This window comes from Streptomyces scopuliridis RB72 (genome assembly GCF_000718095.1).
In the GTDB taxonomy this organism is placed as follows: domain Bacteria; phylum Actinomycetota; class Actinomycetes; order Streptomycetales; family Streptomycetaceae; genus Streptomyces; species Streptomyces scopuliridis.
The window spans coordinates 173015-288018 of the sequence record NZ_JOEI01000018.1; the positions used below are offsets into that span (position 1 = coordinate 173015).

Annotated in this window: 102 protein-coding genes and 1 pseudogene (2 of these 103 running past the window's edge); 70 read left to right on the plus strand and 33 right to left on the minus strand. The window is 71.1% G+C overall.

What is annotated here, in order from left to right; genetic code table 11:
* Together IF11_RS0123235 and IF11_RS0123240 are read left to right on the plus strand one after the other, a co-directional pair.
* Positions 1–184: the final stretch of a DEAD/DEAH box helicase gene (locus tag IF11_RS0123235; protein WP_240627946.1), read on the plus strand. 2837 nt of this gene lie to the left of the window's left edge; only the last 184 of its 3021 coding nucleotides appear in the window; its start codon lies beyond the left edge, outside the window; it ends in the stop codon at positions 182–184.
* Complete coding sequence (locus IF11_RS0123240) at positions 181–1434, plus strand: SWIM zinc finger family protein (RefSeq protein ID WP_030353633.1); 1254 nt, start codon at positions 181–183, stop codon at positions 1432–1434. The genes IF11_RS0123235 and IF11_RS0123240 overlap by 4 nt, the downstream gene beginning before the upstream one ends.
* Positions 1435–1625: 191 nt before the next feature.
* Here the strand turns inward: IF11_RS0123240 and IF11_RS0123245 are convergent, their stop codons facing one another.
* A complete protein-coding gene (locus tag IF11_RS0123245) occupies positions 1626–2756 on the minus strand; it encodes a S1 family peptidase (RefSeq protein WP_037728358.1) in 1131 nt (376 codons plus the stop codon).
* 247 nt (positions 2757–3003) lie between these two features.
* Here IF11_RS0123245 and IF11_RS0123255 point away from each other — a divergent pair, with 247 nt between their 5' ends.
* Entirely contained in the window at positions 3004–4326 is a 1323-nt protein-coding gene (locus tag IF11_RS0123255) for a cytochrome P450 family protein (RefSeq protein WP_030353635.1), read from the plus strand.
* Positions 4327–4348: 22 nt separating this feature from the next.
* Here the strand turns inward: IF11_RS0123255 and IF11_RS0123260 are convergent, their stop codons facing one another.
* The gene (locus tag IF11_RS0123260; RefSeq protein WP_030353636.1) at positions 4349–5560 is read right to left on the minus strand and encodes a pyridoxal phosphate-dependent aminotransferase; all 1212 of its coding nucleotides are present in this window, start codon (positions 5558–5560) and stop codon (positions 4349–4351) included.
* Positions 5561–5628: 68 nt separating this feature from the next.
* On the opposite strand from IF11_RS0123260, the gene IF11_RS0123265 reads away from it, so the two are divergent.
* From IF11_RS0123265 to IF11_RS0123275, 3 genes are all read left to right on the plus strand, one after another.
* Positions 5629–6309 (plus strand): winged helix-turn-helix transcriptional regulator, encoded by a 681-nt coding sequence (locus IF11_RS0123265; RefSeq protein WP_030353637.1) that lies wholly within the window; start codon positions 5629–5631, stop codon positions 6307–6309.
* 157 nt (positions 6310–6466) lie between these two features.
* The gene (locus IF11_RS0123270) at positions 6467–9016 is read left to right on the plus strand and encodes a SpoIIE family protein phosphatase (RefSeq protein WP_078490866.1); all 2550 of its coding nucleotides are present in this window, start codon (positions 6467–6469) and stop codon (positions 9014–9016) included.
* Positions 9017–9095: 79 nt separating this feature from the next.
* Positions 9096–9734, plus strand: a complete 639-nt coding sequence (locus IF11_RS0123275) for a nucleoside/nucleotide kinase family protein (RefSeq protein WP_030353639.1) — start codon at positions 9096–9098, stop codon at positions 9732–9734.
* 65 nt (positions 9735–9799) lie between these two features.
* On the opposite strand, the gene IF11_RS0123280 is transcribed toward IF11_RS0123275, so the two are convergent.
* The 5 genes from IF11_RS0123280 to IF11_RS0123300 all read right to left on the minus strand — a co-directional run bounded on the left by IF11_RS0123280 (position 9800) and on the right by IF11_RS0123300 (position 14739).
* Entirely contained in the window at positions 9800–10699 is a 900-nt protein-coding gene (locus IF11_RS0123280) for a carbohydrate kinase family protein (RefSeq protein WP_030353640.1), read from the minus strand.
* Positions 10696–11619, minus strand: a complete 924-nt coding sequence (locus tag IF11_RS0123285) for a pseudouridine-5'-phosphate glycosidase (protein WP_037728361.1) — start codon at positions 11617–11619, stop codon at positions 10696–10698. The genes IF11_RS0123280 and IF11_RS0123285 overlap by 4 nt, the downstream gene beginning before the upstream one ends.
* 124 nt (positions 11620–11743) lie before the next feature.
* Positions 11744–12973, minus strand: coding sequence for a formaldehyde dehydrogenase, glutathione-independent (gene fdhA / locus IF11_RS0123290; RefSeq protein WP_030353642.1), 1230 nt, complete (start codon positions 12971–12973; stop codon positions 11744–11746).
* A gap of 288 nt (positions 12974–13261) precedes the next feature.
* Positions 13262–13807, minus strand: a complete 546-nt coding sequence (locus IF11_RS0123295; protein WP_030353643.1) for a methylated-DNA--[protein]-cysteine S-methyltransferase — start codon at positions 13805–13807, stop codon at positions 13262–13264.
* Between the two features lie 47 nt (positions 13808–13854).
* Positions 13855–14739: a glycerophosphodiester phosphodiesterase gene (locus IF11_RS0123300; protein ID WP_030353644.1), complete on the minus strand. Its 885-nt coding sequence runs from the start codon at positions 14737–14739 to the stop codon at positions 13855–13857.
* Positions 14740–15038: 299 nt separating this feature from the next.
* Between IF11_RS0123300 and IF11_RS0123305 the strand changes: the two genes are divergently transcribed.
* From IF11_RS0123305 to IF11_RS0123325, 5 genes are all read left to right on the plus strand, one after another.
* On the plus strand, positions 15039–15929 hold the full coding sequence (locus tag IF11_RS0123305) for an MHYT domain-containing protein (RefSeq protein WP_037728363.1): 891 nt from the start codon (positions 15039–15041) through the stop codon (positions 15927–15929).
* 81 nt (positions 15930–16010) lie between these two features.
* A complete protein-coding gene (gene uvrB / locus IF11_RS0123310; protein WP_030353646.1) occupies positions 16011–18140 on the plus strand; it encodes an excinuclease ABC subunit UvrB in 2130 nt (709 codons plus the stop codon).
* 185 nt (positions 18141–18325) lie between these two features.
* Positions 18326–18892 carry a TerD family protein gene (locus tag IF11_RS0123315; protein ID WP_030353647.1) on the plus strand — a complete coding sequence of 189 codons (567 nt, stop codon included), beginning with the start codon at positions 18326–18328 and terminating at the stop codon, positions 18890–18892.
* A gap of 226 nt (positions 18893–19118) precedes the next feature.
* The gene (locus tag IF11_RS0123320; RefSeq protein WP_030353648.1) at positions 19119–21074 is read left to right on the plus strand and encodes a TerD family protein; all 1956 of its coding nucleotides are present in this window, start codon (positions 19119–19121) and stop codon (positions 21072–21074) included.
* Positions 21075–21321: 247 nt separating this feature from the next.
* Positions 21322–22332 carry a TerC family protein gene (locus IF11_RS0123325; RefSeq protein ID WP_030353649.1) on the plus strand — a complete coding sequence of 337 codons (1011 nt, stop codon included), beginning with the start codon at positions 21322–21324 and terminating at the stop codon, positions 22330–22332.
* Between the two features lie 72 nt (positions 22333–22404).
* Here the strand turns inward: IF11_RS0123325 and IF11_RS0123330 are convergent, their stop codons facing one another.
* Positions 22405–23058 (minus strand): MBL fold metallo-hydrolase, encoded by a 654-nt coding sequence (locus IF11_RS0123330; protein WP_030353650.1) that lies wholly within the window; start codon positions 23056–23058, stop codon positions 22405–22407.
* A gap of 10 nt (positions 23059–23068) precedes the next feature.
* On the minus strand, positions 23069–23755 hold the full coding sequence (locus tag IF11_RS0123335) for a maleylpyruvate isomerase family mycothiol-dependent enzyme (protein WP_030353651.1): 687 nt from the start codon (positions 23753–23755) through the stop codon (positions 23069–23071).
* A gap of 229 nt (positions 23756–23984) precedes the next feature.
* Between IF11_RS0123335 and uvrA the strand changes: the two genes are divergently transcribed.
* The 17 genes from uvrA to IF11_RS0123420 all read left to right on the plus strand — a co-directional run bounded on the left by uvrA (position 23985) and on the right by IF11_RS0123420 (position 46033).
* Positions 23985–26933, plus strand: a complete 2949-nt coding sequence (gene uvrA / locus IF11_RS0123340; protein WP_078490867.1) for an excinuclease ABC subunit UvrA — start codon at positions 23985–23987, stop codon at positions 26931–26933.
* A gap of 75 nt (positions 26934–27008) precedes the next feature.
* Positions 27009–27917 carry an alpha/beta fold hydrolase gene (locus tag IF11_RS0123345; RefSeq protein WP_030353653.1) on the plus strand — a complete coding sequence of 303 codons (909 nt, stop codon included), beginning with the start codon at positions 27009–27011 and terminating at the stop codon, positions 27915–27917.
* A gap of 65 nt (positions 27918–27982) precedes the next feature.
* The gene (locus IF11_RS0123350) at positions 27983–28411 is read left to right on the plus strand and encodes a Rieske (2Fe-2S) protein (protein WP_030353654.1); all 429 of its coding nucleotides are present in this window, start codon (positions 27983–27985) and stop codon (positions 28409–28411) included.
* 61 nt (positions 28412–28472) lie between these two features.
* Positions 28473–30488, plus strand: coding sequence for an excinuclease ABC subunit UvrC (uvrC, locus tag IF11_RS0123355; protein WP_030353655.1), 2016 nt, complete (start codon positions 28473–28475; stop codon positions 30486–30488).
* On the plus strand, positions 30481–31419 hold the full coding sequence (gene rapZ / locus IF11_RS0123360) for an RNase adapter RapZ (RefSeq protein WP_030353656.1): 939 nt from the start codon (positions 30481–30483) through the stop codon (positions 31417–31419). The genes uvrC and rapZ overlap by 8 nt, the downstream gene beginning before the upstream one ends.
* Positions 31416–32450, plus strand: coding sequence for a gluconeogenesis factor YvcK family protein (locus IF11_RS0123365; protein ID WP_030353657.1), 1035 nt, complete (start codon positions 31416–31418; stop codon positions 32448–32450). Before rapZ ends, IF11_RS0123365 begins: the two co-directional genes overlap by 4 nt.
* Positions 32441–33430, plus strand: coding sequence for a DNA-binding protein WhiA (gene whiA / locus IF11_RS0123370; RefSeq protein WP_030353658.1), 990 nt, complete (start codon positions 32441–32443; stop codon positions 33428–33430). The genes IF11_RS0123365 and whiA overlap by 10 nt, the downstream gene beginning before the upstream one ends.
* A gap of 245 nt (positions 33431–33675) precedes the next feature.
* Positions 33676–36639, plus strand: coding sequence for a M14 family metallopeptidase (locus IF11_RS0123375; RefSeq protein WP_030353659.1), 2964 nt, complete (start codon positions 33676–33678; stop codon positions 36637–36639).
* A gap of 184 nt (positions 36640–36823) precedes the next feature.
* Complete coding sequence (gene gap / locus IF11_RS0123380) at positions 36824–37828, plus strand: type I glyceraldehyde-3-phosphate dehydrogenase (protein ID WP_030353660.1); 1005 nt, start codon at positions 36824–36826, stop codon at positions 37826–37828.
* Positions 37829–37953: 125 nt separating this feature from the next.
* Positions 37954–39165 (plus strand): phosphoglycerate kinase, encoded by a 1212-nt coding sequence (locus IF11_RS0123385; protein WP_030353661.1) that lies wholly within the window; start codon positions 37954–37956, stop codon positions 39163–39165.
* A 7-nt stretch (positions 39166–39172) separates the two neighbouring features.
* Positions 39173–39967: a triose-phosphate isomerase gene (gene tpiA, locus IF11_RS0123390; RefSeq protein ID WP_030353662.1), complete on the plus strand. Its 795-nt coding sequence runs from the start codon at positions 39173–39175 to the stop codon at positions 39965–39967.
* 178 nt (positions 39968–40145) lie between these two features.
* Positions 40146–40376 carry a preprotein translocase subunit SecG gene (gene secG, locus IF11_RS0123395; protein WP_030353663.1) on the plus strand — a complete coding sequence of 77 codons (231 nt, stop codon included), beginning with the start codon at positions 40146–40148 and terminating at the stop codon, positions 40374–40376.
* 170 nt (positions 40377–40546) lie between these two features.
* The gene (locus IF11_RS0123400) at positions 40547–40882 is read left to right on the plus strand and encodes an RNA polymerase-binding protein RbpA (RefSeq protein ID WP_078490869.1); all 336 of its coding nucleotides are present in this window, start codon (positions 40547–40549) and stop codon (positions 40880–40882) included.
* A 167-nt stretch (positions 40883–41049) separates the two neighbouring features.
* Positions 41050–42261, plus strand: coding sequence for an MFS transporter (locus IF11_RS0123405; protein WP_030353665.1), 1212 nt, complete (start codon positions 41050–41052; stop codon positions 42259–42261).
* A gap of 58 nt (positions 42262–42319) precedes the next feature.
* Positions 42320–43972: a glucose-6-phosphate isomerase gene (pgi, locus tag IF11_RS0123410; RefSeq protein WP_030353666.1), complete on the plus strand. Its 1653-nt coding sequence runs from the start codon at positions 42320–42322 to the stop codon at positions 43970–43972.
* 4 nt (positions 43973–43976) lie between these two features.
* The gene (locus IF11_RS0123415) at positions 43977–44477 is read left to right on the plus strand and encodes a PH domain-containing protein (protein WP_030353667.1); all 501 of its coding nucleotides are present in this window, start codon (positions 43977–43979) and stop codon (positions 44475–44477) included.
* Positions 44474–46033 carry a PH domain-containing protein gene (locus IF11_RS0123420; protein WP_037728370.1) on the plus strand — a complete coding sequence of 520 codons (1560 nt, stop codon included), beginning with the start codon at positions 44474–44476 and terminating at the stop codon, positions 46031–46033. Before IF11_RS0123415 ends, IF11_RS0123420 begins: the two co-directional genes overlap by 4 nt.
* A gap of 104 nt (positions 46034–46137) precedes the next feature.
* Here the strand turns inward: IF11_RS0123420 and pgl are convergent, their stop codons facing one another.
* Genes pgl through tkt form a run of 5 tightly spaced genes read right to left on the minus strand, consistent with a single transcriptional unit; the run spans position 46138 to position 52718 of the window.
* On the minus strand, positions 46138–46920 hold the full coding sequence (gene pgl, locus IF11_RS0123425; protein WP_030353669.1) for a 6-phosphogluconolactonase: 783 nt from the start codon (positions 46918–46920) through the stop codon (positions 46138–46140).
* Positions 46917–47954 carry a glucose-6-phosphate dehydrogenase assembly protein OpcA gene (opcA, locus tag IF11_RS0123430; RefSeq protein ID WP_030353670.1) on the minus strand — a complete coding sequence of 346 codons (1038 nt, stop codon included), beginning with the start codon at positions 47952–47954 and terminating at the stop codon, positions 46917–46919. The genes pgl and opcA overlap by 4 nt, the downstream gene beginning before the upstream one ends.
* The gene (zwf, locus tag IF11_RS0123435; RefSeq protein WP_030353671.1) at positions 47951–49483 is read right to left on the minus strand and encodes a glucose-6-phosphate dehydrogenase; all 1533 of its coding nucleotides are present in this window, start codon (positions 49481–49483) and stop codon (positions 47951–47953) included. The genes opcA and zwf overlap by 4 nt, the downstream gene beginning before the upstream one ends.
* A 5-nt stretch (positions 49484–49488) precedes the next feature.
* A complete protein-coding gene (tal, locus tag IF11_RS0123440) occupies positions 49489–50607 on the minus strand; it encodes a transaldolase (protein WP_030353672.1) in 1119 nt (372 codons plus the stop codon).
* A 35-nt stretch (positions 50608–50642) separates the two neighbouring features.
* The gene (gene tkt / locus IF11_RS0123445) at positions 50643–52718 is read right to left on the minus strand and encodes a transketolase (RefSeq protein WP_030353673.1); all 2076 of its coding nucleotides are present in this window, start codon (positions 52716–52718) and stop codon (positions 50643–50645) included.
* A 325-nt stretch (positions 52719–53043) separates the two neighbouring features.
* Between tkt and IF11_RS0123450 the strand changes: the two genes are divergently transcribed.
* The 3 genes from IF11_RS0123450 (at position 53044) to IF11_RS0123460 (ending at position 55700) form a co-directional block, all read left to right on the plus strand.
* Positions 53044–53991: a heme o synthase gene (locus tag IF11_RS0123450; protein WP_030353674.1), complete on the plus strand. Its 948-nt coding sequence runs from the start codon at positions 53044–53046 to the stop codon at positions 53989–53991.
* Between the two features lie 90 nt (positions 53992–54081).
* Positions 54082–54456 (plus strand): hypothetical protein, encoded by a 375-nt coding sequence (locus IF11_RS0123455; protein ID WP_030353675.1) that lies wholly within the window; start codon positions 54082–54084, stop codon positions 54454–54456.
* A 119-nt stretch (positions 54457–54575) separates the two neighbouring features.
* A complete protein-coding gene (locus tag IF11_RS0123460; RefSeq protein ID WP_030353676.1) occupies positions 54576–55700 on the plus strand; it encodes an amidohydrolase family protein in 1125 nt (374 codons plus the stop codon).
* A 21-nt stretch (positions 55701–55721) separates the two neighbouring features.
* On the opposite strand, the gene IF11_RS0123465 is transcribed toward IF11_RS0123460, so the two are convergent.
* The 3 genes from IF11_RS0123465 to IF11_RS0123475 form a co-directional block, all read right to left on the minus strand.
* Positions 55722–56708 (minus strand): COX15/CtaA family protein, encoded by a 987-nt coding sequence (locus IF11_RS0123465; RefSeq protein WP_030353677.1) that lies wholly within the window; start codon positions 56706–56708, stop codon positions 55722–55724.
* Between the two features lie 91 nt (positions 56709–56799).
* Positions 56800–57627, minus strand: coding sequence for an ABC transporter permease (locus IF11_RS0123470; RefSeq protein WP_030353678.1), 828 nt, complete (start codon positions 57625–57627; stop codon positions 56800–56802).
* Positions 57624–58607, minus strand: a complete 984-nt coding sequence (locus tag IF11_RS0123475) for an ABC transporter ATP-binding protein (RefSeq protein WP_240627565.1) — start codon at positions 58605–58607, stop codon at positions 57624–57626. Before IF11_RS0123475 ends, IF11_RS0123470 begins: the two co-directional genes overlap by 4 nt.
* 200 nt (positions 58608–58807) lie before the next feature.
* Here IF11_RS0123475 and IF11_RS0123480 point away from each other — a divergent pair, with 200 nt between their 5' ends.
* From IF11_RS0123480 to IF11_RS0123515, 8 genes are all read left to right on the plus strand, one after another.
* The gene (locus IF11_RS0123480) at positions 58808–59551 is read left to right on the plus strand and encodes a helix-turn-helix transcriptional regulator (protein WP_030353680.1); all 744 of its coding nucleotides are present in this window, start codon (positions 58808–58810) and stop codon (positions 59549–59551) included.
* A complete protein-coding gene (gene sufB / locus IF11_RS0123485; protein ID WP_030353681.1) occupies positions 59548–60969 on the plus strand; it encodes a Fe-S cluster assembly protein SufB in 1422 nt (473 codons plus the stop codon). Before IF11_RS0123480 ends, sufB begins: the two co-directional genes overlap by 4 nt.
* A gap of 78 nt (positions 60970–61047) precedes the next feature.
* Positions 61048–62229, plus strand: a complete 1182-nt coding sequence (sufD, locus tag IF11_RS0123490; protein ID WP_030353682.1) for a Fe-S cluster assembly protein SufD — start codon at positions 61048–61050, stop codon at positions 62227–62229.
* Positions 62229–62546, plus strand: coding sequence for a bifunctional 3-phenylpropionate/cinnamic acid dioxygenase ferredoxin subunit (locus tag IF11_RS0123495; RefSeq protein WP_030353683.1), 318 nt, complete (start codon positions 62229–62231; stop codon positions 62544–62546). Before sufD ends, IF11_RS0123495 begins: the two co-directional genes overlap by 1 nt.
* Before the next feature lie 7 nt (positions 62547–62553).
* Positions 62554–63318: a Fe-S cluster assembly ATPase SufC gene (gene sufC / locus IF11_RS0123500; protein WP_030353684.1), complete on the plus strand. Its 765-nt coding sequence runs from the start codon at positions 62554–62556 to the stop codon at positions 63316–63318.
* On the plus strand, positions 63315–64571 hold the full coding sequence (locus IF11_RS0123505) for a cysteine desulfurase (RefSeq protein WP_030353685.1): 1257 nt from the start codon (positions 63315–63317) through the stop codon (positions 64569–64571). The genes sufC and IF11_RS0123505 overlap by 4 nt, the downstream gene beginning before the upstream one ends.
* A 24-nt stretch (positions 64572–64595) precedes the next feature.
* Positions 64596–65060 (plus strand): Fe-S cluster assembly sulfur transfer protein SufU, encoded by a 465-nt coding sequence (sufU, locus tag IF11_RS0123510; RefSeq protein WP_030353686.1) that lies wholly within the window; start codon positions 64596–64598, stop codon positions 65058–65060.
* Positions 65057–65395 (plus strand): metal-sulfur cluster assembly factor, encoded by a 339-nt coding sequence (locus IF11_RS0123515; RefSeq protein ID WP_030353687.1) that lies wholly within the window; start codon positions 65057–65059, stop codon positions 65393–65395. The genes sufU and IF11_RS0123515 overlap by 4 nt, the downstream gene beginning before the upstream one ends.
* A 244-nt stretch (positions 65396–65639) precedes the next feature.
* Here the strand turns inward: IF11_RS0123515 and IF11_RS0123520 are convergent, their stop codons facing one another.
* Positions 65640–66638 carry a hypothetical protein gene (locus IF11_RS0123520; protein WP_030353688.1) on the minus strand — a complete coding sequence of 333 codons (999 nt, stop codon included), beginning with the start codon at positions 66636–66638 and terminating at the stop codon, positions 65640–65642.
* A 248-nt stretch (positions 66639–66886) separates the two neighbouring features.
* Between IF11_RS0123520 and IF11_RS0123525 the strand changes: the two genes are divergently transcribed.
* The 4 genes from IF11_RS0123525 (at position 66887) to dapD (ending at position 69131) form a co-directional block, all read left to right on the plus strand.
* Positions 66887–67207, plus strand: coding sequence for a DMT family transporter (locus IF11_RS0123525; protein ID WP_030353689.1), 321 nt, complete (start codon positions 66887–66889; stop codon positions 67205–67207).
* A complete protein-coding gene (locus IF11_RS0123530; RefSeq protein ID WP_051746149.1) occupies positions 67207–67788 on the plus strand; it encodes a TetR/AcrR family transcriptional regulator in 582 nt (193 codons plus the stop codon). Before IF11_RS0123525 ends, IF11_RS0123530 begins: the two co-directional genes overlap by 1 nt.
* Positions 67785–68006: a hypothetical protein gene (locus IF11_RS0123535; protein WP_037728374.1), complete on the plus strand. Its 222-nt coding sequence runs from the start codon at positions 67785–67787 to the stop codon at positions 68004–68006. The genes IF11_RS0123530 and IF11_RS0123535 overlap by 4 nt, the downstream gene beginning before the upstream one ends.
* Positions 68007–68132: 126 nt before the next feature.
* Positions 68133–69131, plus strand: a complete 999-nt coding sequence (gene dapD / locus IF11_RS0123540; RefSeq protein ID WP_030353692.1) for a 2,3,4,5-tetrahydropyridine-2,6-dicarboxylate N-succinyltransferase — start codon at positions 68133–68135, stop codon at positions 69129–69131.
* Between the two features lie 41 nt (positions 69132–69172).
* Here the strand turns inward: dapD and dapA are convergent, their stop codons facing one another.
* Positions 69173–70078 carry a 4-hydroxy-tetrahydrodipicolinate synthase gene (gene dapA, locus IF11_RS0123545; RefSeq protein ID WP_078490870.1) on the minus strand — a complete coding sequence of 302 codons (906 nt, stop codon included), beginning with the start codon at positions 70076–70078 and terminating at the stop codon, positions 69173–69175.
* Between the two features lie 144 nt (positions 70079–70222).
* On the opposite strand from dapA, the gene IF11_RS36895 reads away from it, so the two are divergent.
* The 5 genes and pseudogenes from IF11_RS36895 to IF11_RS0123570 form a co-directional block, all read left to right on the plus strand.
* Entirely contained in the window at positions 70223–70879 is a 657-nt protein-coding gene (locus tag IF11_RS36895) for a DUF4232 domain-containing protein (RefSeq protein ID WP_051746150.1), read from the plus strand.
* Positions 70880–70956: 77 nt separating this feature from the next.
* The gene (locus tag IF11_RS0123555; protein ID WP_030353695.1) at positions 70957–71619 is read left to right on the plus strand and encodes a hypothetical protein; all 663 of its coding nucleotides are present in this window, start codon (positions 70957–70959) and stop codon (positions 71617–71619) included.
* Between the two features lie 59 nt (positions 71620–71678).
* Positions 71679–72305 (plus strand): SMI1/KNR4 family protein, encoded by a 627-nt coding sequence (locus IF11_RS0123560; protein ID WP_240627564.1) that lies wholly within the window; start codon positions 71679–71681, stop codon positions 72303–72305.
* Positions 72306–72404: 99 nt separating this feature from the next.
* The gene (locus IF11_RS0123565) at positions 72405–73109 is read left to right on the plus strand and encodes an antibiotic biosynthesis monooxygenase (protein WP_030353697.1); all 705 of its coding nucleotides are present in this window, start codon (positions 72405–72407) and stop codon (positions 73107–73109) included.
* Positions 73110–73409: 300 nt separating this feature from the next.
* Positions 73410–74882: pseudogene (locus tag IF11_RS0123570) on the plus strand (hypothetical protein); the annotation flags it as partial.
* A 470-nt stretch (positions 74883–75352) separates the two neighbouring features.
* Here the strand turns inward: IF11_RS0123570 and IF11_RS0123575 are convergent.
* Positions 75353–76117, minus strand: coding sequence for an SDR family NAD(P)-dependent oxidoreductase (locus IF11_RS0123575; RefSeq protein ID WP_030353699.1), 765 nt, complete (start codon positions 76115–76117; stop codon positions 75353–75355).
* Between the two features lie 106 nt (positions 76118–76223).
* Between IF11_RS0123575 and IF11_RS0123580 the strand changes: the two genes are divergently transcribed.
* From IF11_RS0123580 to IF11_RS39195, 3 genes are all read left to right on the plus strand, one after another.
* On the plus strand, positions 76224–77642 hold the full coding sequence (locus IF11_RS0123580) for an alkaline phosphatase PhoX (RefSeq protein WP_030353700.1): 1419 nt from the start codon (positions 76224–76226) through the stop codon (positions 77640–77642).
* A 351-nt stretch (positions 77643–77993) separates the two neighbouring features.
* Entirely contained in the window at positions 77994–79571 is a 1578-nt protein-coding gene (locus IF11_RS0123585; protein ID WP_030353701.1) for a TROVE domain-containing protein, read from the plus strand.
* Between the two features lie 63 nt (positions 79572–79634).
* Entirely contained in the window at positions 79635–79862 is a 228-nt protein-coding gene (locus IF11_RS39195; RefSeq protein WP_078490871.1) for a hypothetical protein, read from the plus strand.
* Positions 79863–79988: 126 nt separating this feature from the next.
* Here IF11_RS39195 and IF11_RS0123595 read toward each other — a convergent pair whose 3' ends face one another.
* Both IF11_RS0123595 and IF11_RS0123600 read right to left on the minus strand, forming a co-directional pair.
* Positions 79989–81215: a TerD family protein gene (locus IF11_RS0123595; RefSeq protein ID WP_211266756.1), complete on the minus strand. Its 1227-nt coding sequence runs from the start codon at positions 81213–81215 to the stop codon at positions 79989–79991.
* 128 nt (positions 81216–81343) lie between these two features.
* Positions 81344–82153 carry an NAD-dependent epimerase/dehydratase family protein gene (locus IF11_RS0123600; RefSeq protein ID WP_030353703.1) on the minus strand — a complete coding sequence of 270 codons (810 nt, stop codon included), beginning with the start codon at positions 82151–82153 and terminating at the stop codon, positions 81344–81346.
* A 266-nt stretch (positions 82154–82419) separates the two neighbouring features.
* On the opposite strand from IF11_RS0123600, the gene IF11_RS0123605 reads away from it, so the two are divergent.
* Positions 82420–83463, plus strand: a complete 1044-nt coding sequence (locus tag IF11_RS0123605; RefSeq protein ID WP_078490872.1) for a 5-dehydro-4-deoxyglucarate dehydratase — start codon at positions 82420–82422, stop codon at positions 83461–83463.
* Complete coding sequence (locus IF11_RS0123610) at positions 83460–84647, plus strand: hypothetical protein (RefSeq protein ID WP_030353705.1); 1188 nt, start codon at positions 83460–83462, stop codon at positions 84645–84647. The genes IF11_RS0123605 and IF11_RS0123610 overlap by 4 nt, the downstream gene beginning before the upstream one ends.
* Before the next feature lie 161 nt (positions 84648–84808).
* On the opposite strand, the gene IF11_RS0123615 is transcribed toward IF11_RS0123610, so the two are convergent.
* The gene (locus IF11_RS0123615; protein WP_420894624.1) at positions 84809–86005 is read right to left on the minus strand and encodes an MFS transporter; all 1197 of its coding nucleotides are present in this window, start codon (positions 86003–86005) and stop codon (positions 84809–84811) included.
* 304 nt (positions 86006–86309) lie between these two features.
* On the opposite strand from IF11_RS0123615, the gene IF11_RS0123620 reads away from it, so the two are divergent.
* Together IF11_RS0123620 and IF11_RS0123625 are read left to right on the plus strand one after the other, a co-directional pair.
* Complete coding sequence (locus tag IF11_RS0123620; RefSeq protein ID WP_206300726.1) at positions 86310–86612, plus strand: hypothetical protein; 303 nt, start codon at positions 86310–86312, stop codon at positions 86610–86612.
* Positions 86609–88231, plus strand: coding sequence for an amidase (locus IF11_RS0123625; RefSeq protein WP_211266757.1), 1623 nt, complete (start codon positions 86609–86611; stop codon positions 88229–88231). Before IF11_RS0123620 ends, IF11_RS0123625 begins: the two co-directional genes overlap by 4 nt.
* Before the next feature lie 53 nt (positions 88232–88284).
* On the opposite strand, the gene IF11_RS0123630 is transcribed toward IF11_RS0123625, so the two are convergent.
* Together IF11_RS0123630 and IF11_RS0123635 are read right to left on the minus strand one after the other, a co-directional pair.
* Positions 88285–89733: a peptidoglycan D,D-transpeptidase FtsI family protein gene (locus IF11_RS0123630; protein ID WP_030353709.1), complete on the minus strand. Its 1449-nt coding sequence runs from the start codon at positions 89731–89733 to the stop codon at positions 88285–88287.
* Between the two features lie 123 nt (positions 89734–89856).
* Complete coding sequence (locus IF11_RS0123635; RefSeq protein WP_030353710.1) at positions 89857–90627, minus strand: IclR family transcriptional regulator; 771 nt, start codon at positions 90625–90627, stop codon at positions 89857–89859.
* 234 nt (positions 90628–90861) lie between these two features.
* On the opposite strand from IF11_RS0123635, the gene IF11_RS0123640 reads away from it, so the two are divergent.
* The 3 genes from IF11_RS0123640 (at position 90862) to IF11_RS0123650 (ending at position 93628) form a co-directional block, all read left to right on the plus strand.
* Positions 90862–92394, plus strand: a complete 1533-nt coding sequence (locus tag IF11_RS0123640) for an aldehyde dehydrogenase (NADP(+)) (protein WP_030353711.1) — start codon at positions 90862–90864, stop codon at positions 92392–92394.
* A gap of 46 nt (positions 92395–92440) precedes the next feature.
* The gene (locus IF11_RS0123645) at positions 92441–93058 is read left to right on the plus strand and encodes a DUF1349 domain-containing protein (protein WP_030353712.1); all 618 of its coding nucleotides are present in this window, start codon (positions 92441–92443) and stop codon (positions 93056–93058) included.
* 63 nt (positions 93059–93121) lie between these two features.
* Positions 93122–93628 carry a GNAT family N-acetyltransferase gene (locus IF11_RS0123650; RefSeq protein ID WP_240627716.1) on the plus strand — a complete coding sequence of 169 codons (507 nt, stop codon included), beginning with the start codon at positions 93122–93124 and terminating at the stop codon, positions 93626–93628.
* Here the strand turns inward: IF11_RS0123650 and IF11_RS0123655 are convergent.
* Positions 93625–94968, minus strand: a complete 1344-nt coding sequence (locus IF11_RS0123655) for an aldehyde dehydrogenase family protein (RefSeq protein ID WP_030353714.1) — start codon at positions 94966–94968, stop codon at positions 93625–93627. The genes IF11_RS0123650 and IF11_RS0123655 overlap by 4 nt on opposite strands.
* Positions 94965–97307, minus strand: a complete 2343-nt coding sequence (locus tag IF11_RS0123660) for an MMPL family transporter (RefSeq protein WP_051746152.1) — start codon at positions 97305–97307, stop codon at positions 94965–94967. Before IF11_RS0123660 ends, IF11_RS0123655 begins: the two co-directional genes overlap by 4 nt.
* Positions 97308–97959: 652 nt before the next feature.
* On the opposite strand from IF11_RS0123660, the gene IF11_RS0123665 reads away from it, so the two are divergent.
* From IF11_RS0123665 to IF11_RS0123715, 11 genes are all read left to right on the plus strand, one after another.
* A complete protein-coding gene (locus IF11_RS0123665) occupies positions 97960–99279 on the plus strand; it encodes an SDR family oxidoreductase (RefSeq protein ID WP_078490874.1) in 1320 nt (439 codons plus the stop codon).
* A 38-nt stretch (positions 99280–99317) separates the two neighbouring features.
* Complete coding sequence (locus tag IF11_RS0123670; RefSeq protein ID WP_037728381.1) at positions 99318–99566, plus strand: phosphopantetheine-binding protein; 249 nt, start codon at positions 99318–99320, stop codon at positions 99564–99566.
* Entirely contained in the window at positions 99563–100789 is a 1227-nt protein-coding gene (locus IF11_RS0123675) for a beta-ketoacyl-[acyl-carrier-protein] synthase family protein (RefSeq protein WP_030353718.1), read from the plus strand. The genes IF11_RS0123670 and IF11_RS0123675 overlap by 4 nt, the downstream gene beginning before the upstream one ends.
* Complete coding sequence (locus IF11_RS0123680) at positions 100786–102042, plus strand: cytochrome P450 (RefSeq protein ID WP_030353719.1); 1257 nt, start codon at positions 100786–100788, stop codon at positions 102040–102042. The genes IF11_RS0123675 and IF11_RS0123680 overlap by 4 nt, the downstream gene beginning before the upstream one ends.
* A 120-nt stretch (positions 102043–102162) precedes the next feature.
* Positions 102163–103212, plus strand: a complete 1050-nt coding sequence (locus IF11_RS0123685) for an iron-siderophore ABC transporter substrate-binding protein (RefSeq protein ID WP_030353720.1) — start codon at positions 102163–102165, stop codon at positions 103210–103212.
* Positions 103213–103241: 29 nt separating this feature from the next.
* The gene (locus tag IF11_RS0123690) at positions 103242–104234 is read left to right on the plus strand and encodes a FecCD family ABC transporter permease (protein ID WP_030353721.1); all 993 of its coding nucleotides are present in this window, start codon (positions 103242–103244) and stop codon (positions 104232–104234) included.
* A complete protein-coding gene (locus tag IF11_RS0123695; protein ID WP_078490875.1) occupies positions 104231–105316 on the plus strand; it encodes a FecCD family ABC transporter permease in 1086 nt (361 codons plus the stop codon). Before IF11_RS0123690 ends, IF11_RS0123695 begins: the two co-directional genes overlap by 4 nt.
* 147 nt (positions 105317–105463) lie before the next feature.
* Positions 105464–105814, plus strand: a complete 351-nt coding sequence (locus IF11_RS0123700; protein WP_030353723.1) for a hypothetical protein — start codon at positions 105464–105466, stop codon at positions 105812–105814.
* A gap of 183 nt (positions 105815–105997) precedes the next feature.
* Positions 105998–106234, plus strand: a complete 237-nt coding sequence (locus tag IF11_RS0123705) for a hypothetical protein (RefSeq protein WP_030353724.1) — start codon at positions 105998–106000, stop codon at positions 106232–106234.
* Between the two features lie 130 nt (positions 106235–106364).
* Entirely contained in the window at positions 106365–107093 is a 729-nt protein-coding gene (locus tag IF11_RS0123710) for a DsbA family oxidoreductase (protein ID WP_030353725.1), read from the plus strand.
* Positions 107094–107162: 69 nt separating this feature from the next.
* Positions 107163–108212: an aminotransferase class V-fold PLP-dependent enzyme gene (locus tag IF11_RS0123715; RefSeq protein WP_030353726.1), complete on the plus strand. Its 1050-nt coding sequence runs from the start codon at positions 107163–107165 to the stop codon at positions 108210–108212.
* Positions 108213–108307: 95 nt separating this feature from the next.
* On the opposite strand, the gene IF11_RS0123720 is transcribed toward IF11_RS0123715, so the two are convergent.
* Genes IF11_RS0123720 through IF11_RS0123740 form a run of 5 tightly spaced genes read right to left on the minus strand, consistent with a single transcriptional unit; the run spans position 108308 to position 113052 of the window.
* Positions 108308–109129 (minus strand): amino acid ABC transporter ATP-binding protein, encoded by an 822-nt coding sequence (locus tag IF11_RS0123720; protein ID WP_078490876.1) that lies wholly within the window; start codon positions 109127–109129, stop codon positions 108308–108310.
* The gene (locus IF11_RS0123725) at positions 109126–110157 is read right to left on the minus strand and encodes an amino acid ABC transporter permease (protein WP_078490877.1); all 1032 of its coding nucleotides are present in this window, start codon (positions 110155–110157) and stop codon (positions 109126–109128) included. Before IF11_RS0123725 ends, IF11_RS0123720 begins: the two co-directional genes overlap by 4 nt.
* Positions 110158–110201: 44 nt before the next feature.
* Complete coding sequence (locus tag IF11_RS0123730) at positions 110202–111167, minus strand: ABC transporter substrate-binding protein (RefSeq protein ID WP_037728383.1); 966 nt, start codon at positions 111165–111167, stop codon at positions 110202–110204.
* Between the two features lie 11 nt (positions 111168–111178).
* Entirely contained in the window at positions 111179–112006 is an 828-nt protein-coding gene (locus IF11_RS0123735; RefSeq protein ID WP_030353730.1) for a nitrilase-related carbon-nitrogen hydrolase, read from the minus strand.
* Positions 112007–112026: 20 nt separating this feature from the next.
* Complete coding sequence (locus IF11_RS0123740; RefSeq protein ID WP_030353731.1) at positions 112027–113052, minus strand: substrate-binding domain-containing protein; 1026 nt, start codon at positions 113050–113052, stop codon at positions 112027–112029.
* A gap of 209 nt (positions 113053–113261) precedes the next feature.
* Between IF11_RS0123740 and IF11_RS0123745 the strand changes: the two genes are divergently transcribed.
* A complete protein-coding gene (locus IF11_RS0123745) occupies positions 113262–114653 on the plus strand; it encodes an aminotransferase class I/II-fold pyridoxal phosphate-dependent enzyme (protein ID WP_030353732.1) in 1392 nt (463 codons plus the stop codon).
* Here the strand turns inward: IF11_RS0123745 and IF11_RS0123750 are convergent.
* Positions 114606–115004: the 3' portion of a MarR family winged helix-turn-helix transcriptional regulator gene (locus IF11_RS0123750; RefSeq protein WP_030353733.1), read on the minus strand. 156 nt of this gene lie beyond the right edge of the window; the window shows 399 of its 555 coding nt (coding positions 157–555); its start codon lies beyond the right edge, outside the window; the stop codon is at positions 114606–114608. The two genes, IF11_RS0123745 and IF11_RS0123750, sit on opposite strands and share 48 nt — an antisense overlap.

The following is a 115004-nucleotide window of genomic DNA, read 5'->3' on the forward strand; positions in this document are numbered from 1 at the left end:
CCAGACCCAGCCCGTACAGGTCCACCGGCTGATCGCGGAGGGCACGGTCGAGGACAGGATCGCCGAGATGCTCTCGTCCAAGCGGGCGCTGGCCGACGCGGTCCTCGGCTCGGGCGAGGCGGCCCTGACCGAGCTGACCGACCGGGAGCTCGCGGATCTGGTCTCCCTGCGGAGGCTGTCATGACCCCCCGCCGCGCCCCCGCCCCGCGGCACGACGACCGCCGGCGTACGTTCCCCGCGCTGCCCCCGAGACCGGGCGCCGCAGGCGACTTCGCCACCACCTGGTGGGGCAACGCATGGGTGGAATCCATGGAGGACACCGCTCTCGACACGGCCCGCCTCCAGCGCGGCCGTGCCTACGCGGGCAGCGGCCATGTCGACGCGATCACCGTCACCCCCGGCCGGGTCATGGCGTACGTCCACGGTTCGAGGCCCCGCCCGTACCGCACGGAGATCCGCCTCCGTACCCTCGACGACACCGGCTGGGAGGATCTTCTCGACGCCGCGGCGGCCCGCCCCGACCACATCGCCGCCCTGCTCGACAAGGACATGCCGCACACCCTCGCGGCCTCGGCGGATCTCCTCCCCACCGGGGGCGATCTGACCCCCGACTGCTCCTGCCCCGACGACGGTTACCCGTGCAAGCACGCCGCCGCCCTCTGCTATCAGACGGCGCGACTCCTCGACGAGGACCCGTTCGTGCTGTTCCTGATGCGCGGTCGCGGCGAACACGAAGTGCTGGCCGATCTCACCCGGCGCAACGCCACGCGCTCGGCGGCCGAACGGACCACCGCCGCGCCGCCCATGCCCACGGTCGAGGCGCGCCTCGCCCTCGCGCCGCGTACGCGCCCGGTGCTTCCGCCGCCGTTCCCCGTCCCCGCGCAGCCGGGCCGCCCGCCCGTGTATCCGCACACCCCCGGCGCGCCCGATCCGCTCGCTCTCGACCTGCTCGCCACCGAAGCGGCGGCCCGCGCCCATACGTTCCTGACCACCGGCCTCGACCCCATCGGCGCCCTCACCCCCTGGCAGGACGCGGTACGGCTGGCCGCCGCCCACCCCGGCTCCGGGCTGACCGCCTCCACCCGCGCCCTCTACCGGGACCTGGCCACCGCACTCGACCGCACGCCCACCGACCTGGCCCGCGCCGTGGCGGCCTGGCGCCAGGGCGGCCTGGCGGGCCTGGCCGTACTGGAAGAGCCCTGGGACCCGCCCGCCGGCCCCTTCGACCGCGCCCGCCCCGCCCTGGTCGCCGCCGACTTCCCCCACTTCCGGCCCTGGCGCAACCGCCTCTCCACCGCGTCCCTCCAACTCCGCTTCGGCCGCGACGCGCTCTGGTACGGCTATGAGTCGGACCGGGACCGAGAGGACTGGTGGCCCCGGGGCACCCCCGACACCGACCCGGTGGGCGCCCTGACGGCACTGCTCGGCCGGTGACGCGGAGGGGTGATGTGTGGGGGCGACGCGGCGGGGACCGGGGGCTCGGTGCGCGGGAATGACGGAGGCCGGGAGCACGGGACGACCGCGCGGTACCGCTGCGCGCTCGCTCCGTACCCCCGGCCTCGTCAGCCGATGCGCCGGCCTGCCCCGAAGGTCCGATCTCCCCGCGGGTCAGGTGGAGTCGGCGGTCAGGCTGTGTGGAGCGTCAGGCCGTAACGGCCCAGGATCTCATTGATCGGCTGGTACCAGGTCTCGCCGCCGCTGCTGCAGTTGCCCCAGCCGCCCGAGGTCACGCCCTGGGCCTGGTCGCCGCTGATGAAGGAGCCGCCCGAGTCGCCGCCCTCGGCGCAGACGCTGGTCTTGGTCATCTGGTGGACGGCGCCCTGGCTGTAGTTGACGGTCTCGTTCTTGGCCAGGAGGTTGCCGCAGCGCCAGTGGGTCGTGGAGCCGGAGCGGCAGATCGAGGCACCGATCGGGGCCTCGTTGGAGCCGCGGACCAGCTGGTCGGAGACGGTGCCCCAGCCGAGGACCACCGGGACGGTCCACCAGCCGCTGCCGACGTTCACCCACGCGTAGTCGTTGTCGGGGAACGACGAGCCCTGGAAGTTGCCGATGTACGAGCCGTCCCAGCCGCTCACCGAGGCGCCCGCCTGGCCGCAGTGGCCGGCCGTGACAAAGCCGCCGTGTACGGAGAAGCCGATGGAACAGCGGACGTTGCCCGTGTAGTACGGGTCGCCGCCGACGGTGCCGGCGGCGAAGGTCTGGGGAGCCTTGGCGGTCTCCTTGACCGTGACAGGACCGGCCTGCCGGGCGCGGTCGAGGAAGTCACGGACATCGTTGTCGTTCTTCTGCGCCGCGACGACATTCACCACGACGCGGTTGGCCTTGGGGTCTACATGCCAGCTGCTGACACCGGCCGGCGCGGAGAGCGCGTCGATCCGCTCCTTGGCCGCGTCGAGCTGGCGCGCGCTGTGCTTGACGAGCTGTACGGTCGCGCCGGTCGCCCGTACGGCGTCGGCCTTCTGGGCACTGGTGACCGTGACGGTCAGCGTGCCGCTGTCCGGGTTGAACCAGGAGCCGCCGTACGAGGCTCCCGCCGCGCGCTTCGCCTTGCCCTCGACAGCCGTCGCTGTCTTCTCCGCGGCCAGCCGCGCCTTGGCCTGACTCTCCGTCAGGCCCAGATCCTTCTGCATGGCGGTGAGCAGACCGGCGGAGGCCGGGGCTTCGGAGGCGGAAGAGGGGGCCGCGGCGGCCGGTGCGAGCCCGGCGGCGGCCCAGGTGCCGAGGAGGAGGAGTGCGGACAGACCGGTGCGTATCACTGTCGTACGTCTCAAGGGATGTGGCCCTTCTGTGTTCCAGCATGGTGGGGGTGGAACAGCAGGCGACTGAGAGCGCTCTCAGGCGGTGCCAGCCGGAGCGTAGCCGAGGATCAAGAGCAGGTCCATGCCAAGCGGAAGGATCTGGTGAACCTGCCAGTGGGTGTCCTTGGTCATCTCGGCGCGGGGCACGGCCCACTCCCACGCGCCGTCAACAACCGTCCCTCGTACGGCTGTTTAGGATGGGATCATGGCAATCACGGCATCCGGCGCGTCACCGCGGTCGCTCTACGATCCGACGAGCGAGCTGCTGGCGGATCCGTACGAGGTCTACGCGCGGCTGCGCGAGACCGCGCCCGTACGGCGGATCGTCGGGCCCGACGGACGGCCCGCCTGGATCGTCACGCGATACGAGGATGTACGGCAGTCGCTCGCCGATCCCCGGCTCTCGCTCGACAAGCGCCGTGCGCTGCCCGGCGGTTACCAGGGCTTCGGGCTGCCGCCCGCCCTCGACGCCAACCTGCTCAACATGGATCCGCCGGACCACACCCGTATCCGGCGCTTCGTCGCGCGGGCGTTCACCGCGCGACGGATCGAGGAGCTGCGGAGGCCGGTCCGACGCACCGCCGACGAACTGCTCGACGCCCTCGAATCCGGCGGTCGCGAATCCGGCGGTCGCGAATCCGGCACGCTCGAATCCGGCACGCTCGAATCCGGCGGTCGCGCCGATCTGGTCGCCTCGTACGCCGCGCCGCTGCCCATCGTCGTCATCTGCGAACTGCTGGGCGTACCCCCGCGCGACCGGCGTGACTTCCGGGAGTGGACGGACGCCCTGATCGCCCCCGATCCCGCGCGGCCCGAGCGGATGAAGGCGGCGATCGCCGCCATGCTCGCCTTCTTCACCGAACTGCTCGCCCACAAGCGGGCCGAGCCCGGGGATGATCTGCTCTCCGCGCTGATCGCGGCGCGCGACGAGGGTGAAGAGGCCGGTGAAGAGGCCGGCGGCGAGGCGTCACATGGCGACGGCGGCGACCGCCTCAGTGAGGACGAGCTGATGTCGCTGGCCTTCCTCATCCTCTTCGCCGGGTACGAGAACACCGTCCAGCTCATCGGCAACTCCGTCCTCGCCCTGCTCCGGCACCCCGGGCAACTGGCGGCGCTCCGCGCGGAGCCCGGCAGGACGGCCGCGGCGGTCGGCGAGTTCGTACGGTACGAGGGGCCCGCGCTGCTGGCGATCCGGCGGTTCGCGGTCGAGGATCTGACGATCGGCGGGGTGACGGTGCCGGCGGGGGAGACCGTCATGCTGTCCCTCGCCGCCGCCAACCGCGACCCGCACCGCTTCGCCGACCCCGACCGGCTCGACCTCGACCGCGACACGGCGGGGCAGGTGGCCCTCGGGCACGGCATCCACTACTGCCTCGGCGCACCGCTCGCCCGGCTGGAGACCGAGATCGCGCTCAACGCGCTGCTGGAGCGCTTTCCGCGGCTGGCGCTCGACGTTCCGTACGAGGAGCTGCGATGGCGCCCCTCGACCCGCGCCCGGGGCCTGATCGCGCTGCCCGTACGGTTCTGAGCCGTAGGCCGAGGCCGGCGGGTCATTGTCGGTAGCCGCTCAGGAAGCGGCCGATCCGGCTGATGGCCGCGTCGAGATCGTCCGCGTACGGAAGCGTCAGGATCCGGAAGTGGTCGGGACGCGGCCAGTTGAACCCCGTCCCCTGTACCACCTGGATCTTCTCCCGCAGCAGCAGATCCAGCACGAACCGCTCGTCGTCGTGGATCTTGTGCACCTTGGGGTCCAGCCGGGGGAAGGCGTACAGCGCGCCCTTCGGCTTCACGCACGAGACCCCGGGGATCTCGTTGAGCTTCTCCCAGGCGCGGTCGCGCTGCTCGTACAGCCTGCCTCCCGGCGCGGTGAACTCCTTGATCGACTGCCGGCCGCCGAGCGCGGCCTGAATGGCGTACTGCGCGGGCGCGTTGGGGCAGAGCCGCATCGAGGCGAGCATCGTGAGGCCCTCAAGGTAGCTGCGGGCATGCTGCTTGGGGCCGGTGACGACGAGCCAGCCGGAGCGGAACCCCGCCACGCGGTACGTCTTCGAGAGCCCGCTGAAGGTGAGGACCACCAGATCGGGGGCGAGGGCCGCGGCGGTGTGGTGGACCGCGTCGTCGTAGACGATCTGGTCGTAGATCTCGTCCGCGAACACCATGAGCTGATGACGGCGGGCGAGATCGAGGATGCCTTCGACGATCTCGCGCGGATAGACCGCGCCGGTGGGGTTGTTGGGGTTGATGATCACGACGGCCTTCGTGCGGTCGGTGATCTTCGACGCCATGTCGTCCAGGTCCGGGTACCACTCCGCGGACTCGTCGCAGAGATAGTGCACGGGACGGCCGCCCGCCAACGTCGTCACGGCGGTCCAGAGCGGGAAGTCGGGGGCCGGGATCAGGACTTCGTCGCCGTCCTCCAGAAGCGCCTGGACGGCCATCGAGACCAGCTCCGAGACGCCGTTGCCGAGGAACACGTCATCGACCGTGACCTCGGGCAGCCCCATGGTCTGGTAGCGCTGGGCGACGGCGCGGCGCGCGGAGAGGACACCGCGCGAGTCCGTGTAGCCGTGTGCCCGCGGCAGCATCCGGATCATGTCCTGGAGGATCTCCTCCGGCGCCTCGAACCCGAAGAGCGCGGGGTTGCCGGTGTTGAGACGCAGGACGCTGTGGCCCGCCTCCTCCAGGGCGTCGGCGTGCTCGATCACCGGGCCGCGGATCTCGTAGCAGACCTCGCTGAGCTTGCTCGACTGCCGGAATTCCATGCGGTGGCCTCCCAGACCTTGTTGCGATACTTGGTTTTACCAAGTCCGAGCTTGGAAAGTCCAACAACATGTCTAGAATCCGTCACATGTCACGTCGCCGAAGCTACGACCAGTACTGCGCCACCGCCCGTGCCCTCGACTCCGTGGGCGACCGCTGGACCCTGCTGATCGTCCGGGAGCTGCTGGCGGGCCCCCGCCGGTACACCGATCTGCACGCCGATCTGCCGGGTGTCAGCACGGATGTGCTCGCCTCCCGGCTCAAGGACATGGAGCGCGATGATCTGGCCCTGCGCCGCAAGCTGCCGCCCCCGGCCGCGGCGTATGTGTACGAGCTGACGGAGCGGGGGCGGGGGCTGCTGCCGGTGCTCACGGCTCTGGCGGAGTGGGGCGCGCCGGCGCTGGAGGAGCGCAGGCCCACCGACGCCGTACGGGCGCACTGGTTCGCCGTGCCGCTGCTGCCGGTGCTGGACGGGCTGTCGGGCCCGGCAGGCTCGGGGCTGGGCGGCGGGACGGGGGAGGGTGTGGTGGAAGTCCGGCTGGACGAGGGGGCGTTCCATGTACGGCTCGGGGCGGGCGATCCGGTGTACGGCGACGGGCCGGCGGAGAGCCCGGACGCCCGCCTCGTGCTCGACGCCGACACCTGCCGTGAGCTGAGCGGGGGCGCGCTGACGGTGGGGGACGGGGTGCGGGACGGACGGATCGAGGTGTCGGGTGACGGCCCGCTGGCCAAGGTGTTGCGGGGGGAGTGAGCGGACGGGAGCCCGCCCTTGTGCCGCTGACGGTGACAGAAATAGCCTAATTCGTCACGGATGTCATACTTGGAGGCATCAGTAGCCACGGGAGGCCCGCCGGGGCCGGGACCTCGTTCCCCGGCGGTCGGGTCCAGGCAGGGTGAGATGAGCGACGATGAGGCGACCGGACTCCGCGCGGGGCGACCAGCCCGTCCGGTCGAACGATCCCCACGAGACCAATCCTCGTGAGAGCGATCCCCACGAGACCGAGGCCGCCGAGACCGATCCCCGCGACCAGCCGACCGATCCGTTTGACGAGGCGGCCACGGCCAGGGCGGTCATCGACGCGCGAGGCACCGTAACGGGGTGGAGCGAGGGTGCCCGCCGGCTGCTCGGTCACCGGCCGTCGGAGATCGTCGGACGGTCCGTCGCCGAGCTGCTCGCCGATGGGGCGACCGCGCGGTCCCGCGCCGGCACGCTCGATCCGGGGGCGCTGGATCCGGCCGCCCTGCCGGACAGATGGAGCGGGACGGTCACGCTGCTGCACCGCAACGGCGACCGGCTGGACGTACGGCTGCTGGCACACCGCCGTACGACGGACGACGGCGCCACCGAGTGGTTCGTCGTCTCCCCGCTGACCCGGGCGGCCCCGCACTTCGAGGACCCGCACCTGCTCGAACTGGTATTCATGCAGTCGCCCTGTCCGATGGCCGTCTACGACACACGGCTGCGGCTGCGGCATGTGAGCGAGGACATGGAGCGCCTGCTGGGCCTCACCGAGGACGACGTACGCGGCCTGCGGCTGCCCGAGGCCATGCCCGCCCCGGAGATCGACAACACTGAGCGGCACATGCTGCGGGCGCTGGAGACCGGCGAGCCGCAGCACCTCGAATTCTCGCTGCGCCTGCCCGGCCACGACCGTGAGTTCGCCTGGGCGGTCTCCATCGCCCCGCTGCGGGACGGGGGCCGGACACGCGGTGTGGTCGTGGCGGTACACGACATGACCAGACAGAACCGCGCCCAGCAGCGGCTGCTCCTGGTGAACGAGGCCAGTACCCGTATCGGCAGCGCCCTCGACGTCGTGAGCACCGCGCAGGAGCTGGCCGATGTCGCGGTCCCCGTGCTCGCCGACTTCGTCACCGTCGATCTGCTCCCCGAGGTCAGCAGAGGCGGCGCCGAGACCCCCGCCGGCCCGCTGCCCGGCCAGGTCAGGCTGCGGCGCGTCGCCTGCCAGTCCGTTCTTGAGGGGGCCCCGGAGGCCGTGGTCGAGCTCGGGGACACCTCCTTCTACCCCGACAGCTCGCCCGCCGCCGAGTGCCTGATCACTCAGCGGGGCGTCATGAGGAGGGTGACGGACGCCTCCGTGGCCCGATGGGAGACGACCGATCCGGGGCGCGCCGCCAAGATGCGCGAATTCAGGTTCCACTCGACGATGGCCGTCCCGCTGCGCGCTCGCGGCACCATCCTCGGCGTGGCCACCTTCTCCCGGCACCGCAGCCCGGCCCCCTTCGAGCTGGACGATCTGCTGCTCGCCGAGGAGATCACGGCGCGGGCGGCCGTCTGTATCGACAACGCCCGCCGCTACACGCGCGAACGCGACACGGCGCTGGCCCTTCAGCGCAGCCTGCTGCCGCACGCGCTGCCCGAACACGCGGCGGTCGAGTTCGCCTTCCGCTACCTCCCCGCCGACTCGGGGGCCGGAGTCGGCGGCGACTGGTTCGATGTGATCCCGCTGTCCAGCTCGCGCGTGGCCCTGGTCGTGGGCGATGTGGTCGGCCACGGCGTCCAGGCGTCGGCCACGATGGGCCGGCTGCGTACGGCCGTACGCACCCTCGCCGATGTCGATCTGCCGCCCGACGAACTGCTCACCCACCTCGACGACCTCGTCAACCATCTGGCCGCGGAAGCGTCTAGCGGACAGCCCCCGGGCGCCGAGGCCGCCGGGGATGTCGGTGCCACCTGCCTCTACGCGGTCTACGACCCGGTGTCCCGGCGCTGCTCCCTCGCGCGCGCCGGACACCCGCAGCCCGCGATGGTCACCCCGGACGGCTCCGTCGCCTTCCTCGACCTGCCCGCGGGGCCGCCGCTCGGCCTCGGCAATCTGCCCTTCGAGTCCGTCGACGTGGAGCTGCGGGAGGGCAGCGTGCTCGCCCTGTTCACCAACGGCCTCGTCGAATCCCGCGAGCGCGGCATCGACGAATCGTTCGCCGCGCTGCGCACTGCCCTCGCCCAGCCCGCCGCGCCGCTGGAGGACACCTGCGACAACGTACTGAAGACGCTGCTCCCCGGCCGCCCCGCCGATGACGTCGCCCTGCTCCTCGCCCGTACCCGCGCGCTCGACGCGAGCCAGGTCGCCACGTGGGAGCTGGAGTGCGACCCCGCCGGGGTGGCCCAGGCGCGGCGGGACGCCGCCGAGCAACTGGCCGCCTGGGGGCTGGAAGACGCCGTCTTCACCACGGAACTGGTGGTCAGCGAGCTGGTCACCAACGCCATCCGGTACGCCCAGGCCCCCATTCAGCTGCGCCTCATCCATGACCGCAGTCTCATCTGCGAGGTCTCGGACGGCAGCAACACCGCTCCGCATCTGCGCCGGGCCCGGGTGTTCGACGAAGGGGGCCGTGGCCTCCTGCTCGTCGCTCAGCTCACGCAGAGCTGGGGCACCCGCCAGGGCACGGGCGGCAAGACCATCTGGGCCGAGCAGACTCTTCCTGTGACCGACTTCTGAGGGCGGGGCAGGGGCGGGGCGGGGCGGCGGGTACGGGCCGGCGCGCCATGAGCGAGCGCCGCTGAACGATGATGGCCGGGTGCGACTCGAAGCGATCACCTGGGAGCGGCTGACCGAGGCCGTCGCCGAGCACGTGCTGGAGACGGGGGCGGCGGACGGCGGTCCCTGGCTCCGTGTCGCCATCGACGGAGCGCCCGCCGCCGGGACCCGTGAGCGGGCCGACGCGCTCGCCGGGGCGCTGCGGGTACGCGGCCGGTCGGTACTGGTCGTGGGGACCGGCGGGTTTCTGCGGCCGGCCTCGCTGCGGTACGAATACGGGCGCGAGGACCCGGAGTCGTACTACAGCGGCTGGTTCGACACCGGCGCGCTGTGGCGGGAGGTCTTCGGGCCGCTGGAGCCCGGCGGCACCGGGCGGGTCCTGCCCGATCTCTGGGACCCCGCCACCGACCGGGCGACCCGCAGCCCGCACAGCGAACTCGTGCCCGGCGGTGTGCTGGTGCTGCACGGCCCGCTGCTGCTGGGGCACTGGTTCCCGTTCGACCTCACAGTGCATCTGCGGCTGTCACCGGCCGCGCTCCGGCGCCGTACCGACGAGAGCGAACGCTGGACGCTCCCCGCCTTCGAGCGGTACGAGCGGGAGGTGGACCCGGCCGAGGCCGCCGATGTGGTCGTACGGACCGACGATCCGCGCCATCCGGCGTGGGGCGGCCTCGGATAGCGGCTTTCGGACAGCGGTCCCGGTGACCGCCCCGTACGGCGCGCGGCCCCGGCGGACGTGTGAAGTCAGGGCCGGCCGCCCACCGTCGCGACCGCCCGCGCCCCCGCCCGGCAGCCCGCCGTGGCAGCCGCCACCGGGTCCGCCCCCGCGAGCCGGGCCGCGAGGAACGCGCCCGTGAAGGCGTCGCCCGCACCCGTCGAGTCCACGGCACGCGCCGGGACCGGCGGGACCCGGGCCGTGACAGCCCCCGCCCGCGCCACCAGCGCGCCGTCCCCGCCCAGGGTCACCACCGCCACCCCCACCCGTCCGCTCAGCGCGGCGGCGGCGTCCGCCACGTTCGTCAGCCCGGTGAGGAGCCTGGCCTCGTCCGCGTTCGGGAGCAGCGTCTCCACGCCCTCGACCGACGCCAGGAAACGGTCCGCGCCCAGTTCCTTGATGAACCCCGTCGAGGCCGGGTCCACACTCACCGGGACGCCCCGCTCCCCGGCCGATTCCAGGGCGGCGACGGCCAGTTGACGGCTCGTGTCCGCGAAGAAGAGATAGCCGGAGAGATGCAGCCGGCCCACCCCGTCCAGCAGGGACGGCGACCAGTCGGCGGGAGACAGCCGCAGCGCCGCGCCGCTGTCGGTGAGCAGCGTGCGTTCGGCGGACGCGTCGACCAGACAGATCACTGTCGCGGTCGGCACCGCCTCGTCGACGACGAGATGGGTACGTACCCCCGCCCGCCGCAGCCGCTCCTCGTGCCACTCCCGCGCCTCCGACCCCACCCGTGCCAGCAGCCGTACGTCCGCGCACCCGGAGCGCGCCGCCCAGCAGGCCGCGTTGGCCCCGGCGCCGCCCGGCAGCGTACGGATCTCGGCGGCCGTGTCCGTACCGTGCGCGAGCGGGGTGCGGTAGCGCGCCACCACGTCGGTGACCACGTCCCCGATCACCAGCAGCGCACCGCCCCCGGCGCCGCTGCTCATCCGCCCGCCGCGGTGCGTGCCGCCGCGATGCGCGCCGCGAGCCACACATTGCCGCGCACCGCCGCGAGATTGGCCTCCAGCGAGGCGCCGCCCGTCCGCCGCATCAGCTGGTCCAGCAGGAACGGGGTGACCGCCTGACCGCTGATACCGCGCTCATGACACTCCGTCAGCGCTTCCGCGAGCACCCGGTCGTGCAGCTTCGGATCCAGCTGCTCCGCTTCCGGCACGGGGTTGGCGACGATGAGCGCCGCCTCCGGTCCGCCGAGCGCGTCCTGAGCGTCCATCACCGCCGCGACCTCCTCGGGCGTACGGACCGTCCAGTCGACCGGTTCACCGGACGAGGTCAGATAGAAGCCGGGGAACCGGTCGGTCCCGTAGCCGAGAATGCCGACGCCCAGCGTCTCCAGCCGCTGGAGCGTCGCCGGTACGTCGAGGATCGATTTGACGCCCGCGCACACCACGGTGATCCGGGTCCTGGCCAGCAGCCGCAGATCGGCCGACTCGTCCTGGGTGTCGGTCCAGCCGCGGTGGACCCCGCCGAGGCCGCCCGTCGCGAAGACCCGGATCCCGGCCCGCGCGGCCAGGAACGCCGTGGCGGAGACGGTCGTCGCGCCGCTCGCGCCCGCCGCGAGCGCGGGCGCCAGATCGCGCTGGCCCAGCTTCCGTACGGACGGGTCCTGGGCGACCCGCTCCAACTGGTCCTTGGACAGGCCCACCTGGGGCCGGCCGTCCAGCACGGCGACCGTTGCGGGTACGGCGCCGCTGGACCGTACGAGCGCCTCCAGCTCCTCCGCGACCGCCAGATTGCGCGGGCGCGGCAGTCCGTGCGCGATGATCGTCGATTCCAGGGCGACCACGGGACGGTGCGCGGCGAGCGCCTCCCGTACCTCGGGGGAGAGCTGCGAAGTGATGTCTGGCATGTCCCCATCCATGGCACATCCCGCGCGGACCCAAACGTCGACGCGCGGGCGAACGCCCGCGCGCCCGGGCCCGTGCCCGTGGAGGGCGCGGTGCCGACCGCGCCCTCCACTGCTCGGGAATCGTTCAGGCGGCCACCACCCCGTTCAGCGCGCCGTGCGGATTGAGCACGTACTTCCGGCTGGCGCCGTGGTCGAACTCGTCGTAGCCGCGCGGGGCGTCCTCCAGCGAGATCACCGTGGCGTTGACGGCCTTCGCGATGTGGACCCGGTCGTGCAGGATCGCCATCGCCAGGCCCCGGTGATACTTCATCACCGGGCACTGTCCCGTGCTGAAAACATGGCTCTTCGCCCAGCCGAGACCCAGCCGGACCTTCAGCGTCCCCGTCTTGGCGTCCTCGTCGATACCGCCCGGGTCGTCGGTGACGTACAGCCCCGGGATACCGAGCGCGCCGCCCGCCCTGACGACACCCATCAGGGAGTTGAGGACGGTCGCCGGAGCCTCCTTGGAGTCCTTGCCGTGCGCGCGTGCCTCGAAGCCGACCGCGTCGACCGCGGCGTCCACCTCGGGCTCGCCCAGGATCTGGGCTATCTGGTCCTCGACCGCCCCCATGGTGAGATCGACGGTCTCACAGCCGAAACTGCGGGCCTGCGCGAGCCGTTCGGCGTTCAGGTCGCCGACGATGACGACCGCGGCGCCGAGCAGCTGGGCCGAGGCCGCGGCTGCCAGACCGACAGGTCCCGCGCCCGCGACATAGACCGTGGAGCCGACGCCCGTGCCGGCTGTCACCGCTCCGTGGTAGCCGGTGGGGAAGATGTCCGACAGCATCGTCAGATCGAGCAGCTTCTCCAGCGCCGCGTCCCGGTCGGGGAAGCGGAGCAGGTTGAAGTCCGCGTACGGCACCATCACGTACTGCGCCTGTCCGCCGACCCAGCCGCCCATGTCGACGTAGCCGTACGCCGCGCCGGGACGGGCGGGATTGACGTTCAGACAGATACCGGTCTGGCGCTCCTTGCAGTTCCGGCAGCGGCCGCAGGCGATATTGAAGGGCACCGACACGACATCGCCGACGTCGATGAACTCGACGTCGGGGCCGCGCTCGATGACCTCACCGGTGATCTCGTGGCCGAGGACCAGGCCTTCGGGGGCCGTGGTCCGGCCGCGCACCATGTGCTGATCGCTGCCGCATATGTTGGTGGCGAGTACCTTGAGGATGACCCCGTGGCGGCATTTACGGCCTACGTTCGCGGGGGCCACACCCGGCCCGTCCTGAAGTTCGAGCGTCGGGTAGTCGGTGGTCCTCACATCCACCTCACCCGGCTTGATGTATTCGACTGCCTTGTTTCCTCCGCTCATCCTGACTCGCCGTCCCTTCGGCTCTCCTCGTCCAGCGGATGACTCGGCCTGTGCGTGTGATGGAGTCGGCCACCGCTCGGGCGGTCCGGCCGAGGTGTGTGCCGGTACGGGACGAGCCGGATACGGAACGTGTCCGGTCAGCGGGAGCGGGGCGCCCCGGGCCGACATCTGCCGCCCGCCGGGCTGTACGCGCGGTGGTTCTCCATAAATCAGCCTAAGCCCGGCACGGAAAGCGGACAAGTGCCAGTAAATGCACGCGATCCGCCCTGTTCGGAGCGGCGAAGCGGCTCAGAAGAGCGGTTCCGGAAGCACACCCTCCAGAGCCAGCAACTGCCGTTTCGTTTCGAGCCCGCCCCCGAAGCCGCCGAGCCCGCCGTCGCTCTCCACCACGCGATGACACGGCACCACCACCGGCAGCGGGTTGGAACCCATCGCCGCGCCGACCGCCTGGGCGGCCGCCGGCTGGCCCACCCGCTTGGCCAGATCGCCGTAACCGACCACCGTGCCGTACGGGACGCCCGCCGCCAGCTCGCGCAGCACCTGCCGGTTGAAGCCCGTGGAGAGCGACCAGTCCAGCGGCAGCCCGAACTCCCGCAGCTCGCCCGCGAAGTACGCGGACAGCCTGCGTATCGGCTCGGCCAGCAGCCCCGACGCCGACTCGACGGGCTCGGTGCCCAGCCGGTCCCTCAGCTGCCCGAGCGCCTTCTCCCGCACCGGCCCGTCGACATGGAAGACGACGCTCACCAGCCCCTGGCCGGTCGCGGCCAGCAGCAGCGGCCCGATGCCGGTGGACACGACCGTCCACTCCACCGTCGACTGCCCGTAGTTGTTCATGCCGACCACGGTACGGGCCACCACTGACAACGGGCCTGTGACCGGCCTCAGCCCACCGCGTCCCGCACCACGTCGGGGTTGTTGGTGATGATCCCGTCCACGCCGAGATCCCGGACGCGCACCGCGCCCGCCGCGTCGTTGACCGTCCACGTGCTCACCGTGAGCGGCTTGCCGTGCGCGCCCTTGAGCCGGTGCACCGCGGCCACGTAGTCGCCGGTGAGCGCGGCGTGCGCCGGGTTGATCTGGTCCGTGAACGCGGCGTACGCGGGCAGATCGGCCACTGCGGGCGCGCCGAGGAAACCGGTCGTGAGATCCGGGCGCAGCCGGTGCACCGTACGGATGCTGTCCGCGCTGAAGCTCTGGACGACCAGCTTGTCCCGGACGTGCGCGCGGCTGAGCCAGCCCTCCTGGCGCAGCACCCGCAGGATGTCCTTCTCGACGCCGGGGTACTGCTCGGGAGCCTTGATCTCCAGAAGCAGCTTCTGCCGGTTGGCCTCGACGGCGTCCAGATACTGCTTCAGCGTGGGTACGCGCTCGCCCGCCCACCGCTCGCCGAACCAGCTGCCCGCGTCCAGCCGGGCGATCTCCGCGGCCGTGAAGTCCTTGACCTTCCAGGGGGCCCGGTCGGGGAAGACCTCCTCCACATCGGTGGTCCGCTTGAGGTTGTCGTCGTGGATCACCACCAGCCGGCCGTCCTTGGTGCGCTGGACGTCGTTCTCCACCCAGCCGATGCCCAGGTCACCGGCCGCGTCGACGGCCGCGAGCGTGTTCTCCGGGGCGTAGGCGGAGGCGCCGCGGTGCGCGATGACGACCGGGCTCCCGCTCCTGGACTCGGCGGCCGGGCCCGCGCTCGCGGTGGCGGCACCGGGCAGAACGAGCGCGGTGACTCCCAGCAGTGCGGCGGCCGTTGTCACTGAGGTGCGTGTGTACACGTGTACTCCTCGCGTCGTGCGATGACGGTCGGCCAGAGCGTGGCAGCCCCCGGCCAACAGGGAACAGGCGAAGGCCGGCCACAACGTGAAGTCACGCCAAGGACCGGAAAGACGGACCGGAAGGATGGGATGACATCATGAGGCCCGCACCGGCGCGGGGCCGCCCCGTACCGCGAGGTTGTGTCGTTTCGTGTCGACAAATCGCCGGTCGCCTGTTTGCTAACCGGGCCGGCCGTCCTACCCTCGCCCGAGCCGGCGCTTTCGTATCAGGAAGCACGAGGGGCGAGGGGCATATCGCTATGCAGGGCACGATCGACGGATTCAGCTACGGTCTCGTCACACCCGTGGCGGCCTTTCTCATGGCCTGCCTCGGCGCGGCTCTGGGCCTGCGCTGCACCGCGAGATCCCTGCGTACCAGACGCTCCTGGAAGCCGGGCGGGCTCGCGCTCGGATCGGCCGCGATCGGCTCCGGCGTCTGGACGATGCACTTCATCGCGATGATGGGGTTCAGCGTCTCGGAGGTGCCGGTCGGCTACGACCGGTTCACCACGTTCGCCAGCCTCGTCGTGGGGATCGTCATGGTCGGGGTGGGGATCTTCATCGTGGGGTACCGCGGCACGACCCCGATGACCCTCGTCACCGGCGGCACCATCACCGGCCTCGGCATCGCCACCATGCACTACCTCGGCATGGCCGGCATTCGGCTCCACGGCCGCGTCGGATACGACACGGTCACCGTCGCGCTCTCCGTCATCATCGCCGTCCTCGCGGCGACCGCGGCGCTCTGGGTGGTCGTCTCGCACCGCGGATTTCTGGCCGGTCTGGCCGCCAGCGCGGTGATGGGCGTCGCGTCGACCGGCATGCACTACACCGCCATGGCCGCGGTCCGCGTTCATCTGGACGGCGCCGTCGACGACTCGGGCGGCGCCCCGGCCACCGAGCTGCTGGCCCCGATGCTGGTCGGCCCGGCGTTCTTCCTGCTGCTGGCCGGTGTGGCGGTGCTGGTCGACCGGCTGCTGGTGACGGGCCGTCCCGAGCGGTCACGCTCCGCGGGGGCCGTGACCGGGCCGTGCGGGCGCGGTGGGGTGCCCGCGCAGCGGATCCGGCCGCGGCCGGCCCTCCGCGAGCACGCCGACCGTGCGGCGGCCAGGTCCCCGCGCCGCGGCTCCCAGGACCTCCACGACTGGTGACGCGGGTGAGCCGCCGGTCACCCCGGGTGATCCGGGACCGCTCACCGCCCCACTGTCAGTGCGGGGTCGTACGGTGGATCCATGCGGCCCGTTTCCAAGATCGAACGTACGGTGGCGCCTTTCGAGGTCGTCAGCTCCTACCAGCCCAGTGGCGACCAGCCGACGGCCATCGCCGACCTGGAGCGGCGTGTCCGCGCGGGCGAGAAGGATGTCGTCCTGCTCGGCGCGACCGGCACGGGAAAGTCGGCGACGACCGCCTGGATGATCGAGAAGCTCCAGCGCCCCACGCTGGTGATGGCGCCGAACAAGACCCTCGCCGCCCAGCTGGCGAACGAATTCCGCGAGCTGCTGCCCAACAACGCCGTCGAGTACTTCGTCTCGTACTACGACTACTACCAGCCAGAGGCGTACGTCCCCCAGTCGGACACCTACATCGAGAAGGACTCCTCCATCAACGAGGAGGTCGAGCGGCTGCGCCACTCCGCGACGAACTCCCTCCTCACCCGGCGCGATGTGATCGTCGTCGCCTCGGTCTCCTGCATCTACGGCCTCGGTACGCCCCAGGAGTACGTGGACCGGATGGTGCCGCTGAAGGTCGGCGTGGAGCTGGACAGGGACCAGCTGTTGCGCCGCTTCGTCGACATCCAGTACACGCGCAACGACCTCGCGTTCACTCGCGGCACCTTCCGGGTCCGCGGCGACACCATCGAGATCTTCCCGGTCTACGAGGAGCTGGCCGTCCGGATCGAGATGTTCGGCGACGAGATCGAGGCGCTCTCCACGCTGCACCCGCTCACCGGCGAGGTCATCAGCGACGACGACGAGCTGTACATCTTCCCCGCGAGCCACTACGTGGCGGGCCCCGAGCGCATGGAGAAGGCGGTCAACGGCATCGAGCGGGAGCTGGAGACCCGGCTGGCCGAGCTGGACAAGCAGGGCAAGCTGCTGGAGTCCCAGCGGCTGCGGATGCGTACGACCTACGACATCGAGATGATGCGCCAGATCGGTTCCTGCTCGGGGATCGAGAACTACTCGATGCACTTCGACGACCGTGAGCCGGGCTCCGCGCCCAACACCCTCCTCGACTACTTCCCCGAGGACTTCCTGCTGGTCATCGACGAGTCGCACGTCACCGTGCCGCAGATCGGCGCGATGTACGAGGGTGACGCGTCCCGCAAGCGGACCCTGGTCGACCACGGCTTCCGGCTGCCGTCCGCGCTCGACAACCGCCCGCTGAAGTGGGAGGAGTTCCAGCAGCGGATCGGCCAGGCCGTCTATCTCTCCGCCACTCCCGGCACGTACGAGATGTCCCGCTCCGACGGCTTCGTGGAGCAGATCATCCGTCCCACCGGCCTGATCGACCCCGAGGTCGTCGTGAAGCCCACGGAGGGCCAGATCGACGATCTGGTCCATGAGATCCGCGAGCGCACCGCGAAGGACGAGCGCGTCCTGGTGACCACGCTCACCAAGAAGATGGCCGAGGACCTCACCGACTACTTCCTGGAGCTGGGCATCCAGGTGCGGTATCTGCACAGTGATGTCGACACCCTGCGCCGGGTCGAGCTGCTGCGCGAGCTGCGCGCCGGTGAGTACGACGTCCTCGTCGGCATCAACCTGCTGCGCGAGGGCCTCGACCTCCCGGAGGTCTCCCTGGTGGCGATCCTCGACGCCGACAAGCAGGGCTTCCTGCGCTCGGGCACCTCACTGATCCAGACCATCGGCCGGGCCGCGCGCAATGTGTCCGGCCAGGTCCATATGTACGCCGACAAGATCACCCCCGCGATGGCGCAGGCGATCGACGAGACGAACCGGCGCCGCGAGAAGCAGATCGCGTACAACACCGAGCGCGGTATCGACCCCCAGCCGCTCCGTAAGAAGATCAACGACATCGTCGCGACCATCGCGCGCGAGGAGGTCGACACCGAGGCCCTGCTCGGCACGGGCTACCGGCAGTCGAAGGACGGCAAGCCCGCCAAGGCCCCGGTCCCCTCGCTCGGGGCGAAGCCCGCGAAGGGGGGCAAGGCGGCGGCCACGGGCGCGGTGCTGACCGACCGGCCCGCCGCCGAACTGGCCGGGATCATCGAGGAGATGACCGACCGGATGCGGGCCGCCGCCGCCGAGCTGCAGTTCGAGGTCGCCGCGCGGCTGCGCGACGAAGTGAGCGAACTCAAGAAGGAATTGCGGCAGATGAGGGAGGCGGGGCTCGCCTGACACACCGGGGCACCTGGTGTGTTGCAAGACCGACACAAAAACGGTCCAAGCCTCCTGCGCTGTCCGCGTGACTGCGTAGGGTGCTGCGCAACCGCATACGGACGGTTGCGGGGGAACCATTCGAGAGGGGACAGCGCGTGGTGGACGTATCCAAGGGCGGCGCGCCCGGAGGCCCTGGCGTCAATCTGACCAAGGGTCAGGCCATCAGCCTGGAGAAGAAGGGCGGCGGCACGCTGACGGCGGTGCGCATGGGGCTCGGCTGGCAGGCCGCCCCGCGCCGGGGCCTGTTCGGCTCCCGTACCCGCGAGATCGACCTGGACGCCTCGGCGGTGCTGTTCGCCGACAAGCAGCCGGTCGACGTGGTCTTCTTCCGCCATCTCGTCAGCGACGACGGCTCGGTACGGCACACCGGCGACAATCTCGTCGGCGGCGCGGGCCAGGGCGGCGACGACGAGGCGATCCTTGTCGACCTCCAGCGGATCCCGGTCCATATCGACCAGATCGTCTTCACGGTGAACTCATTCACCGGCCAGACGTTCCAAGAGGTCCAGAACGCCTTCTGCCGCATCGTCGACGAGACCAACGGCCAGGAGCTGGCCCGCTACACGCTCGACGGCGGGGGCCAGTACACCGCGCAGATCATGGCGAAGGTGCACCGCGTGGGCTCCGGCTGGCAGATGACGGCCCTCGGCAACCCGGCCAACGGCCGTACGTTCCAGGACCTGATGCCGTCGATCCTGCCGCATCTGTAGGACAGGACGACGGCCGCGGTGTCGTCCCGTACGCGCAGCTCCCGGAGGTCGGCGCAGGCCACCGGGGGCTGCGCCTCTGCTGTCACACCGCACCACCCCCGCACCTGAGCACCCGTACTTGAACATGCGCACCTGAGCGTGCGCACCGGAACACCCGCACAGAGTTGTACAGACCTGTACACCCACACCTGAACACTGACGCGTAACCGATGAGGGGACAGAGGCGATGACGGCCGAGCTGGTCCGGGGGCAGAACCACCCCTTGCCCCACACCCGACTGGAGATCCGGGTGACGGCCGGCGCACCGGTCATGGCCTGCGCCACGCTCGCGGACGCCCAGGGCACCGTGGGCGGCACGGAGTGGATCGTCCACCCCGGTTCGCCCTCGCTCCCGGGCATCGAGGTGTCCCGCCAGGCCGCCGCGGGTCTGCGCTTCCATGTCGATCTGGACGCCCTGCCCCCGCGCGTGCATCTGGTGCATGTGCTGCTGGCCCTCCCCGAGGGTGTCGGCGGCCCCGACCGCTTCGGCGCCACCGCGGCCCCCTTCGCGGCCGTCACCTCCACCGAGGGCGTCGAGGTCGCGAGCTTCACCCTCACCGGGCTGGACTCCGAGACCGCCGTCATCGCCCTGGAGCTGTACCGCCGCCAGGGCGCCTGGAAGGTCCGGGCCGTCGGCCAGGGGTACGCGGGCGGCCTCGCCGAGCTCTTCGGCGACCAGGGGCTGCCGCAGGCCCGCGCCTTCGCCGCCGGTATCCAGGAGGCGGTGGCCCGCCATCTGGCCAGCGCCGTACAGGCGCCGCTGCCGGGTGCGACGGACGGCGGGCGGCGCAGGTCCGAGGGACTGCCCCTGGCTCCGCAGCCCGCCCCCGCCCCGCAGTCCGCGCCCGACACCGTGCCGCCCGCCGGGCCGCCGTCGTCCGGACCGCCGTCGTCCGGTGGTCCGCAGTCCGGCGCGGGCGGGGCCGTCAACTACACGCATCCGGGCCGCCGTACGTCCACGCCCCCGCCCCCGCCCCCGGCCGCGGAGCCCGCCCAGCCGGGCCGGCCGCCCCGCCCTGTCGCGGGCGACGCCACGGGCTGGTCCATGGACGAGCGTCTCTACAACCAGGTCTGGGGCATGTTCGAAGACCTGGCCCGTACGACCGCCGCGTACCGCAGCGCCATGGACTTCGCCGAGTCCCGGCTCGACCAGGAGCTGGACCGCGTCCTCTCTGACCCCCGTCAGCGCATCGGCGGCGCGGGACACGCCGCGCGCGAGGCCGCCCGCGCCAAGCACGACCAGCTCGCGGGCCGGGCGCGCGAGGTCCTCGACCGCGACCTCGCCCAGCTCGTTGCCGAGTCCGAGGTCGTCGAGCCCGCGCTGCCGCCCGCCTACGCCCGCTGGGACAACCCCGTCTGGCACGGCTACCGCGTCCCGATGGAGATCCCGATGGCGCTCCGCCTCGGCGATGTCCATCTGCCCGAGCGCCCCGATCTGCGGATACCGATGCTGGTGCGGCTGCCCCTGGAGCGCGGGCTCTGGGTCGACAGCGGCCGCTCCGGCTCCGAGGCCGCGCTGATGATGGACGACGCCCAGCTGCGCGGGCTGGCCATGGACACCGCGGTCGCCCATGCCGCGCGCCTCCTGGCCGTCTACCCGCCCGGCGAGTTCACCGTCCATGTGATCGATCCGGCCGGCTCCGGGGCGCGCTCACTGGCCCCGCTGACCGCGTCCGGGGTGCTCGACCAGCCGCCCGCGACGGGCGCCGGGGGAGTGGCGACCGTCCTCGCGACGCTCACCCAGCGGGTGGATCTGGTGCAGATGGCGATCCGCGGCGGGGCCGCCGAGTCCCTGCCGCCCGGTCTGGACACCGCTGAGCAGCTGCTGATCGTCAATGACTTCCCGCACGGCTTCGACGACCGCGCGGTCACCCAGCTGCGCTATCTCGCCGACGAGGGTCCGGCGGTCGGCGTGCATCTGCTGATGGTCGCGGACCGCGAGGACGCGAGCGCGTACGGACCGGTGCTGGATCCGCTCTGGCGGACGCTGCTCCGCGTCACCCCCGTGCCGGACGATCACCTCGCCGACCCCTGGGTGGGCCATGCCTGGACCTATGAACCGCCGACGGTGCCGCCGGGCAGCCGGGTGCTGCTCCAGATCCTGGAACAGGTGGCGTCCGCGCGCCGTTCCTGGCGCCGCTGAGCCGTCCTGAACTACACGCCTGACCTGGGCACTTGGCGATCGTTTACCTCTTTCTTTACCTTTCCTTGGTCTTTCCTGTACTCTTCTTTGCAGCGGAGGGGAGTACTCCCACATCGCGACGTGCCCGTCAATACGGATCGCCATCGATCCCGGGGCGTCGGCCCGGGGAGCGGCGGAAGCCGCCCGGGTGGAGGAGACCTCCGGCAGCGACGACGCTGATCAGTAGCCGTACGAAGCCGGAGGCACAGTGGACGTTTCCCTGACCCTGTGGGTGCTGACCATTCTTGGTCTGTCCGCCCTTATCGCTGTCGACTTCTTCATCGGGCGCAAGCCCCATGACGTGTCGATGAAGGAAGCCGGTATCTGGACGGTCGTCTGGATCGCCCTCGCCGCGCTGTTCGGTGTGGGCCTGATGCTGTTCGGGACGGGCCAGGCGGCCGGTGAGTTCTTCGCCGGATTCATCACCGAGAAGTCGCTCAGTGTCGACAATCTCTTCGTCTTCGTCCTGATCATGGCGAAGTTCTCGGTTCCCTCGCATCTGCAGCAGCGCGTGCTGCTCATCGGTGTGCTGATCGCCTTGGTGCTGCGCGCCATATTCATCGCGGCCGGCGCCGCGATCATCGCCAGCTTCTCGTGGGTCTTCTTCATCTTCGGCGCGTTCCTGATCTACACCGCCTGGAAGCTCATCCAGGAGGCGCGCTCGGACGACGACGAAGAGGAGTTCGAGGAGAACCGCCTCCTGAAGTCCATCGAGAAGCGCTTCGGGGTCGCCGACAAGTACCACGGCACCAAGCTCTTCATCCGGAGCAACGGCAAGCGGATCCTCACCCCGCTGATGGTGGTCATGCTGGCCATCGGCACCACCGACGTGCTGTTCGCGCTGGACTCCATCCCCGCGATCTTCGGTCTGACCCAGGACCCGTACATCGTCTTCACCGCCAACGCCTTCGCCCTGATGGGTCTGCGGCAGCTCTACTTCCTCATCGGGGGGCTGCTCAAGAAGCTGGTGCACCTCAGCTACGGTCTGTCGGTCATCCTGGGCTTCATCGGTGTGAAGCTGGTGCTCCACGCGCTGCACGAGACCGGGGTGCATGTTCCCGAGATCTCCATTCCGGTCTCGCTGGCGGTCATCTGCGGTGTCCTGATCGTCACCACGATCACCAGCCTGATCGCCTCGAAGAAGCAGGCGGAGCGCGACGCGGCCACCGCGGCGGCCGAGTCGGACAGCGACAAGGACAAGGACAGCGTCGAGGCCTGATCCTCGCGGAACGGGGAAGGGGGCGAGCGGCAACACTGCCGCTCGCCCCCTTTCGCGTTTCCCGCCCGTCGTTTACCAGCCGCGTGCCCGCCAGGCCGCGAGGTGGGGGCGTTCGGCGCCGAGGGTGGAGTCGTTGCCGTGGCCCGGGTAGATCCATGACTCGTCCGGCAGGGCCGCGAAGATCTTGGTCTCGATGCCGTCCATCAGGCTCGTGAAGTCCGCCGGGGTCCCGGTCTTCCCGGGGCCGCCGGGGAACAGGCAGTCGCCGGTGAACAGATGCGCGTGGTCGTGCGGGTCGTCGTAGACCAGGACGATCGAGCCCGGGGTGTGACCCACCAGATGCAGGGCGGTGAGTTCGATCTCACCGACGCGGATCGTGTCCCCGTCCTCGACCGGGACATCGGTCGGGACGGGGATGGCCTCGGCGTCGTACCGGCCCGCGTACGTCCGCGCGCCCGTGGCCGCCACGACCTCGGCCAGGGCCTGCCAGTGGTCGCCATGGCGGTGCGTGGTGACGACGGACGCGATGCCGTCGTCACCGATCAGGGTCAGCAGCGTGCCCGCGTCATTGGCCGCGTCGATCAGCAGCTGCTCACCGGTGGCCCGGCAGCGCAGCAGATAGGCGTTGTTGTCCATGGGCCCGACGGCGACCTTGGAGATCATCAGGGCGGGCAGTTCATGCACATCCGCCGGTCCGCCGACCTTCACCGCTCCGCTGTACGTCATACGGATCAGCCTATAGCGGGGGCAGTACGGGGAGGGGGCCGTCCGGGGACTTGAGCGCGGCCCCGTCCCTGCGGCCCGCGAGCCAGCCCATCAGGTCCGCGGCCGGTCCGCTGACGGCGAGCGGCGTGCCCTCCGTACGGCCCGTGCGCCAGCTCCGGCCGTCGGGCCCGGTCAGCGCCAGCGGCGGGACCGCGGCGTTCCCTGAGAAGCGCTCCACGAGGAAGCGGGTCTCGCGCTCGGTGAACTCCTCGGACAGATCCTCAAGCTCGCGGCCGATACCGAGATCGACATGGTGCAGCTCGATCTCGATCAGCCGGCGGAACGGAACGCGGGCCGCCGCATCCGTGACGCCATTGCGCATCGTGACGACCCGCGTCCAGTCCGCGGGTGCGGCCGCGGAATGCTGGAAGCCGTCGGCGGTGTTACGTACATCGGCGAGCTGGACATCCAGCGGCCTGGGCGCGTCCCGCTCGATATCGGCGTCGCGCGTCGCGGCGTCGCGGTACATGGGCCGGCCTTCGAGCACATTGACCAGTGCGTCCGCGTTTCTGGCGAGATGTGCCAGCACATGTCCCCGGCTCCAGCCCGGGAGCCGTGACGGCGCCGCGAGGGCCGCGTTGTCCAGTCCGGCGGCTGCGCTGAGGAGCCGATCCGTCGCTTCACGTACAGCTGCCAGGTCACGCTCGTGGTCGATCATGGCGCCGACGATAGCGCCGGCACTCGATCGGGTGAAGACGGTGACGGGCAGCCGTAAATCGAATGCGCGTGCTATAGGCTCGGACGAGGCATCCTGGCATGTAGGCACTACCCGCCCGGCGCTCCGAAGCCCGGCAATCGACCCCTTGGCAATCCATCGTTCCGGCGACCCCCATTAGTGTGAGAAGGGGGCTCCGCCCCTGGTTCTCTTCAGAAAGGTGCGGACCGGCGTGGCCGACCGTCTCATCGTCCGTGGCGCGCGCGAGCACAATCTCAAGAACGTGTCGCTCGACCTCCCCCGTGACTCCCTCATCGTCTTCACCGGGCTTTCCGGGTCGGGCAAGTCCTCTCTCGCGTTCGACACGATCTTCGCCGAGGGACAGCGCCGGTACGTGGAGTCCCTCTCCTCGTACGCCCGGCAGTTCCTCGGTCAGATGGACAAGCCGGACGTCGACTTCATCGAGGGGCTCTCCCCGGCAGTCTCCATCGACCAGAAGTCGACCTCGCGCAACCCGCGCTCGACGGTCGGCACGATCACCGAGGTATATGACTACCTCCGGCTGCTCTTCGCCAGGATCGGCAAGCCGCACTGCCCGGAGTGCGGGCGGCCGATCTCCCGGCAGTCGCCGCAGGCCATCGTGGACCGGGTGCTCGAACTGCCCGAGGGCAGCCGGTTCCAGGTCCTCTCGCCGCTCATCCGTGAGCGCAAGGGCGAGTTCGTCGATCTCTTCGCCGATCTGCAGACCAAGGGCTACAGCCGGGCCAGGGTCGACGGGCAGACGATCCAGCTCAGCGAGCCGCCCAAGCTCAAGAAGCAGGAGAAGCACACCATCGAGGTGGTGGTCGACCGCCTCACGGTGAAGGACAGCGCCAAGCGCCGGCTGACCGACTCGGTCGAGACCGCGCTCGGTCTCTCCGGGGGCATGGTCGTGCTCGACTTCGTCGACCTCCCCGAGGACGACCCCGAGCGCGAGCGGATGTACTCCGAGCATCTGTACTGCCCGTACGACGATCTCTCCTTCGAGGAGCTGGAGCCCCGCTCCTTCTCCTTCAACTCGCCCTTCGGCGCCTGCCCCGACTGCACCGGTATCGGTACGCGCATGGAGGTCGACCCGGAGCTGATCGTCCCCGACGAGGACAAGTCCCTCGATGAGGGCGCGATCCACCCCTGGTCCCACGGCCATACGCGGGAGTACTTCGGACGGCAGATCGGCGGCCTCGCCAAGGCACTCGGTTTCCGTACGGACATCCCGTGGGCCGGACTCCCGGCGCGCGCCAGGAAGGCCCTGCTGTACGGCCACAAGACCCAGGTCGAGGTCCGGTACCGGAACCGGTACGGCCGCGAGCGCGCCTACACCAGCCCCGCCTTCGAGGGAGCGGTCTCCTTCGTCAAGCGGCGGCACACGGAAGCGGAGAGCGACACCAGCAGGGAGCGCTTCGAGGGCTATATGCGCGAGGTGCCCTGCCCGACCTGTGAGGGCACCCGCCTCAAGCCGATCGTCCTCGCGGTCACGGTCATGGAGAAGTCCATCGCCGAGGTCGCCGCGCTCTCGATCAGCGACTGCGCCGACTTCCTGGGCGAGCTCAAGCTGAACGACCGGGACAAGAAGATCGCCGAGCGGGTGCTCAAGGAGGTCAACGAACGGCTGAAGTTCCTGGTCGACGTCGGTCTGGACTATCTCTCGCTGAACCGCGCCGCCGGGACCCTCTCCGGCGGCGAGGCCCAGCGGATCCGGCTCGCGACGCAGATCGGCTCGGGGCTGGTCGGGGTGCTGTACGTACTGGACGAGCCGTCCATCGGTCTGCACCAGCGGGACAACCACCGGCTGATCGAGACCCTGGTCCGGCTGCGTGACATGGGCAACACCCTGATCGTCGTGGAGCACGACGAGGACACCATCAAGGTCGCCGACTGGGTGGTCGACATCGGCCCCGGCGCCGGTGAGCACGGCGGCAAGGTCGTGCACTCGGGACCGCTGAAGGGGCTGCTGGCCAACAAGGAGTCGATGACCGGCCAGTACCTGTCCAGGAAGAAGGTCATCCCGACGCCGGACATCCGCCGGCCGATCGGCCCGGACCGGCAGCTCACCGTGCGTGGCGCCCGGGAGAACAATCTGCGGGACATCGATGTGTCGTTCCCGCTGGGGGTGTTCACGGCCATCACCGGAGTCTCGGGCTCCGGCAAGTCGACGCTGGTCAACGACATCCTCTATACGCATCTGGCGCGCGAGCTGAACGGTGCGAAGTCGGTACCCGGCCGGCACACCCGGGTCGACGGCGACGATCTGGTCGACAAGGTCGTGCATGTCGACCAGTCGCCCATCGGCCGTACGCCCCGGTCCAACCCGGCCACGTACACCGGGGTCTTCGACCATGTCCGCAAGCTCTTCGCCGAGACGATGGAGGCCAAGGTCCGCGGCTACCTCCCCGGGCGCTTCTCCTTCAACGTCAAGGGCGGCCGCTGCGAGAACTGCTCGGGTGACGGCACGATCAAGATCGAGATGAACTTCCTGCCGGACGTCTACGTCCCGTGCGAGGTCTGCCATGGAGCCCGCTACAACCGGGAGACCCTGGAGGTCCACTACAAGGGCAAGTCCATCGCCGAGGTGCTGGACATGCCGATCGAGGAGGCCCTGGACTTCTTCGAGGCCGTCCCGACGATCTCGCGGCACCTCAGGACGCTCAACGAGGTCGGCCTCGGGTATGTCCGGCTGGGCCAGTCCGCGCCGACCCTCTCGGGCGGCGAGGCGCAGCGCGTGAAGCTGTCGAGCGAGCTGCAGAAGCGCTCCACCGGCCGTACGGTCTACGTCCTGGACGAGCCGACGACCGGTCTGCACTTCGAGGACATCAGCAAGCTGATCACGGTGCTCTCCGGACTGGTCGAGAAGGGCAACACGGTGATCGTGATCGAGCACAACCTGGACGTCATCAAGACGGCGGACTGGGTGATCGACATGGGGCCGGAGGGCGGCAACGGCGGCGGTCTGGTGATCGCGGAGGGCACCCCGGAGCAGGTGGCCGGCGTCCCGGCCAGCCACACCGGAAAGTTCCTGCGGGAGATCCTGGACGCCGAGAGCATCAGCGACGCGGCGCCGATGAAGAAGGCGACGACCAGGAAGACGGCGGCCAAGAAAGCACCGGCCAAGGCGGTGGCGGCGAAGAAGACCGCCGTCCGCTAGGCGGCGCGCCCACGCCGCGCGCATCGCCCCGTAAAGCGGCTGTCCCGTCCCTTCCGGGCCCGGCACAATCCTGGGATGGACGAGACGGCCGCGACGGGCGACAGGGACGAGACGGTTCTGACGGACGACGGGGTACGGCTCTGGGCCACCCGCACGGGCGGCGGCGCCGGTGAGCCCGTGATCCTCTGCCATGGCGGGCCGGGCCTCTGGGACACCCTGGAGGAGCCGGCGGCCCTGCTTCCCGACACCCCGGCGTACCGCTGGGACCAGCGGGGCAGTGGCCGCTCCCAGCGCTCGGGGCCGTACAGCACGGACCGCTCGGTGGCCGATCTCGACGCCGTACGGCGCCACTTCGGGCTGGAGCGGGTCACGCTGCTCGGCCACTCCTGGGGCGCGCGGCTGGCCCTCGCCTACGCGCTGGACCATCCGGCGCTGGTCAGCGGGCTGATCTATGTCTCGGGCACCGGCATCGACGACGACTCCACCTGGCATCCCGCGTACAAGGAGGCGTTCCACCGCAAGCTCGGCGAGCGGCGGGGCCGCCGGGAGTGCTGGGAGGAACTGCGCGAGCGCGGTGACGGTCGTACGGAGGCGGAGGACCGGGAGTACGCCATCCTCCAGTGGTCGGTGGACTTCGCCGACCGCGACCGCGCGCGGGAGCACGCCGAGGCCATGGCGACGCCGTGGTTCGGCGTCAACTACACGTGCAACGCGACCATCGGCGCGGAGCTGAGACGGCCCGGGGCCACACACGGGCTGCGGGAGCGGTGCGCCGCGCTGCGGGTCCCCGTACTGATCGTGGACGGGGAGGACGACATCCGGCCCCGGTGGTCCGTGGACTCGCTGGAGGGCGCGCTCCCCGATGTGACCAGGACGATGCTGGCGGGCGCCGGACACATGCCCTGGACCGAGGACCCGGAAGGCTTCCGGACGGCGGTCGGGGCGTTCCTCAGGGGCGTGTCCCACCGCGGGGACAGCCGCTGAAGGACCGCCGGAACGGCCCCGGTATCGTCGCGTATGTCACCGACCCCTGACCCAGTGGAGACACCATGGCCGGCCCGTCCGCAGCTCGCCGCACCGTGCTGAAGGGCGCCGCGCTCGCCGGTGCGGCCGGACTGGGGGTGGCGGCCTGCTCCACCGAGTCGAAGCTGGGCCACGGCGAGAACCCCACCCCTACCGCACCGGTCGACCTCGGCGCGGCGGCGGATGTGCCGGTCGGCGGTGCGAAGCTCTACCGGGACCAGCGACTGGTGGTGAGCTGCCCCGCGAAGGGGGAGTACAAGGCGTTCAGCGCGCAGTGCACCCACGCGGGCTGCCTCCTGGAGAAACTGGAGGGCACGGTGGGTGACTGCCCGTGCCACGGCAGCAAGTTCGACGTCACCACCGGCAAGGCTCTCCAGGGCCCGGCGACCGCGTCGCTGCCCGAGGTCCCGGTCACGGCGGAGGGCGGCAAGCTCATCGCGGGCCCCAAGGCCTGAGGACCCCGGGCGGTACCCCGCCACGGCCACACTGTCGGTCCCCGACAGTAGGGTGGACGGCATGGCCGACCCCTCCAGCTACCGCCCCAAGCCGGGACAGATCCCCGACTCGCCGGGGGTCTACAGGTTCCGCGACGACCACCGGCGGGTGATCTATGTCGGGAAGGCGAAAAGCCTGCGGCAGCGGCTCGCCAACTACTTCCAGGACCTCGCGGGTCTGCACCCGCGTACCCGCACCATGGTCACCACCGCCGCGTCCGTCGAGTGGACCGTCGTCTCCACCGAGGTCGAGGCGCTCCAGCTGGAGTACTCCTGGATCAAGGAGTACGACCCCCGGTTCAACGTCAAGTACCGCGACGACAAGAGCTATCCGTTCCTCGCCGTCACGCTGAACGAGGAGTTCCCCCGGGTCCAGGTGATGCGCGGCGCCAAGAAGAAGGGCGTGCGCTACTTCGGCCCTTACGGACACGCCTGGGCCATCCGCGAGACCGTCGATCTGATGCTCCGTGTGTTTCCCGTACGGACGTGCTCCACCGGGGTGTTCAAGAACGCGGCGCGCACCGGCCGCCCCTGTCTCCTCGGCTACATCGGCAAGTGCTCGGCGCCCTGCGTCGGCCGGGTCACCCCCGAGGAACACCGCGAACTGGCCGAGGAATTCTGCGACTTCATGGCCGGCCGCACCGGCACATACATCCGCCGGCTGGAGCAGCGGATGACGGACGCCGCCGAGGAGATGGAGTACGAGAAGGCGGGCCGGCTGCGTGACGACATAGGCGCGCTGCGCCGCGCGATGGAGAAGAACGCCGTCGTGCTCGCCGATGCCACGGACGCCGACCTCATCGCGGTGGCCGAGGACGAGTTGGAAGCGGCCGTACAGATCTTCCATGTCCGCGGCGGCCGGGTCCGCGGCCAGCGCGGCTGGGTCACCGACAAGGTCGAGGCCGTGGAGACGGCGGGGCTCGTCGAGCACGCGCTCCAGCAGCTGTACGGGGAGGAGAGCGGCGACGCCGTCCCCAAGGAGGTGCTCGTCCCCGCGCTGCCGGAGGACGCGGAGGCGGTCACCCAGTGGCTGAGCGAGCGCCGTGGGTCCCAGGTCTCGCTGCGGATTCCGCAGCGCGGTGACAAGAAGGACCTGATGGCGACGGTCGGGCGCAATGCCCAGCAGTCGCTGGTCCTGCACAAGACCAAGCGCGCCAGCGATCTCACCACCCGTTCCCGGGCCCTGGAGGAGATCGCGGAGGCCCTCGGTCTGGACAGCGCGCCGCTGCGTATCGAGTGCTTCGACATCTCGCATCTCCAGGGTGACGATGTCGTGGCGTCCATGGTGGTTTTCGAGGACGGCCTCGCCCGTAAGGGTGAGTACCGCCGGTTCCAGATCAAGACTTTCGAGGGACAGGACGACGTCCGGTCGATGCACGAGGTCATCGGGCGGCGCTTCCGGCGCTATCTCCAGGAGAAGGAGCGGACCGGGGAGTGGCCCGAGCAGCCGGAGCAGCCGGATGACTCCGAGCCGGCCGGCCCGCTGGACCAGCCCGGACGTGAGGACGACGGCCGCCCCAAGCGCTTCGCCTACCCGCCCCAGCTGGTGGTCGTCGACGGCGGACAGCCGCAGGTCGCGGCGGCCAAGCGGGCCCTGGACGAGCTGGGCATCGACGATGTCGCCGTCTGCGGTCTCGCCAAGCGCCTCGAAGAGGTCTGGGTGCCCGGCGAGAGCGACCCGGTGGTCCTGCCCCGCTCCAGCGAGGGGCTCTATCTGCTCCAGCGCGTACGGGACGAGGCGCACCGCTTCGCCATCACGTACCAGCGGGCCAAGCGGGCCAAGCGCGTCAGGTCGAGCCCGCTGGACGATGTGCCCGGCCTCGGCGAGTCCCGGAAGCAGTCGCTGATCAAGCATTTCGGCTCGGTGAAGAAGCTGCGGCAGGCGACAATCGACCAGATCTGTGAGGTTCCGGGCGTGGGCCGCAAAACGGCCGAGTCCGTCGTCGTGGCCTTCGCCAAGGCGGCCCCGGCGGCACCCGCCGTGAACACGGCAACAGGAGAGATCATGGAAGACAACGGGGGCAGCACGCATGACTGAGCACGACCGGGACGGAGCAGGGCACGTGAGTACGGGCACCACAAACGAGACGGGTGAGGCCGTCGAGGCGGCCATCCCCGAACTGGTGATCATCTCCGGTATGTCGGGCGCCGGCCGCAGCACCGCGGCCAAGTGTCTGGAGGACCTCGGCTGGTTCGTCGTGGACAACCTGCCGCCCGCGCTGATCCCCACCATGGTGGAGCTCGGCGCCCGCTCGCAGGGCAATGTGGCGCGGATCGCGGTCGTGGTCGACGTACGGGGGCGGCGGTTCTTCGACAACCTCCGCGAGTCCCTGGCCGACCTCGACGCCAAGGAGGTGACCCGGCGGGTCGTCTTCCTGGAGTCCTCCGACGAGGCGCTGGTGCGCCGCTTCGAATCCGTACGCCGCCCGCACCCGCTCCAGGGTGACGGCCGGATCGTCGACGGCATCGAGGCGGAGCGGGAGCTGCTGCGCGAGCTGCGCGGCGACGCGGATCTGGTGATCGACACCTCCAGCCTCAACGTCCACGAACTGCGCGCCAAGATGGACGCCCAGTTCGCCGGGGACGAGAAGCCGGAGCTGCGGGCCACCGTCATGTCGTTCGGCTACAAGTACGGCCTGCCGGTCGACGCCGACCTGGTGGTGGACTGCCGGTTCCTGCCCAACCCGCACTGGGTCCCCGAGCTGCGGCCCTTCACCGGGCTCAACGAGGAGGTGTCCGCGTATGTCTTCAACCAGCCGGGCGCCAAGGAGTTCCTCGACCGCTACACCGAGCTGCTCCAGCTGATCGCCGCGGGCTACCGCCGCGAGGGCAAGCGCTATGTGACCGTCGCCGTCGGCTGCACCGGCGGCAAGCACCGTTCCGTCGCCATGTCCGAGAGGCTCGGCGCGCGCCTCGCCTCCGAAGGCATCGAGACCGTCGTCGTCCACCGGGACATGGGGCGCGAGTGACCGGACGCACCTTCCGCATGCGCCGGCTGCGCAGGGGTGTCCCCGCGCTGTCGGCGCGGGGGCGCGGCGCCCAGCCCAAGGTCGTCGCGCTCGGCGGCGGGATGGGCCTGTCGGCCTCCCTCGCGGCGCTCCGCCGGATCACCGGCGATCTCACCGCCGTCGTCACCGTCGCCGATGACGGCGGCTCCAGCGGCCGGCTCCGGGAGGAGCTGGGTGTCCTGCCGCCCGGCGATCTGCGCAAGGCGCTGGCGGCGCTCTGCGGTGACGACGACTGGGGCCAGACCTGGGCGCGGGTGATCCAGCACCGCTTCCAGTCGCAGGGCGACCTCCACGAGCACGCGGTGGGCAATCTGCTGATCGTCGCCCTCTGGGAGCAGCTGGGCGACCATGTGCAGGCCCTCGACCTGGTCGGCAAGCTCCTCGGGGCGCACGGCCGGGTGCTGCCCATGTCCGCCGTACCGCTGGAGCTCCAGGCGCTCGTACGGGGCCATGACCCGGCGCGTCCCGACCAGGTCGACAAGGTGCGCGGCCAGGCCACCGTCGCGCTCACCCGCGGTGAGGTGCAGTCCGTCCATCTGGTGCCGCACGACCCGCCGGCCGTCCCCGAGGCGGTCGCCGCGGTGCTGGACGCCGACTGGGTGGTGCTCGGCCCCGGCTCCTGGTTCTCCTCGGTGATCCCGCATCTTCTGGTGCCCGAGTTGCTCGACGCGCTCGTCGAGACGAAGGCGCGCCGGGTCCTCTCGCTGAACCTCGCGCCGCAACCCGGTGAAACCGAAGGCTTCTCACCGCAGCGTCATTTGGAGGTTTTGGGGCGACACGCCCCTAAACTCGCCCTGGACGTGGTGCTGGCCGACCAGGCCGCCGTGCCCGACCGCGATTCACTCTCCGATGCCGCAAAGCGGTTCGGTGCCGCGGTCGAGCTGGCGCCGGTGGCAGCGCCCGACAGTTCCCCGGTCCATGATCCGGAGCTGTTGGCAGCCGCGTACGACCGTATTTTTCGGATGCATGGAAGGATCGGCCCATGGCGATGACGCCAGCGGTGAAGGACGAGATCGCCCGCCTCCCCGTCACCCGGACGTGCTGCAGGAAGGCTGAGGTCTCGGCGATCCTCCGGTTCGCGGGCGGGCTGCACCTGGTGAGCGGCCGCATTGTGATCGAGGCGGAGCTGGACACCAGCATCGCCGCGCGCCGGCTCCGCAAGGACATCCTGGAGATCTTCGGGCACAACTCCGAGCTCGTCGTGATGGCCCCGGGCGGACTGCGCCGCGGCAGCCGTTACGTCGTACGGGTGATTACGGGCGGTGATCAGCTGGCCCGGCAGACGGGACTGGTCGACGGCCGGGGCCGCCCGATCCGCGGACTGCCCCCGCAGGTCGTCTCCGGTGCCACCTGCGACGCGGAGGCGGCCTGGCGCGGCGCGTTCCTGGCGCACGGCTCGCTCACCGAGCCGGGCCGCTCCTCCTCGCTGGAGGTGACGTGCCCGGGCCCCGAGGCGGCCCTCGCGCTGGTCGGGGCCGCTCGCAGGCTCCAGATCGCCGCCAAGGCCCGTGAGGTGCGCGGGGTGGACCGGGTGGTCGTACGGGACGGTGACGCGATCGGCGCGCTGCTGACCCGGCTCGGCGCCCATGAGTCGGTGCTGGCCTGGGAGGAGCGGCGGATGCGCCGCGAGGTCCGCGCCACGGCCAACCGCCTCGCCAACTTCGACGACGCGAATCTGCGCCGGTCCGCGCGGGCCGCGGTCGCGGCGGGCGCGCGGGTGCAGCGCGCGCTGGAGATCCTCGGCGAGGAGGTGCCCGAGCATCTCGCCGCCGCGGGCCGGCTGCGGATGGAGCACAAGCAGGCATCCCTGGAGGAGCTGGGCGCGCTCGCCGACCCGCCGCTCACCAAGGACGCGGTCGCGGGACGGATCCGGCGACTGCTGGCCATGGCCGACAAGCGGGCACAGGACCTCGGGATTCCGGGTACGGAGTCCAATCTGAGCGAGGACCTGGCCGACGGGCTCGTCGGCTAGACGAGTAAGTCCGAAGTGGCGTCGTTCGCCCCTGGGGCGAGCGTGCGTGCCAGACGTTCCCGGGCAGACGGGACTTCGGACTTACTCCTCTGGTCCGCCCGCTGTTCCCAACTGCCCGCTGCCGGCACCGAATAGGTGTCGGCAGCAGGCATTTCGCCGCCCCCGGTACACCCTTGACATGATCATGGAGGGTGGTGAGCCTGGCGTCTGTCCACGGATGTGGCAGACAACAGCAAGGGGGGCACATGAGACGAAGAGCGGGATCGATCCTCGCGGCGGGCGCACTGCTGCTGGCGGGCATCACGGCGGCGCCGACCGCCCAGGCACGGCCCGGATCCGCGCCGGGAGCCGAGGCGGCACCGGGCGCGGACGCCGTGAAGGTCTTCGACGCCGAGGTCACCAAGGAGCAGATACCACTGCTTCTCGCGGCCGGCCAGGACGCCCATGAACTCACGGAGCGGGCGCCCGAGAAGGGGACGGCGAACGTCGAGCTGTTCCTCACCGACGCGCAGGCGCGCGCCCTCGCGAAACAGGGTGTCGAGGCCACCGAACGGAAGGTCTCCGCGAAGGCGGGTGCCCGGCTGCGGGCGGCGGGGGACGGGGTGTTCCGCCCGTACAGCGGCGCGGGCAACCTCCAGGAGGAGATCGTCGAGACCGGGCAGGCCAACCCCCGGATCGCCAAGGTCGTCTCCATCGGCAAGACCCTCAAGGGCCAGGACATCCTGGCCCTCAAGCTCAGCAAGGGGGCGCGGACGACCAAGGACGGGGCCAAGCCGTCCGTGCTGTACATGTCCAACCAGCACGCCAGGGAGTGGATCACTCCCGAGATGACGCGCCGGCTGATGCACCACTATGTCGACAACTACGGCAAGGACCGGCGGATCACCCAGATCGTCGACTCCACCGAACTGTGGTTCGTCCTCTCCGCCAACCCCGACGGCTACGACTACACCCACAGCTCGGACAGCGCCCGGCTGTGGCGCAAGAACCTCCGGGACGTGGACGGCGACGGAAAGATCACCTCCGGCGACGGCGTCGACCTCAACCGGAACTTCCCCTACAAGTGGGGCTACGACGACGAGGGCTCGTCGCCACGGCCCGCCAGTGAGACCTACCGCGGCGCGGCACCCGGCTCCGAGCCCGAGACCCAGGCGATCGACCGCTTCCAGAAGCGCATCGGCTTCGACTACGGCATCAACTACCACTCCGCCGCCGAACTTCTGCTCTACGGCGTGGGCTGGCAGGTCGCCACCCCGACACCCGACGACGTGCTCTACAAGGCGCTCGCCGGCACCCCCGAGAACCCCGCGGTCCCCGGCTACTACCCGCAGGTCTCCTCCGAGCTGTACACCACCAACGGCGAGGCCGACGGGCACGCGGCGAACGTCAACGGCACGATGATGTTCACCCCGGAGATGACCACCTGTCAGACCGCGTCCGCGCTCGACCCGGACGACGCCTGGGAGGCCAGGGACTGCCGGTCCGGCTTCAACTTCCCCGACGACGAGAAGCTGATCCAGGACGAGTTCGCCAAGAACGTCCCCTTCGCGCTCTCCGTCGCCGAGACCGCCGCCCACCCCGACCAGCCCTCCTCCCCGGTCGGCCTGACCGCCCCCGACTTCACCCCCGACCCGTTCACCACCTCGTACGCGCGCGGCGGCGACCAGGAGGTCTCCGTCACCGCCCGCAGGTCGGTCCGGGACAAGGAGCTCAACTACCGCGTCAACGGCGGCCGTACGCACGACGAGGACCTCAAGGCCTGGAAGGGCGGCGAGACCTACGGAGGCGAGGACAACCTCCACTTCGACGAGTACCGCGCCGAGATCGAGGACGCTCGTCCGGGTGACACCGTCGAGGTCTGGTTCACCGGACGGACGAAGAGCGGAAAGCCCACCTCCAGCGAGCACTTCAGCTATACCGTCGCCGAACGCCCCCGCGCCGACACGCTCGTGGTCGCCGAGGAGGGCGCGCCCGCGCAGCAGCTCCGCGCCTACACCGACGCCCTGCGCGCCAACGGCCGTACCGCCGCTGTTTGGGATGTCGCCACCCAGGGTGCACCCCACCCGCTGGGCGTCCTCAGCCACTTCTCCACCGCGGTGCACTACACCGGCGCGGCGGCCCCGGGCGGGCCCACGCAGCTGGCCCTGCGCGCCTTCCTCAACGAGGGGGGCAAGCTGATCGAGGCCGGCCGGCGCGCGGGCGGCAACGCCCAGGTCGGGCGGACCGTGACGAACGACTTCAGCCAGTACTACCTGGGCGCGTACGGACGGACGTCCACGCCGGGCGCCACCGGCTTCACCGGTACGGGAGCGCTCGCGGGAGCGGCCGGATCGCTCGCCGGGCTGCCCGGCAACCCGCTGGACCCCGCGGGCTCCTACACCGTCACCTCCGACGTCCTCGACCCGAAGGAGTTCCCGCAGTTCAAGAGCGCGCGGTCGGGCTCGTACACGGGGGTCACGAACCCGTACGCCCCGTACGCCGGCCAGTGGATGGCGGCGGCCCTGCACCAGGACAGCGAGTGGAGCAGGCTCACCCGCACCGTCGACCTCACCGGTGTCAGCGCCGCCGACAAGCCCGCGCTCCGCTTCGCGCTCAACTGGAACACGGAACAGGGGTACGACCACGCCGTCCTGGAGGCCCGCACCGCGGGGGCCGAGGACTGGACCACCCTTCCCGAGGCCGGCGGCGCGACCAGCGCGGCCGTCCCCACCGAGTGCGAGGCCGGGTTCTACCTCGAAGGCCATCCCTTCCTCGGCCACTATCTGACCCTCGGCGCGGACGGCTGCGCCGCGACCGGAACCAGCGGCTCCTGGAACAGCTTCACCGGCAGCTCGAACGGCTGGCGTCAGGTCTCCTTCGATCTGAGCGCCTACGCGGGCAAGAAGGCCGAGATCTCGCTCAGCTACATCACCGACCCCGGCAGCGGCGGATTCGGGCTCTTCGCGGACGACGCGAGGCTCGTGGTGGGCGGATCGGAGCGCGAGTCCGAGGGCTTCGAGACCTCTCTCGGCGTCTGGACCACGCCCGGGGCGCCGGCCGGCAGTCCCGTCGTGGAGGGGGACTGGGCCCGCGCCCAGGAGCTGTTCACCTCGTACGCCTCGGTCACTACGCGTAACACCGTGCTGTTCGGTTTCGGCCTGGAGCATGTGCCGGACGCCGGGGAGCGCGCGGCGCTGCTCGGCAAAGCGCTGCGCGCCCTGCGGCGCTGAGCTTTGGGCACCGGGTCCGCGGCGGCTCGTCAACCCGTATCCACGGGTTGGGGCCGCCGCGGGTCCGCGAGGCCACTCGATGTCACCGCGCGGCCCGTGGAGAGGTAGGGTCATAAGCGGTCGGGGACATCCCATACAACTCGCCGGCGTCGAATACCCGGCGTACCAACGAGGAGATCGGTTCGTGACGATCCGCGTAGGCATCAACGGCTTTGGCCGCATCGGTCGTAACTACTTCCGCGCGCTGCTGGAGCAGGGTGCAGACATCGAGATCGTGGCTGTCAACGACCTGGGTGACACTGCGACCACGGCGCATCTGCTGAAGTACGACACCATCCTGGGCCGCCTCAAGGCCGAGGTGACCCACACCGCCGACACGATCACGGTCGACGGCCACACCATCAAGGTGCTCTCGGAGCGCAACCCGGCCGACATCCCCTGGGGTGAGCTGGGCGTCGACATCGTCATCGAGTCGACCGGCATCTTCACCAAGAAGGCCGACGCCTCGAAGCACATCGCGGGTGGCGCCAAGAAGGTCCTCATCTCGGCTCCGGCCAAGGACGAGGACATCACCATCGTGATGGGCGTCAACCAGGACAAGTACGACGCGGCCAAGCACCACGTCATCTCGAACGCCTCCTGCACCACCAACTGTGTGGCGCCGATGGCCAAGGTTCTCCTGGAGAACTTCGGCATCGTCAAGGGCATGATGACGACGGTCCACGCGTACACCAACGACCAGCGCATCCTGGACTTCCCGCACAGCGACCTGCGCCGCGCGCGTGCCGCCGCGGAGAACATCATTCCGACCACCACCGGTGCCGCCAAGGCCACCGCGCTGGTGATCCCGGAGCTGGCGGGCAAGCTCGACGGCATCGCGATGCGCGTCCCGGTCCCGACGGGCTCCGTCACCGACCTCGTCATCGAGCTGGAGCGCGAGGTGACCAAGGACGAGGTCAACACCGCGTTCCAGAAGGCCGCCGAGGGCCAGCTCAAGGGCATCCTGGACTACACCGAGGACGCGATCGTCTCCTCGGACATCGTCAACTGGCCGGCCTCCTGCACGTTCGACTCCTCCCTGACCATGGTCCAGGGCAAGAACGTCAAGGTCATCGGCTGGTACGACAACGAGTGGGGCTACTCCAACCGTCTGGTCGACCTGACCGTCTTCGTCGGCGGCCAGCTCTGATCCAGGGCCGCTGAGTTCAGGGCCGGTAGGCATCTCGGTATGAGCGACAGGGCTCGGCCGGCGCACAAGCGGCGCTGTTCGAGCCCTGTTGGCCTGTCCAGACATCCCAAGGAGTCCCGCAGCAGATGAAGACGATCGACGAACTTCTCGCCGAAGGGGTCGCGGGAAAGCGGGTATTCGTCCGCGCCGACCTCAATGTGCCGCTCGCCGGCACCACCATCACCGACGACGGCCGTATCCGGGCCGTACAGCCGACGGTCGCCCGGCTCGCCGAAGCCGGCGCCCGGGTCATCGTCGCCTCCCATCTGGGCCGCCCCAAGGGCGCCCCGGACCCCGCCTTCTCGCTCGCCCCCGCCGCCGCGCGCCTCGGTGAACTCCTGGGCGCCGACGTGGCGTTCGCGACCGACACGGTCGGCGAGTCCGCCAAGGCCGTGGTCGCGGCCCTGGCCGACGGCCAGGTCGCCGTCCTGGAGAACCTCCGCTTCAACCCGGGCGAGACCTCGAAGGACGACGCCGAGCGCGGCGCCTTCGCCGACGACCTCGCCGAGCTGGCCGATCTCTATGTGGGCGACGGCTTCGGGGCCGTGCACCGCAAGCACGCCTCCGTCTACGATCTGCCGGCCCGTCTGCCGCACGCCGCGGGCTATCTGATCGCCACCGAGGTCGGTGTCCTCAAGAAGCTCACCGACGACGTCAAGCGGCCCTACGCCGTGGTCCTCGGCGGCGCCAAGGTCTCCGACAAGCTCGGGGTCATCGACCATCTCCTGGAGAAGGCCGACCGCATCCTGATCGGCGGCGGCATGGTCTTCACCTTCCTCAAGGCGCAGGGCCACGAGACCGGTTCCTCGCTGCTCCAGGAGGACCAGATCCCGGCGGTCCAGGACTATCTGAGGCGGGCCGACGAGCGCGGGGTGGAGTTCGTGCTCCCCGTGGACGTCCTGGTCGCGCCGGAGTTCCCGGACCTGAAGACCAAGGCTCCGGCTCACCCCACGACGGTGGCCGCGGACGCCATCCCGGCCGGACAGATGGGCCTGGACATCGGCCCCGAGACCGGCCGCCTGTACGCCTCGAAGCTCGCCGACGCGGAGACCGTCTTCTGGAACGGTCCCATGGGCGTCTTCGAGCACCCCGACTACGCCGAGGGCACCAAGGCCGTCGCCCAGGCGCTCGTCGACTCCCCTGGCTTCTCCGTCGTCGGCGGTGGCGACTCCGCCGCCGCCGTCCGGATCCTGGGCTTCGACGAAAAGGCATTCGGCCATATCTCGACCGGTGGCGGCGCGAGCCTCGAATATCTTGAGGGCAAGACGCTCCCCGGCCTCGCGGCACTGGAGGACTGACCCCCGTATGACTGCTTCATCCGAAAAGCCCGGCCGTACCCCGCTGATGGCGGGCAACTGGAAGATGAACCTCAACCACCTTGAGGCCATCGCCCACGTCCAGAAGCTCGCCTTCGCGCTGGCCGACAAGGACTATGACGCCGTCGAGGTCGCCGTCCTGGCGCCCTTCACCGACCTGAGGTCCGTACAGACCCTGGTCGACGGCGACAAGCTCAAGATCAAGTACGGCGCCCAGGACATCTCGGCGCATGATTCCGGTGCGTACACCGGTGAGATCTCGGGCCCGATGCTGTCGAAGCTGAAGTGCGCCTACGTCGCCGTGGGCCACTCCGAGCGGCGGCAGTACCACGCCGAGACGGACGAGCTCTGCAACGCCAAGGTGAAGGCCGCGTTCAAGCACGGTCTGACCCCGATCCTCTGTGTCGGCGAGGGCCTGGACATCCGCAAGGCGGGTCAGCAGGTCGAGCACACGCTGAAGCAGCTCGACGGCGGTCTTAAGGACGTACCGGCCGACCAGGCCGAGTCCGTCGTGATCGCGTACGAGCCGGTGTGGGCCATCGGCACCGGCGAGGTCGCCACCCCGGAGGACGCCCAGGAGGTCTGCGGGGCGATCCGCGGCCGGCTGGCCGAGCTGTACTCGCAGGAGCTGGCCGACAAGGTGCGGATCCAGTACGGCGGCTCGGTGAAGTCCGGGAATGTGGCCGCGATCATGGCGCAGCCCGATGTGGACGGCGCCCTGGTGGGCGGCGCGGCGCTGGACGCCGACGAGTTCGTCAAGATCGTACGCTTCCGCGACCAGTAAGTATGCGGTAGCACGGATCCGTCGTACCCTGGCGGGGGCCGAGAGGACGCCGTCCGTGTGCGCATGGCGCGACCATGCGTATCGGAGGCGGCCGGTCGGTCCCCGTCGTTCGTTCTCAGTGGTTCGTTTTCAGTCCTGTCGGTCCTGTCAGTCCGAGGAAGTTGGTCCAGCCGTGGTTATGGGGTTCTCGATCGCCCTCATCGTCTTCAGCCTGCTGCTGATGCTGCTGGTGCTGATGCACAAGGGGAAGGGCGGCGGCCTCTCCGACATGTTCGGTGGCGGAATGCAGTCGTCCGTCGGTGGTTCCTCCGTCGCGGAGCGTAACCTCGACCGCATCACCGTGGTTGTCGGTCTGCTGTGGTTCGCGTGCATTGTCGTTCTCGGTCTGGTGCTGAAGCTGGACAGCTGACCGTACGCACGGTACGGCGGCGCGGGCGCGGCCTATCATGGGTTCCGCGCCCGGCGGCAGGGGGTAACTCCCTTCACTGGACGCGCGTTGGGCCTTACGTAGACTGGGGCGCCCGGCAGCGGAGCTGCCTCTCGATGCTTTGCGGCACCATCACGCAGGGAGTTACGACCGTGGCAAGTGGCAACGCGATCCGGGGAAGCCGGGTCGGAGCGGGGCCGATGGGTGAGGCCGAGCGTGGCGAGTCCGCGCCCCGCCTGCGCATCTCCTTCTGGTGCTCGAACGAGCACGAGACGGTGCCGAGCTTCGCCAGTGACGCGCAGGTTCCGGAGACGTGGGACTGCCCGCGCTGCGGATTCCCGGCCGGTCAGGACCGGGACAATCCGCCGGACCCGCCGCGCACCGAGCCGTACAAGACGCACCTCGCCTATGTACGGGAACGGCGCAGCGACGCGGACGGCGAAGCGATCCTCGCCGAGGCGCTCGCCAAACTGCGCGGCGAGATCTAGACACGTTTTTCCGGCCGGACACTCAACAGGTGTCCGGCCGAACCGTTTTTGCCCCCTTTCGCCCTCCTTTCGCCCCCGCTTGCTCCTGGCTCGGGGTGCCGCGCGACGACGCCGCGTTGTCAGTGGCACCGCCTACGGTCTGAATCAGTGGACCGGAAGGGGAAGTTGTGACGGCGACCGAGGCTGTGGAAGTACGGACGCCCGCGTGGCGCGGGGGGTTCGGCCGGCTCTGGTCGGCCGCGGTCGTCTCGCGATTCGGTGACGCGCTGCGGACGGCGGCGCTGCCGCTGCTCGCCGCCTCGCTCACGGACGATCCGCTGCTGATCGCCTCGGTGACGGCGTGCGGCTATCTCCCGTGGCTGCTGTTCGGACTGCTCGGCGGCGCGGTCGCCGACCGGGTCGACCAGCGGCGGGCGATGTGGAGCGTCGATCTGGTACGGGGCGCGCTGATGGCGGCCTTCGCGGCGGCCGTCGCCCTCGGCCAGGCGTCGATCGCGCTGCTGCTGGCGCTGGCCTTCACGCTTACCACGCTCCAGACGCTGTTCGACAACGCGGCCACGGCGCTGCTGCCGTCGCTGGTGCCGCGGCAGGCGCTCGGCAGTGCCAACGCCCGGCTGATGACCGGACAGCAGATCGCGGGCGGCTTTCTCGCGGCCCCGCTCGTGCCCGTGCTGCTGCTCGTCGGTGTCGCGATGCCGCACGCGGCCAACGCGCTCACCTATGGGGTGGCCGCGCTGCTGATCGCCTCGCTACGGGCCGAGCCGCCGGAGCGGGCGCCACGGAAAACGGGCTCCACGCTGCGCGGCGAGATCGCCGAGGGGATACGCACGCTGTGGCGGGACCGCACGCTGCGCGGGCTGTGTCTGGCGACGACGCTCGTCAATATCGGGATGGGCGGCGTGATCGCGACGCTGGTGCTGCATGTCACGGGCTGGCTGGACGCGGGGAACAGCGGATACGCCCTGACCCTCACCGCCTACGGGGTGGGCAGTGTGGTGGGCGGGCTGCTGGCCAAGCGGCTCGCCGAGCGGACGGGCCGCATACGCGCCGTCTTCCTCGCCGGGGCCGTCCAGACCGGCTGTCTGGTCGCGCTGGGCACGGTGCGCGAGACCTGGGCGGCGATCGTCTGCCTCGGTGTCTTCGGCGTCATGGGCATGGTGTGGAATGTGAACCAGACGACGCTGACGCAGGAGCGCAGCCCCACCGAGATGCTGGGCCGGATCAGCGCGGCGTTCCGTACGCTCGCCCTCGCGGGAGCGCCTCTCGGGGCGCTGCTGGGCGGCGTGGCGGCGGCCGGCTGGGGGCTCAACACCCCCGCCCTGCTGGCGGCCGGGCTGTTCCTGCTCGGCGCCGCGTCACTGGGCCCCCTGATCAATTAGGTTGGACGGGCAACAGGGCATGCACGCAGGTACGAGAAGAAGTGGGCTGATGTCCGAGATGAACGCGGAAAGCCGTACCAGGCTGACCCGGACGCCCGAGTGGAACGCACTGGGCAAGCACCGGGAGCAGCTGGGGCAGACGCATCTGCGAGAGCTGTTCGCCGCCGACCCGGCGCGCGGCGCCGGCTACACCCTCCAGGTGGGCGACCTCTACCTGGACTACTCCAAGCATCTGGTGACCGACGAGACACTGGCGCTGCTGCGCGAGCTGGCCGCCGCCACCGGGGTCGCCGAGCTGCGGGACGCGATGTTCCGCGGCGAGAAGATCAACACCACCGAGGACCGCGCCGTGCTGCACACGGCGCTGCGCGCCCCGCGTGACGCCGTTATCGAGGTCGACGGCGAGAATGTCGTACCGGCGGTGCACGCCGTGCTCGACAAGATGAGCGCCTTCTCCGACAGGATCAGGTCCGGCGAGTGGACCGGCCACACCGGCCGGCCCATCAAGAACGTCGTCAACATCGGTATCGGCGGCTCCGATCTCGGGCCCGCGATGGCGTACGAGGTGCTGCGGTCCTTCACCGACCGCGCGCTGACGGTGCGGTTCGTCTCCAATGTCGACGGAGCCGATCTGCACGAGGCCGTACGGGATCTGGACCCGGCCGAGACGCTGTTCATCATCGCGTCCAAGACCTTCACCACCATCGAGACCATCACCAATGCCACCTCCGCGCGCGACTGGCTGCTGAGTGGGCTCGGGGCCGGACAGGAAGCCGTCGCCAAGCACTTCGTGGCGCTCTCCACGAACAGCGCGAAGGTCTCCGAGTTCGGTATCGACACGGCCAATATGTTCGAGTTCTGGGACTGGGTCGGCGGGCGCTACTCGTACGACTCGGCCATCGGCCTCTCGCTGATGATCGCGATCGGCCCCGACAGGTTCCGCGAGATGCTCGACGGCTTCCATCTCGTCGACGAGCACTTCCGCGACGCCCCTCCGGAGGGCAACGCGCCGCTCCTGCTCGGGCTGCTGGGCGTCTGGTACGGGGCGTTCTTCGACGCCCAGTCGCACGCGGTCCTCCCGTACAGCCACTATCTGTCGAAGTTCACCGCCTATCTCCAGCAGCTGGACATGGAGTCCAACGGCAAGTCGGTGGACCGCGACGGCAATCCGGTCGACTGGCAGACCGGGCCCGTCGTCTGGGGCACGCCGGGCACCAACGGGCAGCACGCGTACTACCAGTTGATCCACCAGGGCACGAAGGTCATCCCGGCCGACTTCATCGGCTTCGCGCAGCCGGTCGCGGATCTGGCGCCCGGGCTGGTCGCGCAGCACGATCTGCTCATGGCCAACTTCTTCGCCCAGACGCAGGCGCTCGCCTTCGGCAAGACGCCCGAGGAGGTACGGGCCGAAGGGGTGGCCGAGGAGCTGGTGCCGCACAAGACGTTCCGCGGCAACCACCCGACGACCACCATCCTCGCCGAATCGCTCACCCCGTCCGTCCTGGGCCAGCTGATCGCGCTCTACGAGCACAAGGTCTTCGTCCAGGGCGCCATCTGGAACATCGACTCCTTCGACCAGTGGGGAGTCGAGCTGGGCAAGGTCCTCGCCAAGAAGATCGAGCCCGTCCTCACCGGTGACGAGCCGGGCGAGGGCCTGGACTCCTCGACCGCCACGCTGGTCGAGGCGTACCGCGGGCTGCGGGGGCGCTGAGCCGATGACGGGGGAGGGGGCCCGACGGCTGCGGCCGCCGAACAACACGCTGGACAGACGCGCCATCGCCTGGTGGCGCACGCAGTGGCTGCTGCTGACCGCGGGCCCGGTGGGGGTCCTGGCCGTGCTGGGGGCGCTCATCACCCCGGCACGGGTATGGCTGCTGGTCCCGGCCGTCGTGCTGGCGGTGCTCGGGCTGGCCTGTGCGGCTCTGATACCCGGGTGGTGGTTCAGGGTGCACCGCTGGGAGGTGACGGACGAGGCGGTCTATGTCCGCACCGGCTTCTTCTGGCAGGAGTGGCGGATCGCGCCGATGTCCCGGATCCAGACCGTGGACACCGTGCGCGGTCCGCTGGAGCAGCTGTTCAAGCTCGCCACGGTGATCGTCACGACCGCGTCGTCCAAGGGCGCCGTGCGGATCGAGGGGCTCGACCATGAGCTGGCCGCCGGGCTGGCCGAGCAGCTGACGCATATCACCCAGGCCACGCCGGGGGACGCGACGTGAGCGAGCCCGCGGGGTTCGGGGGGCCCGCGGAGGGGGAGTGGCGGCGGCTGGACCGGCGTACGCTCCTGGTCACCGCGGTGATCATGGCCGGGGTCGTCATCGGCGCCGGTGTACCGGCCGCCGTCGGTATGGCCGGCGGCCTGGGGCTGCTGAAGGCGGTCGGCTGGGTGTCGGCCGGTGCCGTGCTGCTGATCATCTGCGGTACGGGCGGGGACTACATACGGTGGCGCCGCACCCGCTACCGGATAGGGCCCGAGCGCGCCGAGCTCCACACCGGGCTGCTCCTGCTGAAACGCCGGTCGCTGGCCCGCGAGCGGATCCGCAGCGTCGATCTGACGGCCCACCCCCTGCTCCGGGTCCTCGGGCTGGTGAAGGTGCGGATCGGCACCGGCGAGCAGACAGGCGCCGGGGAATCCACGCTGGAACTCGACCCCGTCACCCGCGCCGAGGGCGAGCGGCTCAGAAGGGAGCTGCTCGACCGGGCACCCGGGAAGCCCGGGACGTACGGCGACGGCACGCTGGCATCCTTCGACCGGCGGTGGATCCGGTACGCGCCGCTCTCCTTCGCCGCCCCGCTGCTCGGCGCCTCCGCGGCCGGCGGGCTGGTGCAGCTCAGCGAATGGTTCGGTGTGCAGCTGCGGCTCTTCGCCTGGCTGGGCGACTACTTCCGGGCCGTCTCGATCCTCTGGGGGAGCCTGGTCCTGCTCGCCGTGCTGGCTCTCGTGGGCGCCATAGGGGCGCTGGGCCTGTGGATCGAGATGTGGTGGAACTACCGTCTTGAGCGCGAGCCCGGCCGTACGCTCCGGGTCCGCCGCGGGCTGTTCACCTCCCGCTCCGTCTCCATCGAGGAGCGCCGGCTGCGCGGTGTCGAGCTGGTCGAGCCGCTCGGGGTCCGGATCGCGGGCGCGGCCAGGGTGGACGCGGTCGCCACCGGCTTCGCCCAGGAGGAAGAGGACATGCGCAGCGACAAGAAGACCCTGCTGCCCGCCGCGCCCCGGGCGCTGGCGGACGCGGTGGCGGCACAGGTCCTGCGCGAGCCCGTGTCCCCGACGAACAGCGTGACCCTGCTCCCGCACCCACGAGCCGCGCGCGGGCGCCGGCTGCGCTGGTCCGTCGCGTACGCACTGCTGCCGGTCCTGATCCTCGCCGTCCTCGGCCTGCTGCTGACCGATGTCCTGCTCTCCATCGCGGCGGTCTGCGCGGTGATCCTGCTGCCGGTGGCCGTCCTGTTCGCCCTCGACGCCTATCGCAACCTGGGCCACGGCCTCAGTGGCGGCTATCTCGTGGCCCGCTCCGGCACGCTGCGCCGGACGACGGTCGCCCTCCAGCGCGGCGGGGTGATCGGCTGGACGGTCAAGCAGTCGTACTTCCAGCGCCGCGCGGGCCTGCTGACGCTGACGGCGACGACGGCCGCGGGCGAGGGCGCGTACCACGTGTACGACGCGGCGCGGGGCGAGGGCCTGGCCTTCGCGGACGAAGCGGTCCCGGGCCTGCTGGCGCCCTTCCTGGAGCCGGAGCCGGAGCCGGACCAGGACGGGACGCCGCGCGAAACGTAGGACACGGCACGCATACGCCTCACGGCCCGGACCGCCGGAAAGGCGAGCCGGGCCGCGACGCGTACATGCGATCCGTGCGGACGGCGCTATGTGTCGGACACGCCCTACGCCGAGGCCGGCGGGTAGAGCGCCCGGGGCAGGGCCGAGGCCGCCGCCGCGTCCAGCAGCCACAGCGTGCGGCTGCGGCCGTACGCGCCCGCCGCCGGCGCCTGGATCTCGCCCGCGCCCGACAGAGCGATCTCCGCGGCCTTCGCCTTGTCCTCGCCCGCCGCCAGCAGCCACACCTCGTGTGCCGCGCGGATCGCGGGCAGCGTGAGGGAGATACGGGTCGGCGGAGGCTTGGGAGCGCCGTGCACGGCGACCACCGTGCGCTCGGTCTCCCGGACGCCCGGCAGCTCGGGGAAGAGCGAGGCCACATGCGTGTCGGGCCCGACCCCCAGCATCAGGACGTCGAAGGTCGGCACGGGCCCGTGGTCCTCCGGGCGGGCCGCCGCGGCGAGTTCGGTGGCGTACGAGGCCGCCGCCGCCTCCACATCACTGCCGTACGGGCCGTCCGAGGCCGGCATCACATGCACCCGCGAGGGGTCCAGCGGCACCGAGTCGAGCAGCGCCTCCCGCGCCTGGGTGATGTTGCGCTCCGGGTCGCCCTCCGGCAGGAACCGCTCGTCGCCCCACCACAGATCGAGCCGCGACCAGTCGACCGCGTCCCGGGCGGGCGCCTCGGCCAGCGCGGCCAGCAGACCGTTGCCGTTGCGCCCGCCCGTCAGGACGACGGAGGCGGAGCCACGGGCGGCCTGGGCATCCACGATCTTCGTGATCAGCCGGGCCGCCGCGGCCTGCGCCATCAGCTCCTTGTCACGGTGGACGACCAGCTGCGGAGCGCTCACTTCGACTCCGCCCTCTTGGGCATGGCGGCGGGCGTGACCGCGGGGGCGGGCTTGGCGGACGCCGTGCCGGCCGCAGCGCCGTCACCGTTGGCCTTCGACGAGCCCTCCCCGTCACTGAGCCGGTCCACGCCGAACCGCAGCGCCGACGCGTAGGTGTCGTCCGGGTCCAGCCGGCGCAGCTCCTCGGCGATCAGCTCCGAGGTCTCCCGGCGCTTCAGCGCCACCGCCCGGTCCGGCTGCCCCTGGATGGAGAGCGTCGCCAGCGAGCCGTCCGCCCGGTCCAGCTTGATCGGCCCACAGGACGTCTCCATCCGTACGGCCGTGAGACCGGGACCCTTGGAGACGCTGCGCTTGACCGGTACATGCAGCCGGTCGGCGAGCCACATGGCGAGCAGCTCGCAGCTCGGGTTGTGCTCCTCGCCCTCCACCTCCACCGAGGTGACATCGCAGGCCACCTGGTCCAGGGCGGCCGCGACCATCGAGCGCCACGGCGTGATCCGGGTCCAGGACAGATCCGTGTCGCCCGGGGTGTACGCGTCGGCGCGCGCCGTCAGCTCCGCCACGGGATTCTCGGCGGCGTACGTGTCGGTCACCCGGCGCTGCGCCAGCTTGCCCAGCGCGTCCTTGGCCGGGTTGACCGGCGCGTTGACCGGCCACCACACGACGACCGGGGCGTCCGGCAGCAGCAGCGGCAGGACCACCGACTGCGCGTGGTCCATCACCTCGCCGTACAGCCGCAGGACGACCGTCTCGCCGGTGCCCGCGTCCGCGCCCACCCGTACTTCGGCGTCGAGGCGGGGCTTGGCCCGGTCGCGCGGCGAGCGCGAGACGCGCTTGACGACGACCAGCTTCCTCGACGGGTGCTCGCGGGACGCCTCGTTGGCGGCCTTGAGCGCGTCGTACTGGTTCTCCTCGTCGGTGACGAGGACCAGCGTGAGGACCATGCCGACGGCGGGGGTGCCGATCGCCCTGCGTCCCTGCACCAGCGCCTTGTTGATCTTGCTCGACGTGGTGTCCGTAAGGTCGATCTTCATGGCCGGCGCCAGCTCCGTCCGTCTCGTGCGAGCATTTCGTCCGCCTCGACCGGACCCCAGGTCCCGGACTCGTACTGCGCGGGCTTGCCGTGCGTGTCCCAGAACTGCTCGATCGGGTCGAGGATCTTCCAGGACAGCTCGACCTCCTCCACACGCGGGAAGAGGTTCGAGTCGCCGAGCAGCACATCGAGGATGAGCCGCTCGTACGCCTCGGGGCTGGACTCCGTGAAGGACTCGCCGTATGCGAAGTCCATCGAGACGTCCCTGACCTCCATGGAGGTGCCGGGGACCTTGGAGCCGAACCGCATGGTCACGCCCTCGTCCGGCTGGACGCGGATGACCAGGGCGTTCTGCCCCAGCTCTTCCGTGGCCGTGTGGTCGAAGGGGGAGTGCGGCGCGCGCTGGAAGACCACCGCGATCTCCGTGACCCGGCGGCCGAGCCGCTTTCCGGTGCGGAGATAGAACGGGACGCCCGCCCAGCGGCGGTTGTCGATCTCCAGCTTCACCGCGGCATAGGTGTCGGTCTTCGACCTGGCGTCGATGCCGTCTTCCTGGAGATAGCCGACGGCCTTCTCGCCGCCCTGCCAGCCCGCGGCGTACTGCCCGCGTACCGTGCCCTCGGCGAGATCCTTCGGCAGCCGCACGGCGCCCAGCACCTTGGTCTTCTCCGCGGCCAGCGCGTCCGCGTCGAAGGAGGCGGGCTCCTCCATCGCGGTCAGCGCGAGCAGCTGGAGCAGATGGTTCTGGATCACGTCACGGGCGGCGCCGATGCCGTCGTAATAGCCGGCCCGGCCGCCGATGCCGATGTCCTCGGCCATGGTGATCTGGACATGGTCGACATACGACCGGTTCCAGATCGGCTCGAAGAGGGTGTTGGCGAACCGCAGCGCCAGGATGTTCTGGACGGTCTCCTTGCCCAGGTAGTGGTCGATCCTGAAGACCTCGTTGGACGGGAAGACCTCGTGGACGACCTTGTTCAGGTCCTGCGCGGACGCCAGGTCGTGTCCGAACGGCTTCTCGATGACCGCGCGCCGCCAGGAGCCCTCGGTCTGGTCGGCCAGGCCGTGCTTCTTGAGCTGCTGGACGACCTGCGGGAAGAACTTCGGCGGTACGGAGAGATAGAACGCGAAGTTCCCGCCCGTACCCTGCGACTTGTCGAGGTCGGCGATCGTCGCCTTCAGGTTCTCGAAGGCGTCGTCGTCGCCGAAGTCGCCCTGGACGAAGCGCATCCCCTGGATGAGCTGCTGCCAGACCTCCTCGCGGAACGGCGTGCGCGCGTGCTCCTTTACGGCGTCATGCACCTCCTTCGCGAAATCCTCGTCCTGCCACTCACGGCGTGCGAAGCCGACGAGCGAGAAGCCCGGCGGCAGCAGACCGCGGTTGGCCAGGTCATAGATGGCAGGCATCAGCTTTTTGCGGGACAAATCGCCCGTGACGCCAAAGATGACCAGGCCCGACGGCCCCGCGATACGCGGGAGCCGTCGGTCCGCGGCGTCACGGAGCGGGTTCGCTCCGTGGGTTGCGGTCAAGGGGATCAGCCCTCCGAAGGGGCGAGGCGCTTGAGCTCCGCCTCGGTCGACTTGAGCAGGTCGTTCCAGGAGGTCGCGAACTTCTCGACGCCCTCGTCCTCCAGCAGCTGAACGACATCGTCGTACGAGATGCCCAGCTTCGCGACGGCTTCGAGGTCCGCGCGCGCCTGGTCGTACGTACCGCGCACCGTGTCGCCGGTGATCTGCCCGTGGTCCGCGGTGGCGTCGAGCGTGGCCTCCGGCATGGTGTTCACCGTGTGGGGCGCCACCAGCTCGTCGACGTACAGCGTGTCCTTGTACGCCGGGTCCTTGACGCCGGTCGAGGCCCACAGCGGACGCTGCTTGTTGGCCTGCGCCCGGTCCAGGGCCGCCCAGCGCTCGGTGGCGAAGACCTCTTCGTACGCCTCGTACGCGAGCCGCGCGTTGGCCAGGGCCGCCTTGCCGCGGGCCTCCTTGGCCTCGGGCGTGCCCAGCGCGTCGAGCCGCTTGTCGATCTCGGTGTCCACGCGGGACACGAAGAAGGACGCCACCGAGTAGATCTTGGACAGGTCCAGGCCGGCGGCCTGTGCCTTCTCCAGACCCGCGATGTAGGCGTCCATGACCTCGCGGTAGCGCTCCAGCGAGAAGATCAGCGTGACATTGACGCTGATGCCCCGGCCGATCGTCTCGGTGATCGCCGGCAGACCGGCCTTGGTCGCCGGGATCTTGATCAGCGTGTTCGGACGGTCCACCAGCCAGGCGAGCTGCTTGGCCTCGGCGATGGTCGCCTTCGTGTTGTGCGCCAGCCGCGGGTCCACCTCGATGGAGACCCGGCCGTCCTGGCCCTGCGTCGCGTCGAAGACCGGACGCAGGATGTCGGCGGCGTCCCGGACGTCCGCCGTGGTGATCATGCGGATGGCTTCTTCGACGGTGACTTCGCGGGCGGCGAGGTCGGCCAGCTGGGTGTCGTACCCGTCGCCTCCCGAGATCGCCTTCTGGAAGATCGACGGATTGGTGGTGACGCCCACCACGTGCTGCTGGTCGATCAGTTCGGCCAGGTTGCCGGACGTGATCCGCTTGCGCGAGAGGTCGTCGAGCCAGATCGCGACGCCTTCGTCGGAGAGGCGCTTGAGTGCGTCTGTCATGAGAGTTGCATCTCCTACTGTTCGTATATAAGGCGTCAGCGCGCCGAAGCCGCCAGAGATTCCCGTGCCGCCGCGGCAACCGCGTCCGCGGTGAAGCCGAACTCCCGGAAGAGCACCTTGCCGTCCGCCGAAGCGCCGAAGTGCTCCAGCGAGACGATGCGTCCGGCGTCGCCCACGAAGCGGTGCCAGGTGAGCCCGATACCGGCCTCGACCGCCACCCGCGCCTTCACGGCCGGCGGCAGAACGCTGTCCTTGTACGTCTGGTCCTGCTCCTCGAACCACTCGACCGACGGCATCGAGACCACGCGGGTGGGGATACCGGCGGACTGGAGCTGGTCACGCGCCTCGACGGCCAGCTGGACCTCGGAGCCCGTGCCGATCAGCACGACCTGGGGAGCGCCGCCCTCGGCCTCGAACAGGACGTAACCGCCCTTGGCCGCCTCGTCGTTGGCCTCGTACGTCGGCACACCCTGGCGGGTCAGCGCCAGACCGTGCGGAGCGCCCTTGTCGTGCCGCTTGAGGATCTCGCGCCAGGCGATCGCCGTCTCGTTGGCGTCGGCGGGACGGACGATGTTCAGACCCGGGATGGTCCGCAGCGCGGTGAGGTGCTCGACCGGCTGGTGGGTCGGACCGTCCTCGCCGAGACCGATCGAGTCATGCGTCCACACGTAGGTGACCGGCACCCGCATCAGCGCGGCGAGCCGGACAGCCGGGCGCATGTAGTCGGAGAACACCAGGAAGGTGCCGCCGTAGATACGGGTGTTGCCGTGCAGCGCGATGCCGTTCATGGTCGAACCCATGGCGTGCTCGCGGATGCCGTAGTGCACCGTGCGGCCGTAGGGGTCGGCCTCCGGCAGGGGGTTGCCCACCGGGAGGAACGACGACGTCTTGTCGATGGTGGTGTTGTTCGAACCCGCGAGGTCGGCGGAGCCGCCCCACAGTTCGGGGATGACCTCACCGAGCGCCTGGAGCACCTTGCCGGACGCGGCGCGCGTCGCGACGGACTTGCCGGTCTCGAAGGCGGGGAGCTTCTCCTCCCAGTCCGCGGGCAGTTCGCCGGCCCTGACGCGGTCGAACGTCGCCGCGCGCTCCGGGTTGGCGGTACGCCAGGCGGCGAAGGTCTTCTCCCACTTGGTACGCGCCTCACGGCCGCGGTCGAGCGCCTCACGGGTGTGCGTGAGGACCTCGGCGGAGACGTCGAAGGACTTCTCCGGGTCGAAACCGAGCACCTTCTTGGTGGCGGCGACCTCTTCGTCGCCGAGCGCGGAGCCGTGCGCCGCCTCGGTGTTCTGCGCGTGCGGGGCGGGCCACGCGATGATCGAACGGGCCGCGATGAACGAGGGACGCTCGGTCTCCGCCCGCGCCGCCTTCAGGGCCTCGTACAGACCCGCCGGGTCGAGGTCGCCGTTGGGCAGCTGCTCGACGCGCTGCACATGCCAGCCGTACGCCTCGTACCGCTTGAGGGTGTCCTCGGAGACCGCGGTCTCGGTGTCACCCTCGATGGAGATGTGGTTGTCGTCCCAGAGCAGGACCAGATTGCCCAGCTTCTGGTGGCCGGCCAGCGAGGAAGCCTCCGCCGAGATGCCCTCCTGGAGGCAGCCGTCACCGGCGATCGCCCAGATGGTGTGGTCGAACGGGGAGGTGCCGGGGGCGGCCTCCGGGTCGTACAGACCGCGCTCGTAGCGGGCGGCCATCGCCATGCCCACCGCGTTCGCGACACCCTGCCCGAGCGGTCCCGTGGTCGTCTCCACACCGATGGTGTGTCCGTACTCCGGGTGGCCCGGGGTCTTCGAACCCCACGTACGGAAGGACTCCAGGTCTTCGAGTTCCAGACCGTATCCGGCCAGGTAGAGCTGGATATAGAGAGTCAGGGACGAGTGGCCCGCCGACAGGATGAACCTGTCTCGGCCGGTCCACTGCGCGTCGGCGGGATCGTGCCGCATCACCTTCTGGAACAGCAGATAGGCGGCGGGTGCCAGGCTCATGGCCGTACCAGGATGGCCGTTGCCGACCTTCTGTACGGAATCCATGGCCAGGACGCGGGCGGTGTCGACTGCCCGGCGGTCCGATTCGGTCCACTCGAGGTCTGTGGTGGTCGGCTTGGTGCTCACCCTGAGTCAGGGCTCCTCTCCACATGATCGATTCCGGTGTCTGAGGGCGCACCGGTTCGTTGTCGAGCCTACCCGCAGCAACAGTCATCTTTCCGAGCGTGTTTCCAGGGTGCGGTGCGCTCGGAGAGTTCGCCTCCCGGCGGCTCCGAGTTCACCTTCCGGCAGGTCGTACGGACCGTTCCGGGCGGGCGTTCAACGCGGTTTCGCGCGACCCACCCCCGCGAAGATCGGCGTATGGGCAACGTCTAGAGTGGCGTGGTACGCGCAAGTCTTTACCGGGCCTTCACGCCCGGAGCTTGCTGGGATTTCTCTGTCAGGGGTGTGCGTGACGGCCGTCGAGTCCCGACCCGCAGGGGTCGCCTTGACTCCGAGCTCGGGCGGCCATCGGCCGTTCGGCGCCCGCGTCAAGGCATTCGTGGTGCTGACCAAGCCGCGGATCATCGAGCTGCTGCTCATCACCACCATTCCGGTGATGTTCCTGGCCGCGCAAGGTGTGCCGAATCTGTGGCTGGTGGTCACTACCTGTATCGGCGGCTACCTCTCCGCCGGTGGCGCCAACGCGCTCAACATGTACATCGACCGCGACATCGACGCCCTGATGGACCGTACGTCGCAGCGTCCTCTGGTCACCGGTATGGTCTCGCCGCGCGAAGGCCTGGTGTTCGGCCTGACGCTGGCCGCGGTCTCGACCCTCTGGCTCGGACTTCTGGTCAACTGGCTGTCCGCGGGCCTCGCCCTGGGCGCGCTCCTCTTCTACGTCATCGTCTACACGATGATCCTCAAGCGCCGTACCTCGCAGAACATCGTCTGGGGCGGTATCGCGGGCTGTATGCCGGTGCTGATCGGCTGGTCGTCGGTCACCAACTCGGTGTCCTGGGCCGCCGTCATCCTCTTCCTCGTCATGTTCTTCTGGACGCCGCCGCACTACTGGCCGCTGTCCATGAAGGTCAAGGACGACTACGCGCGCGCGGGCGTCCCGATGCTTCCGGTCGTCGCGACCAACCAGGTCGTGGCCCGCCAGATCGTGCTCTACAGCTGGGTGATGGTCGCGGTCTCGCTGCTGCTGACCCCCCTGGGGTACACCGGCTGGTTCTATACGACGGTGGCGCTGGTGTCCGGCGGCTACTGGCTCTGGGAGGCGCACGGGCTCCAGTCGCGCGCCAAGGCCGGCGAGACGGGCGCCAAGCTCAAGGAGATGCGGCTGTTCCACTGGTCCATCACCTATGTGTCGCTGCTCTTCGTGGCCGTGGCGGTGGATCCCTTCCTGCGCTGAGCGCTTTCGCTCCCGACGGGTGGGGTGCGTGGTCAAGGCCACGCACCCCACCCGTCTTCGGTTGATCTACCGGTGGGTAGCATCCCGTTCATGGCAGAGACCCAGCAGGCAGAGCGGAACGACGAGGCCGACGAGAGCAGGGCCCTGGCCCGGCGGGAGGCGCGCGACGAGCGCCGGGCCGCCCGGCTGGCGAAGCGGATCGGCGCCTTCGCCCGACGGCACGGCGGCGCCGAGGGGCAGCTCGCGTATCTCGGGCAGAGCGGCACGCGCATCGTGCTGGTCGGTGAGGACGGCGGCTGGGGCGATCTCGTCGCTCCCACGCACGCCATCGCGAGCAGCGCGGCCGAGAAGGCGGGACTCACCCTGCACGAGTCCTTCGACGGCGAGTTCGCCGCCAAGGTGCGTACGGGACCGTACGAATGGAAGCGGATGGCCGGACTCCAGCTCGGTGGCCGCGAAGCCTGAGACGCCGCGAAGCCTGCGGCATCGCGACGCCGGAGAGGCGCCGGGAAGTCCGAAGGGCGCCACCCGAGCGCGAGTTACCCGTTAGGACGGTAGGAGTGCGGTCCACGACGGGAAACCCGATGATCGAAACAGTGTCCCTGGTGGACCAGTACTGCCACGGCGTGCTCCGTACGGAACTGGGCCTCGCCACCTTCGAGGCCCAGCTCGGCGGGACGGCGCGCGCGCCCGCGCCCGCGCCGGGCACCACGTTCTTCGACACCCAGACCGGGTTCGCCGTCCGGCGCTGGTGCCCGCCGCTGCTCGGTCTGGAGCCGCACTGCCCGCCCGCGCGCTATCTCGCCCGCCGCCGGGAGCTGGGCGTACTCGAAACCGGACGCCGGCTGCTGCGCTCCACCGGGATCTCCACCTATCTGGTGGACACCGGGCTGCCCGGCGATCTGACCGGGCCCGCCGAGATCGCCGCGACGGGCGCGGCCGAGGCACACGAGATCGTACGGCTGGAACCGCTGGCCGAACGGGTCGCGGATGTCTCGGGCGGGGCGGGCACCTTCCTGGCCGGTCTCGCCGAATCCGTGCACGTGGCGGCGGATTCCGCCGTCGCCTTCAGCTCCGTCGCCGGGGCCAGGGCCGGTCTCGCCGTGTCGCCCGAGCCGCCGGGGGCGGGGGAGGTACGGGGCGCGGCGGGGCGCTGGCTGGCCGGGCGCCGGGCCGGCGGCCCGCTCACCGACCCCGTACTGCTGCGGCATCTGCTCTGGACGGCGATCGGTTCCGGGCTGCCGCTCCAACTGCACGCGGGCGGCGGCTTTGACACGTACCCGCCGGACGGCCACGCCGACCCCGGGGCGCTCACCGGCTTCGCGGCGGCCACGGCCGGGCTCGGCACCGATCTCGTCCTGCTGAACGGCTATCCGCACCACCGGCACGCGGCTCATCTGACGAGCGTCTTCCCGCATGTGTACGCGGATCTGGGGCCCGTGCTCGCGCGGACCGGGGCCGGGGCCGCGTCCGTACTCGCGGAGATCCTGGAGCTCGCGCCGTTCGGGAAGCTGCTGTTCTCCAGCGGCGCGCGCGGGCTGCCCGAGCTGCATGTGGTGGGCGCCCAGGTGTTCAGGGAGGCGCTGGAGCGGGTCCTCGGCGGCTGGGTGGGCGACGGCGCGTGGGCGTTACGGGACGCCCAGCGCGTCGCCGGGATGATCGCGGCCGGCAACGCCCACCGGCTCTACGGACTGCCGGACGCTTCCTAGCCACGCTTCTCGGAGAGCCGGCTACGAGACGCCCGACTGTGAGACAGCCGACAGCGCCGGGTCCGGCTGCGCGGGGATCTCCGCCGCCGTCCGCGGCCGCTCGCGCAGGCTCATCGCCAGCCGCAGCACGGCGATCCACACCAGGCAGGAGCCCAACATATGGGCGCCGACCAGGACTTCGGGGAGGTCGGTGAAGAACTGCACATAGCCGATGCCGCCTTGCGCGAGCAGCACCAGCAGCAGCTCCCGGGCGCGTGCCCGGGTGTCGGCGGGGGCGTCCACCACCCGCAGCACCAGCCACATCGCCACCGCCAGCGCGCAGACGACCCAGGCGAACACCGCGTGCACATGGGCGGTGGTGGCCCAGTCGAACGGCATCCGGGGCACATCGCTGCTGTCGCCGGCGTGCGGGCCCGAGCCCGTCACCGCCGTACCCGCCGCGATCAGCACCACCGCGGAGCCCACCAGCGCCCAGGACAGCTTGCGCACCGGGCGCGGGACGCGCGGCCGGGGGGCGCCGTCGCCCTCGCGGGTACGCAGCCAGGTCAGGGTGGTGACGGTGAGCAGGGTGCTGGCGAGGAAGAAGTGCCCCGCGACGGTCCACGGGTTGAGGTCCATCCACACCGTGATCCCGCCGATCACCGCGTTGCCCATCACGATCCAGAACTGCGACCAGGCGAGCCGGGTCAGCCCGTGCCGACGCGGCTTGGCGGAGCGCACCGCGATGATCGCCCAGCCGACCGCCGCGCACAGCACATAGGTCAGCAGGCGGTTGCCGAACTCGATCGCGCCGTGCAGCCCTTGCTCGGGTGTGGCGAAGAGGCTGTCGTCCGTGCACTTCGGCCAGGTGTCGCAGCCGAGGCCCGAACCGGTCAGCCGGACAGCGCCGCCGGTGATGATGATGACGACGCTCATCAGGACGGCGGTGAGCGCGGCGCGCTGGAGCGTACGGGGTGACGGCGTCCAGCGCTGAGCGATATACGCGAGGGGGGTCAACACGGCCACCATCGTAGGACGGAGCTTGTGCAGCTTTTCACGAGGGGTACGTATGCCGCATGCCGGCGGCCCCCGGCCCTGGGGCGCCGCCCTGCTCCGGCGTCTACTCCCAGCGGAAGAACGCCCCCGCCGCGCCGAGGCCGAGCGCGGCCCAGACGGCGAGGATCCCGAGGTCGCCCCACGGCAGCGCGGCGCCGTGCTGAAGCACCTCGCGCAGCCCGTCGGAGAGCGCCGATATCGGCAGCAGCCCGAGCACCGAGCGCGCCGCGTCCGGGAATTCGTCCAGCGGCACGATCACTCCGCCGCCCACCAGGAGCAGCAGAAAGACCAGGTTCGCGGCGGCCAGCGTCGCCTCGGCCCTGAGCGTGCCGGCCATCAGCAGCCCGAGCCCGGAGAACGCGGCCGTGCCCAGCACGAGCAGCGGCAGAACGGCGAACGGGCTGCCCTCCGGGGACCAGCCGAGCCCGAACGCGATCACGGTCAGCAGCACGATCTGGAGCACTTCGGTGACCAGCACGGAGAGCGACTTGGCGGTCATCAGGCCCCAGCGCGGCAGCGGTGACACCGCGAGCCGCTTGAGCACCCCGTACCGCCGCTCGAAACCGGTGGCGATGGCCTGGCCGGTGAACGCCGTGGACATCACGGCCAGCGCGAGTACGCCCGGGGCCAGGAAGTCCACCGCCCTGTCCGCGCCGGTGTCGATGATGTCGACCGTCGAGAAGAGCACCAGCAGCAGCGACGGGATGATCACGGTCAGCAGCAGCTGCTCGCCGTTGCGCAGCAGCAGCTTCGTCTCGAACGCCGTCTGCGCCGCGATCATGCGCGCCAGCGGGGCCGCGCCGGGCGCCGGGGCGTAGGTGCCGGTGCCGTGTGTACCGGTGCCGCTCGTGCCGGTGCCGCTCGTGCCGGTGCCCCTCGTGCTGGTGCTCATGAACGCAGCTCCTTGCCGGTCAGTTCGAGGAAGACGTCCTCCAGCGTGTGCCGCTCCACGGAGATCCCGTCCGCCATCACGCCGTGCTGCGCGCACCAGGAGGCGACCGTCGCGAGCAGCTGCGGATCGACCCCGCCGGTGATCCGGTACACCCCCGAGGACAGCTCGTCGGCGGTGGTGCCGTCCGGCAGCGCCTTCAGCAGGGAGCCGAGGTCGAGCCCGGGGCGCCCGGTGAAGCGCAGGGTGTTCTCCGCGCCGCCCCGGCACAGCTCCTCGGGGCTGCCCTGGGCGATGACCCGGCCGGCGTCGATGATCACCACATCGTCGGCCAGCTCCTCGGCCTCGTCCATGAAGTGCGTGGTCAGCACCACGCCCACCCCGTCGGAGCGCAGCTCGCGGACGAGATCCCAGGTGGAGCGGCGGGCCTGCGGGTCGAGGCCGGCGGTCGGCTCGTCCAGGAAGACCAGCTCGGGGCGGCCCACGACGGCCAGGGCCAGCGCGAGCCGCTGCTGCTGGCCGCCGGAGAGCCGCCGGTAGGTGGTACGGCCGCAGCTGCCGAGGCCGAGCCGTTCGATCAGCGCGTCCACATCGAGCGGGCGGGCGTGCAGCCGGGCCATATGGCGGAGCATCTCGTCGGCGCGCGCACCGGAGTACACGCCGCCGGACTGGAGCATCACGCCGATACGCGGGCGCAGCCGGGCGGCGTCGGCGACGGGGTCCAGCCCCAGGACGCGTACGGTCCCCGCGTCCGGCTTGCGATACCCCTCGCATATCTCGACCGTGGTGGTCTTGCCGGCTCCGTTGGGACCGAGGACGGCGGTGACCGTACCGGCACCGACCGTGACATCGAGGCCGTCCACCGCGGTCTTGGCCCCGTACCGCTTGACCAGGCCCCGTACCTCGACGACCGGCTCTCCGGAGGTCCGGCCCGCGGCGGAGCCGCTTTCGGGCAGACGGTCACCCGGGAAGTCGCTGTACATGCCGGGAAGTCTAGGCAGGCGGGAAGGGTCTCAATCCCGCAGGGGTGAAACGGCGGTTCCACGCCATGAGGAAGGCTCTCTCTCCGGGCCGGAGAGCGGCCCATGCGGCGTTCCTTAGGTAACCCTTAGTGATGAAGCGCACCGGAAGCCGTTTTCCGCCTCGGTTGTCAGGGCCGGAGGAATTACGCAACAATGGCGTTGTGAAATACGTTGGCGAGGCTTCCCACGAGGAACTCGCGACCGGCGAGCACCCCACTCGCAACCGGGTCGCGCGCTCCATCCTGGACCATGGCCCGTCCACCGTCTCCGATCTGGCGGGACGCCTCGGGCTCACTCAGGCGGCCGTCCGCCGTCATCTGGACGCGCTGGTGGCCGACTCCGTCGTGGAGCCCCGTGACCAGCGGGTCTATGGCTCGCGCGGGCGCGGCAGGCCCGCCAAGGTGTTCGCCCTGACCGACTGCGGCCGGGACGCCTTCGACCAGTCCTACGACCAGCTCGCCGCCGACGCCCTGCGCTGGATCGCGGCCACCGCCGGCGGTGGTGAGCGGGGCGAGGCGGCCGTCGCCGCCTTCGCCCGCGCCCGTATCGCCGGCCAGTCCGAGGGCTACCGGCAGGCGGTCGAGGCCGCCGAGCCGGAGAAGCGCACGGAGGCACTCGCCAAGGCGCTGAGCACCGACGGGTACGCTGCTACGGCGCGTAGCGCGCCGAACCGACAGGGCGAGCAGCTCTGCCAGCACCACTGCCCGGTCGCGCATGTCGCCGAGCAGTTCCCCCAGCTGTGCGAGGCGGAGACGGAATTCTTCTCCCAGCTGCTCGGGACCCATGTGCAGCGGCTCGCCACCATCGCCCATGGCGACGGGGTCTGCACGACCTTCATTCCCCGCGCCACCCGACAGACCACCGATCACGCATCCGAAAGCACAGCCGGGAGGAACCCCGCATGACGCTCCCCACCGAGACTGCCCATCCTGAGCTCGAAGGCCTGGGCACGTATGAATTCGGCTGGGCGGACTCCGACGCCGCCGGTGCCGCGGCCAAGCGCGGCCTCTCCGAGGCCGTCGTGCGCGACATCTCGGCGAAGAAGAACGAGCCGGAGTGGATGCTCAAGCTGCGGCTCAAGGGTCTGCGCCTGTTCGACAAGAAGCCCATGCCCAACTGGGGCTCCGACCTGTCGGGCATCGACTTCGACAACATCAAGTACTTCGTGCGGTCCACCGAGAAGCAGGCGGCTTCCTGGGAGGAGCTGCCGGAGGACATCAAGAACACGTACGACAAGCTCGGCATCCCGGAGGCGGAGAAGCAGCGCCTCGTCGCGGGTGTCGCCGCCCAGTACGAGTCCGAGGTCGTCTACCACCAGATCCGTGAGGACCTGGAGGAGCAGGGCGTCATCTTCCTGGACACGGACACCGCGCTGAAGGAGCACCCGGAGCTCTTCCAGGAGTACTTCGGCACGGTCATCCCGGTCGGTGACAACAAGTTCGCCTCGCTGAACTCGGCCGTGTGGTCCGGCGGATCGTTCATCTACGTGCCGAAGGGCGTGCAGGTCGACATCCCGCTCCAGGCCTACTTCCGTATCAACACGGAGAACATGGGCCAGTTCGAGCGGACGCTGATCATCGTCGACGAGGACGCCTACGTCCACTACGTCGAGGGCTGCACCGCCCCGATCTACTCCTCGGACTCGCTGCACAGCGCCGTGGTCGAGATCATCGTCAAGAAGGGCGGCCGCTGCCGCTACACGACGATCCAGAACTGGTCGAACAACGTCTACAACCTGGTCACCAAGCGCGCCGTGGCCTACGAGGGCGCGACCATGGAGTGGGTCGACGGCAACATCGGCTCCAAGGTCACCATGAAGTACCCGGCCGTCTACCTGATGGGCGAGCACGCCAAGGGCGAGACCCTGTCCATCGCCTTCGCGGGCGAGGGCCAGCACCAGGACGCCGGCGCCAAGATGGTCCACATGGCCCCGCACACCTCGTCGAACATCGTCTCCAAGTCGGTGGCGCGCGGTGGCGGCCGTACCTCGTACCGCGGTCTGATCGAGATCGGCGAGGGCGCCGAGGGCTCCAAGTCCAATGTGCTCTGTGACGCGCTGCTGGTGGACACCATCTCGCGCTCCGACACCTACCCGTACGTGGACGTCCGCGAGGACGACGTGTCCATGGGCCACGAGGCGACCGTCTCCAAGGTCTCCGAGGACCAGCTCTTCTATCTGATGAGCCGCGGTCTCTCCGAGTTCGAGGCCATGGCCATGATCGTCCGCGGCTTCGTGGAGCCGATCGCCAAGGAGCTGCCCATGGAGTACGCGCTGGAGCTCAACCGGCTGATCGAGCTGCAGATGGAGGGGTCCGTCGGCTGACCGCCGGCCCGGATACCGCCCGACCAGCAGCGCCCGTAATCCCTTACGCAGAGGCAGAGAGAGAGCACGACGACAGCCATGGCTGAGGCTCAGAACATTCCGGCGGGTTCCACGACCGCCGGTTCGATCGCGGTGGCCGCCGAGTCGACCGTCGCCACGCGCATGAGCGCGCCCCCCTCCTACGACGTGGCGGACTTCCCCGTCCCGCACGGCCGCGAGGAGGAGTGGCGGTTCACGCCGCTGGAACGGCTGCGCGGTCTGCACGACGGCAGCGCCGTCGCGCAGGACGGCGGCGTCACGGTCGAGGTGACCGCCCCCGAGGGCGTCATCGTCGAGACCGTCGGCCGTGACGACGCGCGGGTCGGCAAGGCCGGTATCCCGGTGGACCGGGTCGCCGCCCAGGCGTACTCCTCGTTCGAGAAGGCCTCGGTCGTCTCGGTGCCCAAGGAGACCGTGGTGAGCGAGCCGATCCGGATCGCCGTCCACGGCGAGGGCGGGGTCTCGTACGGTCACCAGATCATCGAGCTGGGAGCCTTCGCCGAGGCGGTCGTGGTCATCGACCACACCGGCGACGGCGTGCTCGCCGCCAATGTCGACTACCTCCTCGGGGACGGCGCCAAGCTGACCGTCGTCTCCGTACAGGACTGGGACGACAAGGCCGTCCATGTCGCCCAGCACAACGCGCTGGTCGGCCGCGACGCCTCGTTCAAGTCGATCGTGGTCACCTTCGGCGGCGATCTCGTACGGCTCCAGCCGCGCGTCCAGTACGCGGGCACCGGCGGCGAGGCCGAGCTGTTCGGCCTCTACTTCACCGACCGTGGCCAGCACCAGGAGCACCGTCTCTTCGTCGACCACAACGCCGCGCACTGCAAGTCCAACGCGGCCTACAAGGGCGCGCTCCAGGGCACGGACGCGCACGCCGTATGGATCGGTGACGTACTCATCCGCGCCTCGGCCGAGGGCACCGACACCTATGAGATGAACCGGAACCTGGTCCTCACGGACGGCGCCCGGGTCGACTCGGTGCCGAACCTGGAGATCGAGACCGGTGAGATCGCCGGCGCCGGCCACGCCTCCGCCACCGGCCGGTTCGACGACGAGCAGCTCTTCTACCTGATGGCCCGCGGCATCCCGGAGACCGAGGCCCGCCGGCTGGTGGTCCGCGGCTTCTTCGCCGAGCTGGTCCAGAAGATCGGCCTGCCGGATGTCGAGGAACGTCTGATGGCCTCGATCGAGGCGGAGCTGGAGGCGTCAGTCTGATGGCCTTCGTCCGAGTCTGTGGGCTGGGCGAGCTGGAGGAGGACACCCCGAAGAGGGTGGAACTCGACGGCACGCCCATCTCCCTCGTGCGTACCGAGGGCGAGGTGTTCGCGATCAACGACATCTGCTCGCACGCGAACGTGTCGCTCTCGGAGGGCGAGGTCGAGGACTGCATGATCGAATGCTGGCTGCACGGCTCCAGCTTCGACCTCCGTACCGGAAAGCCGTCCGGCCTGCCCGCGACGCGCCCCGTCCCCGTATACCCCGTAAAGATCGAAGGGGACGATGTGCTCGTCTCCGTCACCCAGGAGTCCTGAGTCACCCATGGCAACGCTTGAAATCCACGACCTGCACGTCTCCGTCGAGGCCGAGAACGGCCCCCGCGAGATCCTCAAGGGCGTCGACCTGACCGTCAAGCAGGGCGAGACGCACGCCATCATGGGCCCCAACGGCTCCGGCAAGTCGACCCTCGCGTACTCCCTCGCGGGCCACCCCAAGTACACGATCACCGGTGGCACCGTGACCCTGGACGGCGAGGACGTCCTGGAGATGACCGTCGACGAGCGCGCCCGCGCCGGCCTCTTCCTCGCCATGCAGTACCCCGTCGAGGTCCCCGGTGTCTCGGTCTCCAACTTCCTGCGCACCTCGGCCACTGCCGTGCGCGGCGAGGCCCCCAAGCTGCGCACCTGGGTGAAGGAGGTCCGGGAGACCATGGAGCGTCTCCAGATGGACTCCTCCTTCGCCGAGCGCAACCTGAACGAGGGCTTCTCCGGCGGTGAGAAGAAGCGGCACGAGATCCTCCAGCTCGAACTGCTCAAGCCCAAGATCGCGATCCTCGACGAGACCGACTCCGGCCTCGACGTCGACGCGCTGCGCGTCGTCTCCGAGGGTGTCAACCGCGTCCGTGAGAGCGGCGAGGTCGGCACCCTGCTGATCACGCACTACACGCGGATTCTCCGCTACATCAAGCCCGACTTCGTGCATGTCTTCGCGCAGGGCCGGATCGCCGAGTCCGGCGGTGCGGAGCTGGCCGACAAGCTGGAGAACGAGGGCTACGAGGCATACGCGAAGGGTGGCGTCACCGCGTGACACAGTTGCCGGGCCTGCTCGACACCGAGGCGATCCGTAAGGACTTCCCCCTGCTGGATCGTGTGGTCCACGACGGGAAGAAGATCGTGTACCTGGACTCCGCGGCGACCTCGCAGAAGCCGCGCCAGGTACTCGACGCGCTCAACGAGTACTACGAGCGGCACAACGCGAATGTCCACCGCGGCGTGTACACCATCGCCGAGGAGGCCACGGCGCTGTACGAGGGTGCCCGTGACAAGGTCGCCGCTTTCATCAACGCGCCGAGCCGCAACGAGGTGATCTTCACCAAGAACGCCTCGGAGTCGCTCAACCTCGTGGCGAACATGCTCGGCTGGGCGGACGAGCCCTACCGGGTGGACCACGAGACCGAGATCGTCATCACGGAGATGGAGCACCACTCCAACATCGTGCCGTGGCAGCTGCTCTCGCAGCGCACGGGCGCGAAGCTGAAGTGGTTCGGCATCACCGACGAGGGCCGGCTCGACCTGTCCAATATCGACGAGATCATCACGGAGAAGACGAAGATCGTCTCCTTCGTCCTGGTCTCCAACATCCTGGGCACCCAGAACCCGGTCGAGAAGATCATCCGGCGCGCGCAGGAGGTCGGCGCTCTGGTCTGCGTCGACGCCTCGCAGGCCGCCCCGCACCAGGTGCTCGACGTACAGGCGCTCCAGGCCGACTTCGTCGCCTTCACCGGCCACAAGATGGTCGGCCCGACCGGGATCGGCGTTCTCTGGGGCCGCCAGGAGCTGCTGGAGGACCTGCCGCCGTTCCTGGGCGGCGGCGAGATGATCGAGACCGTGTCGATGCACTCGTCGACATATGCCCCGGCGCCGCACAAGTTCGAGGCGGGTACGCCCCCGATCGCCCAGGCTGTCGGCCTCGGCGCGGCCGTGGACTATCTCAGCGCGATCGGCATGGACAGGATCGCCGCGCATGAGCACGTCCTCACCGAGTACGCGGTGAAGCGGCTGCTGGAGGTCCCCGGCCTGCGGATCATCGGTCCGGAGACGGCCGAGGACCGCGGCGCCACGATCTCCTTCACGCTCGGCGACATCCACCCCCACGATGTGGGCCAGGTCCTGGACGAGCAGGGCATCGCGGTCCGGGTCGGCCACCACTGCGCGCGGCCGGTCTGCCTGCGGTACGGAATTCCCGCGACCACGCGAGCGTCTTTCTATCTGTACTCCACTCCGGCCGAGGTCGACGCTCTGGCCGAGGGGCTTGAGCACGTCCGTAACTTCTTCGGATGAGGACCTGAGAGGGCAGGGCAGTTCGTGAAGCTGGATTCGATGTACCAGGACGTCATCCTGGACCACTACAAGCACCCGCACGGGCGCGGTCTCCGGGACGGCGACGCCGAGGTGCACCACGTCAATCCGACCTGCGGTGACGAGATCACGCTGCGTGTGCGGTACGAGGGTTCGCGGATCGCGGATGTGTCGTACGAGGGCCAGGGCTGCTCGATCAGCCAGGCCAGCGCGTCCGTACTGAACGACCTCCTGGTCGGCAAGGAGCTGGCCGAGGCGCAGAAGATCCAGGGCACCTTCCTGGAGCTGATGCAGTCGAAGGGCCAGCTCGAACCCGACGACGCGATGGAAGAGGTGCTGGAGGACGCGGTCGCGTTCGCCGGCGTCTCGAAGTACCCCGCCCGCGTGAAGTGCGCGCTGCTGAGCTGGATGGCGTGGAAGGACGCGACGGCCCAGGCCCTGGGCGACAGCGCGACGAAGGAGACGGCATGAGCGAGAACGAGACCCTGACGATCAAGCCGGCCTCGGAGGACGAGGTCCGTGAGGCGCTGTACGACGTCGTCGACCCCGAACTGGGCATCGATGTCGTCAACCTCGGTCTGATCTACGGCATCCATATCGACGATTCCAATATCGCCACCCTGGACATGACCCTGACGTCGGCGGCGTGCCCGCTGACCGATGTGATCGAGGACCAGGCGAAGGCGGCGACGGACGGCATCGTCAGCGAACTCAAGATCAACTGGGTCTGGATGCCGCCGTGGGGCCCCGACAAGATCACCGACGACGGCCGCGAGCAGCTGCGCGCGCTGGGCTTCAACGTCTGAGCCTCTCGCTGTGTGAGAGAGGGCCCCATGATCCGGGCGGATCATGGGGCCCTCTCTTGCGGCATGCGCTAGGGCCTGTCTTCAAAGTAGCGCCGTCCGCCCGAAGGGCGGGCCCGGGGGCGTCCGGTGCGTGCGATCGCAAGGCGGAGGGTCTCCCCAGTACTGGACGTACTGGGGTGATCCGACAACGCCGCGAGCGTGCGTGCCGGGCGTCGCCGGGCAGGCGGGACTTTGAAGACAGGCCCTAGTGGTGGGGCGGTGTTCCGGCGGCTTCGGCCAGGGTGGGGGCCAGGTTCTCGGTGCGGATGCGCTGGTCCACGTAGAGCAGGTTCAGCACCAGCTGGGGGAAGGTCGTCGTGATGAACTGCATGACCAGCTGGGCGATCATGAACAGCACCAGATAGCCGCTCACAGCCACGAGGATCTGTCCGGCGGTCGGATCGCCGCTGAGCGTGGACGGGGTCAGCAGGCTGCCGAAGGCGGTCAGCCCGTTGACCAACTGCTGGATGACGACGCCGGCGATGGACGCCATGGCGAAGGCCAGCAGCGAGATGCCGTAGATCCGCCACCAGGCGCCGCGTACCAGGGCTGCCGAGCGGCGCAGGGACGCGAGCGGGCCGCGGGATTCGATGACGGCGACCGCCGGGGCCAGGCTGAGGCGGACCCAGAGCCAGACCGCCGGCGGGGTGATCGCCAGGGCGCCCAGGAAGCCGAGCGGGATCAGCCAGACGAGATTGGCCGGTGAGCCGTCCATGGTGAGGTAGCTGATCAGCGTGGCGGTGAAGCCCAGGACGAGCAGGATCACCGGCAGGACGACGATCAGCCCGCTGAGGACGACGACGCCGAGAACCGCGGGGAACCGGGCGACGGCCCGGCGCCAGACCGCGCCGAAAGTGGTGGGACGGCCCAGGACGGCGCTCTGGACGACCGAGGGGCAGGCGGCCTGGACGACCGCGTTGGCGGCCAGCAGCATCACCATGCCGAAGAGCCAGACACAGCCGAACGCGATCAGCAGCGGCCGGATCTCGGCCCAGGACGGATCCACGCCGTGGGGCGTGTCGAGGACCTCGCGCAGCTGGTTGCCGACAGTGATGTAGGCGACGGTCAGCGCGATCGCGACGGCTGCCATGGCCGCGCCGTACACGGCGGCAGCCACCCCGAACAGCTGCTTCCAGTACCGGCCCAGCGTGGCGAACGTGCCGCCGAGTATGTCGCCGAGGCTGAGCGGGCCGAGGGGTATCACCCCGGGCTTGGGGGGTGGCGGGGGAGGCGTCCAGCCGCCCCAGCCGTAGGGGCCGTTTCCGTACGGTCCGTTTCCGTAAGGCCCGCCCGGACCGTTTCCGTGCCCGCCACCGCCGCCCCACCCCGTCGTGCCCTGCGCCACCGCTCTGCCCCGCTCCCCGCCGCTCCGATCCGGACGGCACACCGTAACCGGTGGGCGTGGGGGCAGAGTGTGTACGGCTGTACGCATCGATGTGTACACTCGTACGTATGGGATATGGACTGCTGGCCGCGGCGATCGCGGCGGAGGTGGCCGCGACGTCGGCCATGAAGTACAGCGAGGGCTTCACCCGGCTGTGGCCCTCGCTGGTGACCGTGGTGGGGTATGTCGTCGCCTTCGCCCTGCTCGCGCAGACCCTCAAGACCATCTCCATCGGCACCGCCTACGCGATCTGGGCGGGCGTCGGCACGGCGGCCATCGCCGCCATCGGCATGGTCTTCATGAACGAGTCGATGGCACCGGTGAAACTGCTGGGCATCGCCCTCGTGATCGCGGGCGTCGTCGTGCTCAACCTCGGAGGAGCCCACTGATGACCCGTCGTTACGACCCCGACCGGCGCCAGCGGATCATCGACGCGGCGATCCGGGTGGTCGCGCACGGTGGTATCGCCGGGCTGAGCCATCGCACCGTCGCCGCCGAGGCCGATGTGCCGCTCGGCTCCACCACGTACCACTTCGCCTCGCTCGACGAACTGCTGATCGCCGCGCTGCGGCAGACGAACGACAGCTTCGCGGCGGCCGTGCGGGAGAGCGGGGCCCTCGCGGATCCGGGGTGCGACCTCGCCGGCGAGCTGGCCCGGATCACCGGGGAGTGGCTCGCCGGTGACCGAACCGGCGTGGAGCTGGAGTACGAGCTGTATCTCGCGGCGCTGCGGCGGCCCGCGCTGCGCCCGGTCGCGGGGGAGTGGTGCGCCGCGCTCGGGGACGAGGTGACCAGGCGCACCGATCCCGCCACCGCGCGGGCGGTGGTGGCGCTGCTGGACGGGATCTGCCTCCAGGTGCTGCTCACGGACGCGGTGTACGACGCCGAGCACACTCGCGAGATGCTGACGCGGCTGATCCCGGCGGTTCCGGCGGCAGGCGCCGATCCCGGCGGTAAGTTGGCCGCATGAGCGCCCCGTCCGTCCCGCCCGTTCCCCCACCGGGGCCGGAGATCACCTACGCCGAGTGCAGACAGTGCGGAACGCTGATCGCGGGGCTCGACGGCCGCTACAGCTGTGGCGTCTGCGGCTGGGTCAACCACCACTCGGAGGGGCACCGGCCGCTGCCCCGGGCCGAGGACGACATCGACCACACGGCGGGCGGCGCCGAGGACAACCGGCTGAGCTGATCTGCCTGGACTGATCCGGCCGAGCTGACCCGTTCTGATCTGGTCATCTGATCTGTCCAGGTGGCGATGCGCCCGTCACCTGAGACCGGTTCGCCCGCGCCCCGCCGGGACCGTTAAGTTCGGAGCATGACCGACACGTCTTCTCTCGATTCCCCCCGCACCACCGGCGCCGTCGCCGCCGGCCTCGCCACCCTCACCGAGGACGGCACCGTCCTCGACACCTGGTTCCCCGCCCCCGCGCTCGCCGCCGAGCCCGGACCGGCCGGCACCGAGCGGCTGACCGCCGAGCGCGCCGTGGAACTGCTCGGAGAGGGCGCGGCCAAAGCCATCGGTCGCGACGCCCGCCGCGGGGTCGAGATCGTCGCCGTCCGTACGGTCATCACCTCGCTCGACGACAAGCCGCTGGACACGCACGACGTATATCTGCGGCTGCATCTGCTCAGCCACCGGCTGGTCCGGCCGCACGGCCAGAGCCTGGACGGCATCTTCGGTCTGCTCGCCAATGTCGCCTGGACCTCGCTCGGCCCGGTCGCCGTCGACACGCTGGAGACGGTACGGCTCAACGCCCGCGCCGAGGGGCTGCACCTTCAGGTGACCTCGGTCGACAAGTTCCCGCGGATGACCGACTACGTCGCCCCCAAGGGGGTCAGGATCGCCGACGCCGACCGCGTACGGCTCGGCGCGCACCTCGCCGAGGGCACCACCGTGATGCACGAGGGCTTCGTCAACTTCAACGCGGGCACCCTCGGCACGTCCATGATCGAGGGCCGGATCTCGGCGGGCGTCGTCATCGGCGACGGCTCGGACATCGGCGGCGGCGCCTCCACCATGGGGATGCTCTCCGGCGGCGGCAAGGAGCGCATCGTCATCGGCGAGCGCTGCCTGATCGGTGCCGAGGCGGGCATCGGGATCGCGCTGGGCGACGAGTGTGTCGTCGAGGCGGGGCTCTATGTCACGGCCGGTACGCGCGTCACGATGCCCGACGGCCAGATCGTCAAGGCCCGTGAGCTGTCCGGCGCGAGCAATATCCTCTTCCGCCGCAACTCGGTGACCGGCGCCGTCGAGGCCCGTCCGAACAACGCGGTCTGGGGCGGTCTCAACGACGTGCTCCACAGCCACAACTGAAGCCACCACTGCCCCCGGCCGTCACGGCCGGGGGCAGCTGTTCACAGCGGCGCGACGGCGGATCCGACGAGCTCTCCGTACGCCTTCAGCAGCCCGTCGGCCGTCTCACGGCCGGCGGGCCGCAGCGGTTCACGCACCGGTCCCGCCGGCCGGCCGAGCGCGCCCAGCAGCGCCTTCGCGGTGACCGTGCCGGGCAGCCCCGAGGCCATCATCAACTCGGCCAGGGGGAGCGTGAGTTGGTTGAGCCGTACGGATTCGGTGACCGCGCCGGCGTCATACGCGTCGAGCGCGGCGCGCAGCGGGCGGGGTGCGGCGTTGGCGACCGTACTGACGAATCCGGCGCCGCCGACCGCGTACAGCGGCAGATTCAGCTCCTCGCAGCCGGAGTAGTACGCGAGCGAGGTGCGGGCGATCACCTGGGAGCTGCCGAGCAGGTCGTACGCGCAGTCCTTCACGGCGACGACGCGCGGGTGCGCGGCGAGGCGGAGCATCGTCGCGGGCTCGATGCGGGTGCCGGTGCGGCCCGGGATGTCGTACAGCATCAGCGGGATGCCCGACGCGTCGGCGATCCGCAGGAAGTGCGCCTCCACGGCGGGCTGCGGCGGCCGGCTGTAGTACGGGGAGACCACCAACAGGCCGTCGGCCCCTGCCTGTTCGGCCGCCCGCGCGAGGGCGAGGGTGTGCCGGGTGTCCGCGCTGCCGACGCCCGCGACGACGGCGGCCCGCCCGCCCACCTCGTCGCACACGGCGCGCACGAGAGCGGTCTTCTCGGCGTCCGTGGTGGTGGGTGACTCCCCGGTGGTGCCGTTCAGGACCAGCCCGTCGCACCCCTCGGCCACCAGCCGGCTCGCGAGTTCGCGGGCGCCGGGCAGATCCAGCTCTCCGGTGGCGGTGAAGGGCGTGACCATCGCGCAGAGGGCGCGGCCGAAGGGGCGAGGAGTGCTCATACCGGCAGTGTCCGCCGAGCGACTGTGAAGGTCCACTTAGATCTGCTTCGGGTGAGGATGAAGCAGTGCTGAAAGGGGGTGGTTCCGGGCCGTCTGGCATGATCGGCGAGTGCCCCATCGGGGCCGGGCGGGGGAGGAAAACGCATGGCACGGATACGCCGGACGGCCGTGATGGCGGCGGGCTCGCTGGTCCTGATGGCGGGGGCGAGCGGATGCTCCGACATCAGGAACGAGATCGACGCCGCGCGGGGCGAGGGCGAGGGGAGGCCGACCGCGGCGGCTTCGGAGCCGTCGGCGGCGCTGCCGGCCGAGCCGCCTCCCGGCCTGCCCGCGAGCCCCGAGCCCTGGGCGGCCACCGGCCCCGGCCGCTGTCTCGCCTCGGGCGTGGCCTTCAGCCATGGCGAGGTGAACGCCGCCATGGGCATCAGGGCCGTATCGATCGGGCTGCGGAACTGCGGGACGAAGCCCTACCGCGTCAACGGCTACCCGGAGATCGGCGTCCTGGACGACGACCGCGAGCCGGTCGGTCTGAAGCTGATCCACGGGAACGAGAGCACCGGCGCGGCCGATGACCAGGGCCCGAGGGAACTGACCCTGGCGCCGGGGGAGTCCGTGGAGTCGGTGTTGCAGTGGAACAACCGGATCACCGAATCCGGGGCCCACGCGACCGGCTCCTACGTGGTCGTCGCGACGGCGCCGGGCGAGGAACGCGACACGCTCCCGCTGCCCGTCGACATCGGTACGGACGGCGAACTGCATGTCACCGCGTGGGCGGACGGGCAGGGCCGGGACCCGTCCTGAACGGGCGGGCCGGGAGCCCGTATATCGGCATCGAAGAGTGATCGATGGTCCGTTCGGAATGGGGCAGGATGCGTACCATGACGCGTACGCTCCGCTCCTCACTGCTCCTGGTGTTATTGCCCCTCGCACTCGCGACGGCCGCGTGCGGGTCCGAGAAGGCGGAGCCCGGGGCGAGCGGGGGCGGGAGCGCGACGCGTACCGGCGGCTCCGCCGACCGGGCCGAACTGGAAGCGCGCGCCCGGTACATGCAGTCCGCGATCGAGCTGATCCAGGTGATCGAGGCGGACGGTTTCGAGGTGGCGCCGCAGTCCGCCGGGGTCGTCGGCGATGACGGCTTCGGGAGCGTGTACGTATCGGCGCGCGACGGGGCGCGGATCCGGCTGACCGTGGACCGGTCCACACTGAACGCGGCCAACTGCCCGGACAACCCGGTCGAGGAGGCGTCGGGCCCCGTGCAGTGCGAACGGGACGGCGACGCCTGGTACCGCACCTCCGGGTCCGCGCATGAGTACGCGCGGGCCGAGGACGGCCATGTCGTACGGGTCGGCGCCGACCGTGCCACGGTGGACCGCGACACCCTGCGGCGCGCGGCGGCATCCGCGCGCCCCGCCGACGACCGGGAACTCGACGCCCTGCTGCCGGAACAGACCGCGCCGACGGCGCCCGTCGAGCGCGGCGATCTGCCGCCGGTCGGTGACGGCGCCCCCGACAACAGCGTGCCCGAGGGCGCTTCGGGGTAGCGGAGGCCGGATTGTCAGTGGGTACTGGTGCAATGGAGGACATGGAGGGCATGGAGAGCATGGAGACCGAAAACGCCGATCGGGGCGAGGCCGACCAGGGCGGGGCCGGCCGGGGCGACGCCGGAGAAGGCGCGGCCGACGGGGGCGAACTCGACGCGTTGCGCGCGGCCTTCCCGTCGGAGCGCTGCCTGCCGCCGCTGGGCTGGGACGGGGTGCGCGCCTTCGAGCGCGCGCACGGAATCGTCCTGCCCGAGCCGTACCGCACGCTGGTCGCGGAGATCTGCGACGGCTGCAGCGACGGGCCCGCCGACATAGACGGGCTGATACCCCTGGAGGCGCTGCCCGCCGACTGGGGATGCGACCAGACGCAGCGGGATCTCGCGAAGCCGTTCCCGCTCACCGAGGCATGGGTGTGGGAGGACGACCCCCGGCCGTACGAGGAGATAGAACCGCTCATCGACGAGGTCTACAACTACGGGAGCGTGGTGCTGGGCACGGACGGCTGCGGTATGTACTGGCATCTGGTCGTCAGCGGTGCGCACCGGGGGCGGATCTGGAACATCAGCGATGTGGGCGCGGCGCCGTTCGGGGCGGTCTTCGGGCACACCTCCGCGGAAGAGGGCTTCGCGGGCTGGGTGGCGCACTGGGCCACCACGCGCCGGCCGTGGTTCGACGTCGTGGTCTGACGGCCGGCGGGCTCCGGTTTGTTGACCTCAACCGCACTTCACATTTGAACATGGTGGTCGGAGGCGCACCGCGGGGGTGCGCCACGAGGAGGTTCCACCATGTCCGTGCGCCTCAGCACCGTCCCTGAGATCACCCGCCCCGGCGTGGGTCTCGTCCAGGTCAGCACCTGGCGCGTCGGCACGGCCGAGCGGCAGCGGGCCACGGTCGACGCCATCACCCGCGCCTGGCGGAGCAGGGAGTGGCCGGACGTCGGGCTGCTCTCGTACAGCGTCTACACCGGAAACGACGGGGACACCCTGCGCCACTACTCGCAGTGGCGCGACCGGGAGGCGTACGACGCGTTCTTCCGCGCCTTCCGGGACGAGCGCAACGCCGAGATCGACGCCGCCGTGCCCGGGATCGAGCGCGTGGGGCTGCGCTCGTACGAGCTGTACCGCAGCGGGGCCCTGGCGGAGCGGGAGACGCGGGTGCCCGGCTGCGTCGTGCTCGTGGAGGTGGAGTTCGAGGGGCCCGACGCCGAGCGCCAGAAGGGCTGGGCCGACGCGGTCTTCGAGGCGCTCGGCACCGATCCGGACACGCCCTCCGGCGGGATCTCGGCGCACTTCCATCTCAGCACCGACGGCACGCGCGTACTCAACTACGCGGAGTGGGAGAGCGAGCAGGCGCATATCGACGCGCTCAACGCGCCGGGGGCCGGGGTCGGTTCGGCCACCGAGCAGTGGAAGCGGGTGCGGTCCTATCCCGGGCTGAAGCAGAGCACGGTGACGCGGTACACCCCCGCGATCAGCCTCAGCGCCGAGTGAGCTCGGCGCTGCCGAGTGCGGCGGCGCCGAGTGCGGCGGCCCGGCCGCGTGTGGGGTCGGGCCGGACCACCGCGGCTTCTCCGTGCCGCCCTCGTGGCGTCGTGGTCGGGCCGGGGGCCGGGACAGTGGCCGTTCTCGGTACGGGGTTCTACGCGCGTCAATCTCTTGGCTGCGGCGGTGAGTTGTCAAGGGGCCCTGGGCGTCCGACCGTTGTCGAGTACATGAACCGGGTGGGATAGGTCCAAATGCGTCTACGCTGGGGGCCGCCTCGACCGCGTACGCCACAAGGAGAACCACCAGATGCCCGGAGACCGCCCCACCCTGCCGCCGGTGCGACTGCCCTCGGAAGCGGAGCTGGCGCGGGACGCCCTCGCCGCGCCACTGCTCGCCCGCGCGGTACGCCTCGCCCGCTGGGCCGGGCCGACGACGCGGGTGGGGCCCGGCGGCGAGCTGGCCGACGAGCAGCTGCCCGCCGCGGCGGAAGTGCTCGGCCTCGGTGACGAGCTCTCCGAGGGCGACGGCGAGGCATACGCCAGCGAGGCCTGGCGGGTGGCCGTCGACACGGGCCTCGTGGAGGTGGACGACCCGGACGAGAACGGCGGCCCGGACGGCGCCGACCCCGACGCCGAGGGCCACGTCACCACCGGCGAGCAGCTCGGCGTGCTCACCTCCGGCAGCCCGCAGGACATCCTGTCGCTCTGGCTGGACGCCCTGGACGTCGTCTTCGCCGACGCGACCGCGCCCGTACTGGACGATCTGGCCGCGGCCATCGGCGACGACGGCGAGATCGATCTCGACTCGCTGGACTGGGACCCGGAGCTGGAGGCGGAGTTCCTGGAGGGCGTCCTCGGCAACCTCTATCTGCTCACCCTCGCGGAGGGCGGCGGCGAGGGGCCGGTACCGCTGCCCGTCCTCGCCGCGTCGATGATCGTGCCCGAAGACATGGGCGAGCCCACCGACGACATCCTGGAGCAGGTGTCCGAGGCGATGATGCGGCTGGACGACCAGTTCCGGCTGCTGGAGCCGATCGGGCTCGTCTCGTACGTACCGGTGGACGAGGCGCTGATGGTGGAGGACGCGGAGGACGCGCCCGACGCGTCGCTGCCCGTCGACGAGGAGGACGTCACCCGGTACGGGATGGTCCGGCTGACACCGCTCGGGCTCTACGGGATCAGGTCCCGGATGCTGGAGGCGGGGGTCGACGCGCCCGCGGTGGGCGACCTCGCGGACAAGGACGCGCACGCGCTGCTGGACGGCGTGGCGCACTTCCCCGAGCTGTCCGCGCGCGCGGAGACGGAACAGTGGCTGAGCTCGCGCGCGCCCGCCGACGCCGCGCGCGAACTCCTGGCCGCCGCGCGCGGCACGGACCCGGGCGCGCCACTGCGCCGCCTGCACTGCCAGCAGGCGCTGTCCCTGGTCGGCGCGGAGGCGGAGTCGGCGGTACGGGAGGTCCTGGACGACGCCGAGCTGGGCGGGCTGGCGCGGGTCTGGCTGGCCGAGCTGGGGGCGGGGGATGTGCCGCCGCCGCCCGAGTCGATGATCTTCTGGCTGGCCATCGACACGATTGCCGCGCAGCTCGACGCGGAGGGGGAGCCGGACGAGCTCCAGGAGCTGGTCGAGGGGCTGGTGGGGCAGCACAGCGGGTTCTTCGAGGCGGCGTGGCGGGTGGAGCATCCGGCGACGGCGGAGGTGCTGGAGGCGATGGGGAGGCTGCACCGGGACAGGACGGCGTCGAAGGACGCGCGCAAGTCCGGACTGCTTTCCTCACCGCGCTTCGCGCGAGCTGCGACGCTTTACGTCCGGACACGCACCTCCTCCGACCCCGACCCCCTCCCGCCGGTGGTCCCGGCAACCCGCCGTCCGGCTGAGGGTGGGTGGTATGGGTGCGGCCCGGTGGCCCCGGCCATTCGCCGCCTCGGCGGGGTGAGTGGGCCGGTGCGGACCGGTGGGCCCCGCCACTTGCTGCCCTCGTGGGGCCGGGTGCGGGAGGGCGCCGCCGCCTCCCCCGCCCGCCCTCGCGCACGGCCGGGCCGCCTGTGCGGGCGGTGAAGGGGGGCGCGCAGGGGTCGTGTCCGGGACACTAAAGCGTGATTTGTGGCGCGTGACCGCCCGAACCCATCGTCAGGGCTGCTGCCCCGCGCCCGGAAACCGGCCCCGGCCAAAGACGACCGCGCCCCGGACCACGAGCCCGCACCCGGCGACGTACGCGCACTCCCGCCGAGGCGGACCCGGACCATGCCCGCTCACCGCAGGTGCGACGCTCCGTTGAGGTCCAGGATCGTTCCCGACGACCACTCCGCCCCCGGCGACGCCAGCCACACCACCGCCCCCGCGATCTCCTCCGCCGTGCCCACCCGCCCGAACGGGCTCTGCGCGCGGATCGATTCGCCCTCCTCGCCGGTGAGGCGGGACGCGACGCGTTCCGTGGTGAAGAAGCCCGGGGCGACGGAGGCGACGGCGATGCCGTAGGGGGCCAGGGAGACCGCCAGGGACTGGCCCAGGGCGTGGACCGCCGCCTTCGTCGCGCCGTAGGCCGGGTGGTCCGGTTCGCCGCGGAAGGCGCCGCGGGAGCCGATGTTGATGATCCGGCCGGGCGTCGAGCGGTCGATCATGGAGCGGGCGGCGCGGTGGCTGAGCAGGGCCGTGCCCAGGAGGTTGACGGACAGGTGGCGCTGCCAGGCCGCCGCCCAGTCGTCGTACGACGTGGTGGGCAACGGGTGGGGCTCGTTGACGGCCGCGTTGTTGACGAGGATGTCGATCCCGCCGAGCGCCTCGGCCGCGTCGTCCGCGACCCGCGCCGCGCCCGCCGGGTCGGAGATGTCGCCGCCCACCAGCGTGTGGCCGGTGCCGGCCAGTGACTCCAGGGTGTGGCGGGCGTCGGCGGAGCGGGTCGCGTAGTGGACGGCGACGCGGTCGCCCTGGGCGGCGAAGGCCAGGGACACGGCGCGACCGAGGCCGCGGGAGGCGCCGGTGACGAGGACGCGGCGGCCGGTGGACGGCAGATTCATGGGAAAGCGGGCCTCTCGATGTCGGACGGTGTTCAAACGCTGTTTATCCGTAGGCGGGAGCGTCGGGAGCGTACCCCCGACCCACGTGCCCCTTCAGGAGACCGCGATGCCGCTGACCCGCAGGGAATTCACCGGAAGATCCGCACTGACCGGGGCGGGACTCGTCCTCACCGGCGCCACCGGCGCGTTCGCCACCGCGCCCGGCGCGCTGGCGGCGGAGGACGCTCCCGAGGTCGCCTCCGGGCCCGCGCCCGCGCCGGGTTACGGGCCGCTCGTCCCCGACCCGCGCGGCATGCTCGCGCTGCCGGCCGGGTTCACGTACAAGGTCATCACGCACAGCGGTGTGACCAAGCTGGAGTCGGGCGAGGACACCCCGTCCAACCACGACGGCACCGCCACGTTCGAGGGCCCGCGCGGGGTGACGCTGCTGGTCAACAACCATGAGCTGAAGGGGCCCAGGGGTGACTGGGAGTTCCCTGTGCCGCTCACCGAGGGTCTCGTCTACGACCCGGCGGCGGCCGGCGGCTGCACGGTCGTGGAGACGCACCGCGACGGCCGTACCGCGGAGTGGGTCGGAATCGCCGGTACCTCCACCAACTGCGCGGGCGGACGGACCCCGTGGGGCACCTGGCTCACCTGTGAGGAGAACTCCGACCGGGCCGGGCAGAACGGGATGACCAAGGACCACGGGTATGTCTTCGAGGTCGACCCGTACGACCGCCGTGCCAACCGGAACCCCAAGCCCATCAAGGCGTTCGGGCGTTACGACCACGAGGCCGTCGTCATCGATCCCCGTACCGGCTACGCCTATCTGACAGAGGACGACTCCGAGCCCAACGGGCTGTTCTACCGCTGGGTCCCGCCGCACGGCTTCAAGCACGGGCGGGGGCAGCTGCGCCGGCTCGCCGATGACGCGGGGGTGCTCCAGGCGCCCCGCTGCTTCGACGCGGGCGGCCGTTTCGTGGACGACCTCTCGCGCGCCGCGAAGATCGGCACCGTCTACGGCGTGGACTGGGTAGACGTACCGGACCGCGACGGGAAGACCGTGGCCGTACGGGAGCAGTTCGACGGCGAGGACGTCACCCGCGCCAGGAAGCTGGAGGGCATGTGGTGGGCGGACGGCGGCGCGTACATCGTCTCCTCGTATGCCCGTGACGAGAGCCCCGGCGTGCCGCACGACGGTCAGGTGTGGTTCTACCACCCGCGCCGCCGCACCCTGACGCTCAAGGTGCTGCTGGGCGTCAACGCCGACCCGGACAAGGACGGCGCCTTCGACGGGCCGGACAACATCACGGTCTCGCCGTACGGCGGTCTGGTCATCGCGGAGGACGGCGAGGGCCTCCAGCATCTCTTCGGGGCGACGGAGCGCGGACGCACGTACCCCATCGCGCGCAACGACCTCAACGACAGCGAGTTCACGGGTGTCGTGTTCTCGCCGGACGGCCGCACGCTGTTCGCCAATATCCAGGAGCCGGGCATCATGCTGGCCATCACCGGCCCGTGGCGGCGCACTCCCCGGGACTGACCGCGAAAACCCGTGGCGGACGGGCCCGTTGCCTCTCTAAAGTCATGCTTGTCCAGGTGCGACAGGCAGGACCTACTTCCACTCATAATGGGGAGGCCGCGGGTTCGACTCCCGCCACCGGTACTCATGCCGGTGTAGCTCAGTGGCAGAGCACCATCTGTCGGTTCCGCCGGCCTTGATCTCTGGACACACCACTTCGCACCTCCCGGTGCGCGGGCAGCGGCTACTTCTTTGAGTGAAATCACGCCGCCGCCGACTCTGATCTCGGGAGGCGCGGCGTGCGGAGGCGAGGCCGCCCCTATTTCGCCGTGCTCTCCCTGGAATTCGTTTCTGGAATTCGGGGGAATTCTCATGTCTCGCTTCAATACCCGTGCGGCCAAGGCCCGTCCCGCTTCGCCCGTACGGTCGATCGCCGCTGCCCGTACCCATGAGGGCGGCGACGGTGTCCTGCGCGACGCGAAGTCGGAGCTGTTCCTGCTCGCGGTCGCCAACTTCGTTTCCCAGCAGACGACTTACGAGTCCGGCGACGAGCGCGACGACCGGTTCCGCGCGCTCGTGCGGAAGCTCGCCGTCGCGGAGCCGGAGTGGACCGCCGGGCTGCTCGGCTGGCTGCGCGGTGAGGGGCAGCTGCGTACCGCCTCGATCGTCGGCGCCGCCGAATACGTCAAGGCGCGGCTCGACGCGGGCGCCACGGACGGTCCGGGAAACCGGCAGGTCGTCGACTCCGTTCTGCTGCGCGCGGACGAGCCCGGTGAACTGCTCGGTTACTGGATCTCGCGCTACGGCCGCAATGTGCCCAAGCCCGTCAAGCGCGGAATCGCGGACGCCGTCCGGCGGCTCTACAACGGAAAGTCGCTGCTGAAGTACGACACCGTCGCGAAGGGTTATCGATTCGGCGACATCCTCAATCTGGTGCATGCCTCGCCCGACCCGGCGAAGGCGTGGCAGGGCGAGCTGTTCCGTTACGCGCTCGACCGCCGGCATCACCCGCAGGCGGCTGTTCCGCCGCTGTCGAACCGTACGCTCACCGCCCACCGGGCCCTGATGGAGGTGCCGGTCGAGCGGCGGCGCGCGCTGATCACCGCCGCCGACGGGGCGGCGCGGCTCGCCGAGGCGGGGATGACCTGGGAGGCGCTGGCCGGCTGGCTCCAGGGGCCGATGGACGCGGCTGCCTGGGAAGCCGTCATTCCGTCGATGGGCGCCATGGCCCTGCTGCGCAACCTGCGGAACTTCGATCAGGCGGGTGTCAGCGACGAGGTCGCCGCTCAGGTGGCCGAGAAGATCGCGGATCCCGAAGTGGTCGCGAAGGCGCGGCAGTTCCCGTTCCGCTATCTCGCCGCCTACCAGCACGCGCCGTCGCTGCGCTGGTCGTATCCGCTGGAGCGGGCGCTCGGCCACTCGCTGGCCAACGTGCCCTCGCTGCGCGGGCGGTCGCTGATCCTGGTCGACCGTTCGGGTTCGATGTGGTCCCCGCTCTCCGACCGCTCCGAGCTGAACCGCGCGGACGCCGCGGCGATCTTCGGTACGGCCGTGGCGATGCGGGCGGCGGACGCCGATCTCGTGGAGTTCGGTACGCGCAGCGCCCCGGTGACCTACCGGCGGGGCGAGTCCGTGCTGAAGGTGCTGGAACGCTTCGGCGACCTCGGCGGTACGAATACGGCCGAGGCGGTCCGTACCCACTACCGGAGCCATGACCGGGTGCTCATCGTCACCGACGAGCAGGCCGCGTACAGCTCCCGGGGCGGCCCGGCCGCGCAGGTCCGGGCCGGTGTCCCGGTCTATACCTGGAACCTCGCGGGGTACCGGACCGGGCACGGTCCGTCCGGTGAGGCCGATCGGCACACGTTCGGCGGGCTGACCGACGCGGCCTTCAGGATGGTCCCGCTGCTGGAGGCGGGACGGGACGCCCGCTGGCCCTGGAAGGGGTGATCCGGGCGCCCGTCGGTGGTCGGGCATGGCGCGTCGGGGCTCCTTGGGCGCATACTCAAAGTAATGACAAAGTCAGCCGGATCCCGGCGCCACCTGCCGTCCAGTCCCTTCAACCGCCAGGCCCCGGCCTCACCCCCGCCCGAGCAGTTCGATGTGGGAGACCGTGTCTCGCACGATCAGTTCGGGTTGGGAAGAGTCATCGGAGTCGAGGGCGAACATGCCGTGCTCATCGATTTCTCGGGGCGACAGGGGAGGATCCTGAGCCCCTTCGCCAAGCTGACCAAGCTCTGAAGTCCCGAACCGGGAGCTTGGAGGCCGTGCCCCCGGGCCGCCGCGGACCCTCAGGACCCGCGACGGCGCGGGGGCATCGTGCCACCCGCCCACGCGCCGCCCTCCGGGGGCGGCCCGGAGCGCCGGTCAGAGGATCTTCGCGGCGGGCTTGACCATGCCCCGGACCGTACGGGACTTGACGAACTCGCCCAGACCGGTCATTTCCCACTCGCCGGAGAACTGGCGGATCAGCTTCGCCATCATCACGCCGGTCTGCGGCTCGGCGCTGGTCAGATCGAAGCGCACCAGCTCCTCGTCCGTGGCCGCGTCGATCAGCCGGCAGTACGCCTTGGCGACCTCGGTGAACTTCTGGCCGGTGAAGGAGTTGACCGTGAAGACCAGGCCGGTCGCCTCGGCGGGGATCCGGCCGAGATCCACGACGATCACCTCGTCGTCACCCGCGCCCTCGCCCGTGAGGTTGTCGCCGGAGTGCTTGATCGCCCCGTTGAGGATGGAGAGCTTGCCGAAGTAGCAGCTGTCCAGATGGTTGCGGTTCGGACCGTAGGCGATCACGGACGCGTCGAGGTCGATGTCCTTGCCGCGGTACGCCGGCTCCCAGCCGAGGCCCATCTTGACCTGGGTGAGCAGCGGCCGGCCGCCCTTGACCAGCGACACCGTCTGGTTCTTCTGGAGGCTGACCTTGCCCTTGTCCAGATTGATCTTGCCGCTGCCGGGCGCGGCGGCGGGGGCCGGGGGAGCGGCGGGCGGGGCGGCCGGGACGGGCGGGGCGGCGATCCGCGGGTCGGCCCCCGCGTGGGCACGGACGGGCGCCGGGGGTGCCGGGGCCGCTACAGGGGCCGCGGCCGGGGCGGGCTCCTCCACGGACACGCCGAAGTCGGTGGCGATCCCGGCCAGCCCGTTGGCGTACCCCTGGCCGACCGCGCGGACCTTCCACGCCCCGTTACGCAGATAGATCTCCACGATCACCAGGGCGGTCTCGGCGCCGAGCTGCGGCGGCGTGAACGTGGCCAGCGCGCCGCCGCTGCCCGCGTCGCGGATCGTGGCCGTGGGCTCGATGCCCTGGAAGCTCTGCCCCGCCGCGTCCGGGCTCGCCGTGACGACGATCTTCTCGATGCCGGCGGGCACGGCGCTGGTGTCGACGACGATCGCGTCGGGCGCCGTGCCACCGCCGGAGCGGTAGCTCACGCCGGGGCCCGCCGGCTGGTTGTAGAAGATGAAGTCGTCGTCTGAGCGCACCTTGCCGTCGGCGGTGAGCAGCAGGCCCGATACGTCGAGCCGCACGGGAGCGGCGACGTCCACCGCCACATGGGCGGTGGGAAGAGGGATGTTCGAGCCGGGGGTCATAGCTGTCATGCCAGACGTAACGAACGACCCCGCTTTGCCGTTCCCTTACCTTCCGCCGATCGAGTCCACGGACGATCGGGGTCGCGGATGATCGGGGCCGCGGCTGATCTGGGTCCCCGGACGACGGGGTCCGGACCTCAGTAGGGCCAGCGCGGCGGGTTGGTGGCGAACGTGCCGCCCAGGAAGGCGTGGTCCCGGTTGTCCGGGTCGAGTTCGCCCTGTTCCGCGATGAGCTTCTCGGCGAACTGCTCCGAGTCGTCCTGCGGTTCGTATCCCAGCGCCCGCGCGCTCGTGAGGTCCCACCACAGCCGGGTGTTGGCGGAGGAGCCGTAGACGACGCTGTGGCCGACTCCCTCGGCGGTGAGGGCGGCGTGGAAGAGCCGGGCGCAGTCGCCGGGGCTCAGCCAGACGGAGAGCATCCGGACCGAGTTGGGCTCCAGGAAGCAGGAACCGATCCGTACGGAGACGGTCTCCATGCCGTGCAGGTCCCAGTAGAGCTGCGCCAGGTCCTCGCCGAAGCACTTGGAGAGGCCGTAGAACGTGTCGGGGCGGCGCGGGGTCTCGACCGGGATCAGCGGGTCGTCCCCCTGCGGGCGCGGTGTGAACCCGATCGCGTGGTTGCTGGAGGCGAAGACCGTCCGCCCGACGCCCTCGGTGCGCGCCGCCTCGTACAGGTTGTACGTTCCCTCGATGTTCGCGCGCAGGATCTTGTCGAAGGTGGATTCCAGCGAGATGCCCGCGAGATGGATGATCGCGTCGACCCCCTGGACGGCCTCGCGCAGCGCCTCCTTGTCCGCGAGATCGGCGGTGATGGCGTCGGGCTCGCCCTCGATGGGGGTGGCGTCGAAGAGCCGCAGCTCGTAGCCGTACGCGGGCAGCAGGCCCCGCATCAGGGTGCCGAGGCCGCCGGCGGCGCCGGTGAGCAGGACAGTGCGGGGTGCGGGCATGGGGGAGATCTCCTCGCGGCTCGGAACCGGGCACACGGATTCGGGCTCAGATCCATAAATGGAATTCACATGCGTGGACAAACTAGAGAGTGGGGCGGAGCACCGTCAAGTGTCGCTCGGAGTGCGGGAATCCGCCTCTGGGTTGCGGTTTTCCGTCTTGACCCGCGGCGCGCGACTGCCCTAGCGTGGCGTTGTTCAGGGATATGGACATCGATCATAATTGTGCACGAGCGGTCGCCGCTCGACGCATGGCCCAGGGAGCGCCCGTGACCTCAGCCCCGCTCGCCGCCCGCCTGACTCACGTGGCCGGGCCACTGTTCTTCCCCGTCACCGCGTACGGGCCCGACGGCGCGCTCGACCTCGACGCGTACCGCGCGCATGTCGGCCAAGGCGTCGCCGCGGGAGCCGCCGCCGTCTTCGCCTGCTGCGGCACCGGCGAGTTCCACGCCCTCACCCCGGAGGAGTTCGGCGCCTGCGTGAACGCGGCCGTCGAGGAGACCGCGGGCCGCGTCCCGGTCGTGGCCGGCGCCGGCTACGGCACGGCGCTCGCCGTCCAGTACGCGCGGATCGCCGAGGAGGCGGGCGCGGACGGACTGCTCGCGATGCCGCCCTATCTGGTCGTCGCCGACCAGGAGGGGCTGCTGCGCCACTACACCGCGCTGGCGGGCGCCACCTCGCTGGAGACGATCGTCTACCAGCGCGACAACGCCGTCTTCACCCCCGAGACCGTCATCGAACTCGCCCGCGTGGACGGCATCGCCGGGCTCAAGGACGGATACGGCGACCTCGAACTGATGCAGCGCATCATCAGCGCCGTACGCACGGAGGAGCCGGACCGCGACTTCCTCTACTTCAACGGCCTGCCCACCGCCGAACTCACCGGTCTCGCCTACCGGGGCATCGGCGTCACCCTCTACTCCTCCGCCGTCTTCTGCTTCGTCCCCGAGATCGCGCTCGCCTTCCACCGGGCCCTGACCACCGGCGACGACACGACCGTGAACCGCCTGCTGGACGGTTTCTACCGCCCCCTGGTCGAACTGCGCGGCAAGGGACGCGGATACGCCGTCTCGCTCGTCAAGGCGGGCGTCCGGCTGGGCGGACTGGACGTCGGGGAGGTACGGCCGCCGCTGAGCGAGCCGCAGCCCGCGCACATCAAGGAGCTGGCCGAGATCATCGAGCGGGGCCGGGCGGTGCTGCGGAGCGACGAGGGAAGCGAGGACGGGAGCGATTCCCCGGACGAGGGCCCGAGCGAGGATCCGGACGGCGCGGGCGCCGGGACCGGTACGGGTACGCGGGGCGGCGCCGCGTGAAGACCTCGGCCTTCCTCTACCCCTGGGACGTGGTGGGCGACCCGGACGCCCCCGCCAGGATCGCGGACCTCGGCGTCCGGCAGGTCACCCTCGCCTCCGCCTACCACTCCACCCGCGCGCTGACCCCGCGCCACCCGCGCCACCGCGTCGTCACCGCCGAACACGCCGCCGTCCTCTACCCGATGGACGACGCCCGCTGGGCGCGCCACGAGCTGCGTCCCTACCCCGCCGGGTCCTGGGCGCCCGGCGACGCGTACGGCGAGGCCGCGGCGGCCCTGGCGGACGCCGGTCTCGACGTGCACAGCTGGGTCGTTCTCGCGCACAACTCCCGCCTCGGCGCCGAGCGTCCCGACACCTCCGTGGTGAACGCCTACGGCGACCGCTACCCCTGGGCGCCCTGTATCGCCCGGCCCGCGGTCGGCGCGTATCTGGTGGAGCTGGCGGCCGAGGCCGCCGTACGGCCCGGCGCGAGCGGCACCGAGCTGGAGTCCTGCGGCTGGTACGGGCTCCCGCATCTGCACGCCCACGACAAGATCGCCGGCGTCGGCCTCGGCGACGCGGCGCAGTACCTGATGTCGCTCTGCTTCTGCGCCGACTGCCGGGAGGGATACGCGGGCCTCGGGGTCCCGCCCGGCGAACTGAACGCCGCCGTACGGCGCGCCCTGGGGCCCGTCTGGGCCACCGGCTCCGCCGAGGCGGGCTGGTCCGCGGTCGAGAAGCTCCTCGGCGTGGAGCTCGCCGCCGTCACCGCCGAGTGGCGCGGCTCGGTCGCCCGTACGCTCCAGGAGCGGGCGGTCGCGGCTGTACGGGCGGCGGCCGGGCCCGGCTTCCAGGTGCTGCTGCACGCCGACCCGGCGTCGTACCGTGTCGGCGCCAACGCCGGGGTGGACCCGGCGCACATCCTCGGGGTCGCGGACGGGGTCGTCCTGCCCTGCACCGGGGGTGCGGCGGAGACGATGCTGCGCCCGTTCGCGGGTCACGCCACCGAAGCGTCCGTCCTGGCCGCGAACTTCACGGTTGTCACCGGCATGGGCGGAGCCCCGGCCGCTCTCGCCGACGACGCGGCGCGAGCGAAGGCGCTCGGGGCGACCGAACTGCGGCTGTACCACGCGGGACTGGCCTCGGACGCGGATCTGAAGGCCGTCACGAAGGCGCTGTCAGACCTCGGTGACCTAGCCGGCTAGGTCCTGTCCGGTCGATCTTCGCGGATCAGGCCGCGGCGTCTGGTGCCGTGCATCGCAAGGCGGAGGATCGCCCGTGTACTGGACGTACTTGGGCGACTCCGACAACGCGGCGAGGTGCGGTGCCAGGCGTCGCGGGCCCGCGAAGATCGGCCGGACAGGGCCTAGCCGGGCGGACGGGGCCGGGGGATCCTCTTCCGCGTGTGACCGGGGGCGGCCAGGGCCAGTGCGGTGAGCAGCCCGGCCGCCCCGGTCACCGGCAGCAGTACGGCCGGGCCGGCCAGCGCGATCAGACCCGCGCCGAGCGCCAGCGCCAGCGCGTTGGGCACGTACATCAGCGTGTTGGCGGTGGCCGCCGTACGGCCGAGTACCGGGGCCGGGATCTCGCGCTGCACCGCCGTCAGCGCCGCGATCAGCACACACGGCAGCCCGATGCCGACCCCGGCGGCGCTCGCCAGCACCACCGCGTCGTACGGCAGCGCCCGCGCCCCGACGGCCAGCGCGAACAGCGCGATACCGGCGGCGGCGAACATCCGCTCCGGCAGCCGCCGCAGCAGCGGGCCCGCCACCAGCCCGGTCAGTACGGACCCGGCGCCCTGGACCGCGTACAGCACCCCCACGTACGTGGGGGAGTGGCCGAGGCCGCGGTCGACGACCGCGTAGATGGCCGCGCCGTTGAGCCCGGCGAGCAGCATCGTCGCCGACGCCGCCAGCACGAGCGGCCGTACGGCCGACGAGTCGCGCAGCCGACGGACGCCCTCGGACAGGTCCGACACCCGGCCTGCGGGGTCCGGTCCCGGCTTCTCCTCCCGTACGCGCATCGCCGCGAAGAGCCCGGCGGCCACGGCGAAGGTCGCCGCGTCGAGCAGCGCCACGGAGCCGCCGCCGAACCGGGCGAAGAGCGCGGCTCCCGCGAGCGGCGCCAGCAGCTTCATGCCCTCGTTGGCCGTCATCCGCAGCCCGTTGAAGTCGCCGAGCAGCCGGGGATCGATCGCTGTCGCGACCAGAGCCGATTCCGCCGCGTCCTGGAGAACACCGCTCGCGCCATGGACGAACAGCACACAGAACAGGATCCAGACACGGTCCGCCGAGTCGACGGCGAGCAGCAGCGGCAGCAGCGCCGCCATGGCGAGGTTGCAGCCGATCAGCAGGGGCCGCCGGCGCACCCGGTCGGCGACCGTCCCCAGCAGGGGTCCTGCCAGCGCGGGCGCCCACAGCGCGAAGACCGTGAGCGCGGCCAGACTGTCCGAGCCCGTCAGCGACTTGGTCCAGATCCCGGCCGCCAGCCACATCGCGGACGTACCGAAACCGGAGACGACGACACCCGCCAGATACAGCCCCGCGTTACGGTCCCGCAGCACGCTCCCGAGACCTCCCCCGCCCAATCCCACTGCCCCACCGGCCCCTTCCGCCTCGCGGCACCCGTCCCGTACGCCTCTGTACGGGCGCCAGAGTGGCCCCTGAGGACCTGGCCGGCACATCGTGATTTCGCCCTACTCCCGGGCGCGGAAAGAGCCTTAGGAGTGCTCGGAGCGGCTCCGGCCCGGCGGGGGCCTGAGCGTTCTCCGTAACGCCCGTGAAGCACGTGCTCAATGGGGCAGTCATCGATGGCTGATGAAGTCCGGGCTGCACCCCCCGCACGGCATGCGCATCCCGGAGGTTCTGTTGAGCCAGCCTCAGCCACCCACACAGGAGCAGTTGGACGCCTACATACGGACCAGACTGGCGCTGGCCGGCGTCGATCTCGATCTGCTGCCCACGCAGCCGGACCCCGCGACCGGCGTGCCCACCCGCGACCAGGCGCTGCGTTCGCTGCGGTCCTTCGTCGCCACGGTCCCCGGGGCCATAGCGGGCTGGGCGCCGCCGGTGAGCGGGGCGCCGGCCGCCGCGTACGCGCAGCAGGCCGCGCCGCCACTGCTCTATCCGTCGATCACCGAGGCATGGACCGGAAAGGCGGACGCACGATGAGCCGCGCCGTCAACCGCCGGATCTTCCTGGCCGGTTCGGCGGCCGTGACGGGCGCTGTCGTGAGCGGCACCGCCCTCGCACCGCCCGCCGCCGCCGTCTCCCCCGTGAGTTCCAAGAGCTCCAGGAGTCCCGAGCCGTACGTCCCCGATCTCGACGCGGCCGGCATCGAGGTGCGCGACGCGGCGCGCCGCGACCCCACCGAGGCGACCCTCGCCGAGGCCGCGGTCCTGATGAGTCGCCGCAAGCTGACGTCCACCGCCCTCGTCGAGGCGTATCTCGACCGTATCGGGACCTACGACTCCACCTATCAGGCGTACGCCGAGGTGACCGGCGAGACCGCGCTGGCCGCGGCGCGCGCGGCCGACCGGAGCGGCGGGCGGCGCGGGGTGCTGAGCGGCATCCCGCTCTGCGTCAAGGACAACTACTTCACGCGCGGTGTGCCGACGCGCTGCAACTCCCTTATCTTCGCGGACTTCGTCCCCAACCACGACGCCACCGCGGTCGCCCGGCTCACCGCCGCGGGCGGCATCGTGCTGGGCAAGGGCCAGATGGGCCCGCTCGCCACCACCCGCGCGACCACCCCGAACGGGACGGTCACCACCGTCAACGCGTGGACGCCGGACAACCCGGCCACCGATCCGGGCGGTTCTTCCACCGGCCCCGCCTGCGCCGTCGCCGGCCGGATGGCCTCGTCCTCCATCGGCACGCAGACGGGCGGATCCATCGTCCTGCCCTCCAACCGGCAGAACCTCACCGGGCTGAAGCCCACCATGGGCCGGGTCTCCGCGTACGGCGTGATCCCCCTGTCGTACACCCGGGACCATCCGGGACCGCTGGCGCGCGACGCGATGGACGCGGCGCTGATGCTCGCCGTGATGGCGGGGCCCGACGCGCACGATCCGCGCACGCTCGGGCTGCCCGGCCTCCCCGATCTCGTACGGGCCGCGACCCCCGTGGCCGGGCGGGGCGGCGCCGTAAGGATGCGCAGGGCCACCCGGATCGGGGTGCCCGCGGACTTCCTCAACTCCGCGACGGAGGTGCGCAAGGCGTTCCTCGACCGCATCGACGCCATCTCAGGCGTGACGCTGGTCGACATCACCTATCCGGCTGACTGGCCGCTGCTGACCGGCATGTTCAACGACGCGCGGCTGTCCGAGCGGACGGAACCGTTCCGGCACTGGCTGCGCGAGGACCCGGCCCTGTTCGGTGTCTCGCTGCTCAGCTGGCTCCAGGGCCTGATGCTCTCCGGCGACGAGTGGATCACGGCGCAGCGGGCCAAGAACCATCTGCTCCGCGAGGTCCTCGACGGCGTCCTGTCCCGCTGCGACGTGCTGCTCCAGACGGGACCCGTGCCGTTCGACATCCTCGGACTGCCGGAGATCGCCTTCCCCATCGGGTTCACGGCGGGGCTTCCCTCCGGGGTCATCCTCGGCGGCGCGCCTTACGAGGAGGACCGGCTGCTGGAGGTCGCGGCCGCCTACCAGGCGGTGACCGACTGGCACACCCGCCGTCCCGCCGATCCCGCGGCCCCGGCGGCCTCCGGGCCGGGCGCCAAGCGCGCGGCGGGCGCGGGCCGGCCGCGGCTCACGGCGGAGGAGGCGGCCGCCCAGAGCGCGTAACGGCCCCCGTTCCCCCGGCCGTGCGTCATGCCCCGCGCGGCCGGGGCGCCCGGTCAGTTCAGCGCCGCCGCCATCATCTTCTGCGCGATCGGCGCGGCCAGACCGTTCCCGCTGACCTCCGAACGCGCCGCGCCCGAGTCCTCCACGACGACCGCCACCGCCACCTGCTTGCCGGTGGACGAGTCCTTCGCGTACGAGGTGAACCAGGCGTACGGCGTGTTGACGTTGTCCACGCCGTGCTGCGCGGTGCCCGTCTTGCCGCCCACCTCGGCGCCGTCGATCCGCGCGTTCGTCCCCGTGCCGTCCTGGACGACCGTCACCATCGCGCTGCGCAGCTGCTCGGCCGTCGACGAGGAGACGATCCGCTTCGTATCGCCGTCCCGGTACGACTGGAGGGTGTTCCCGCTCGCGTCCACCACCTTCGACACCATGTGCGGCGCCGCGAGCAGCCCGTCATTGGCCAGGGCCGCCGAGACCATGGCCATCTGGAGCGGGGTCGCGGTCACATCGAACTGGCCGATCCCCGTCAGCGCCGTCTGCGCCCGGTCCATGCCGGACGGATACACGCTCTCCGAGGCGCGCACCGGCATCTCCTGCGTGGCGTCGTCGAAGCCGAACTTCTCCGCCATGGCGCGGACCTTGTCTTGGCCGAGTTCGTCGGCCATCTTCGCGAAGACGGTGTTGCAGGAGTAGGCGAGCGCGGTGTGGATGGTGGCGTTCTCGCACGGCGCGGAGCTGTTCTCGTTGCGCAGGACGGTGGTCGTGGCGGGCAGCGTGTACGGATCGGGGCTGTCGGTCCGTTCGTCGACCGAGCTGTATAGACCGTCCTCCAGCGCCGCCGCGGCGACCACCAGCTTGAACGTCGAGCCCGGCGGCAGCGGCTGCCGCAGGGCGCGGTTGACCATCGGCTTCGCCGCGTCCCCGGTCAGCTGCTTCCAGGCGTCGCCGTCCGTGGTCCCGCTGATCTTCGTGGGGTCGTACGAGGGGGTGCTGACCACTCCGAGCACCCGGCCGGTCACCGGGTCGATCGCCACGGCCGCGCCCTTCTTGCCGCCCAGCGCGCGGTATCCGGCCTCCTGTACGGCGGGGTCGATCGTGGTCAGTACGTCGCCCGGCGCGGTCTGCTTGCCCATGATCGCGTCCAGCGGGTTCTTCAGCCGGCTGTCCGTGCCGTCCAGGACGCCGGAGTAGATGCCCTCCAGCTGGGTGGAGCCGTACGCCTGTGAGCTGTAGCCGGTGACGGGTGCGTAGAGCGCGCCGTCCGTGTACGTGCGCTCGTACGCCAGATCGCCGCTCGCCGTCCTTCTGGAGCCCGTGACCGGCGAGCCGGCCACGATGATGTCACCGAGCGGCTGCGCGTACTGCGCCATGATGTTCCGCCGGTTGTGCTTGTCGTCCGCGAGGGCCCTGGCCTCGTACGCCTGCACCCAGGTGGCCCGCACCAGCAGGGCGAGCACCAGTAGCAGACAGATGACCGCCGTGTGTCTGATCGTCTTGTTCATCCCATATGAGGGACGAGCGGCGGCGGGGGCGGCGTTCCCGCCCCGCTCGCTTCTCAGGAATTCCTCATCCGGGCGCCGGTCGGGCGGTCGGCGGGGCCGGCCGGGCCCGGGGCCCCGGCCGGTTCAGAGCCGCCGGGTGGCGAGCGTGAGCCGGTCGCGCGCGTCGAACAGCGTGTCCTTGATCATCTGTTCGTGCCCGGGGGTGAGCCGGGCCACCGGCACCGAGCAGCTGATCGCGTCGCGCGCCGGCGTACGGTACGGGATCGCGATACCGAAGCAGCGCAGCCCGAGCGTGTTCTCCTCGCGGTCCACCGCGTACCCCTGCTCGCGTACGGTGTGCAGCTCCTCGATGAGCTTCTCGCGGTCGGTGATGGTGTGCTCGGTCAGGGCGGGCAGGGTCTCCGGCAGCAGCTTGCGCACCTGCTCGTCGCTGTGGGTCGCCAGCAGCGCCTTGCCGAGTGAGGTGGAGTGCGCGGGCAGCCGGCGGCCGACGCGGGTGAAGGGCCGCAGATAGTGCTGGGACTGGCGAGTGGCGAGATAGACGACGTTCGTGCCGTCGAGCCGCGCGAGGTGGATGGTCTCGCTGGTGTCGTCGGAGAGCCGGTCCAGCGTGGGGCGGGCGGCGGCGACGACCTCGTCACCGTCGATGTACGAGGTGCCGACCAGCAGGGCCCGTACGCCGATGCCGTACCGCGTGCCCGTCGCGTCCGTCTCCACCCAGCCCAGTTCCACGAGCGTGCGCAGCAGCATGTAGAGGCTGGACTTGGGGTAGCCGACCGCCTCCTGGACGGCGGCGAGCGAGTGCATGCCGGGGCGTCCCGCGAAGTACTCCAGCAGTTCCACCGTCCGCACGGCGGACTTCACTTGTGCGCCACCGGTCTCCGCGGTCGACATCGTCCCTCGCCCCTTCTCGCCCACTTGACTTGCTCTCCTGACCACTCTTGACCACACGGAACGCGCGGAAATAGAGTCCTTAACGATTCACCATCAGGAACTCTGTTCAGAATACCGAACAAGTCCCGAGAGGTGGCAGCGGTCCGTCACGTCGCTCGCTCGCCCGGTCGGTCTGTACGTCTGTACATCGGTAGTCGGTAGTCGGTAGTCGGTACGTCGGGAAGGAAAGTCGCGGTGGCAGCAGCACCAGTCTGGAGTGTCGACCCCCGAACAGGGAAGCAGCGCGAGCAGGTCGCGCACGAGGCCACGGCGGAGGAGGTCGACCGCGCGGTACGCGGCGCGCACGCCGCGCGGGCCGCGCTCGCCGACCGTACCGCGCGCGCCGCCCTGCTCCGTACGGCGGCCGATCTGCTCGACGAGGCGGGGGAGCACGTCATCGAGGCCGCGGACGCGGAGACCGCGCTCGGCCCCGTCCGGCTCACCGGCGAGCTCGCCCGTACCACCGCCCAGCTGCGGGCCTTCGCGGAGGTCGTCGACGAGGGCGCCTTCCTCGACGTACGCATCGACCACGCCGACGCCGACCGCACCCCGCCCTGGCCCGATCTGCGCCGCTGGAAGGTGCCGCTCGGGGTCGTCGCCGTCTACTCCGCCAGCAACTTCCCACTCGCCTTCTCCGTGCCCGGCGGCGACACCGCGAGCGCGCTCGCGGCCGGCTGCCCCGTGGTCGTCAAGGCGCACCCGGACCACCCCGCCACCTCCGAACTGTGCGCGTCCGTGCTGCGCAGGGCCGCCGCCGAAGTGGGGCTGCCCGAGGACGTGGTGAATCTGGTGCACGGCTTCGAGGCGGGCGTCGAGCTCGTACGGCACCCGCTGGTGTCGGCGGCCGGCTTCACCGGTTCCATCCGCGGTGGACGCGCCCTCTTCGACGCCGCCGCCGCCCGGCCCACGCCCATCCCCTTCCACGGCGAGCTGGGCTCCCTCAACCCCGTCGTGATCACCGAGGCCGCCGCGGCCGAGCGCGCCGAGCAGATCGGTGCGGGGCTGGCCGGCTCGATGACCCTGGGGGAGGGGCAGTTCTGCACCAAGCCCGGTTTCGTCCTGGCGCCGGCCGGTGAGCCGGGCGACCGGCTGGTGAAGTCCCTGACGACGGCCGTCAGCGAGACCGAGCCCGGAGTGATGCTCGACCACCGGATGCGGGACGCCTTCGTCGCGGGCGTACGCGAACGGGCCGCGCTGCCCGGCGTGGACGCCCCGATCACCCCCGGCGCCGGCGGCGAACACACCGTCAGCGCGGGCTTCCTGACCGTGGACGCGGAACTGCTCGCCACCGAGGGTGCGCACGATCTGCTGCTGGAGGAGTGCTTCGGTCCGGTGACCGTCGTCGCGCGCTACAGCTCCCCGGCCGAGATCACATCGGTACTCTCCCGGCTCCCCGGCAATCTCACCGCCACCCTCCAGCTCGCCGAGGAGGAGGCCGACGGGACCGCGCCGGGCGCCGCCCAGCTGCTCGCGGAACTGACCCCGCTGGCCGGGCGCGTCCTGGTCAACGGCTGGCCGACCGGTGTCGCCGTCGCCCCCGCGCAGCACCACGGCGGTCCCTACCCGGCGACCACCTCCACCTCCACCTCGGTCGGCGCCACGGCGATCGAGCGCTGGCTGCGCCCGGTCTCGTACCAGTCGACCCCGGCCGCGCTGCTCCCGGCGGAACTGCGCGACGACAACCCCCTGGACCTGCCGCGCCGGGTGGACGGCCGTCCGGAGAACTGACAACCGAGAGCCGAGCACTGCGAGCCGAGCACTGTGAGCCGAGTACATGAGTGACCAGACGATCGACCTGCCGGAACTGCCGTTCCCGCTGCGGGCGTACGGCCCCGAGGGCGCGTGGCGCTACGCGGACGGAGCGCTCACCGGCCGGGCGGGCGCCCGCCAGGACCGCTTCGTACCACCGTCGGGCGCGTCCCTGGAGCCGGCCTCCGACGCGCCACGCCTGCTCGGCGCCCCGGACGGCGACTTCCAGCTGATCGCCCGTGTCAGGGTCGGCTTCGCCGCCGCCTTCGACGCGGGCGTGCTCGCTCTGGAGGCCGACGCACAGCACTGGGCCAAGCTCTGTCTGGAGCTGTCACCGGAGCGTCCGACGATCTGCACGGTCGTCACCCGTGGGCACTCCGACGACGCCAACTCCTTTGTGGTGGACGGCGACAGCTACTGGCTGCGGATCAGCCGCACCGGCCGGGCGTTCGCCTTCCACGCCTCCCCGGACGGCGAGCGGTGGACCTTCGTCCGCGTCTTCACGCTGGGCACGCCCGAGCAGGCCGTGGCGGCGCGCGTCGGCTTCCTGGCGCAATCACCCACGGGCGAGGGATGCGCGGTGACGTACGACAGGATCGTCTTCCGGCCGGAAGGGCTCGCGGACGCGCGGGACGGCAGCTGAGATTCCGCCGCCCGCGGCCTCAGGGGCGCAACCGGCCGCCGCCCCGGGCGCGTCCCCCTCTCCATGAGCTTCCCTCCGAGCCTTCCGGTGATCAGGGCCGCGGTGCCCGACGACCTCGACGCCATCGCGGTTCTGCACGCCGAGGCCCGTGCCACGTACTACCGCGGCCGGCTGCCGGAGGACGACTACGACGGCCCGGCCGAGCGCGCCCGTACCCGCGCGGGCTGGACGCGGGCCCTCGCCGGGGCCGACCCGGACGCGGCGGTGCTCTGTGCCGTGGACGACTCCGGGCTCGCGGGCATCGCCGCGTACAGTCCGGTCGAGGGCGTCATGACGCTCACCCAGCTCCACGTCGCTCCGGCGCGGTGGCGCCGCGGCATCGGCAGCGCGCTGCACAGCGCGTGCGTCGCGGCCTGGCAGCGCGCCGGAGCCGGTACGGCACGGCTTGAGGTGTACGAACACAACACGCGCGCCCAGTCCTTCTACGCCCGGCACGGCTGGTACCCCGATCCGCACCACCCGCGCCATGACACTCACCTCGTGCTGCGGTTCGAGGTCCCGGGGCCCTAGCGGATGTCATCGGCCGGCAGCCCCGCGAACTGGGTAGCGAGGTGGGCGGACCGGCCGTTCGTGATCAGGGTGGCGTGCCGGCCGGTGTGGTGGGCGAGCGCGAGGACGTCGGACCAGTGGGTGTAGCGGACGACGAGCGCGAGCGGTCCCGGAGGGATGGCGGCGAGCAGCGCCGGATCCGGTAGCGGACCGGGTCCCGGGCCCGGCGCGGTCCTGGCGACGACGGGTTCGTGCACGTACGGGGCGAGGTCCGGACGGTGTCCGCCGGTGAGTACGGGATGGAGCCGGGCGTCGTGGGCGATGCTCCGCGCGAAGCGCGCGAAGTCCGCGCAGGGACCGCTCCCCGGGAGCGAGGACAGGGCGGAGGACCGCGCGCCCGGTGCGCCGCCCGCCGGCAGATGGGCGGCCAGGTTGGCGAGCCGCCGCTGGAACGTGGCGTGGTGCGTGTCGTGTACGGCGACGATCGGCGCGGCCGTACAGCCCTGCCCCGCCCGGGAGAAGCAGGCGCGGCCGGCCTGCGCGACGGCCGTACGCAGCCGGGCGTCGTGCCGTACCACCAGCAGGCCCGGCCGGCGCGCTCCCGGGCAGGGCGCCGGGCAGCAGGGCGGGATCACCGTCTCCGCGTGTTCGTCGAGGACCGCGGCGGTCGGCGAGCCGGGCGGGGCGATGACCAGCCGCCAGATCCCGGCGGGAAGACCGGCCGCGACCGCCGCCGCGCACAGTCGCGCGGCGAGCACGGCGGCGCGTGGGGAGACATGGCTGAGGACGGCGCTGCCGTCGAGGAGCGCGGGTACGGCGGCTTCGAGCAGCGAGGCGAGCGGCCTGCTGTCGTCGGTGTGCGTGGCGACGGTCGTGGCGGGTCGCCGCCGGGGCAGTTCGCGGACGAGGGGCACACCACGGGCGTGCGGCACACCACGGGTGCGCGGGAGTTCGCGTACGCGCGGCGGGACCGAACGGCGGCCGGGGCGCAGGGCGCGTTCCGCGGCGCGCAGTTCGTCCGCCGTGTCCGTGCCGCACAGACCGGAGCCATGGGCCAGCAGCTCACCGAGGTACGTACGGTGCCGGGCGATCCAGCGGTCCAGCCGGGCCAGGGCGGCGCGGCGGTCGCGCTCCGGACGCCGGGCCCAGACGCGCTGCGCGTCGGTCGCGGTGGCGATCGCCGCGAACACATCGGCGGGCGTGGAGTGCGGCACGGTCGCGGCCGGCCTGCCGGTCAGCAGGCTCCGTACCTCGCTGACGGGCCCGCTGCCCCTGGTCGCGAGGGCGTGCAGCGCGGCGGCGGGCAGCGGGCCGCCGAGCAGCGGGGTGGCGGTGACCCGGGGCGGGGGGAGCGGGGTCATCGGCGGCCTCCCACCCGGGTGGCGGGTCCGGCCGTGGGCTCGGTGGCGGGTTCGGCGGCTGCTTCCGCGGTGGGTTTCACGGGCGCGAGCGGGCGCGCGGCCGGGGCGGGGGACCGGCGGCGGATCCCCTTCGGCAGCCACCAGTTGACCGGCCCCGCCAGTGCCATCACCGCCGGAACCAGCAGCGGACGGATCAGCAGGGCGTCGATGAGAAGGGACAGCGCGACGGTCACCCCGATGAGCTTGATCACCGTGATGTCCGCGGCGGCCAGGGCGAGCAGGACGGCGATGACGACACCGGCCGAGGCGGTGAACAGCGGCGCCGCCGCCTGGAGTCCGGCCGCCGTGGCCCGGACCGTGTCGCGCGTACGGGCATGGGCCTCGCCGATCCGGGAGAGCAGGAGGACCTCGTAGTCCATGGAGAGCCCGAAGGCCAGACAGACCGCGACCATCGGGGTCAGTAGATCGGTGGTGCCCGTGACCGTGAAATCACCGGTCAGGAAGCGCAGATGGCCCTCCTGGAAGATCCAGACCATGCCTCCGGCGGTCGCCGTGAGGCTGAGCAGATTCATCAGCAGCGCCTTGACGGGCAGGAAGAGGCTACGGGTGAACAGCGCGAGCAGGGCCAGGGTGCAGAGGGTGACCAACACCGCCGCGTAGGGCAGCCGTTGGGCGAGGGCGGCCTTGATGTCGGCCAGCTCCGCCGCGGGACCGGCGAGGCGGGGTCCGGCGGGGGCACCGGTCTCGCGTACGGCATGGGCCAGCCGTGTACTCGCGGGGCCGTAGGCCGCCACGGGGCCGTTCACGGCGACCCAGGTCCCGGCCGCCGCGCGATGGCGGCCGGCGAGATCGGCGCAGGTGGCACGGGACATGGCGGGATCGCCGGGCCGGGCGGGGCAGCTCAGCAGGGGGCGTCCCGACGCGTAGAGACCGGTGACGGTGCGCACCCCGTCCGCTCCGGGCAGCGCGGACAGCCGCCGGGCGTAATCGTCCAGCGCGGCCAGGCGCTCCGGGGAGCCGTCGGCCCGCCAGTGCGGCAGCACCACATCGAGGGAGGAGGCGGCGACCGAGGGCAGCTCCGCCTGTAGGGCGCGCGCCGTTGTGGCCACGGGCGCGGTGGCGGGGAGTACGCGTTCGTCGCTGAGCCCGAAGACGGCGCGTTGGAACGGCAGCGCGAGCGCGGCCAGGATCAGGACGACCCCGACCGTGACCACCAGCGGACGCCGCATGGCCGCGGTCGCCAGCCGGTACCAGCGCCCGTCCTCCGGCGCTCCGCGCAGCCGCCGCCGCGCGAACCAGTCGGTGCCCGCCCGGCGTTCGCCCAGACAGGCCAGCGCGGCGGGGACCAGCAGGAGCGACGCCGCGGCGGCCAGCGCCACGACCGCGAGGCCCGCCCAGGCGAGGGAGCGCAGAAAGTACAGCGGGAAGAGCAGCAGACCGGTCAGGGCGGCCCCGACGACGGCCGCGGAGACGACGACGGTGCGCCCGCCCGTGATCATCATCCGGTGCAGCGCGTCGTCATGCGGGGTGCCGCCGGCGCGTTCCTCGCGGTAACGGGCCACCAGGAACAGGCTGTAGTCGACGGCCATCGCCAGACCCACGGCGGTGGTGAGGTTCAGCGCGAACACCGACACGTCCGTCACCTCCGTCAGCGCGCGCAGCACCGCCAGCGCGCCGGCGACCGCCACCGCACCGACGGCCAGCGGCAGCAGGGCCGCCCACAGACTTCCGAAGGCCCAGAGCAGCAGAAGCAACACGGCGGGGGCGGCGAGGAGTTCGGCCGTACGCAGATCGCGTTCGCTCTGCGACTCCAGGTCTCTGAGCGCCGCTGCCTGCCCGGTCACGCCGACCTTCAGCGGACCCTGATCGCCGGTGACGTCGGGCAGCAGCCGGTCCACCGCGGCACGTACCTCACCGGCGCCGCCCCGCAGCCGTACGAGCGCCACGGCGGTGTGCCCGTCCGGTGTGCGCAGCGCCCGGGTCAGCGCGGACGCGTCGGTCACGTCCGTCCTGGGCGGCGCGGGACGGCCCCCGCGTACGGCGCCGGTCCAGTAGGAGTCCACCCCGCTGACCCGGCTGTCGGCGAGCAGCCGGGAGACCAGCCGCTCCCCGGCGCGCCGGGCGCCGGGTGTGTCGACGCCGCCCTCGGCGCGCGCGAGCAGTACGAAGCCGGGGGCGCCGCCGCCGAAGTCCTCCATGGCCCTGAGGGCTTGGGCGGAGGGCGCGGACTCGGGGACGAAGCCGCCGCTGACCAGCCGGGCCGCGACGTCGTAACCGGCCAGTGCGCACAGCAGGGTCACCATCGCGGCCAGCGACAGCACGGCACGGCGGTAGCGCACGGCGCCGCGCCCGGTCGCGGCCAGGCCCTGTCCGGCCGATCTTCGTGGGCCCGTGACGCCGCAGTGACATGAGCCGCTGCCGCGGCGGGCCGCACCTCGCCGCGTTGCCGGAGTCGCCCAAGCACGGCCGGGCCATCCACAACGCCGATCCTCCGCCTTGCGATGCTCTCCCGTGGCCTTAAGGGCACGGGGGTACCCCCTGCGCCAGACTGCCGCGGGCTGATCCACGAAGATCGACCGGACAGGACCTGGCAGCCGGCTCACGCCCCTGGGCGTCTTCGCGCTCCCGGGCTCGGCGCCGATGTCGCGCGCGTCCATGCGCCGCTCCTTCCGGTTCGGTGTACGACGATCGGCGTACGACGAGGGGGCAATGCGGACGAGGGGCAATGCCACGGAGGGAACGACGCGGTGCCCGTCTCCGGCACGGCCGATACCGGTCCGCCTTCACACGAGTGAATCCATCGGGCTATACGTAAAGCAGGTAAGTCACTCGATGGAGTGGAAGGCCCTCTCGCCGCGCATAAGGAGCGGTTAAGGCCGGTCGGCCGGGATAAGTTCGGTCTCCTCGTGAGCCGGTTCCGGGTGAACTCCGGGGCGATGAGTGGGTCTCCGAGCGAGTGGACGCTCCCCGCGAAGAATGTGAAGAGACGGCATGCCCGACCCCGAATTGCCCGACCCAGAACCCGAATCCGCATCCGAAGTGCCCGGCCCCGGCCCCAACCCGGACCCCCGTCCCGCCCCGTACAACGGCCCCGCCGCCAGCCCCGGCCCCGAACCCCGAGCGCCCGGCCCCGGCCCCGGCTCGGCCACCCCCGCCCTGGCCGACTCCACGATCGCCGTCAGCGGAGCCACCGGCTTCCTCGCCTCGTATCTGCTGCTGCATCTGCTGCCGCAGGGCACCCGGGTGGTGGCGCTGGTACGCAAGCCCCCGCACCGGGCCATGGCCTCACTCGCGCTGGCCCTGCGCTCGGCCGGGGCGCCGGCCGAGACCGTACAGCGGGTGGCGCACCAGGTACAGGCCGTTCAGATCACCCTCGACCGTCCCCGACTCGGCTTGTCCGAGGGCGAGTTCCAGGCCGTCGCGGACAGTGTGGACGCCGTTCTGCACTGTGCCGCGCTGACCAAACTGCACGGAGACGCCGGGGAACTGCACCGCACCAATGTCGAGGGCACCCGGCAGATCCTCGCGCTGGCCGCGGCCGGCCGCCGCGCCCCGCAGCTGTTCCATGTCAGCACCGCGTTCGTGGCCGGAGCGCGGCTCGACGGCGTCGTACCGGAGCGGCAGTTGGAGGCGTCCGGCTTTCTCACCCCGTACGAGGAGTCCAAGCACCGCGCCGAGCGGCTGGTCCACGACTGGGCGCGTACGCAGGGCCGGTGCGCCACGGTCTTCCGGCCCAGTGTGCTGCTCAGCGACCGGACCGCCCTGCCACGCGCCCCGCAGCACACCTATGCCGTACTGGCCGCCAAGCTCGCCCTCTTCCTGAGGCACGGCCCCCGGGCCCTCCTCGACGCCTCCTCCGCCCCGCTCGACGCCACGGGGAGGCTGACCATCCGGCTGCTGGGCGCCCCGGACGCCAGCATCAATCTCTTGCAGGTCGACGCCGCGGCCCGCGCGATGCTGCGCCTCGCCGAGCAGGCGACCACCACCGACACCTCGGACGTCCCGCCCGGGGCGCGCGTCCACCACATCGTGCACCCGACCGAGACACCGGTGACCCGGGTGAACGAAGCGCTCCAGCGGTCCGTCCCCTGGCTGCGTCTCGCGCTGGTCCCCGAACGGCCCTGCCCCAGCGGCCTGGAGCGTGCCGTGGATCTGTACGGCGCCGAGGCCACGGCCTATCTCGGGCTGCGGCGGCGCTATGAACGCACCAGCCTGTGCGAGCTGGAACGCCGCCGGCTGGTACGCCCCCCGGCCCCGGTCGACAACCCGTACCTGGACGCGGCACTCACCCCACCCCTCATGGCCCGCTGACGCGGCCACCAACCCGAGGAGAGACCATCAGCGATTCGATGGAAGCCCGGATCATCGCCATCGTCACCGAGCACTTCGGCATCGACCCGGCCGAGATCACTCCGACCACCACCTTCGAGGACCTGGACATGGACTCGCTCGCCCTGGCCGAGACCGTCGTCGTCCTGGAGGACCAGCTCGGTCTCGAACTCCCCGAGATCGAGGGAGCCTTCTCGCCGGCCGTCACGCTGGCGCAGGCCGCCGAGGCCTTCGCGCAGCTGCGCGCGACAGCGGCCGCCGCCTCATGACCCGGCGCTCGGTGTCGGTCACCGGCCTCGGTCTGACCACCCCCGCGGGCGTGGGGACGAAGGCGACCTGGGAGCGGCTGTGCGAGGGCACCTCCACCGCCGCGCCGGACGACCGGCTGGCCGGTCTGCCCGTCGACTTCTCCTGCCGGATCCCGGACTTCGACGCGTCGGCGGCCATCGGCCGGCGGATCGTCTGGCGCACCGACCGGTTCGTGCATCTCGCGCTGCTCACCGCGCGGGAAGCCCTCGCCGACTCCGGGCTCGACCCGACGGACTGGGACGGCGACCGGGTCGGGGTCGTCATCGGTGTGGGCGCCAGCAGCCAGGACACCGCGCCGCTCTCGTACGAACAGCTGGCACGCGGCGCCCACCGGGCGCTCTCGCCGACGATCGTGCCCCGCTCCATGCCCAACATGGCGCCCGCCGAGATCGCCATCGACTGCCGGGCCACCGGGCCCAACTTCGCGGTCAGTACGGCCTGTGCCTCCGGCGCCACCGCCCTCGGTCTCGCCCACGATCTGATCATCTCCGGGACCTGCGACATCGTCATCGCCGGAGGCAGCGAATCCGCCGGATCCTCGCGGCTGGCCGCCGGAGCGTTCTGGCGGATGGGCGCGCTGTCCACGCGCCGGCACGACCCCGCCGGGGCCTCCCGGCCCTTCGACGCGGACCGGGACGGCTTCGTCCTCGGCGAGGGCGCGGGCATCCTCGTCCTGGAGGAGACCGGCCACGCCAGGGCCCGCCGGGCGGCCGTCCACGCGCGGCTGGCCGGTCACGGGTCCAGCTGCGACGCCCACCACTGGACCAGCCCGCACCCGCGGGGACGCGGCACCGTACAGGCGCTGGGCACCGCTCTGACCGGCGCCGGACTCACCCCCGCCGACATCGGCCATGTCAACGCCCATGCCACCTCGACACCGGCCAACGACATCAGCGAGGCGGAGGCCCTGCGTACCGTCTTCGGTACGCCGCCGCCCGTCACCGCCACCAAGAGCGTCATCGGGCACGCCATCGCGGGCGCCGGGGCGATCGAGGCCGCGGTCAGCGTGCTGACCCTCACCACCCAGACCATCCATCCGACCGCCAATCTGGACCGGCCCGACCCCGCGATCGGCCTCGACATCGTCAGCAAAGTGCCCCGGCAGCACCGGATGAGCGCCGTGGCCAGCACGTCCGTCGGCTTCGGCGGGCAGAACACCGCCCTCGTCTTCACCACCGCATGACGGGCGCACCTCTGCCGACCCCGGGTCCGGTCCCGGTCTCGGTCCCGCTGGCCTGTCCGGCGCTGCACGAGCGCGGATTCACCGCCGCCGCGCAGCGCCTCACCGCACCGGACGGGCCCGCCCTGCGTCCGGTCACGCTCGGCGGCGGTCTGCGCGCGTGGGCCGCCACGGACCCCGCCGTGGCGCGCGGTGCCCTCACCGACCCGCGGCTGACCAACGACATCGGTGAGGTGGGCGAGCCGGTGCAGGGCTTTCCCGACCGCCGCTACCCCGAGGACTTCTTCTCCCACGCGCCGCAGCTGCTCTCCGCGTCCGGGGAACGCCACCGCGGGCTGCGCCGTATCGTCGCCCCGTACTTCACCGCCGCCGCGACGGAGCGTACGGGCGCACGGCTGCGGAATGCCCTGGCCCGGATCCTCGGCTCGCTGGCCGGGCGCGACCGGATCGACATCGTCACCGATCTCGCCCTGCCGCTGGCCGGGGCGACGGCCGGGGAGATCCTGGGCATCGTCCCCGAGCGGTGCGACGCGGCGGTGACGGCCGCGCTCGCCGCCAGCGGCGCGGTCCCCGGCACCGAAGAGGCCCGGTCGGCGCACCGCGTCTTCGCCCAGACCGTCCTGCACATCATCGGCACGGCGCGCCGCTCCCCGGTCCCCACCGCCGCCACGGCGCTGCTGCACGCCCGGCAGAGCGGGCGGATCGGCAACGCCGAACTGGCCGGGATGCTCGGCATGCTGCTGATCGGTACGGTCGACTCGCTCTCCACCGTCGTCCCGGCGGGCGCCCTCATGGCCCTGCGGCGCCCCGAGGTACGGCACGGCCTCGGCGACGGTCACGGCGGCGGCCCCGCGTATACGGCGGCGGTCACCGAGGAGATCCTGCGGCTGAATCCGCCCTTCCAGCACACGGGTTGGCGGTTCACCCGGGACGACTGCGCCCTCGCGGGCGTCCCGCTGCCACGCGGCGCCGTGGTCGTCACGTCCGTACTCGCCGCCAATCTCGACGCCACCACCTGGCCCGACCCGCTGCACGCCGACGCGCACCGCCGTACCGCCGCCGGGCATCTCTCCTTCGGGCACGGCCCCCATTACTGCCTCGGCGCGGCGCTCGGGCGCCGGCTCGTGCACGAGGCGCTGACCGGTCTCTTCCGCCGCTTCCCACGGCTGAGCCTCGCCGTACCCCTCGGTGAACTCACCTGGCACGGCACGTGTTTGCGCCGGCTCGACCGGCTCCCCGCGGACACTCACCCGTAGGTCCCGGCAGGGCGCCAGGGAGGGGCCGGTTGAAGGCAGATCTCACTTAGCTTAGGCTTGCCTAAGTGCTTGCGATCGTGGGGTGCGTCCACGCTGCCCACAAAAACCTGAAGGACATTCATGCCAGCCTGGTTCACCCGCGCGCGTCGTCGGACGCTCGCCGCCTCGGCCACCGCCGCCGCGTTCGCACTCGTTCTCGGCGGTTGCTCGTCGGGCGACCCGGAGCCCGCCGGCGCGTCGGACAGGAGCGGCGGATCCGGAGCCTTCCCGGTCACGATCAAGAGCGCCCTCGGCGACGCGAAGATATCCGAACAGCCCGAACGTGTCGTCACGTTGGGGCAGGGCTCCGCCGAGACGGCCATCGCGCTCGGCCACACGCCCGTGGGTATCGAGAGCTATGAGTGGGGCAGCGACAAGACCGGCTATCTGCCGTGGATCCACGAGGCCGTGACCAAGGCGGGCGACAAGCTGCCGACGCAGTTCACGGGCGGTGAGGACATCGACTTCGAGGCCATCACCGAGCTCGAACCCGATGTGATCCTGGCCCCGTGGTCGGGCGTCACCCAGGAGCAGTTCGACATCCTCTCCGACATCGCGCCGACCGTCGCGTACCCCGATCTGGCGTGGAGCACGAACTGGGACGAGCAGATCGACCTCATCGCCAAGGCGCTGGGGCAGCCCGCCGAGGCGAAGACCCTCACCTCGAAGATCGAGAAGCAGCTCGCCGACGCCGCGGCGACCCGGCCGGACTACAAGGACGTCTCGTTCTCGTACATCTACACCTCCGGCCCCGGCACCCTCGGTGTGTTCCAGAGTGAGGAGCAGCGGGTCGAGATGGTCTCGTCCCTCGGGCTCACCGTCGATCCGGTCGTGAACACCTTCAAGGAGACCAAGGGCACCGACTCCGCGCTGATCGGCCTTGAGAACGCCGAGAAGCTCGCCGACAGCGACCTGGTCTTCACGTTCTACACCGACGCCAAGACCCGCAAGGAGACCGAGGCGCAGAAGCTGTACGCGGCGATCCCGGCCGTCAAGCGCGGCGCCGTGGTCGCCAGTGACGACAACTCCTTCGTCACGGCGTCGTCCATCATCAATCCGCTCACCGTCCCCTGGGTCATCGACCGCTATCTGCCGCTGATCGACAAGGCCGTCGCCAAGCTCGACAAGTGACCCGAGCCCGATCAGAGAGACATGGCGGGATGACCAGCACCTCCCGGCGGGTGTACGCCCTGCTCATCGGGGTGGCCGTACTCGCCTGCGCCGTACTCGCGAGCGTCATGTTCGGCAGCAGGAACACCTCGTTCGGCGAGGTCCTCGACGTACTCTCCGGCACTGCCGATCCCTATGTGACCACCGTGGTCGAGAGCCGCTACCCGCGGACCGCGCTCGGGCTGCTCGCCGGGCTCTGTCTCGCCGTGGCAGGCACCCTGATGCAGGGGGTCACCCGTAACCCGCTGGCCGACCCCGGGCTCCTCGGGATCAACGCGGGCGCCGCCGCGAGCGTCGTCGCCGCGACGGCGTTCCTGGGGGCCTCGGGCACCACCGACACCATGTGGTGGGCACTGCCCGGCGCCCTGCTCGCCGGGCTGCTCGTCCATGCCATCGGATCGGCGGGGGCGAGTACGTCCCTGGTGCGGCTGGTGCTCGCGGGGGCGGTGCTCTCCGCGGTGCTGATGGCGTTCATCCAGGCCGTCACGCTGAGCAGGCCGAAGGTCTTCGACAGCTACCGGTACTGGGTGGTCGGCGCCCTCGGCGGCCGGGACTTCGATGTCCTGCTGTCGGTGCTGCCGTTCGCCGCGTTCGGGCTCCTGATCGCCCTGCTGCTGGGCCCCGGCCTCAATACGATGGCGCTCGGCGACGAGTCCGCCGCGTCCCTCGGGGCGAACCCGGCGCTGGTGCGCGGGGCCGGACTGTTCGCGGCGACGCTGCTGAGCGCGGCGGCGACCGCGGCCGTCGGCCCCATCGCCTTCGTCGGACTGGCCGTTCCGCATCTGGTGCGGGCGCTGGTCGGGGTCGACTTCCGGCTCCAGATCGCGTTCTCGGCCGTCGCCGGTCCCGCGCTGCTGCTCATGGCGGATGTGGCGGGCCGGGTCGTCCTGCGCCCGCAGGAGCTGATGGTCGGGGTCGTGACCGCGTTCATCGGAGCGCCCGCGCTGCTCTACGCCGTACGCCGGATGAAGGGGACCTCATGACGCCGACCCGGACCGGGAGCCGGACCGGGAGCCGGACCGGGGGACTGGCCTCGCCACCCGGTTATCTGACGGTCGGTCGCGTCGTGGCGCTGCCCGTGCGCCGTATCTCCGTGATCACCGCGGCCGTCCTGCTGATCCTGATCGTCGCGGGCGCGGTCGCCACGCTCTCGCTGGGGCGGCTCGGTATCCCGCTCGCCGACCTCGCGGGCGCCGTCACGGGCGGCGCGGAGGGGAAGGACGCGTTCGTACTGGAGCGGCTGCGCGGCCCGCGGCTCGTGGTCGCGGTGGGCACCGGCGCGGCGCTCGGCCTGTCGGGCGCGCTCTTCCAGTCCGTCACCCGTAACCCCCTGGGCAGCCCCGATGTGATCGGACTCAACGCCGGGGCGGGGGCGGGCGCCGCGATCGTGGCGCTGTTCCTGCCGGGGACGCTGCCGGTGCCGATGGGCGCGCTCGCCGGAGCCGTGTTCGCCATGGTGCTGGTGTACGTATCGACCGGGAGCGGATTCCGGAACCCGGGGCGGCTCGTGGTGGCCGGTATCGGGGTCGCCGCGATCGCCACGGCGGTCATCCAGTACGTGGTCTACGCCGTGGAACGGGACAAGGCGTCCGTCCTCACCGCCTATGTCAACGGCAGTCTGGCGGCCCGGTCCTGGGACGACGCCGGCACGATCTGGCTCGTGCTGCTCGTGGTGGCCCCGCTCACCGCGCTGATCGCGCGCCGGCTCGACATCGGCGAGATGGGCGACGAACTCGCCGGCGGGCTCGGCTCCGAGCCGGGGACGACGAAGAGCGTCGCCGTCACCCTGTCGATCGTGCTCTCCGCCGGAGCGGTCAGCGTCGCGGGCCCCATCGCGTTCATCGCGCTGACCGCGCCGCAGATCGCCAAGCGGCTCACCCGCGGCTCCGGCCCCCATCTGACGCTGGCTTCGCTGGTCGGCGCGTTGCTGCTGGTGCTCGCGGATCTCGCCGCGCAGCAGCTGCCCCTCTTCGAGAATCTGCCCGTCGGCATTTACACGATGGCCATCGGGGGTGTGTACCTCGGATATCTGCTGACCCGCGAATGGAGAAGGGGAATTCTGTGACCGCCGGACCGGCTTTCGCACGCGTGCTCCCCTTAGGTGTCAGAAGAGCGATTCCCGACCGCTTTCGGGTGACGCATCCGGCGATAAGCCGCGCGTGGGGGCCATGTCGTGGAGCCTCATGGCATCACGACAAAGGAGTCACCCCGCATGCGTCTTCGCGCTCCCCTGGCCGCCGCCGTCGGCGCCCTCGCCCTGCTCGTCTCCGTACCCGGCTCCGCTTCGGCGGCCGAAGGTGAATTCACCTATGTCTATACGGACATCGCGGGAAAGCCACGGGTCGGCGGACTGGTGGACCCCGACAACCTGGTCTGCATCACCCTCCCCGAAGCGGCCGGTGAATACGTACCGCCCGCGCATACGCCGCGCAACCACACGACGGCCGCCGCGCTCGTCTTCACCGGGCCGGACTGCGACGGCGAGGAATACACCCTCCGCCCCGGCGGCTCGGCGAGCGAGCGCCTCAAACTGCGGTCCGTCCTCTTCTTCGAGCGTTTCTGAAGGACACCGCCCGCCCCGTCCGCTCACCGAGCCGGACGGGGTGTTTCTCTGTCCACAGGGAGAGACCGGCCCCTGTTTCAACCGTCCGGGAAAGCGGGCAACCATGCGTCGTCGTTCCGTGGGCCACTGGATTCCGTGGACCACCACATTCCGTGGGCCATTACGCCGATCAGGAGACCGAGCATGGAATACGAAATGCGCGCGGAGTACGCGGAGGGCGCCTCACCCCGTGACCCGGAACCCCGATTCGAGGTATGGCACATCACGCGACTGGACCAGACGACCGCGCTGTGCGGGCGCGAGCTGGACCCGGACGCCGTCACACTGACGGCGGACGCGTGGGGCACGCCCGCCGGGCAGCCCCTCTGCCACGCCTGCGGTGCTTCCTACATCCACCAGGTGCCGCACCACCTCTCGTAAGGGCCTCCCGTGACGGCCTCTCGCGACGGCCGGGAATCCCACGGGGCGCGGATGCGTTGCCGAGGGGGCGGAGGCTGCCTCCGGACACCCCTGGTATACGACACCCACGACCCTGGAGAGAAGCGGAAACATGCGCGTCGAAATCTGGAGCGACATCGCCTGTCCCTGGTGCTACATCGGAAAGGCCCGGTTCGAGAAGGGGCTCGCGGCCTTCGCCCACCGGGACGAGGTCGAGGTGGTGCACCGGTCGTTCGAGCTGGATCCGGGGCACGCCAAGGGGGACACCGGGCTGGTCGTCGACATGCTGGCCGCCAAGTACGGGCGCAGCCGTACGGAGGCGCTCGCCATGGAGGAGGGCGTCGCCGCCAACGCACGGTCCGAGGGGCTGGGCTACCGGATCGAGGGGCGCGATCACGGCAGTACGTTCGACATCCACCGGCTGCTGCACCTCGCCAAGGCCCGGGGCCGCCAGGAAGAACTGCTGAACCTCGCGTACCGGGCGAACTTCGCCGAGGAGCGCTCCGTCTACGACCAGGAGACCCTGGTGTCGCTTGCCGTCGAGGCCGGTCTGGACGAGGCGGAGGTCCGCGGGGTGCTCGCCGACGCGGACGCGTACGCCGACGAGGTACGGGCCGATGAGCGCGAGGCCGCCGAACTGGGCGCGAACGGGGTGCCGTTCTTCGTGCTCGACCGGCGCTACGGCGTCTCCGGCGGGCAGCCGGCCGAGGTGTTCACGCAGGCGCTGGAGCAGGCGTGGCAGGGCCGTACGATCACGCCCGTCGGCACGTCGTCGCCGGACGCCGCGGTCTGTGACACCGACGGCTCCTGCGAGATTCCGCAGGCCGGGGCCCATTCATAAGGACTGCTTGGGTGTTCCCTTCACCATTGCGCAATTGACTATGAGGTGGCCGGGTTCCAGGGTGGATTCATGGACTCCCTGGGAGGCGCCGAGTTCGCGCCGGATATGACGTATCTGAACACGTCCAGCTGCGGTCTGCTGCCCCGCAGGTCGGTCGAGGCCGTACAGGCGCTGGCCCGGGACAACGCGACCGGCCGGGGCGGTGAGGGTGCGGGCGGTTTCGAGACCGTGGACGCCGCGCGCGACTCCTTCGCCCGGCTGGCCGGGGTCCCGGCCGAGCGCGTCGCGGTGGGCGGCTCGGTCGCCGTGCATGTCGGGCTGATCGCGTCCTCCCTGCGGCCGGGTGACGAAGTCCTCTTCCCCGAGGGCGAGTTCAGCTCCGTCATCACCCCGTTCGCCGTCCGCGGCGATCTCGTGCTCCGGTACGCGCCGCTGGAGAAGCTGGCCGGGGAGGTGCGGCCGGGCACGGCGCTGGTGGCCTTCTCCTCGGCCCAGTCCGCGGACGGCAGGGTCGCCGATCTGCCCGCGATCCGCGCCGCCGCGGCGGCGCACGGCGCCCGTACGCTGCTGGACGCGACGCAGTCGGCCGGCTGGCTGCCGCTCGACGCCGGGGCGTACGACTACACCGTGACCGGCGGGTTCAAGTTCCTGCTCTGCCCGCGCGGTACGTCCTTCCTCACCGTGACCGAGGAAGCGCAGGGGTCACTGTTGCCGCGGCACGCGGGCTGGGTGGCCGCCGAGGATGTGTGGGGCAGTACGTACGGTCCCGTCGAGCGGCTGGCCACCACCGCGCGCCGCTTCGACGAACCGCCTGCCTTCCTCTCGTACTACGGCGCCGAGCAGTCCCTCGCGCTGCTGGAGGAGATCGGAATCGACGCGATCCACGCCCATGACACCGCACTCGCCGCCCGCTTCCGTGCGGGACTGACCGGGCTCGGCCACGAACCGGTCCCCGGCGAGTCGGCGATCGTGTCCGTCCCTGGACTGACGGACCGTCACCCCGATCTGCGGCGGGCGCGGGTGGCGGTGTCGGTACGCGCCGGGTACGTACGGGCGGCGTTCCACCTCTACAACACCACCGCCGACGTGGACCGGGCGCTGGACGTGCTCGCCGGCTGAGCGGTGCTGAGCGGTCGGCGGGGCTGTTGACGCGCGCGTCACCGGGGACGCCTTCCGGAGCCGGACGTCTTCTACCTTCCGGAGCCGGACGTCTTCTAGAGGAAGCGTCCCAAGAAGGCCCGGGTGCGTTCGTGGGTGGGGTGGTCGAGTACCTCCCGGGGCGTGCCGCTCTCCAGTACCCGCCCGCCGTCCATGAAGACCACCCGGTCCGCCACCTCCTTCGCGAAGCCGATCTCATGGGTCACCACGAGCATGGTGAGACCGTCCCGGGCCAGATCGCGCATCGTGGCCAGCACCTCGCCGACGAGTTCCGGGTCCAGGGCGCTGGTCGGCTCGTCGAAGAGCATCAGCTCCGGCCGCATCGCCAGGGCGCGGGCGATGGCGACGCGCTGCTGCTGGCCGCCGGAGAGCTGGCGCGGATAGGCGCTCGCCTTGTCCGACAGGCCCACGCGCTCCAGCAGCGCCAGCGCCGTCTCCCGTGCCTCGGCCTTCGGCGTACGGAGCACCCCCACCGGGGCCTCCATGACATTGCTCAGCACGGTCAGATGCGGGAAGAGATTGAAGTGCTGGAACACCATGCCGATGTCACGGCGCTGCCGGGTCACCTCGCGGGGGCGCAGATGGTGGACGCGGGAGCCGGACCGGCGGTAGCCGATCAGCCGGCCGCCGACATGGATGGAGCCCGCGTCGATCTGTTCCAGATGGTTGATGCACCGCAGGAAGGTCGACTTGCCCGACCCGGACGGGCCCAGCAGCACCACGACCTCGCCCGCGCGCACTTCGAGGTCGATGCCGCGCAGCACTTCCAGGTGGCCGAACCGCTTGTGGACATCGTGGGCCACGACGAGGGGCGGGCCCGCCGTCGCCGGATCCACCGGGTCCGCCGGGGCGTCCGTCGCGAGAGCGTCCTTGATCATCGGGTCTCCTTCTCCGGTGTCGACGGTGTCGACCGCTCCCGCGCCGCAGGGAACGGGGCCGCGCGGCGGCGGAAGAACGCGAAGTCCCAGAAGCCCTGGGGCGCGTTACGGGTCGCCCCGCGCGCGTAGTACCGCTCGATGAACGACTGGCCGACGTACAGCACGGACGTCATGACCAGGTACCAGAGGCACGCGACGATCAGCAGCGGGATGGTCTCGAAGGTGCGGTTGTAGATCGACTGGACGGTGTAGAGCAGATCGGCCAGGGCGATGACGCTCACCAGCGAGGTGGCCTTCATCATGTTGATCACCTGGCTGCCGGTGGGCGGCACGATGAACCGCATGGCCTGGGGGAGCACCACGCGCCGCAGGATCCGCGCCCTGCCCATACCGAGCGCGGCGGCGGCCTCCGTCTGGCCCTGGTCGACGCCGAGCAGACCGCCGCGCACGATCTCGGCCATGTACGCGGCCTCGTTGAGACCGAGGCCGAGGATGGCGGCGAGCAGCGGCGTGATGAGCGAGTTGGTCTGCCCGCCGATGAACTCCGGCCCGAACGGCACCCCGAACGAGATCCGGGGCAGCAGCGCCGAGAGGTTGTACCAGAAGACCAGCTGCACCAGGACGGGGATGCCGCGGAAGAACCAGACATACGCCCCGCAGACCGCGCTCAGCACGCGGTTCTCCGACATCCGGCCCACCGCGACGAGTACGCCGCCGACGATGCCGATCAGCATGGCGACCACGGTCAGCTCGATCGTCGTGGCGATGCCCTCTCCGATGACCTGCGCGCCGAAGTAGCCGCCGACGGTGGACCATTCGAAGTTCGGGTTGGTCACCAGGAAGTGGCCGAGCTGCGCGGCCAGGACCGCGAGGACCAGGACCGAGAGCCAGCGCAGCGGATGACGGACGGGGGCGGCTCCGGCCACGTCCACGGCGGGGACCGTGTCCGGCGCGGCGGCGGTGTCCTCCTGTGCGGACTGCGTGGCCTTCGTGGTGGTCGTGGTGGTCGGGGAGTGTGCGGTGGCCATGGTCGGCTCACCTCCTAACTGGGATCGGACGCCGAGGACCGGGATCAGGCGCCGAGGTTGACACCGGGCTTGTCGAGCTGGTTGGCGGACAGCCCCCACTTCTTCATGACCTGGCCGTAGGTGCCGTTGTCGATCAGCTTCTGGATCGCCTTGACGAGTACGTCGCGCAGCGGCGAGTCCTTGGCGACGACGGCGCCCTGGTACAGGTCGTCGAAGCCGTTGGACTGGCCCGTGCCGGTCAGTTCCAGGTCGCCCTTGGCCTGCGCGACGAAGTAGGTGAGGGGCGCCTGCGAGGAGAAGAAGGCGTCGGCGCGGCCGGAGCGTACGGCCAGGATGGAGCCGGGCTGGTCCTTGTAGGACTGGATCTTGACGGCCGGCTTGCCGTCCTTGACGCACTTCTCGTTCTGCGTCTTGATCACGCCTTCCGCCGAGCCGCCGCCCATGACCGCGATCCGCTGCCCGCAGGTGCTGTCGAGGTCCTTGATGCCGTGCGGGTTCCCCTTCGGTACGGCGAAGACGACGAACTCCTGTACCCAGTCGACGAAGTCGTTGGCGCCCTGGCGGTCCTTGAAGTCCCCGACCGGGCCGATGGCGAGGTCGTAGCGGCCCGCCTTGATACCGGTCAGCTCGCTGGGCAGGCCGTCCGCCGTCACATGCTCGATCGTGACGCCGAGGAGCTGCCCGAGCGCGTCGGAGAGATCGGCGGAGGCACCGGTGAGGCTGTGCCCGTCGGAACCGGCGATCTCGTACGGCGGGAAGGAGCCGTTGTTGACCGACACCAGCTTGCCGGAGGTACGCGCCTTCTCGGGCAGCAGCGCGTTCAGCTCCTTGTCCACGGTCAGTTTCGTCTGTGCCGCGGAACCGGTGCCGGCCGCGCTGTCCGTGGCGCCCTGGGACTGGGGCGGGTTGGTGCCGCAGCCCGCGAGGACGAGACAACAGGAGAGGGCGGTGGTGGCCGCGAACGCGGCACTCTTCGGAAATCTCTTCGGAAATGTCTTCGGAAAACTCATCGGGACTCTCATCAGTGGGCTCCGGATCCTGCGAGGGGGAGGGGGAGGGGGATGACGGTCGGGTCGACGGCGAACCGACGGTTGGCCAGGACGGGCAGCGCCCGGCGGGCCGCCGCCGTGATGCCGGGGTCGGCCTCGGCCCAGGCGAGACCGCGTACGGCGGCGAGCCGGGAGCGGACGGTGCCGAGCGGGTCCACGACGAGGCTGTTGCCGATATTGCGCGGACCGCACTCGCCGCTGGCTGCCACCCAGCAGGTGTTCTCCAGCGCCCGCGCCGTGATCATGACCTCCCAGTGGCGCTCCTTGGCCGGGCCGCGCACCCACGCCGCGGGCAGCGCGAGCACCTCGGCGCCCGCGTCGACGAGCAGCCGGGCCAGCTCGGGGAAGCGCACGTCGTAGCAGGTCATCAGGCCGACCTTGGTGCCGGCCACCTCGATGACGACGGGCGGCTCGTCCGCAGGCCGTACGTTCGCCGACTCCTGGTCGCCGAACGCGTCATAGAGATGGATCTTGCGGTAACGGCCGACCAGCTCCCCGTCGCGCAGCGCCACGAGTGTGTTGAACACCCGGCCGTCGTCGGACGGTTCATGGATTCCGACGACGACGGTGACATGGCCGCCGACGGTGGAGGCACGCAACTCGGTGACGAACGGGCCGTCCAGGGGCTGGGCGACCTCACGGATGCGGTGGCGGTCCTCGGTGAAGCGGGCCAGGACGCCTTCGGGGAGTACGAGCAGATCGGCGCCGCCCCGCTCGGCCTCGACGGTCAGCTCCTGGCAGGCGGCCAGATTGTCCTTCCAGTCAGGGGTGGCGGCGAATTGTCCGACGGCTATGCGCATGGTGACGGGCTCCGGGTGGTTCAGACGGCGGGTAGGGCGGCGGGCACGGCGGCGGGCGCGGTGAGAAGGGCGGAGTCGGCCGGTACGGTCGCGAGCGCGGCCTCGGGGAACACCACGCCCGGATCGATGGGCTCGGGCCAGATCCCCTGCGCGTACAGCTCCTCGCAGAAGGCGCGGGTCATCTCCGCGTTGGGCTCGGCCCCGTACGGCATCCAGTCGTCGCCGAACAGCAGCGCCGACTCGGTCAGTTCGCCCAGCAGCCACGGGGTGGTGTCGGCGAGCAGCCGGCGGCGCTCGACCCAGCGGCGCTTGGACCGTTCCAGCCCCGCGAGCAGCGCGCCGGGCAGCGCGGGATGGGCCTCGACGATCTCCCGTTTGAGCGTGACCAGATGGATTCCGGGGACGAACCCGGTGGCCGCCCAGTAGTCGCGCTCGGCGGCCCGGTGATCGTGGAGCAGATGCCGGAAGCGGCTGGCCGGGGTGAACAGCTCCCGCGGCATGAACGGGGTGAGGATCGCGTCCAGCCGGCCGGCGGCGAGCTCCTCCTCCAGCGACTCGCCCTCGGCCATGGCCGAGACATACGACGGGAGCGGCCTGCTGCCCAGCCGGTCCTTGCCCGACTCCCCGAGAACCAGGGGCCCCACGCGCCACTCGACGCCCGTGAGATCCACCCCTTCGGCGCGCAGCAGGGCGCGGGTCCAGGTGTTGCCGGAGTCCGGCCAGCCGGTGAGCCCGATCCGGGCCCCGGCCAGCTCGCCGAGGGAGCGCAGCGGGCTGTCGGCCCGTACCAGCACGCAGCGCTGCCGGAAGCCGCGCATGACGAACGCGGGCAGCCCGACCAGCCGGTCGTCACCCGCCGCGCGGGCCTGGACATAGCGGCTGAACGAGGTCTCGCCCCCGTCGAGAGAGGGCTCGGCGAGTACGTCGGGGGTGACGTCCCGTGAGTCGACCCGGACCGTGAAGCCCGCTACCCCCACCATCCCCGTGGCCAGCGGTACGACATGGTCCCAGTCGCGAAGTCCCAGACGGATCACGGGAGATGACACAGCAGACACTCCTTGCAGGTGGTGCGTTTTCTCGCAACGTCACGCATAGCCCGTATTCAGCCTCAATCAGCCATATCCGGCCGTGCGATGGCTGGAACACTATTGTTCAGCGATAGGGCAAACAAGATCTGGTTTGTGTCCGAACATAAATTTTCCATGCCGTAACCTACGCAGCACATGCCAGGGTTCGGCCCGACGAGGGGTGGGCGATGCAGGAGAACGCGGTCGACAGGACATGGGCGGCCGGTCCGCGCGGCGCGGCCAGGCTGGCCGGGCGCATCACGGACACCAGCGCGCGCGGGGTCGCCGCCGTCATGACGGACCTCATCCGTTCCGGGGAGCTGGCGCCCGGCAGCACGCTGCCGACCGTCCGCGCCCTCGCCGCCGAGCTGGGCGTCAGCCCCGGTACCGTCGCGGACGCCTGGGCGGTGCTGCGCAGACACCGGATGATCACCACGCTCGGCCGGCGCGGCAGCGTCGTCAGCGGCCCGCCGGCGGTCCCGCACCCGGTCCGCTTCGAGCGCGTCGGTGACCTCGGCTCGCATCTGACGCTGGATCTCGCCGTCGCGGCCCCCGATCCGGCCCTGCTGCCCGCGCTGGAGGACGCCCTCCTCGCCGGGGCACGCAGTCCGCGGCTCAACGACTACTCACGCTCGGCCATCACGGCCGCGCTGCTGGACGCCGTACAGGGCACCTGGCCGTTCGAACCGGAAGCCTGGATGGCCGTGGGGGGCGGCTACGAAGGGGTGCAACTGCTCTGCCAGGCGCTGATCGTGCCGGGCGACCGGGTCGCGGTGGAGGATCCGACCGCCGCGCGGCTGCTGGACATCCTCGAAGCGCTCGACGCGCAGATCGTGCCCGTCGCCTGCGATGCCGAGGGGCCGCTCCCCGACTCCCTCGCGCGGGCGCTCGAACAGCGCCCGGCGCTCTTCCTGCACCAGTCGAGGGCCCAGGCGCCCTGCGGCTGGACGGTCGGCGAGGAGCGGGCGGCGGCGCTGGCGGCGACGCTGGAGGGCGCCCCGAACGTGCTCGTCCTGGAGGACGACGGCATCGGCCCCGTCGCCATGGCACCGGCCGCGAGCATCGGCGCGCATCTGCCGGGCCGCACGGTCCTGGTGCGCTCGTACTCCAAGTCGTACGGGCCCGATCTGCGCATCGCGGTGGTCGGCGGCCCCAAGGAAGTCGTCGAACGGGCGCGGGTGCTGCGTACGTTCGGTACGGGCTGGACCAGCCGGATCCTCCAGGACGCGCTGGCATATCTGCTCACCGACGACGGCACGACCGGGCACGTACGCGCCGCCGCCCGCCGCTACGACCTGCGGCGCACCGCCCTGGCCACGCGCCTCGCCGCGCACGGGGTGCCCACCGCGAACCGGGACGGGCTGATGCTCTGGGTGCCGGTGGTGGACGAGACGTCCGCGCTGGTCACCCTGGCGGCCCGGGGCGTCACCGTCTCACCGGGCAGCCGCTTCTGTGTCGCCTACTCCCGCCCCCACGTCCGGATCGCCACCAGCAGGCTCACGGAGGACCCGCACGCGCTGGACGAGACGGCCTCACTGATCGCGCTGGCCGCCTCCGCTTCGGCCGGCCGGATGGACTGACGGCCGTTCCGGACAGTTCGCCGCCTCCGTGCACAGGTTGGCCTCGACCTTCGCGAGCAGCCGGGCCAGCTCCGCGCGTTCGGTGTCGTCGAGACCCGCGAGGGTGTGCTCCTCCAGCTCCGTCCAGGCGCCCTCGACCTCGGAGCGCAGTGTGCAGCTGTCGCCGGTGGCCGTGACCAGTACGGCGCGCCGGTCCCGGGGGTCGGCGGAGCGCCGTACGTACCCCGCGTGGTCCAGCCGCTGGAGCATCTTGGTGACCGTCGAGGGGTCGAGATCCATCGACTTGATCAGCTCGGACTGCCGTACCGCGTCCGCGTCCCACAGGTGCATCATCAGAAACTCCTGGCCCGG

Coding starts and splice junctions, on each gene's coding strand:
- IF11_RS0123335 (WP_030353651.1), bottom strand. CDS start 23,755: ATGATCGACCACGAGCGTGACCTGGCAGCTGTACGTGAAGCGACGGAT.
- IF11_RS0123415 (WP_030353667.1), top strand. CDS start 43,977: ATGACGGGGGAGGGGGCCCGACGGCTGCGGCCGCCGAACAACACGCTG.
- IF11_RS0123655 (WP_030353714.1), bottom strand. CDS start 94,968: ATGACCCCGCTCCCCCCGCCCCGGGTCACCGCCACCCCGCTGCTCGGC.
- IF11_RS0123665 (WP_078490874.1), top strand. CDS start 97,960: ATGCCCGACCCCGAATTGCCCGACCCAGAACCCGAATCCGCATCCGAA.
- IF11_RS36895 (WP_051746150.1), top strand. CDS start 70,223: ATGGCACGGATACGCCGGACGGCCGTGATGGCGGCGGGCTCGCTGGTC.
- IF11_RS0123685 (WP_030353720.1), top strand. CDS start 102,163: ATGCCAGCCTGGTTCACCCGCGCGCGTCGTCGGACGCTCGCCGCCTCG.
- IF11_RS0123675 (WP_030353718.1), top strand. CDS start 99,563: ATGACCCGGCGCTCGGTGTCGGTCACCGGCCTCGGTCTGACCACCCCC.
- IF11_RS0123730 (WP_037728383.1), bottom strand. CDS start 111,167: ATGAGTTTTCCGAAGACATTTCCGAAGAGATTTCCGAAGAGTGCCGCG.
- IF11_RS0123240 (WP_030353633.1), top strand. CDS start 181: ATGACCCCCCGCCGCGCCCCCGCCCCGCGGCACGACGACCGCCGGCGT.
- pgi (WP_030353666.1), top strand. CDS start 42,320: ATGAACGCGGAAAGCCGTACCAGGCTGACCCGGACGCCCGAGTGGAAC.
- IF11_RS0123670 (WP_037728381.1), top strand. CDS start 99,318: ATGGAAGCCCGGATCATCGCCATCGTCACCGAGCACTTCGGCATCGAC.
- IF11_RS0123515 (WP_030353687.1), top strand. CDS start 65,057: ATGAGCGAGAACGAGACCCTGACGATCAAGCCGGCCTCGGAGGACGAG.
- IF11_RS0123530 (WP_051746149.1), top strand. CDS start 67,207: ATGACCCGTCGTTACGACCCCGACCGGCGCCAGCGGATCATCGACGCG.
- IF11_RS0123700 (WP_030353723.1), top strand. CDS start 105,464: ATGCGTCTTCGCGCTCCCCTGGCCGCCGCCGTCGGCGCCCTCGCCCTG.
- uvrC (WP_030353655.1), top strand. CDS start 28,473: ATGGCCGACCCCTCCAGCTACCGCCCCAAGCCGGGACAGATCCCCGAC.
- IF11_RS0123535 (WP_037728374.1), top strand. CDS start 67,785: ATGAGCGCCCCGTCCGTCCCGCCCGTTCCCCCACCGGGGCCGGAGATC.
- IF11_RS0123720 (WP_078490876.1), bottom strand. CDS start 109,129: ATGATCAAGGACGCTCTCGCGACGGACGCCCCGGCGGACCCGGTGGAT.
- IF11_RS0123600 (WP_030353703.1), bottom strand. CDS start 82,153: ATGCCCGCACCCCGCACTGTCCTGCTCACCGGCGCCGCCGGCGGCCTC.
- IF11_RS0123645 (WP_030353712.1), top strand. CDS start 92,441: ATGAGTGACCAGACGATCGACCTGCCGGAACTGCCGTTCCCGCTGCGG.
- sufC (WP_030353684.1), top strand. CDS start 62,554: ATGGCAACGCTTGAAATCCACGACCTGCACGTCTCCGTCGAGGCCGAG.
- IF11_RS0123710 (WP_030353725.1), top strand. CDS start 106,365: ATGCGCGTCGAAATCTGGAGCGACATCGCCTGTCCCTGGTGCTACATC.
- dapA (WP_078490870.1), bottom strand. CDS start 70,078: ATGAGCACTCCTCGCCCCTTCGGCCGCGCCCTCTGCGCGATGGTCACG.
- IF11_RS0123280 (WP_030353640.1), bottom strand. CDS start 10,699: ATGAGCAGCGGCGCCGGGGGCGGTGCGCTGCTGGTGATCGGGGACGTG.
- IF11_RS0123705 (WP_030353724.1), top strand. CDS start 105,998: ATGGAATACGAAATGCGCGCGGAGTACGCGGAGGGCGCCTCACCCCGT.
- IF11_RS0123285 (WP_037728361.1), bottom strand. CDS start 11,619: ATGCCAGACATCACTTCGCAGCTCTCCCCCGAGGTACGGGAGGCGCTC.
- IF11_RS0123265 (WP_030353637.1), top strand. CDS start 5,629: ATGTCTAGAATCCGTCACATGTCACGTCGCCGAAGCTACGACCAGTAC.
- secG (WP_030353663.1), top strand. CDS start 40,146: ATGGGGTTCTCGATCGCCCTCATCGTCTTCAGCCTGCTGCTGATGCTG.
- IF11_RS0123260 (WP_030353636.1), bottom strand. CDS start 5,560: ATGGAATTCCGGCAGTCGAGCAAGCTCAGCGAGGTCTGCTACGAGATC.
- IF11_RS0123375 (WP_030353659.1), top strand. CDS start 33,676: ATGAGACGAAGAGCGGGATCGATCCTCGCGGCGGGCGCACTGCTGCTG.
- IF11_RS0123735 (WP_030353730.1), bottom strand. CDS start 112,006: ATGCGCATAGCCGTCGGACAATTCGCCGCCACCCCTGACTGGAAGGAC.
- tal (WP_030353672.1), bottom strand. CDS start 50,607: ATGACAGACGCACTCAAGCGCCTCTCCGACGAAGGCGTCGCGATCTGG.
- dapD (WP_030353692.1), top strand. CDS start 68,133: ATGACCGACACGTCTTCTCTCGATTCCCCCCGCACCACCGGCGCCGTC.
- IF11_RS0123255 (WP_030353635.1), top strand. CDS start 3,004: ATGGCAATCACGGCATCCGGCGCGTCACCGCGGTCGCTCTACGATCCG.
- fdhA (WP_030353642.1), bottom strand. CDS start 12,973: ATGAGCGGAGGAAACAAGGCAGTCGAATACATCAAGCCGGGTGAGGTG.
- IF11_RS0123680 (WP_030353719.1), top strand. CDS start 100,786: ATGACGGGCGCACCTCTGCCGACCCCGGGTCCGGTCCCGGTCTCGGTC.
- IF11_RS0123695 (WP_078490875.1), top strand. CDS start 104,231: ATGACGCCGACCCGGACCGGGAGCCGGACCGGGAGCCGGACCGGGGGA.
- IF11_RS0123595 (WP_211266756.1), bottom strand. CDS start 81,215: ATGACAGCTATGACCCCCGGCTCGAACATCCCTCTTCCCACCGCCCAT.
- IF11_RS0123690 (WP_030353721.1), top strand. CDS start 103,242: ATGACCAGCACCTCCCGGCGGGTGTACGCCCTGCTCATCGGGGTGGCC.
- IF11_RS0123565 (WP_030353697.1), top strand. CDS start 72,405: ATGTCCGTGCGCCTCAGCACCGTCCCTGAGATCACCCGCCCCGGCGTG.
- IF11_RS0123525 (WP_030353689.1), top strand. CDS start 66,887: ATGGGATATGGACTGCTGGCCGCGGCGATCGCGGCGGAGGTGGCCGCG.
- IF11_RS0123725 (WP_078490877.1), bottom strand. CDS start 110,157: ATGGCCACCGCACACTCCCCGACCACCACGACCACCACGAAGGCCACG.
- IF11_RS0123345 (WP_030353653.1), top strand. CDS start 27,009: ATGGACGAGACGGCCGCGACGGGCGACAGGGACGAGACGGTTCTGACG.
- IF11_RS0123555 (WP_030353695.1), top strand. CDS start 70,957: ATGACGCGTACGCTCCGCTCCTCACTGCTCCTGGTGTTATTGCCCCTC.
- IF11_RS0123650 (WP_240627716.1), top strand. CDS start 93,122: ATGAGCTTCCCTCCGAGCCTTCCGGTGATCAGGGCCGCGGTGCCCGAC.
- IF11_RS0123470 (WP_030353678.1), bottom strand. CDS start 57,627: ATGAGCACCAGCACGAGGGGCACCGGCACGAGCGGCACCGGCACGAGC.
- IF11_RS39195 (WP_078490871.1), top strand. CDS start 79,635: ATGACAAAGTCAGCCGGATCCCGGCGCCACCTGCCGTCCAGTCCCTTC.
- sufB (WP_030353681.1), top strand. CDS start 59,548: ATGACGCTCCCCACCGAGACTGCCCATCCTGAGCTCGAAGGCCTGGGC.
- IF11_RS0123575 (WP_030353699.1), bottom strand. CDS start 76,117: ATGAATCTGCCGTCCACCGGCCGCCGCGTCCTCGTCACCGGCGCCTCC.
- IF11_RS0123745 (WP_030353732.1), top strand. CDS start 113,262: ATGCAGGAGAACGCGGTCGACAGGACATGGGCGGCCGGTCCGCGCGGC.
- IF11_RS0123495 (WP_030353683.1), top strand. CDS start 62,229: ATGGCCTTCGTCCGAGTCTGTGGGCTGGGCGAGCTGGAGGAGGACACC.
- whiA (WP_030353658.1), top strand. CDS start 32,441: ATGGCGATGACGCCAGCGGTGAAGGACGAGATCGCCCGCCTCCCCGTC.
- uvrB (WP_030353646.1), top strand. CDS start 16,011: ATGCGGCCCGTTTCCAAGATCGAACGTACGGTGGCGCCTTTCGAGGTC.
- IF11_RS0123585 (WP_030353701.1), top strand. CDS start 77,994: ATGTCTCGCTTCAATACCCGTGCGGCCAAGGCCCGTCCCGCTTCGCCC.
- sufD (WP_030353682.1), top strand. CDS start 61,048: ATGGCTGAGGCTCAGAACATTCCGGCGGGTTCCACGACCGCCGGTTCG.
- IF11_RS0123715 (WP_030353726.1), top strand. CDS start 107,163: ATGGACTCCCTGGGAGGCGCCGAGTTCGCGCCGGATATGACGTATCTG.
- IF11_RS0123560 (WP_240627564.1), top strand. CDS start 71,679: ATGGAGACCGAAAACGCCGATCGGGGCGAGGCCGACCAGGGCGGGGCC.
- IF11_RS0123385 (WP_030353661.1), top strand. CDS start 37,954: ATGAAGACGATCGACGAACTTCTCGCCGAAGGGGTCGCGGGAAAGCGG.
- opcA (WP_030353670.1), bottom strand. CDS start 47,954: ATGAAGATCGACCTTACGGACACCACGTCGAGCAAGATCAACAAGGCG.
- IF11_RS0123460 (WP_030353676.1), top strand. CDS start 54,576: ATGATCGAAACAGTGTCCCTGGTGGACCAGTACTGCCACGGCGTGCTC.
- IF11_RS0123305 (WP_037728363.1), top strand. CDS start 15,039: ATGCAGGGCACGATCGACGGATTCAGCTACGGTCTCGTCACACCCGTG.
- IF11_RS0123630 (WP_030353709.1), bottom strand. CDS start 89,733: ATGAACAAGACGATCAGACACACGGCGGTCATCTGTCTGCTACTGGTG.
- IF11_RS0123580 (WP_030353700.1), top strand. CDS start 76,224: ATGCCGCTGACCCGCAGGGAATTCACCGGAAGATCCGCACTGACCGGG.
- IF11_RS0123350 (WP_030353654.1), top strand. CDS start 27,983: ATGGCCGGCCCGTCCGCAGCTCGCCGCACCGTGCTGAAGGGCGCCGCG.
- tpiA (WP_030353662.1), top strand. CDS start 39,173: ATGACTGCTTCATCCGAAAAGCCCGGCCGTACCCCGCTGATGGCGGGC.
- IF11_RS0123320 (WP_030353648.1), top strand. CDS start 19,119: ATGACGGCCGAGCTGGTCCGGGGGCAGAACCACCCCTTGCCCCACACC.
- IF11_RS0123625 (WP_211266757.1), top strand. CDS start 86,609: ATGAGCCGCGCCGTCAACCGCCGGATCTTCCTGGCCGGTTCGGCGGCC.
- IF11_RS0123295 (WP_030353643.1), bottom strand. CDS start 13,807: ATGAACAACTACGGGCAGTCGACGGTGGAGTGGACGGTCGTGTCCACC.
- IF11_RS0123465 (WP_030353677.1), bottom strand. CDS start 56,708: ATGGTGGCCGTGTTGACCCCCCTCGCGTATATCGCTCAGCGCTGGACG.
- rapZ (WP_030353656.1), top strand. CDS start 30,481: ATGACTGAGCACGACCGGGACGGAGCAGGGCACGTGAGTACGGGCACC.
- IF11_RS0123455 (WP_030353675.1), top strand. CDS start 54,082: ATGGCAGAGACCCAGCAGGCAGAGCGGAACGACGAGGCCGACGAGAGC.
- IF11_RS0123475 (WP_240627565.1), bottom strand. CDS start 58,607: ATGTACAGCGACTTCCCGGGTGACCGTCTGCCCGAAAGCGGCTCCGCC.
- IF11_RS0123635 (WP_030353710.1), bottom strand. CDS start 90,627: ATGTCGACCGCGGAGACCGGTGGCGCACAAGTGAAGTCCGCCGTGCGG.
- IF11_RS0123270 (WP_078490866.1), top strand. CDS start 6,467: ATGAGGCGACCGGACTCCGCGCGGGGCGACCAGCCCGTCCGGTCGAAC.
- IF11_RS0123330 (WP_030353650.1), bottom strand. CDS start 23,058: ATGACGTACAGCGGAGCGGTGAAGGTCGGCGGACCGGCGGATGTGCAT.